We start from the raw sequence: 115343 nt of genomic DNA on the forward strand, positions 1-115343 counted from the left end.
GAATCCTTGACCAGAAGCAGTCTCTTCGATGATTTGGTCGGTGTTTTGATGGTATACATCGGGTGGTTGCTGCCGCCAAAAACAGTGTAGGCGTCTTTGGTATCCAAATTATCCAGCTGATAAAATTCCGTGGTCTTTGTCTTTGTATCCGCATAGTAGATGACAGAGTTGTTATAGTCCTTATCTTTATACGGCATGTAGATTTTGATTGCGTCGTTGACACCGTTGACAAAGCCGCTCTTTGAAGCCAGTGTGCCGCGGAAATCATTCTTTACTACGTAAGGTTTGTAGGTCACCTCGTCTGTCAGCTTCATCTTTTTAACTGCCTGCTTATAAGCTAAATAGGCGCCGTCGGTGGTCCAGTGATGGTCTGTTCTATAGTAAATTTGTGTATCTTCCGTGTGTTTTGCAAAAGTATCCCGCACGTCGATCGGTGTGTAACCGTAACGCTTGATCTCCTTGAAAAATTTATCCATGGACTGATCTTGATCGTTGAGCCTTGTAAAATTAGGCAGCTTCTCTTCTAAGATATTTCCTGCATTGGGAGCCAGCAGAAAAAAGGCGTCTAGTTTTTTGTATTGCCTTTTAAATTGTTTCAGACTGGAGAGGGTGTTCTCCAGCAATTTATCGCTCGGAACTGTCAATTCTTCCATCAAGTAATTATCTTTACAGCGATAGACTCCGTTAGACTCCAGCTTTCCGGCTGTGACGTCAGCGGTCGCCTTGATTTTAATAAAGGCATTGCGCAGCAGGAATTGATCGTTGACGTAAGTCTCTAATTTGCTCTCGTAACGGCCTTCCATATAATTTGAAAGAGAGAATTCAGGTTTCTCTTGCAATACCCGGTTTTCTTCCTCAGAAAAGCCTTTGTCCGGCGTAAAGATATTAATGATGAAGGTCACTGCGAGGAGTACAATGAAGCATAATCCCAGAATAGACGACATCGCTTTTTTGTTCATTTGTAATTCCTCCTCTCCTTAGAATCTAAAGTACAGGAATGGGTTGTAGCTGCTGAAAATCAGATAAGCTGTAGCCAAAACCAGTACTAACAAAATCATTATAATAGCAATCACTGCATTCTTTTTGCACAAAATATTGAACTGCTTCATCGGCTCCGGCGTAGACGTCAGGCATCCGATGGCAAGCAGAATCAAATTCGTTCTCAGCAAATAGAGCGTATAGGTGTTGGCAAAAGGTACGCCGCCCATGCAGAACAAGACCTTCAGGTATTCTAAGGCTGCTGAAAGATCTGTACTGCTGAAGAAAACCCAGCCGATCATGACGATAATCATGGCATAAAGATGCTGTGCCCAGGTCGGGGCTTTTTCTATATATTTTCCAATCAGGTACTTTTCCAAGATCAGAAGTACGCCGTAATACAGTCCCCAGACGACGAAATTCCAGCTGGCGCCGTGCCAAAGCCCTGTCAGCGACCACACGACCAAAAGATTGATGATATGCCTGTGCACGGAAACACGATTACCACCCAACGGAATGTAAACGTACTCTCTAAACCAGGTGGAAAGAGACATATGCCACCTGCGCCAAAATTCCGTGATGGTCTTTGAAATATAAGGATAGTTGAAATTCTCCATAAATTCAAAACCAAACATCCTTCCAAGACCGATAGCCATATCGGAGTAGCCGCTGAAATCAAAGTAAATCTGTAAAGTGTAAGCGATAATGCCAATCCAGTAGGTCAGCACGGAAACCTGACTGTCCGATACGGCCATAATCTGCGTATAAATCGCTCCCAGATTATTGGCCAGAATGACTTTTTTGCCGAGGCCGAGAAGGAACCGCATGGTGCCGTCACCAAATTTTTCTAAGGTTACATGCCTTTCATCCAACTGCTCTGCGATGTCCTTGTATTTTACGATAGGACCGGCAATGAGCTGCGGAAACAGAGAAAGGTAGAGCGTAAACTTTAAAGGGTTTACCTGCACTTTTACATTTCCTCTGTATACATCAAAGATGTAGGAAAGAGCCTGGAAGGTATAGAAGGAGATACCAATGGGCAGCGCTAAAGCGGTGTATTTGATATCTGTACCGAGAATTCCATTGACGGTATCCATCAGGAATCCGTAATATTTGAAAAAGGAAAGAATGAAAAGGTTTACGACTACTGTAAATATAAGAGTCGATTTACCTGAACTCTGATGGACTTTCGCTCTTCCAATATCGATGGCCATAAAATAGTTAAATATGGCGCTGAAAATCATTAAAAATACATAAACAGGCTCTCCCCAGCTGTAGAAAAAAATGCTGGCGATGAGGAGCACGATATTCTTTGCTTTTTTCGGTACGACGAAATAAGCTAGCAACACGATAGGCAGAAAGTAGAAGAGGAATACAATGCTGCTAAATAGCATCTTTGAACACCTCCTCATACTTTTCCGGAGTTTTGCTGACACAGTAGAACAGATAGTTGCCTTTTGTCGTTACAATGGCGTTTTTCAGCATCGCCACCTGTTCTGGTCCATAACCTTCAAAGGTCTTAATCTGTGAAGCGATTCTAGCGTCGACCGCATCTTTTACTGATGTCAGGTCGTCCTTGCTGTGTGCTTTTACAACCAGTACTTCTTCGACGCTGAGCGCTTCTTTTCCTTTATAAAAGATATGTGATTCGTACTGTTCGTAGTCAAGTCCGAAAAACTGCATCAGGTTGCGGTTATCGCATTTGGCCATTTTCTCTATATTTGTTTTTTCTTTTAACTGGTTCTCTATATCCTCCATAGGCAGGTCCTTTGCATTTCCATCAGCGTAAACCATTGCAAGGAATCCGACCAAAACAACGACGAAAACTATTTTCTTTGTCATCATAACCCCGCTTTCAATATCATGTTATTCATCCAGAGTGGGTAGAATTCGGATACAACGTGAATTCCGTCTCCTGCATAATAGTTTGGATGATCTTCAATGATATAACTATTGTCAATATAAGTTAATTTTAAGTCCTTGCACATCTCTTTCAGCCCATTGTTGAATTTTTTGTAGTTTGATAAAATTGTATTCTTTGCAATGGCGTCCTTAGATGGCGGGGTAATTCCGTTGATTAAAATTCTCGTGTCTGGAGAAGTTTTTTTGAATTCTTTGATTAACTTTGTATATTTTTCGATAAACAAATCTGCGTTTCCGGAGTAGTTTCCCATATCGTTCATACCGAAAGACATAAAGGCAAACTTAGGGTAGGTATTTGCGGCAGATGAGAATAAATCGTCTCCTGAAATGATCGACGCGCCGATTTTACAGAAAACCTGATCACTGCCAAGATAACCATAATCCACCAGACCTTCTGTGATGGAATCGCCGAGAATGACGCTGGTGCCAAAGATTTTTCTGTATTGCGCTTTTGTCAGTCTTTTCGTGACATCAAAAGTTCCCCTGGCTTCTGTTGTCTCAAGTTTTTTGATCTTTGATTCCACTGTGGTCACTTTTGAGTAATCGAAAGTGGAAATCGCCGACAAATTGGTATTAATTGTCTTTGAACTGTAGTCGGCGGAGCTGTTCTTTTTCATAAAATTTATAAAAAATAGACTTACCAGTATCAGTAAGACTAAGATAAAGATCAAATATTTCTTACCATGTGTTTTTCTTGCTTGCGTTTTTACTCTCATTTTTTCCCATTCCCTTTCAAATACTTAAATAAAGATTACCTATATAATAATAGCAAAAAAAAAGTAAAAATCAATAGATAGAGGGGACTTTTTTCTTAATAATTCTTAAGGTATATTTTGCCCGAAAATTGACTTTTATGTTAACTAGGAGTGGAATGTTGGCAGAAGGTTTTTCTTGACAGGTGTCTACTGAATGATGTAAATATGCAATATAAAAAGACTTTGCCGCCGGTTACGGAGCAAAGTCTTTTTTTCCTCATTAGATTAATGAAGCGATTTTATCACCGGTTTCTTTCGTACCGATAGATTCTTTTCCGGCGCAGATGTCAGGTGTTCTGTAGCCTGCGGCTAAGAACTTTTTGACGGCCTCTTCGATATCGTCTGCTTCTTGAGATAATTCGAAAGTATATCGCAGCATCATGGCCACGGAAAGAATTGTGGCGATAGGGTTTGCCAGATTTTGTCCCGCAATATCTGGAGCAGAGCCGTGGACTGGTTCATACATTCCGAAGTTACCAGTTGCTAAGCTGGCAGAAGGCAGCATACCGATGGAGCCGGTAATCTGGCTTGCCTCATCGGACAGAATATCGCCGAAGATATTGCTGGTCACTAAGACGTCAAACTGCTTTGGATTTCTCACAAGCTGCATGGCAGCGTTGTCTACATAGAGGTTTTCCAATTCTACTTCAGGATAGTTTTTCCCGACTTCTGCAACAACTCTTCTCCAGAGTCTTGAACTTTCTAAAACGTTGGCCTTATCCACGCTGGTCACTTTCTTATTTCGCTTCATGGCCATGTCAAAGGCGACTGCGGCAATTCTTTTAACTTCACCTTCCGAATACTGCTCAATATCGTAGGCAGCAGGTCCCATGTCCGTTTTTTTTGTGCCTTTTTCGCCAAAGTAGATGCCGCCGGTCAGCTCTCTGACGACGACGATATCAAGACCTCCGTCTATAATCTCTGGCTTGAGAGGGGAGGCGTCGGCAAGTTCGTCAAAGACCATAGCAGGTCTCAGATTTGCGAAGAGTCCCAAGGCCTTTCTGAGACCGAGAAGGGCTCTCTCCGGTCTTTCGTCGCCTGGAAGGTCATCCCATTTGGGACCGCCTACTGCACCAAGCAGAACTGCATGGCTGCCTTTGCAGATATCTACTGTATCCGTCGGCAGGCATTTGCCTGTTGCATCGATGGCAGCGCCGCCGGCCAGTACGTAATTGTAGTGAAAGGTGTGTCCGTATTTTTCGCCGATCTTGTCGAGGACTTTAATGGCTTCGGTCACCACTTCCGGACCGATCCCATCGCCTTTGACTACGGCTATATCGTAATTCATATCTTCCTCCATTTGCTTGTCTTTTTTCTGTCAGGCGGTGACGGCTGACTATTTAATACTGTTCAGCAGGCCGCCTTTTGCAATCATGTCTTTGATGAAATCAGGGAAGGGCAGAGCCTGGTAGGTTTCTTTTTTAGTAACATTGGTGATGATTCCAGTGTTGAAATCGACTTCTACTGTATCTCCGTTTTCAATGCTTTGGCTGGCCTCTGCACATTCTAAAATGGGCAGACCGATATTGATGGAGTTTCTGTAGAAGATTCTGGCAAAGGTAGTTGCAATGACGCAGCTTACACCACAGGTTTTTAGAGTTGCCGGCGCGTGTTCTCTGGAGGAGCCGCAGCCGAAATTTTCGCCTGCGACGACGATGTCTCCTGTTTTCACCTTGTTTACAAAGTCAGCGTCGATGTCTTCCATACAGTGGCTGGCCAATTCTTCAGGGTCATGAATATTGAGATATCTTGCCGGAATAATGACGTCTGTATCAACGTTATTTCCGTATTTATGTACTGTTCCTTTTGCGTCCATGGTTAAACTCTCCTTTCAGGTGCCACAATTTTTCCAGCGATTGCAGAGGCTGCCGCTACCGCAGGGCTGGCCAGATATATTTCCGATTTAGTATGTCCCATTCTGCCTACAAAATTTCTGTTGGTGGTGGAAACGCAACGTTCGCCTTCGGCCAGGATACCCATATGGCCGCCCATGCATGGGCCGCACGTAGGTGTTGAAACGACACAGCCTGCGTCGATGAAGGTTTCCAGGTAGCCAAGTTTGATGCATTCCTTATAAATCTGCTGGGTTGCAGGGACGATAATGCACCTGACATCGGGATGAACTTTTTGACCTTTTAGAATCTCTGCCGCAATTCGCATGTCAGAAAGCCGTCCGTTGGTGCAGGAGCCGATAACCGACTGCTGAATAGGTACATCGCCGACCTTGTCTATGGTTCTGCTGTTTCCTGGCAGATGTGGGAAGGCGACAGTCGGTTTGAGAGTACTGAGATCAATATCGTAAACCTGATCGTATTCTGCGTCTGAATCAGCTTCATAGATGGTATACTCTCTGTCTACCCGGCCTTCCATGTAATCTTTCGTAGTCTTGTCTACCGGGAAGATGCCGTTTTTGCCGCCAGCCTCGATAGCCATGTTGCAGATTGTGAATCTGTCATCTATGGACAGGGAAGCGACGCCGGGTCCAGTGAACTCCATGGATTTGTAAAGAGCACCGTCTACACCGATCATGCCGATAATGTGGAGAATCACGTCCTTACCACTGACATCCTCTTGCAATTCTCCCGTAAGGTTAAACTTCAGGGCGCTTGGCACTTTGAACCAGGTCTGTCCTGTAGCCATTGAGGCAGCCAGATCAGTAGAACCTACGCCTGTGGAGAAAGCGCCTAAGGCACCATAGGTGCAGGTGTGAGAATCTGCGCCTACGATGATTTCCCCGGCTGCTACCAGGCCTTTCTCTGGCAGGAGAGCGTGTTCAATGCCCATGGTTCCCACATCATAATAATGGTCGATATCAAATCTCTTTGCAAAAGTTCTGCATGTTACACACTGTTCTGCACTTTTAATATCTTTATTGGGTGTAAAGTGATCCATGACTAGCGCGATTTTGCTCTTGTCAAAGACTTCCTCAAAGCCTGCATCGTCAAATACGTTGACGGATACGGAGCCGGAAATGTCGTTGGCAAGAAGCATATCCACTTTGGCAGTGATTAATTGTCCGGGCACTACATTATCAAGGCCGGCGTGTGCGGCCAAAATCTTTTGTGTCATTGTCATTCCCATAATTTTTTACCTCCTAATGAAGCCCCCTCAATTTGGGAAACAAATTGCAGGAAACTTCTTCTTATTTTCTATTTTACGAAATGTATTTTTTTGTTCATTCTGTTCAGTGCGCTGACGAGAGCATTGACTGATGCCAGGATGATGTCGGCATGGGTTCCGATACCCCAGTACTGGTTACCGGCTTTGTCAGCGATGCAGACATAAGCGGCGGCCTTGGAGTTGGAGTCAGAACCGATAGCGTGCTCTGAATAGGTGATGAATTTATAGTCAAAGTGGTACTGCGTCTTTTTCAGGGCGTTGCTGACTGCGTCAAGACGTCCGTTTCCTTCCGCCTCCAGATTGAAGGGTTCTCCGTCGATGACTACTCTCATTCTCACGCCCACGCTGTTGGCTTCTTCCGATTTTGTCGAAGAAAAATGGCTGAACATAGCTTCAGTGATATCGATTGGAGTAAAATCGTTGATATACTCTTCTTCAAAGGCCGTAAAGATTTCGGCAGGGGAAAGCTCCTCATGACGCTTATCGGAAATATCCTTCATCATATATCCTACTTCTGCTCTCATGGCCTTTGGAATCACGTACCCATAGTCGCGTTCAATGATGTATGCGATGCCGCCCTTGCCGGACTGACTGTTAATCCTGATGACGTCGCCTTCATATTCTCTGCCCACATCGTGAGGGTCGATCGGGAGATAAGGCACGGTCCATCTGGACGGATCCATCTCTTCTCTCCATTTCATACCCTTGGCGATAGCGTCCTGATGAGAACCGGAGAATGCTGCAAATACCAGGTCGCCCGCATAAGGCTGACGAGGATTGACCTTCATACCGGTATATTTTTCGTATATCTCAACAGCCTGCGGCATATTGGTAAAGTCCAGCTCAGGATCGACGCCGTGGGTGAACATATTCATGGCTAAAGTCACAATGTCGACGTTTCCCGTTCTTTCACCGTTTCCAAAGAGGGTTCCTTCAATTCTGTCGCCGCCGGCCAAAAGTCCTAACTCTGCATCGGCCACGCCGGTGCCTCTGTCGTTATGAGGATGGAGGGAAACGACGACGTTCTCTCTGCTATGAAGATGCTTACACATGTATTCGATTTGATTTGCGAAGACATGGGGCATGGACATCTCTACGGTAGCCGGCAAGTTGATGATCACCTTGTTATCAGGCGTCGGCTGCCAGATATCTATTACTTCGTTACATATATCTTTTGCAAATTCCATCTCTGTTCCAGTGAAGCTTTCTGGGGAATATTCAAATTGGAACTGTGTCTCAGGAAATTTCTGAGCATATTCCTTCATTAATATAGCGCCGTCTTTTGCAATCTGGATGATTTCTTCTTCAGAGGCTCTGAACACCTGCTGTCTCTGCGCAAAAGAAGTGGAGTTGTATAAATGTACGACTGCTCGCTTAGCACCTTTCAGTGACTCAAATGTTTTATCTATGATGTGTTTTCTCGACTGTGTCAAAACCTGAACGGTTACATCGTCAGGAATCATGTCGTCTTCGATTAATCTTCTTAAGAATTCGTATTCTGTTTCTGACGCGGCTGGAAAGCCGACTTCAATTTCTTTAAATCCTATGAAAACCAGGAATTGAAAGAATTCCAACTTTTCTTCTAAACTCATGGGTACAATCAGCGCCTGATTACCGTCGCGCAGATCTACGCTGCACCATCTGGGCGCTTTTTCGATGTGATTTTTCTTTGGCCATTCCATTTCAGCCATAGGGGGATTAAAATAACCTACCCTGTACTTGTCGTAATTTTTCATTGCTGTAACCTCCGCATTTCATATAATGATCATTTTGAGTGACAAGAAAATCGTCTCTTCGGCGATTTTTACTAAATCACTAAAGAGACGAAAACACAATTCTTATTGATTGCTTCCGCGGTACCACTCTTTTTGACATAATCTAATTATATGCCCTCTCGTTTTAGTCGCTCAGGGGTGAGACATTATATAAAGGTTTGCGATCTTCCACCAATCGGCCGCTCTCTGTAAAACCTTTGCATATAATTTATTCCCGTCATTGCAACTTTTTAAATTTATGCTATGATAATAATATAAATGAAGAAGAGCTCGATGTCAACCTAAATTTGTGTTCAATCTTAATTATTGGTGCATTTTTTTGTGAACAAATAACAAAAAGAGTTGACTTTTATAGTGCGAAGACTATAATAGATATATGGGCTACGGAGGTTAGCCCGTTTAATGCTAGAGAAAAGGAGAGAGAGTATGAAAATGACAGGATCACAAGTAGTGGCAGAAGTATTGCTTGATCATGGCGTTGACACTGTCTTTGGATATCCAGGAGGAACGGCTCTGAATATCTATGACGAACTATACAAATACAGCGATAGGATTAAGCATGTTCTCACTGCGCATGAACAGGGTGCTGCACATGCTGCCGACGGGTACGCAAGAGCCACGGGGAAAACCGGCGTGGTCTTTTCTACCAGCGGTCCAGGTGCTACCAATCTGGTAACCGGTATCGCGACGGCATTCATGGATAGCATTCCAATGGTCGCTATTACGGCCAACGTGCCTGATTCCCTGATCGGTCGCGATACGTTTCAGGAAATTTGTATCACGGGAGTCACACTGCCGATTACAAAGCACAATTACTTTGTAAATAGAATAGAAGATCTTGAACCGGCCCTCAGAGAGGCGTTTAAGATTGCAAATAGCGGGAGAAAGGGTCCTGTCCTCGTGGACATTACCAAGGACGTAACTTCCGCGAGCATTGAATATACATCAAAACCGCCGTTAGAACTGAAACCACGCCCCGTCATGGAGCGAGACGACATCGCGGCAATCGTTAAGCTGATTAATGCTGCAGAGAAGCCGGTCGCTTATATCGGAGGAGGCGTCGTAGCATCGGACTCCTGTAAGGAACTGACTGCATTGCTGGAGAAGGCGGACATTCCAGCCACCTATACTTTGATGGCAGCAGGCGTTGTAGGATACGACAGTGACCTTAACCTGGGTCTGATCGGCATGCATGGCAGCGTAGCCGCCAACAGAGCCATCGACCAGGCTGATTTGGTCATCGCATTTGGCGCTAGATTCAGCGACAGAGTCGCACTGAATCCAGATAAATTTGCAAAGCGGGCAAAGATCGTACAGATCGACATAGACCGCAGCGAAATCAACAAGAACGTCATGGTTGACAAGTGCTGTGTCGGTGATATCAAGGAATTCATTACCAGGGCGCTGCCATATATAGAGGAACAGAATCACACAGAATGGCATGAACGTGTTGTGGGCTGGAAGAAGAAAGAGCGGATTGTCAAGTCGCCGGATTGCAAACTTCATCCACAGGAAGTCCTATCTACCATTTGTGATATGACCGATGAAGATACGATTTATGTTACTGATGTTGGACAACACCAAATGTGGGCAGCCCAATATCTCAAACATAACAAAGCCAAGAAGTTCATTACCAGCGGAGGCCTGGGCACCATGGGATTCGGCTACGGTGCGGCCATTGGCGCACAAATGGGATGTCCCAAGGACAGAGTCATTCATATCACAGGTGACGGCTCTTTTCATATGAATCTCAATGAGGCTTGTACTGCGGTCAGTGAGAACCTGCCGGTCATCACAGTTATTATGAACAACCGAGTTCTGGGAATGGTTTACCAATGGCAGACTATATTTTATGAGAACAGGTATTCCAATACAACGCCTGAGAGAAAGACCGATTTTGTCAAGCTGGCAGAAGCTTTTGGCGCAAAAGGCTACAGAGCAGAAACCGTGGAGCAGTTTGAGGCGGCGATGGAAAAAGCGCTGCAGTCCGATGGACCAGTCTGGATTGACTGTCTGATCTCGAGAGAAGAACGGGTACTTCCGATGATTCCGGGAGGAAAGACCGTCGAAGATATGATTATCGATTAGGAAGGAGGACGCGAAGCATGTATAAACCACTGAAAAAAGAAATCGTCAGCGTTCTTGTCCTTAACCAGGCAAATGTACTGACGAGAGTAGTCAGTCTCTTTGGAAGAAGAGGTTTCAATATTGATTCTCTGACTGTATCGGCTACCAATGATCCCACGCTTTCAAGGATCACCATCGTTTTTAACGCGACAGAGCAGTCCATGCAGCAGATTATCACCCAGACAGAAAAGCTGGAAGTCGTAAAGAGTATCTACATATTGAACAGAGAAAACAGCCTTTACCGAGAATTACTGCTGCTGAAGGTCAATGCTACGCCAGCTGAACTGTCGACGATCAAGGATATTGTCGACGTCTACAGAGGCAAAATTGTGGATCTTTCTACGGACAGCATGATTATCGAATTGACTGGAACACCTGAAAAAATTGACGGCTTCATGGATGTCATAAAAGACTATGAGATTTCTGAGGTGTGCAGAACGGGTATTACAGGAATCGAAAGCAAAGTCGTAAAAAACAAAAACGATTACTTATAACATAGGAAATATCGTCCGAAGGACAGATTTCTGTATGTTTCATCGTTCGCTTTGCTCACTCCTCCAGTCGCTAACGCGCCTTTCGCTGTCCGTTTCGCTCGAGCCAGCTAAAGCTGGGGCGAAAAGGCAAAGAACGTACCTTGCGAAGAGTCGCCCCCTTGTGGGCGACATGTGGAAATAGGAATCTTTGATTCCGTCATTTCCGCGTTTTTTATAACGATTATTTATTAAAAAGGAGATTGATAAAAATGATTAAGAAGTATTATGACCAGGATTGTAATTTAGGATTATTGGACGGTAAGACCGTTGCCATTCTTGGATTTGGAAGCCAGGGCCATGCTCATGCCATGAACCTTCACGAAAGCGGCGTCAACGTTGTCGTCGGACTCAGACCAGGTTCCGCACATGCTGCAAAGGCTGAAGCGGCTGGTCTCAAAGTTATGGGCATCGAAGAAGCAGCGGAAGCCGGCGATCTGGTAATGATGCTGACACCGGACGAACTGCAGGCAAAGATTTACAAAGAACAGGTAGAGAAGCACATGAAGGAAGGCAACGTATTGATGTTTGCCCACGGCTTCAACATCCATTATCAGCAGATCCAGCCGCAGAAAGACATCGATGTCATCATGGTTGCGCCAAAGGGACCTGGTCATACAGTTAGAAGCCAGTATGTTGAAGGAAAAGGCGTTCCTTCTCTGATCGCAGTTTATCAGGATGCATCCGGCAAAGCAAAGGATTATGCGCTTGCCTATGCTTCCGGTATCGGCGCTGGCAGAGCAGGTATCCTGGAGACGACATTTAAAGAAGAGACAGAAACAGATTTGTTCGGCGAACAGGCAGTTCTCTGCGGCGGCGTAACAGAACTGATGAAAGCCGGCTTTGACACATTGGTGGAAGCAGGATATGAACCGGAAATGGCATACTTCGAATGTATCCACGAGATGAAGCTGATCGTAGACCTGATCAACACAGGTGGTTTCGACAAGATGAGATACTCCATCTCCAACACTGCTGAATACGGCGATTATAGAACTGGTACCAGAATCATCACAGAAGATACCAGAAAAGAAATGAAGAAGGTTCTGGAAGAAATCCAGGATGGCACGTTTGCCAGCGAATTCGTTCAGGAATTCAACGCAGGCGGAAAAGCAAGATTCCTTGCTACCAGAAAGAAAGAAGCTGCACATCTTCTCTGCAAGGTTGGACAGGAACTGAGAGATATGATGAGTTGGTTAAAGAAATAGTTTGAAATTAATAAGAAGAGGTTTATGTTATTATGTCAAAACGAAGTGATAACGTAACCAAAGGTATAGAAAAGGCTCCGATGCGTAGCCTTTTTTATGCTATGGGTTACACAAAGGAAGAATTAGAAAGACCGCTGATCGGTGTCGTATCGGCCCACAGTGAAATCGTGCCGGGCCATATCAATCTGGACAAGATTACAGAAGCCGTCAAGGCTGGCGTCAGGATGGCAGGCGGCACGCCGATCATGGTTCCAGCCATCGGTGTCTGTGACGGCATCGCCATGGGCCATATCGGCATGAAATATTCTCTGGCGAGCAGAGAGCTGATTGCAGACAGCGTGGAAACCATGGCCATGGCTCATCAATTTGATGGACTGGTATTGGTTCCTAACTGTGATAAGATTGTGCCGGGCATGGTGATGGGGGCAGTGAGACTGAACATCCCGACGGTTGTATGCTCTGGCGGACCGATGATGAGCGGCCTGGTTGACGGCGTAGAGACATCTCTTTCGAAGATGTTCGAAGCAGTCGGCGCACGTAAAGCAGAGATCATCGACGATGCCGGTCTGGAAGAATTTGAGCAGAACACTTGCCCGGGCTGCGGCTCCTGCTCCGGCATGTATACCGCCAACAGCATGAACTGTCTCTGTGAGGCCATCGGTATCGGACTTCCTGGAAACGGAACGATTCCGGCGGTACATAGCGGCAGAATCATGCTTGCAAAGCACGCAGGCATGGCCATCATGAATCTGGTGGAAAAGGACATCAAAGCCAGAGACATCATCAACGAAAAATCCATCAGAAATGCCCTTGCCTGTGATATGGCTTTGGGATGCTCCTCCAACAGTGTATTGCACCTCCTCGCTATCGCCCACGAAGCTGGCGTGGAACTGAATCTGGAGCTGTTCAACGAGATGAGCGCGAAGACGCCGAACCTGTGTCATCTGGCACCAGCAGGCGGCACCCACATGCACGACCTGAACAACGCAGGCGGTGTGCAGGCAGTCATCGCGGAGCTATCCAAAAAAGGACTGATCGACACATCCTTGATTACGGCTAACGGCAGAACTGTAGGCGAAAATATCGAGGGAAAATATATCAAAGATTCCGGCGCCATCAGAAGCGTTGAAGATCCTTACAGCGAAACAGGCGGCCTTGCCATCATGTGGGGGAACATCGCCCAGGAGGGCTGTGTCGTCAAGAGAAGCGCAGTAGCTCCTGAGATGTTGACTCACACTGGTCCAGCAAGAGTCTTCGATTGCGAGGAAGACGCCATTGACGCCATCTACAAAGGAAAGATTGTAGATGGAGACGTCGTTGTCATTCGCTACGAAGGACCGAAGGGTGGTCCCGGCATGAGAGAGATGCTCAACCCGACCAGTGCTTTGGCAGGGATGCAGCTCGACAAGACTGTTGCCCTGATTACAGACGGACGTTTCAGCGGCGCCAGCCGTGGAGCCTCCATCGGGCACGTCTGCCCAGAAGCCGCCAGCGGCGGAAACATCGGCTTGCTCCAGGAGGGAGATATCATCGAAATCGATATCCCAGGGGCAAAGATCAACGCCAAGGTTTCTGACGAAGAATTTGCAAAGAGACGCGAGACTTATGTACCTCGCGAGCCGAACGTGAAGAGCGGCTGGTTGTACAGATATTCCAAGATGGTTGCACCGTCCAGCAAAGGCGCTGTGATGAAGGAGGACTAATATAATTGTCTGAGCGATCAAATGCTGCAAGCATTTTGAGAGCGAAAGAGAATTACTGGCAGGCCCCCGTCAGGAGTTCCCGAGAAGACGAGCCTTGGCGAAGTCTGATTGGAAGAACTCTACGGCGAAGAAGATTAATTTAAAAGATTTTTTAGAGCTGTCAATACTGATGATTAGTACTGACAGCTCTTTGTTTTGCCTTATCATTTAGCAAATTTAGAAAGGCAACTTTAAAAGAATTACAAAACGGAACGAAACGGCGCAAATACTGAAAAAAAGCGGTTGGACGCCGTTTTTCGCCTGTTTTCATGTAAAAAATGTATAATATGAGGCTAAACAAGGTAAAAATATAAATCGCATAGCTAGGTATTGTGAATACAATGTATGAGATTTGACCAATCTGATGAAAGAATCCGGCGTTACAGGAGTGATTTTTTGACAAAAGCGCCGTTTTACTCATGAGAACTTGTCCTGGCTGGGTGCAGTTCTTTATGAAGCCGCGTCGCCATCAGCGCAGTTACCGCAGCAGTGAGCACGTCAGCGACAGGCTGGGCGTACAGAACGCCGTTCAGACTCCAGAACACCGGTAAGATGAGGATGACAGGCACAAAACAGATTCCCTGTCTGCAGGCTCCTAGAATACAGCCTTCCTTTGCCTTTCCCATGACGAGGAAGAGGAAAGAATAGACCGTGTAGAAGCCGAACAGAATGAAAGAAAGGCCATTTGCACGCAGGGCAGCAGAGCCGATGGCGATCATCTCCCGGTCTTCTTCTGTAAACATGGACATGATTTCTTTGGAGAAGACTGCTGCGAGGAGACCGTAGATTACGCAAAACGCTGTTGACCACAATATCGAAGTTTTGATCGCTTCCTGCAGGCGGTCGATTTTTTTTGCGCCATAGCTGAAACCGGCGATGGGCTGAAATCCTTTTAAAAATCCAAACACGATCAGAGTACCCATAGACATGATCTTTGTCACGGGTCCCATGGCGGCTAGAGCAGAACTGCCGAATTCTTTTGCTGCATCGTTGATCATACTGATGGAAAGACTGGTTAAAAGCTGAAAGAGCAGTGTAGGGATTCCGATTTTTAGTATTTCAGACATGATTTCTCTTGAAAAACAGCACTCTTTGATGTGAAAGCTGAAAATGCTTTTCTTTCGCAGAATATAAATGATATAGATTATGGTGGAAACAATCTGTGAGATAGCAGTGGCAATGGCTGCACCAGCTACACCGAAGTCCAGCACATAGATAAACAACGGGTCCAGCAGTACGTTTAATATTGCGCCTGTCATCAATGCGCACATGGCTGTTTTCGCGGCGCCTTCACTGGAGACGATATTATTCATAGTAACATTGAAGACATTAAAAATAGAGAAAATGATATAGATGCGCGTATAAGCGGTGGCATAAGGCATGACGCTGTTTATGGCACCGATCCCCTTCAGGATGGGATTTAAAAAGATAATGGAACCGAGAATGATGATGGCTCCAACGACAATACTGCAGTAAATGGCAGTGCTGGCTGCTTTGTCCGCAGTCTCGTGATCTCCGCGTCCAAGGAGCCTGGAAAGATAAGCTGCAGCGCCGTTCCCAAATAATAGTCCTAATCCTACGATAACCTGCCCCAGGGGGAAGGCTACGGTGACTGCTCCCATTTGATCGGTACCTAATCCCCCCACAAAGTAAGTGTCAGCCAGATTATATAGTGCGTTGACAAGCATTCCGATCATGGTTGGCACTCCCATTGCCAGCAAAGCCTTTGATATGGGGGCACTGCCCAGCAACTCCATTTTTTTCTTTTGTTCATTCATAGTAAAACTCCTTCCTATTGACATGAGGTGTAATTTATATTACTATAGTTTATAGTAACGGAATCATGTGGCATATACTACTATAAATTATAGTAGATGTCAAGAGGGAAAAAGGAGGCTGTGATGGCAACGATTGATTTGATTGTGCTGGGAATATTGAAAAAAGAAGCTTTGAGTGCATATGACATTCAAAAATTGGTGGAATATCGAAATATCTCTAAGTGGGTGAAGATCAGTACCCCTTCGATTTACAAGAAGGTGATTCAACTGGAGGGCAAGGGATACATCAAAAGTGATATCAAAGAAGGAAAGATGGCAGAGAAGGCCGTCTATTCATTGACAGATGCCGGGGATAAAGAATTTCAGCGACTGATGCTGGAAATCGCATCCAAGCCTATTCGTATTTTTTTGGACTTTAACGCTGTCATCGTCAATCTGACCAGCCTGCCTCCAGAGGAGCAAGGGACGTGCCTGGATCATATTGAGGATAACGTTAAAACGTTAAAATCATATATCGAAGAAAACATCAACAGAAAAGAAGGGCTGACGGAAATCCCAGAAACAGGCATGGCTGTTTTAAAGCAGCAATTCATATTGGCAGAAGCAATCGAAACCTGGATTGCTTCTCTGAGAGATTGATAATTGCAGGAGCACTTTTTTTGTGATAGACTAGAAATATAAATCTTATTCGATATTTTGCCTAATAACGAATTATAGACATGTTAAGAATGAGGCTGTCATGACTGGATATAGACCCCAAGGCAATCATAATGATATTAGAGAACAGAGGCTTTTAAGAGAAATGAAAGCCTTTGCTTATACTGCAAATGTTCCTGTTACGCTATATGATAACAATATGAATATTTTATGGGAATGCCGGCCGGAACTTAAAATTTGCACCATGTTTCTGGCCCATGATATTCGAAACAATCAATGCAATGAGAACCTGAAGGATGCCATTGCAACAGCAGAAAGTCTCAACGAACCATATGTCTTCATGTGCGCATCCAGACTGACGCAAATTGCATATCCGGTGAAGATAGAAAATTCTCTGAAGGGAACCATGATTGCAGGACCAATCATAATGGGAAAAAATCGAGAAAATGCTCTGAAACATATTTTTGAAAATCTGCCGGATTATAGGACTCACATCAATGAGCTTCTCGAAATCATTGAAGCAAACCCGATCAGGACTACTTTGGAAGTTTCGTGCATCTATGAGGTGTTTTGTGATTGTATCTTCGCCCATAATTTGATGGAGAACAGTCAGCCCTCAGGAGATGCGGCTATCGATGACCTGCTGCAGTCCCTTCAAAAGCGAGACTTGTCAAGTGCCGTGGCAGCGATGGATATTATCTTTCAACATGCCTATATCGCAAACGGGGGGAAATTAAATCTGATCAAAGTGTACCTGTCAGACTACATTGCTTCTTTACCAAAGCAGACGCTGCAAAATTATGTCTTTACAGAAGGTTATGAAACCCTGTTAAGTGAACTTAAGGGTGCGGCAACGGCCGAGAAAGTTCACGATATATGCAGGAAAATTGCCGCGTTTATGACAGATGATGACGATCGCCATCCGCAATACAAAGGATCGTCCCATGTCATTGAAGAGACGATTTTGTATCTGGAAGAACACTATGCAGATGATATCGAGTTAAAAGGAATAGCAGATCAGGTTCATGTCAACACTTCCTATTTGTCTTCTCTATTCAAAAAAGAAACATCCATGACCTTTTCGCAGTACCTGAATATGATTAGATTGAATCAAAGTGTCAAATTATTGAAAACGACTGATCTGCCATTAGAACAGGTTGCAAAACGCTGTGGATTTGCCAGTCAGAGTTACTACATCAGAGCTTTTAAACTGCATTATAAGGAAACGCCTGGTAAATATCGGCGGGATTTTAAGGATAAAAGTAAAAGGGAGAGGTTATTATGATTTCAGCTAAGATCAAAAACAGTTTTTACGACGGGGTGCGAACCGTTATTTTTCACAAATCGGAACTTGTAGAAACGATTGCAAGCCTGCACAGCTTATATGCCGAAAAGAGTGAAAAACTTCACAGTTTAAAAAACCTGGAAGAGAAATTAGATAACCTGGATCCAGGTGTCAAATATAGCTTATGGAAGTACGGAGAAAGCTATGCAGGATGGCTTCTGATCATGGATATCGCAACCTACATATCTTGTATGCATTACGAAGAGACTGGCGAGACCTATCTGACTTTTGAGGCGGCAATGAAAGAATACGACAAGATCGATCTGGTCACTTACTTGAATATCTTCCTGGGCATGCCGGCTTTGGGATACGAACGCAGTGATGCGGTTCGATGGCTTGAAAACCCAGATACGATGTCATCAAAAGATATCAAGACAATAGGACAATACATCGCCCAGAAAGACGTGAGGATATTTATTAAAAATATAAAAGAATTGAAGGACGATTTGCGAGATTTGCTGACAATCTATTGGAACGATGTTTTTCAGTCTGTTTGGCGTGACATAGAACTGAGCCTGGATAAGACAATCGATTCTGCAAATTACGAATGCGGCCTTTTGGGCGATGTAACGCAATATATCGCCAATGTACACAGCAGCATAAAGGTATCGAAAGGAACAATCTTTATTCAAAAGGATGTTCCCTATATGATAGACTTGGATCATGTGAAAAAAGTTCATGTTTTCCCATCCACCTTTTCAGGAGAAGAGTTACTGATAGACACCTTTGACGAATCGCTGGTGATTTACTATAATTTGAATTTAATGGATTCGAAATATGTAGGGCAGCAGGGGAAGGAACTATGCAAAATATTCAAGGCTCTGGGTGATGATACGAGACTGAAAATAGCAAAGATATTGTGGGGAGCGCCTGCAACCACTCAATATCTGGCGGGAATGCTGGGAATGGCGCCAAGTACCGTGTCTACACATCTCAAAGTGATGAAGGCGGCAGGACTATTAACAAATAAGGCGATCAAAAAGTTCGTTTATTATGAAGTCAATCAAGAAGCCTTAGTGCAGTTAGGGGAGCAGCTAGTTCGTTATTTCAAGGAATCGTAAAAATTAGTATAGGACAAAAATAAGTGCAATTTAACGTCTGAAATGGCTTAAATTGCACTTATTTTATGTGCAGGTGAGAGACTATCAGGCTGCATAAATATAGATAGAGTGAAATTGTGAAAATATTTCGGCAAATCTGATATCGCGTTGACTTTGTACTGCCAAAGTGGTAGAATATTCACAACTTAAAGATTCGATGATTCAAAAAATGTCGAATCAAAAAATGGAAGTTAAAATAACAAAGGAGGCACACTTATGATAAAGTTTGATGCAGACAGTGCCATAGGCAGGTTTGAAAGATGGAGTGACGAGGAAAAACAGATGATACATAAAACCTCAATCAAGATTCTTTCGGAAATAGGTATGCATGTATTCCATCAGGAGGCCAGAAGTCTTCTTCAGGATGCTGGCGCTGTAGTTGATGGAAATTTAGTAAAGGTTCCGGAACGTATGGTAGATGAGGCGCTGAGAAGTGCCCCATCAAAGTATTCTATCTATAACGTCGATGGATCAGAGGCGTTCTGCCTTGCACCCAATGTGGTCACCTTCGGAACAGGAACGGATATGCCGGAATTTATTGACCTATATTCAGGTGAGATCAGGCCAGGCAGGCTGGAGGACTGTGAAAACGCTGCAAAGATTGCTGAGCATTGTAAATCCATAGACTGGCTGGCTCCCTATGCTCTGGCTAATGATAAAAATCCAAGGACAGCAGATGTACACCATTATAAAGCCATGCGCAAGTATTGCAGCAAACCAATCCTCACTCTGGCTACAGATCCTTATAGTCTGCAGGGCATTATCGATATGGCGGCGGCCCAGGCCGGAGGTTATGAACAATTAAAGGCGAAACCGACATTTGTGCACTACGCGGAACCGATTTCCCCTTTGCAGCATTCTGAGGAGTCTTTGGGAAAATTGCTTCTCTGTGCGGAGTACGGCATCCCAGTTACTTATACGGCAGGTATCACCGCAGGTGCTACCGGTCCCGTGACGCTGGCAGGCACTTTGGCAGTGGGCAGTGCGGAGTGTCTGATGGGGCTGGTGATTCACCAGCTGAAAGCGCCGGGGGCGCCATTCATGTATGGAATAGAAGCTTCCATCATGGATATGAAAACCACAGTATGCATGTACGGCGGACCAGAGTACGGGCTCATGAATTCCTTTGTTGGTGAAATGGGCAGATTTTATCAGTTACCGACTTTCGGCATTTCCGGCGCTACGGACGCAAACCAGATCGATTTTCAGATGGGCGCGGAAATGATCTACAGCATGATGACCGCCATTTACGGCAGACAAAACTTTGTCCATGACAACGGCTATATGGGAATCGGCCAAATGGGCTGTCTGCAATCGATTCTTGCGGCCAATGAGTTACTGACTTTTGCGAAGCGTTATGCGCAGGATATAGAGATTACAGAGGAAAGCATCGGTTACGATCTGATTAAGAAAATCGGTATCGGCGGCAATTATCTGCAGACAAAGGAAACCGCGAGAAAGTTCAGAAAGGAATTCTATTTACCAGAATTTCTCAACCGCAAAAGAAATGTGGCGTGGATTGCAGACGGCTGTCCGAATATTCCTGATCAGTTGACGGCCAAAGCAAAAGAAATCATCGAAGGGGATGTACCGACTTTTATTTCGGACGAATTAGAGGCAAAATTTGACGCCATCATAGAAGAACACGAATCATATTATTTCACTTAACCACAAATAAAAAAATAGATTTCACACACGAAAGGAGATTGAAAATATGTATGTAAATCAAACGGGAAATTTCACTCACGATTTTAAGATGTGTTCTTATGAACAGCTGACACGTCTTCACAATGCAAGCTTAGAGGTGCTGGAGCGGACAGGAGTGAAAATTTATGAAGAAACTGCGCTGAAAATTCTGGCAGAAGGCGGCGCCTATGTGGACTTTGATGAAAAGGTGGTCAGAATACCGGCGGCTATGGTAAAAGCGGCCATCCAATCTGCACCATCCAGAATCGTCGTTGCAAATCCACAAGGCAAGAGAAGCCTGTTCCTGGAAAGAAACAATGTGTATTTTGGAACCGGCACAGATCTTCCTACTCATATGGATCCATATACAAAGGAAGTCAGGCCGACGATGCTGAAAGACGTAGAAAACATTGCAAAAGTGGTGGACAAAGCAGATAATTTTGCTTATGTATCAAACCAGGGGCTGGCCCAGGATATCCCGCAGCATCTTCACGACATGATTACTCTGAAAACCATGAGAACCTACTGCAGTAAACCGAATCTCTGCACGGCGACGGACAAAGGGAATTTAATGGCTTTGATCGACATGTGTGCTGAGATGGCAGGCGGTTACGATGAGCTGAGACGGAATCCGACATTGATGCTTTACAATGAGCCGGTTTCCCCGTTGATGAACAGTGAGGAGGCAATCCAGAAGCTGATGCTCTGTGCCGAGTATGGGATCCCGACGACTTATGCATCAGGCGGTGTGTCGGGGGGAACCTCTCCCGTTACATTATCCGGCTCCATCGTATGCAGTAATGCAGAGTGCTTAGCCGGCTTAGTCCTCCATCAGTTAGTCAAGAAAGGCGCTCCATTTATTTACGGTTACATCTTCGGAGCCATGGATATGATGACCACCATGAATGTTTACGGCGGACCGGAACTGGGCATGGTGCACGCTGTAATGGCGGATCTGGCAAAATATTATGATCTGCCTGTATATGGGACATCAGGCTGTACCGACGCCCTGGAGGTTGACGCTCAGGCCGGTACAGAGGCAATGTACAGCATCATGTGCGCGGCACTTTCTGGAGAAAATCTGGTTCACGACAATGCCTATACCGGAGTCGGCGCCATCGGAAATCTGTCCATGATTCTATTGGTGGATGAACAGATCAGTTTTGCAAAGCGATTCGTTCAGGGAATCAACTATGATGAAGAGTCCCTCGCCATTGACCTGATCGACAAGGTGAGCTACGGCGGCGCCTATGTATCACAGAAGCATACGGCAAAGAACTTCAGAAATGAGGTATTCTACCCTAAGTTCTTCAACCGAAAACAGTATCTGGCATGGGAAAGCGAAGGCGGCCTCAGCCTGAACGAGAAGTTGGACAATGCAGTAAAGACGATCATTGAGGAAGAGGAGTACAGTTATATCGACGAGCGTACTGCCAAAGTCTTTGACGAAATCATCAAAGACAGAGCGAAAGAGTTGGCGATCGAGTATTAAAAGGAGGAGACAAATGTTATTAGAAAAGATTGGAAACGCAGTTTTAGAGGGCGATGATGAGGTTGTTTGTGAATTGGTAGAAAAGGCGTTGGCAGAAGGTACAAAGCCGCTGGATGTCTTGGAACAGGGCCTGGTACCGGGAATGGACGAGGTCGGAAAACTGTTTAAGACTGGAGAGATGTTTGTACCGGAAGTATTGATGGCTGCAAATGCCATGCAGGCGGGAAATGATATTCTGAAGCCGCTCATGGTTGGCGAAACCCGAGAAATGAAAGGAAAAATCATCATAGGCACAGTAAAAGGCGACTTGCATGACATCGGAAAGAAGATTGTGGGCATGATGTTGGAAGGCGCAGGGTATGAGGTGATCGACCTTGGAATCGATGTCACCCCAGAAAGATTCCTGGGCGCGCTCGACGAGACCCAGGCTGACTGTGTAGGAATGTCCGCCATGCTGACCACGACGATGACAGTGATGGATGAAGTAGCTGCGGCAATAAAGGCTGATCCTAAGTATGCTGATGTGAAGATCATGATCGGAGGAGCACCTGTCACAGCGGACTTTGGAGAAAAAATCGGCGCAAAATTCTCCTATGATGCAGCTTCTGCTGTAGACCTGGCCAACGAATTGATGGCGTAAATTGGAAGGGAAGCGAAAAAAATGAGTAAAGAATGGACTCCAAAAGAATTACTGCTGGATCTGGTTTCGGTACAAAGTGATACATACACTACCTTGGAAATAGATATGGCAAAACATATCCTGGAAGTCATCAAAGGACAGGACTATTGGGAAGAGCATCCCGATTGCTGCGGACTTTACGACGGGAATGACCGGATGGGGCGTCTCATTCCCTGGGCGCTTCGAAAAGGAACATCCAACAGGTGTCTGGTTCTCTCAGGTCACTTTGACTGCGTCGAAATCGATTGCTATGATACGCTGAAAGAATTTGCATTGAGGCCAGATGAGCTGAAAGAAAGAATGAAGACCATGGAATGGAGCGATCCTGATGTGGTGAAGGATCTGCATTCAGAGGACTGGCTGTTCGGAAGAGGGACAGCTGATATGAAGGGTGGTACCGCCGTCATGCTCTGCCAGCTGTTCGAGGTCGCTGCAAAGCACATCAATCCAGAACTGAATCTTCTTTATGTGGGCATCCATGACGAAGAAACTGCAGCGGAAGGAATCTTCCAGAGTGTCGGATTGTTCACGGAACTGAAGAAAAAATATGGCTTTGACTACAAGCTTCTCGTCAACGGAGAACCGACGTCCAAAGACAGCCCGGATAAATACACTTATTATGACGGATCCATCGGCAAAGGACTTCCTTTCGTCGTCATTAAAAGTAAGCTGGTTCATGTAGGAAATCTGATGCAGGGTCTAAATGGATCGCTGATTGCAGCAAATATCGTCAGACGTATTGAATTGAACACAGATCTTTGTAGTGAAGATTACGGCCAGAAATGTGTGCCGCCGACAGTGCTTTATATGAAGGACAATAAAAAGTTCTATAACGTTTCGGTTCCCCTCTATACGAATTTGTATCTGAATACTCTATTTACAAATTCCAATAACGCGTTGAAAATTCTCGACTCCATTGATCAAATCTGCCGGGAATCGGCAGCAGAAGCGGTGGAGATCTACAACAAGGCATACACCTTTATGGAGCCGAACCATCCGAACCCCAATCACAATGTGCGTGTGATGTCTCTGGCAGACCTGCAGGCGTATAACCAGGCAAATGTAGAAAACTACGAAGAAGAGAAGGCTGCTTTTGTCAAGAGGCAAATCGAAATCGTCAACAGAGGAGACTCTCTTACCCAGCTGGCGACGGGCTTCGATATCGTGCAATGGGAAATTCAACAGTCCAAGATTACAGATCCGATGATTGTTTACGGTCTGATGGCGCCTTATGTGCCGGCAGTAAATAATCACGCCTTTCAAGATTTTGACAGAGAGGGCACCATCAATATTGTTCAGGGCGAATTGAAGAAATATGGAATTACCGTTGAGGTAGTACCTTATTTCATGGGACTTTCTGACAACAGCTACATATCATGCGTGGATCCGACTGAGGACCTGGAGGCCCTAAAGAGCATGGTCACGCCGAAAGAGGTTTACGATATCCCGCTGAAAGAGGCGGAATATATCGCACTCCCGTCCATTATCTGCGGACCGTGGGGCAAAGATTATCACACAATTACAGAGAGGGTTTATCTTCCTGACTTGGAAATTCATACACCGGCGGTAATGAGAAGATTAATCGAGTCGTTTTAACCTTAAATAAGGAGGAGGAAAACGCAATGGATACGAATCAACCAAGAGTAAGTTTGAAAAATGTAATAAAAATTGCCGGAGTATGGATTTCCTACTGTATTGGATCCGGATTTGCAACAGGGCAGGATATGATGCAATACTTTGTCGCCTATGGCATGAAGGGCTTCATCGGAATCCTGATCGGTATTGCGATTCACATTTATGTGACCACGTCCTACATGTCGCTGGGGAAAACCATGCAGTTTGAAAATCCCATGGGTGTTTTCGATTACTTCTGCGGAAAATACCTGGGCAAGCTGGTGGCAGCGCTGACAGTGGTTTATGCCCTGTTTGCACCATCTGTCATGATTTCAGGCTTTGGCGCCACCATCAATCAGCTGACGGGATTTCCCATGGTTGCAGGAAGCATCATCATGGGTACGATCGTAACTTTGACGGTTATGCTCGGCCTGCACCGCATAGCTGACATCATCGGAACCATAGGGCCGTTATTAATTATCGTATCGTTATTAACTGGCGGAATCTATCTGATTGGCAATTGGGAGAAGCTGAAAGCCGGTGCATTGGCGGCAGAGGACATGGATTTGTTAAGTATTGGAGATAACTGGTTCATGGGCGGTGTGTATTTTGCAACTTGGGCGCCTCTGATGGCGGCACCATTTCTGACGACGACAGCCAAGACCATCGATACGAAAAAAGAAGGCATTACCGGAATGATTGTAGGAAATGTAGGTTATATGTTTGCAGTTTTCATCATGGTAGCAGCATTCTTATGTGATATCGAAGGTGTTTCAAAGGTCCTTGTACCGACACTATATCTGGCGCAGCAGATGTCGCCATTCCTCACGGTGCTTTTTATCGGCGTCATCATCCTTGGAATTTACTCCTCTGCAGTACCGGGCATGTTCACCTTTGTGGCAACCTTTGCAAAGGAAAAGACGAAGCGGTATATGATGATCTCCATTGGAACAGGAATCTTTGTTACCATCGTAACTATGCTGATTCCATTTGATTTCCTGACCAATTACATGTTTACGGTCTACGGCGCATTGGGATTGCCGTTTATCTTCCTGATCGCGTTTGCACAGATCAGAACGAAACTGGCGAAAAATAAAGTGATGAAATAATGTATCTGTTTCTTACAAAGGGGCTTGCCTGTATAGGCGGCCCCTTTGTAGTTTTAAACTTTGGGAGGAATAGGACATATAGGGTATGGGGGTATGCTAAAGGAACTTTTTACAATGCGGTTATGCTTTTTGAGGTGTATCTCAAGGACTCTGCGTAACTCTTTGTCAGTTATTGGAGTCATTCTGCCGAAAACCTGCACGAAATTCCGCGAATGTTAGTAAAAATATTACATTTGATTACTTTTCCAGAGGCTCTGACATAAAGCAGGTAGATAAATCGGTATAATTTAGTTACCCAGATAAGATATACCCCCTCATTTTCCTGTCAGGAAATGCTCCGGTTACGCGAAATTAGCCGCAAGGGTCCAAAAAGCGTAACTTTATCGTAAAGAGCTTCATTAATAGTTCTATTTGACAAAATCCGTCAATGAATTTACACTGATAGTATCTGAGATTAAGAAAGAGGTACTTGCGATGATAATTGATTTTAAACAAATTGAAGAAACAGTCATTCCACATTTTCGAGGCGGGGAAAAGGAGACCAGGTCCAGGATGTTTGCAGACCCTGCATGCAAGATCATGCACGGAAGACTGGAACCTGGAGCCTCAATCGGCCTGCATACCCACGATACCAGCAGTGAAATCATCTATATTCTGAAAGGAAGAGGCAAAGTTCTTTATGATGGCGGTTATGAAGAGGTAGAGGAGGGTTTGTGCCATTACTGTCCTAAAGGCCATGAACACAGCCTAATCAACGACAGCGATGAGGATTTGATCTTCTTTGCCGTGGTGCCGGAGCAGTAAGGGGGACGAAAGATGATCAATACCAGCAAAGGCAGGATTGCATTGATTTTGATTGTTTTCCTAACGATGATGACGGCAATCTCACAGCCGGTTTCGGCTTCCACATCCTACATCGTCAGCCGCAGCGACAAAAAGTACAGCTATACAGATATGAAGAAGGACATTGAAGAGCTGACGGCCAAGTATCCGGACAGGCTGACCAGCCAGGTTCTGGGAGAGAGCGCCGACGGCAGAAACATCTACGCTCTCTGCCTGGGAAATCCAGAGGCGGAGAAGCAGATATTTGTCACGGCGGGAATGCATGCTCGCGAATACATCAACTGCCAGGTTGTGATGATGATGGTGGAACGCTACTGCCGAAACTATGGCGGCAAGTATAAGGGGAAAACCTATCGCCAGCTCTTTGATGAAGTCGCTGTCTACATCATACCGATGGTCAACCCTGACGGTATCGCCATCAGCCAGTCGGGTCCAGGCGCGATCAGAAATGCAGCGCTCCGCAAAAAAGTACAGAAGATGCCGAGGAGAGGCGGCTACAGCAATTGGAAGTCCAATGCCAGAGGCGTGGATCTGAACCATAATTACAAGATGTATGCCGGAAAACACCCACAGAAGAAGCCTGCCAGCGAAAACTATCCGGGGCCGTCCAGGTTTTCGGAGAGTGAGACGAAAGCCGTTCGCGATCTGATGAAATCCATGACCAATATGAAGGCCTGCCTCAACTATCACAGCATGGGACAAGTCATCTATTGGGGATACAAGAACAAATCCTACAAATCCAAGAGTTATGCCCTGGCAAAGATGTTCCGGCAGATGACAGGTTACTATTTGATCGACGAGAGCTACACCAAAGCTACCTACGGTGACCTGGAGCACTACGTCATCAATGAATACCGCATTCCTTACGTCTGTATCGAGACAGGCTATGGAGGGGTACCGGTGTCCAGCAGACAGCTTCTGCCCATCTACAAGAAAGTCATGGATTCCTTTGAAAAGACTGCGTATATGTATCGCTAGTGACTATCCTTTTCCGCAAATTTGTGGTAAAATAGAAGACAAGATTTACATAGGGAAAGGAAGAAAAGTATGTTAACTTTAGATGCGTTTGAAGAAGCCACCGAGGTGGTGAAAAAAGTTGCCATAGAGACGAATTTGCTATATAGTGACTATTTCAGTGAACAGACTGGAAATAAAGTATATTTGAAGCCGGAAAACATGCAGAAGACTGGCGCATATAAGCTCAGAGGCGCTTATTACAAGATCAGCACTCTGACTGACGAGGAGAGAGCCAAGGGGCTGATTACAGCCTCAGCCGGAAACCACGCCCAGGGTGTGGCTTATGCGGCAAAAGCTTACGGGTGCAAGGCGACAATCGTGATGCCGACGACGACACCTTTGATGAAGGTCAACAGAACCAAAAGCTACGGCGCGGAGGTTGTGCTTTACGGTGACGTCTACGACGAATCCGCAGCCCATGCCCAGAAGCTGGCAGAAGAAAAGGGGTACACATTTATACATCCTTTTGATGATCCTGTGGTCGCGACAGGCCAGGGTACCATTGCCATGGAAATCGTCAAAGAACTGCCGCTGGTAGACTACATTCTGGTGCCGGTGGGTGGCGGCGGTCTGGCGACAGGTGTTTCCACATTGGCTAAGATGCTCAACCCGAAGATCAAAATCATCGCTGTAGAGCCGGCAGGAGCTGCCTGCTTACAGGCGTCCTTCGAGGCGGGAAAGCCTGTAACCCTGGATGGTGTCAGCACCATCGCCGATGGTACTGCCGTAAAGACGCCAGGCATCGAGATCTTCCCGTTTTTACAGAAAAACATCGACGAAATTATCACAGTGGATGACGATGAGCTGATCGTTGCCTTCCTGGACATGGTAGAGAATCACAAGATGGTAGTTGAGAATTCCGGCCTTCTGACGGTGGCGGCCCTAAAGCACTTGAAGGTGAAGGACAAGAAAGTCGTGTCCATTTTAAGTGGCGGCAATATGGACATCATCACCATGTCCTCTGTCGTGCAGCACGGACTGATTCAGAGAGACAGAATCTTTACTATCTCTGTACTGCTGCCTGATAAACCAGGTGAACTGGTGAGGGTGGCAAGCACCATTGCAGAAGCACAGGGCAATGTCATCAGGCTGGATCACAATCAGTTTGTCAGCACCAACAGAAATGCGGCGGTGGAACTGAAGATCACCATGGAGTCCTTCGGAACAGAACACAAAGACAAGATCATCAAAGCCCTCAAAAAGATCGGCTACGACCCAAAACTGATCAGCGTCATGATATGATTATTTTTGCAGCAAGGCAGGCAGCCTTGCTGTTTTTTTTTGCTGTGGTTAGATGTCGGGTTACGCAACTTACTGAATCACAGACAATGTAAAAGAAAAGCAGACCATGTCTTCCTTTTGTGATACTGTATAATGGCTATGATGGGCGTCTAATATGCTCTTCACAATATCCAGGCCGATTCCCTGACTGGGAAGACGGGCCTGGGTATGTTCGTCGATGGAGAAATCACGATTCCATATTTTCTCCATGATGTCCTCGCTGATAGTGCCGCTGTTTTCAACGGAGATGATCAAGTTATTGTCGTTTACTTCCATGCGGATATAGAGCAGGCGGCGAGCATCTCCATATTTGATGGCATTGCTGATAAAATTGGAAAGAACCTGATCAATACGGTGGGCATCTGCTGATACCATGACGTCACAGAGCCATGTCTCTACAACAAATCTCAAATTTTCCAGTCGGCGGGAAAAACGCTCTAAAACAGCAACCACGATATCCTTTGATGAGTATTCACCGATATGGACGCTCCAATAGCCGGATTGTATCCTTGTCAGTTCAATGGCTTCATTGACCATATCGGTCAGGTTGGCCGTTTCATCCATGATGATATCTAAATAGTAATCTGGTTCCTGCTCATTGATGCCGCGCCTGAGGACATCGGCATAACCGCCGATCAAAGCCAAAGGGGTTTTGAATTCATGGGAAACGTCACCGAGGAGTTTTTTCATCCTTTTTTCATTGTTTTTTGCATTTTCAGAGGCGATTTCCAGATTTTGATTAGCCGTCTTCAGTTCCTGCAGTGCGCTTTCCAGGCTGGAGGCCATGGTATTGATATTTTGGGAAAGCTGGCCGATTTCATCTTTTCCCTCATAGGTGGCTTTTTCACTGAAATCCAGGTGGGCGATCTTGTCGGTCACAGAATTGAGATTTTGCATCGGTTTGGAAATCTGACGAGCCAAAATGTAAGCGCCAGCCATCAAAATAACGGCGAGAACAACAAAAGAACCCTTGAAGATATCGCCCAGATAGGCGCTTTCATAGCCGGTAACGATGATGTTGTGCAAGGTCAAAAAATAATAGTGATTTCCATCCCTTGCTGTAGATGTGGAAATAAAATAATAAGAAGAACCGTTCAGTTCCTCCGATTTTCCTGTTTTCTTGGACATAAAGTCTGCCAGACTGCTTTTGGTAATCAGACAGTCCCTGATATGTTCATAGATCAGTTCTGCCCGTTGATTCTGGGTAGAAGGGTTAGAAGAGTAATCTCTGAAGGAAAGAACTTCGGCACTGCATTTAATGATTTTGACGTCCCTGTTAGAGACGGTGTATTGGTGCATGCTGCTGCGGTTGGAATAGGGGACGCCTTCTATAGTCAGCAGCAGGGGTTCATAGAGGTCGCTGCTTCCTACCCGGACTAATTTGGCCTGGATTTTGGTGCCGTGTTTAATGGAGGGCAGCACATCTTCATCCAGCTGTGTCAGGTAGAAGACGGGAATCGTATAAATTTTCCCATTATCCTCACATTGCACCCGAAGAGCGGTCAGTTTATTAAAAAAGCCGGTATCGGCAAACTTGAAGTCATCGCGAAGAGCTAAAACAGGAGAGCCGGTCGATAAGGAATACTCCTCAAAGGGCCTGTAGTATGTCTCGGAACCAGCCTCGTGGAAGTCCTCGGTCACTTCGTCCAGACTGGAATAGATGTTTGCATTGATATTCTTGATGTAAAGACGATCAAAAAAGCTGCTGACAAAAATCCACTGTACCACCAGAATCAAGAGAAATAACCCGGTCACGACAGTAAATATTTTCAGCGTAATGGATTTTTTCATAGGGAATCCTCCATTTTGTAGCCTACAGAAATCACGGTTTTGATCAAAGGCGCCTTGTCGCCTATTTTTTTGCGTGTTTTCTTGATCAAAGTATCTACGGCCCTGATATCGCCCACATAGTCCATGCCCCAGATCTTTTCTAAAAGGTATTCTCTTGTCAAAACGCGTCCGATATTTTCCATCAGTTCACGGAGCAGGGCGAATTCTTTTGGGGTCAGCTCCACCGCTTTCTCGTGTACGGTGCAGGTATAGGCGTCCAAATTAAGAATAATGTCAGAAAACTGCAATGTGTGAACAGACTGCTCATGGCTGGATCTGGACAACATCCGCTTTACTTTTAAGGCAAAGATGGAAGATTGAAAGGGCTTTACCAGATAGTCGTCTGCGCCGGCATGATATCCCACGATATGATAGCCCTCATCCTCTAAAGCGGAAAGAAATAGAATGGGCACATCTGATGTCTGGCGTATTTTCTTGCAGACATCAAATCCGCTCAGATCCGGCAGCATGACATCAAGGACGATCAGGTCCGGATTTTTAGATTGAAATATTTCTATGGCGGAAGCTCCGTCCGCCGCTTCCAGGACGTTGAGTCCTTCTGAGCGCAGGTACAGGCTGATCAATTCTCTGAATTTCTTTTCATCGTCAACGACTAATACAGTGTTCATGTTTCTCCCTTTCTCAAAGCGTTTCCTTATGAATTCAGTTTACCAAAATCCACAAAAATTACAACAGTTCCTATAAAAATGCAATAAAAAAGAAAACTAGGTACACACCAAGTACAAACCGATATGCTATGATTTGATCAAGATAAAAAAACGAAAAATTGTGATAATTAATTAGGAGGTTGAAATTGTGAAAAAAATCATTGTATTATTGCTGGCCCTGTGTATGGCAGGAGCCTTTGCCGGATGCAAGAACGGCAGTTCCTCTGGAGACGGCGGTGGAAAAGCCTCTGAAAGAGAAGATGTTGTGATCAGTCTCAAATCGGACCCGAAGACTTTTGATCCAGTCAGCACATCTACGAGCAGTGCCAACACGGTTATGTTTCAGATCTACGATTCCCTGATTCATATGAACGAGGAATTTGAGGTGGAGCCACGCCTTGCGGAAAGCTATAAGGTATCGGATGACGAAAAGACCTATACTTTCAAATTGGCAGAGGGTGTGAAATTCCACAATGGGGAAGCGTTGAAAGCAAGCGACGTAGTTTATTCCATCAAGCGGGCGCAGAAATCTCCGTACACTTCGGCTTATGTTGATTCTGTGGATTATGCCGAAGCAGTCGACGATAATACTGTTGCGGTTCACCTGACTGACGTGGATGCGTCTTTCCTGGAAAAAATTCAGATCATCATGATTGTCAATGAGAAGACGGTAAAAGACGCGGGGAAATCCTATGCTGATCATCCGGTGGGAACAGGTCCATACAAATTTGTCTCCTATAAAGCCGGGGTGGAAGTCAAGCTGACCAGATTCGACGACTATTACCGCGGTGCGGCGAGAATCAAAGATGTGGATTACCAGATTATCACCGATGACAATACGGCTACGGTAAATTTACGTACTGGGGATGTGGACGCTGGAAGTTTTGCCAGAGCATCCTATGATGAAGTGATGAATGAGCCGGCTCTGACTGTAGCCGACTGGAGTGCAAACAGTCTCTACTATTTTGCAGTCAATAATGAAGTCGCGCCGTTTAACGACCCGATTGTAAGACAGGCGATCAATTATGCCATCGACAGAGAATACATCGCTGAAGTTGAGACCAATGGTCTGTCAAAGATTACCTCCGTCATGCTGCCGCCTTCTGTATTCGGTTACTCTGATGAAATCAATCAGACCTATACCTATGACCCGGATAAAGCCAGAGAACTGCTGAAAAAAGCCGGCATCAAAACACCGATGGAAATCGGTACGATTAAAATTCCTGAAGGAGATGGCAAGAATGCGGCAGAAGCGCTGCAGCAGTGTCTTTCTGAAATCGGCCTGGAGGTGGAAATTGAAATCTTAGAACAGAACAAGTTCTATGATGAAACCGATTTTGGTGATTATGAAATCGCATGGTGCCAGATCAGTCTTCTGCGGGACGCGGATTCTTATTCCATCCTCTTCACTTCAGATCAGATTGACGGTATGAATACTGCCCGTTATAGCAATCCGAAAGTAGACAAGCTCTTTACCCAGGCAAAAGCTACCACGGATCAGAAAGAACGTCTGAGACTATATGCCGAAGTTTTTAATCTGATCGGTGAAGATGCCGCCTATATTCCGGTATATGTTCCAACAAATATCTACGCATATAATAAAAATCTAAAAATTGATGTGCTGGAGCCATCCGTTCAGTTTGTCTACGATATGCACTGGAATTAATCTAAACAAAAGGGCTGGAATGATGCTGAAGCGGAAAATCATCATTTCGGCCCTTCGTTTTTCGAGAGGAGAACTGTAATGACCAAATATGTATGGAAGCGATTATTGCTTTTGATACCGACGATATTAGGTGTCATGTTTATCGTGTATACGATTTTATCTCTGACACCGGGAACACCGGGGAAATTGATCCTCGGCCAGTCGGCCACGCCGGAGGCAATTAATCAGCTAAATGAAGAACTCGGATTTAATAATCCCTTTTTAGTCCGTTTTTTTGACTATATTGTCGATGCACTGCACGGAGATTTTGGCGTATCCTACAATACACAGAGACCGGTCTTTGACGAAATCTTTCCAAGGTTTCCGACGACCGTGATCATCGCCTTCCTCAGTGTCATTTCTGCGGCCATCGTCGGCATTCCCATTGGAATCTTGTCAGCGGTGAAACAGTATTCCTTCATAGATGGATGCAGCACCACCTTAGCCCTCTTTATGGCGGGAATTCCATCCTTCTGGCTGGGTCTGATGCTGATGCTGGTATTTTCTCTGCAGCTGGGCTGGCTGCCGCCCAGTGGCACAGGATCGTGGGAAAATTACGTACTGCCGACTTTGACGCTATGCATTACCGGATCGGCGCTGATCGTGCGCATTACGCGGACCATGATGCTGGAGACCATCCGGCAGGATTATATTAGAACGGCAAGGGCAAAGGGCGCCAGTGAAAAACGAGTTATTTTCCACCACGCTCTCAAAAATGCCCTTCTGCCGGTGATCACTTCTCTGGGCATCCAGTTTGGAGGCATGCTGGGCGGTACCATTGTCATCGAATCAGTATTCAGTCTTCCGGGACTGGGCACTCTGATTGTCGATGCAATCAGAATGAAGGATATCCCGCTGGTCATGGCATCCGTTATTTTTCTCGCTGTCTTATTCTGCCTGATTCTCTTGCTGATGGATCTTTTCTATGCATTCATTGACCCGAGAGTGAAAGCCCAATACGTGAAATAGGAGGACGCCATGAATACAATACAGACTAGGAAAACAGAAAAGAGAAAAAGAAAAAGCCAGGCTCGTGAAATCTGGCACAGAATGAGGAAAAATAAGCTGGCGATGATCGGTCTGGCCATCCTCATCGTATTCCTTCTATTAGCCATCTTCGCCGATGTTATCGTCGATTACGATACGGATGCCCTGGGCAGGGGCCAGGATAGATTAGCAGGTCCCAGCGCAGAGCACTGGTTCGGAACCGACTATCTGGGCAGAGATGTATTTGCCAGAATCGTATATGGCACGAGAGTCTCTCTGGCGCTGGGACTGGGAATCACGGTCATCGCCCTTTCAATCGGCGGCTTCCTCGGTGCAGCAGCAGCCTATTACGGAGGGATCATTGAAAGTGTAATCATGCGTATCGCGGATATGCTGATGTGTATTCCGTCAATTTTGCTGACACTGGCAATTATTGCAGCTCTGGGAACCAGTCTTCAGAATCTGGTCATTGCGGCAACCATAGCTTCGGTACCAGCATTTACGCGGATCATCAGATCCTATGTCTTCACCGTCATCGGAGAAGAGTACATAGAAGCCGCACGGGCAGGGGGAATGAATGATTTTCAGATCATCACTTCTCATATCCTTCCCAACGTGATCGGACCCATCGTTGTAGAAGCCACCATGAATGTGGCGGGAACCATTCTCTCCATCGCAGGACTCAGTTTTCTCGGCATGGGCGTACAGCCTCCGCAGCCGGAATGGGGCGCTATGCTCTCTGATGCCAAAGATTTTATGATGAACCAGCCGACCCTGGTCTTCTTCCCGGGACTTGCCATTGTACTGGCGGCCCTATCGCTGAATTTGCTGGGAGACGGACTGAGAGATGCCATTGACCCAAGATTAAAGGATTGAGGATGAAAGTATGAAAGAATCGATGTTAGAGATAAAAGATTTACATGTGGTATATCGCACGGAAGCCGGAGAAGTAAAAGCGGTTAATGACGTTGCTCTTTCGGTAAAGAAGGGGGATGTGCTGGGAATCGTGGGAGAAACCGGGGCAGGAAAATCCACCACGGCCCTTTCTGTGCTCAGACTGCTGCCGGAGAGAACGGGAAAAATCACCAGAGGCAGGATCCTATTTGACGGGGAAGATCTGCTCACTATGACAGAAGCTGATATGCGTGCGATTCGAGGAGAACGGATCTCCATGATTTTTCAAGACCCCATGACTTCTCTCAATCCTGTCATTCCGGTGGGCAAACAGATTGCGGAAGCAATCCGACTCCACCAGGCAGACAGCAAAGGGCAGGAAAGCGTAGAAAAGCGGGTTGACGAAATATTGGAACTGGTTGGAATTCCAAGCTCCAGAAAAAATGAATATCCCCATCAGTTTTCCGGCGGCATGAAGCAGAGAGTGGGAATTTCTGTGGCTCTGGCCTGCGAGCCGGAACTTCTCATAGCAGATGAACCGACCACAGCCTTGGACGTTACCATACAGGCTCAGGTTCTGTCTATGATGCAGGACCTGAAACAGAAGCTGGACATGTCTATGGTTCTGATCACTCACGATTTGGGCGTCGTAGCTGAAATGTGCGATGACGTTGCCGTGATGTATGCTGGAGAAATCATTGAATCCGGCACGGTGGACGATCTTTTCCTCAGCGAAAAAAGACATCCATATACAGAAGGTCTCTTTGGATCTATCCCCGATATAGACAGGGAAGAGCGGAGGCTGCATCCTATCGACGGACTGATGCCGGATCCTGTGGATCTGCCAGAGGGATGCAAGTTTCACCCCAGATGCACTCGCTGCATGGAAATATGCAGAACTGAAAAACCGCCGCAGAATGCAGACGGAACCCATATGATTCGCTGTCACCTGTTCAGTGAGGAAAAGGAGATGATTAAATGAACGCCCCATTGCTTGAAACGGTAAATCTGAAAAAGTATTTCAAAACATCAAAGGGAAATCTCCACGCGGTGGATAACATCAATCTGCAAGTTGCAGAAGGCTCCACTCTGGGCATTGTAGGCGAATCCGGCTGTGGAAAATCCACCCTGGGACGGACAATCCTCAGATTGACAGAACCCACAGAGGGGCAGATTCTCTTTGAAGGCAATGACATCTGCAAATTGTCCAAGAAGGGGCTGAAGGATCTGCGCAAGAGCATTCAGATTATTTTTCAAGATCCCTTTTCCAGCCTGGACCCCAGGAAGTGTGTTCTGGACCTCATAGCGGAGCCTTTGCTGGTCAACAAGAAAGAATATTCCAAGTCTGATGTCTATGCCAAAGCCTATGATCTGATGGATACAGTAGGGCTTGCGGAACGTCTGGCTTATAGTTATCCCCATGAACTGGACGGCGGCCGCAGACAGAGAATCGGTATCGCCCGTGCTTTGTCCCTGGAGCCAAAATTCATCGTCTGCGATGAACCAGTATCGGCTCTGGACGTGTCCATTCAGGCGCAGATCCTGAATCTGCTGATGGATCTGCAGGAAGAGATGGGGCTGACCTATCTTTTCATCACCCACAATCTCAGTGCAGTAAAACATATCTCAGATGAGATCGCCGTTTTATATCTGGGTCAGTGTGTGGAGAAAGCACCCACTGCCGAATTGTTCCGCAGCCCTCAGCATCCCTATACCAAAGCCCTCCTTTCCGCTGTTTTGAAACCGAATCTGAACGAGAGAGGACGCCTTCGCAATGTGATTCACGGGGAGGTGACCAGCCCCATCGATCCGGCGCCGGGCTGCCGTTTTGCGGCTCGCTGCCCGCATCGCACGGAAAAATGTATGACCGCAGATGTTACGTTGAGAGACGTGGGTGCAGGCCATCAGGTCGCCTGTGTCCTGGCGGAGAATTGACAAGGAGAGATTATGTTTCAGGAACAGTTGCAACAGATTTTGGATGATATCATCAATCGCAGCGGGACGGAAGTCAGCGCGGCTATCTATTATAGAGGAAAGTGCGCAGCTGCAGCAGCGGCAGGAGGCGGGGACGTGAGGGCGAAAGCTACAGATCGCTTTAACATAGGGTCCATTTCAAAGATATACTGTGCTGCCGCTGTAATGAAATTAGTAGAAGAAAAGAGAATTACACTGGATACAAAAATCTGCCAGGTACTTCCGCAGTTTCAGATGGCGGACCGTCGCTACCGCGACATCACTTTTCGCATGTGTCTCAATCATTCGTCGGGATTGCCGGGAACGGGGATGAGACTGGCTTTTCAGGCAGAGTTTCTCTACGACGAATTCAAGGAAGCCTTTTTTGACTACCTGTCCCGTGGGAAATTGAAGGCTGATCCGGGCAGTTTTTCTGTCTACTGTAATGACGGCTTTGATTTAGCCGCCTTTGCCATTGAAGAGATAACAGGGAGATCTTACAGCAGCTACCTCAGACGGGCAATTTTAGAACCTCTGGGTGCAGGTTCTACAGGATGCGGAATAGAGGTCCTGCCGGGCAAGCTGGTCAGACAAAATGGCTGCCCTCTGGAATATCTGGCCTGTCTCGGGTCTGGCGGAATTGTGACCAACTTGACCGACTGTGCCAAGTTTGGAGCGATGTTTGCTGTAGAAAGCAGCAGTCAAATGACCTGCCCGCAGGGAAAATCCCGCACGGGGAATACCCAGTCTCTGTATTACGGATTGGGCTGGGATACGGTTTCACTCTCTACAGAACACTATGATTTTGGACCAGGCACTTTGGGCAAGAGCGGCGGCACCAGTCAATTCGCCTCCTATCTGCTGGTCAGCCCTCGATATGAACTGTCCATTGGTATTTCCGCTACAAAGGATACTGGCATTGTCCCTCTTGAAGTGGCCTCTGAGATTGGAGCGGCTTTTCTGAAGTCTGAGGGCGCTGATATAGTAAAACCGCAGATGCCATCAGAGCATGTAAGACCAAGGGCAATGGATGGACTATACTTTGGAAACAGAGGCCTGTATCGGGTTTGTTCAAGGGAGATGGATTTCGCGGTTGATGAATTTACACCTGACGGCTGGAAGAAATTTGCAGAAACTGGAGAGGATTTTTCGTTTCAGGAGAGGGAAGGCGCTGTGGATCTGATGATGAGATGGCAGGGGGCGGATCTGGTTCTGGCTCAAAAGTTTGAGTCAAAAGAGACCTTGCCAGTGAGAAAGAAAACCGCCTGGGAACAGCGGATCGGCAAGTCTTATCTCATTTACAACGGGCATCCCGACGATTTGGATATTGGGGATATGGTCAACGGGATTACCATCTATCGGCCAGAGACTGCAGAAAGTGAATTTGAGAAAAACATTATTCTCTTTTGCGCAAAGGAGGAAGGCGGCTTTCGGATGATGCCGGCTATGCCCGCAGGTGATTTCGAGACAGACTATGTGCTGGACGGAGAGGGTGGTTCAGGCTGCAGAGACACCTTCACTCCCTTTGTGGAGATAGAATATGGGATAGAAATCCTGTACGACTGCGGTGTGCGCTATATCGACACCGATAGTCTGCCGAAACTGGCATCTCAGACGGTCACATCTCGTGAGCCGCAAAAAAATCCCGCCTTTCGAACTGATGCAGGTTATCGTATCACGGCCTGTAAGCCACAGCATGTAAAGATTCTTCTCTTTGATGAAGAACTGTACCCTTATTATGATGAACGCCGTGACTGCGTTTTTCCTATGACGAAAAAGGGCTACATCGTATTTCTGGCCAAAGAACCTTTTTCTGCGGAGGTCTCTTATGAACAAAATGAAATAGGTGAAGAAGATGAATATAGAAGCAATTGACCGCTATGCAGCGGAGCAGATGGAACGATTTGAGGTTCCGAGCCTTTGTTATGCCCTGGTGCAAAGAGGAAAAGTGATTCACGCCAGCACCCTTGGCACTGCCGATCTGTCAACTGGCAGGAAAGCGGATTTACATACCAGGTATCCCATCTGTTCTCTGACAAAGTCCATGACCGCCCTCTGTATGGGCATGCTTGCAGACGAAGGAAAGCTCAGCTTCGAGATGCCGGTAAGAACTTACTTGCCGGAATTCAAGATGGCAGACACCTATGCGGGTGAACATGCCACGATTCGCGATCTGCTCTCCCATATGACGGGGCTTCCCCGGCATGATCCTGCAATCTTCAAAATCGGTGAAGAGAAGGAATCTCTGGAGAGAGTGGTTGAAAAAATCGGAATGCTGCCTATGAATCGTGAATTTCGCAGCCGTTTTGAATACATCAATCCGATGTACCTGGTCTGCAGTCTGATCATCGAGCGGCTGTCGGGAAAATCTTACGGAGAATTTCTCAAAGAAAGGCTTTTCAGGCCAATAGGAATGAAAGAGAGTTCTGCCTTCACAGAGGATATGCTGAACTCGGCCAACCGTGCCAAGCCATATATTCGTCTAAAAGACGGATCAATGGTTGAAACACTCAGTTTTTGCAATGACAGCCTGTCTGGGGCAGGGAATGTGAACTCCACCCTGGCAGACATGGCAGCTTATATGGGTTATTTGATAGAACAGAAGACGGAGAAGGGGGAGCAGCTGATTTCTGAACAGACACGAAAGCAGATTTTTGCTACCCATACCATTGACTGGTGCGGGTATGACTACAAGTGGCCGGAGATGCCAGTAGCCTGTTATGGTCTGGGATGGACGATTCAGCCGTATCGGGGAAACCTCTGTTTCTGTCATGCAGGCAGCCTCTATGGCTTCACCTCTTATATGTCATTTCTGCCCTATGAACAGACAGGTCTCGTGTTGCTGTCTAATCTGGAGCAGTGTTTCCTGCCGCAAACCATGGCCCATCATCTCTTTGACGTGGCGTTAAAGCTGCCCTATGTAAACTGGGAGGAACGATATGCCGAGAATCAGCGAAATATGGACGCAGCCTATGAAGCACATAACGAGGAAATTTTGCGGACCGATCGGAAGAAAAAAAGTAAACTTGTCTCAGATCCCTCACTTTTTCTGGGAGAATATAAAAACAGCGGCTATGGCAGGCTTCAGGTGTGCCAGCTGGAGGACAGGCTGCAGATCAAATATGGCGGTTGGAATTATCCCCTCATTCACAGTTATGGAAATACCTATTTGCTGGACATCGGCAGGCCAAACAGACCGCTTCTGACCAGAGCTGAATTTTGCCCGGAAAGAGGGGTAAAAGTCTGGTTTGAAGTGAATTTGGAAGAACCGATAGAGTTTTTGATGGAGAGGAAGAGATAAATGTATGATGTACTAATTAAAAATGGGATGGTAATCGACGGCACCGGTGCAGCGGCAAAGCCACTGGATGTGGCATGTAAAGATGGACGAGTTTACATGTTGGAACCTGGAAGCTGTTTTTCGGCAAGGGAAATCATCGATGCTGCCGGACTGTGGGTTTCTCCTGGCTTCATTGATACTCATTCTCACGGAGATTTCCCTTATGGCGTTTCCTGCAATTCCCTCGCGAAAGTTTCCCAAGGGATTACCACCCATCTGGGCGGGCAGTGCGGCCTGTCGGCCTTTCCACTCTGCAGGGAGCGGATAGAAGAGGTGGCAGATGCTATCGGCCTTTCCCGCTATCCTGAGCGGCCATTGTGTGAGCATACCACCTTTGCCCGGTATCGGGATTATATGAAAACCATTTCTGCAGCGGAACATATCGGATTTTTTCTCGGCCATGAAACTCTGCGCCAATCTGCCATGGGAGCTGTGCAGAGAGTGCCGTCCCAGGATGAAATGAATGATATGACAGAGATGCTGGAGGAGGCACTCTTGAACGGAGCCTTTGGCATGAGCACAGGGCTGGCCTATCCGCCGGGAGCCTATGCAGAGAAAGAAGAACTATATCAGCTCTGTAAGGTTTTGAAAAAACACGACGGGATATATGCGACTCATATGCGGGATGAGGGAAGACATATCATAGATTCTGTCAAGGAAGTTATCTGGCTTGGTAAAGAGACGGGCTGCAGGGTGCACATTTCCCATTTGAAAGTCTGCGGCCTAAAAAACTTCGGTCTTTCTCAGGAGATTTTTGAACTGTTGGATCAGGCAGAACGCGACGGCGTGCGGATTTCAGCGGATGCTTATCCTTACACCATGTCGGGTACTCAGCTGATCTTCTGTCTGCCGCCGGATTTGATGGAAGGCGGTATAGACAAGGCTTTGGAGCTGATCAGAACAGATAAAGGCCGCGAAACTGCACGGCAGCGGTTATTGCATGACGATAGCTTCGACAATATCTATCAGTCCTGTGGCAGTTTTGAAAAGATGATTGTGGCCGCCTGCGCCGTGACAAAGGACGCCGTGGGAAAATCGGTTGCCCAGTGGGGAAGAAACCACGGTTATGAGGCATTTGAGGCTTTCTTTGCGCTTCTTCTGCAAAACAGAGGGGAAGTGGGCGCCATGTTCGAAGAAATCGGTGAAGAGGATATGCGAAGAATTTTACAGGATTCCAGGGTGATGATCGGAAGCGACGGGGCAATCGACAAGCTCTCTGACGGTGGTCATCCTCGCACCTTTGGAACCTTCCCCAGAGCCATTGTGCTATTTACGAGAGATGAAAAACTGGTGTCCCTTGAGGAGATGATTCGCCGCATGACCTCTCTGCCGGCAAAGACCTTTCAGGTTGAAGGAAAAGGGATTCTTGCCGATGGAATGGATGCCGATATCACCATCTTTGATCCGAAAGAGATACGGGATCAGGCGACGATTTTGGAGCCGGTCAAGATCAGCAAGGGCATTGACACTGTACTGGCAGGCGGAAAAATTGTATTTCGTCATGGTGCCTTGACAGGAGAAACACCTGGGACTGTAATCACGAAAGGGAAAAGGAGCAGCCAACATGAGTAAGATCTTTATCTGTGCAGACATCGAAGGTACTGCAAACATTCAAAATCCTTTGGAGCTGCGGAAAAGCGAACCTCTGTATCATGGATATTTTGCAGAGCAGATGACGCGGGAAATCTCTGCCGCCTGCCGAGGCGCCAGGGAAGCGGGAGCCGAGATGATTTTAATCAAGGACTCTCACGGGGCGGGGGATAATCTTCTGCCAGATCAACTGCCGGAAGATACTGAACTGATCAGAGGGTGGGGGCTTCATCCTTACCACATGATGTTTGGAATTGAGGCGGACTTTGACGGCGTCTTCCTGACCGGCTGTCACAGTGCAGGCGGCACGGATTCCAGCCCTCTGGCCCATACCAACAATTCAAAAAACTGCTGGGTGAAAATCAACGGGGAAATCGCAGGAGAAGCTTATATCAACAGCCTGACGGCAGCCTATGTGGGCGTTCCGACCCTGCTCATTACGGGTGATGCAGGGATCTGTAAATTTATGAAAGAAAAAATACCAGGGGCGGAGATGGTGATTACCACGACTTACGCAGGTAATGCTTCACGCAGCAGACATCCCCGTACCGTAGATGAAGAAATCAGACGAGCAGCGAAAAGAGCGCTGTCCATTTCCAAAGGGCAGTGTTACCCGAAGATGCCGAAAACCTTTCAGGCAGAAATCTCCTTTTTCAATCATCTGCGGGCCAGGGGCGCATCTTTTTACCCGGGGGCGCGGCTGAAAGAAAGTCATATCGTGACCTTTACCCATCAAGACTGGTACGAAGTGCTCCGCTTTTTCTTTTTTGTTTTAAGTGATAATTTAGTATGAGGTATGACGATGAAAATAACAAAGATACAGATAGAAAAGTTTTCGATTCCCTTTACAGAGCCTTTTCAGGTGGCCTTCGGACTGATCACCGATAGCGAAAGCTGGACAGTGAAAGTGATGACGGATGAGGGGGTTTACGGTCTCGGTTCGGCAGCGCCTTTGGGATTCGTCACGGGAGAAACCATGGATACCTGTTATCTGGTTTTAAAAATGCTTGCAGAGGCGATGATTGGGCGTGATCCCATGGATATCCGGGGAGCCCACGCCCTGATGGACGGTTTGATTTACGGAAACGGGTCTGCCAAATGTGCCATCGACACAGCTCTTTATGACATTATGGGGAAAAAGAAAGGACAGCCATTGTATCGCCTGCTGGGCGGAACAAATCCGACGGTTTATAACGATATTACCATTGGAATTGACGAACCGGCAAAAATGCGTGCTGAAGCCGAAAAGCATGTAAGAGAAAGAGGCTTTCGTATTCTGAAAGTCAAAACCGGCATTGATCTGCAGCGAGATATCGAAGCGCTGACGCAGATTCGACAGGCGATAGGAGAAGAGGTCCGTATCCGCGTAGATGCCAATCAAGGATATGATCTGGAAACTGCGCTGACGGCCTGCAAAGAACTGGAATCCTTAGGAATTGAGGCGATGGAGCAGCCTTTGCCTTGGTGGGATTTTGATGGAGCGGCGGAACTGAAACGCAGAAACGAGACGACAGTAGCTCTGATGCTGGATGAATCGATTCATTCCCCTCACGATGCCAGCAGGGCAGCAAAGCTGCAGTGTGCGGATTATTATAATATTAAACTGATGAAGTGTGGAGGCCTTTATCACGGTCTCCAGATTGCGGATATCGCGGAGGGAGCAGGCGTCTCCTGCATGGTCGGATGTATGCAGGAGAACAAGATCAGCTTGACGGCAGGTATCAGTTTGGTGGCTGCGAAGAAAGCTATTATTGAAGCAGACTGTGACAGCTTTATATTTTTCCCAGGAGATGATGACGGAATTGCAGGCGGCTTTACGCGAGAGGGAGGCGTTTTCACATTGACAGAAAAACCGGGTCTGGGCATTGAGGCGGATTTTTAGGAGAGAGAGATGGATGGTGCAATCGGAATAATCGGCGGTATGGGTCCCCTGGCTACGGAACTCTTCTACAAAATGGTCACAACCCATACAGCAGTTCAAAGTGATCAGGAGCATGTCAGAATGATTTTACTCAGCGATACCTCTATGCCGGACAGGACTGCCGCAATTATAAATGGGGATAGCCAAAGAATCAGAGAACAGATGCTGCAGGATGCTTTGTTTTTGCAGGACAGCGGCTGCAGAGCCCTGGCAGTCACTTGCAATACGGCTCATTTTTTCATAGATTCCATTGAGAACGCTCTAGACATTCCCGTGATTCACATGATTCGAGAGACGGCTCTTGAAATGAGCGTGCTTTATCCAGAGGGGAAAATCGGCGTCATGGCGACCCAGGGGACGATTGAAACAGGCCTGTACCAGCAGGCCTTGTCCGCCTGTGGTCTAAAGCCGTACATACCGAAAACTTCGATTCAGAAAGAAATCATGTATCAGATTTACGAGCGGATAAAGGCAGGAAAGTTTTATGATGCAGAACGCTTTCGGCTGATAGAAGAGGATTTCAGGAATGCAGGCTGTGACTGTGTTTTGCTGGCATGTACAGAGTTGTCGGTAATCAGGGAGCAGGAACATCTGAACAACTGGTTTGCAGATCCCATGGAAATCCTGGCAAAAAAGGTAATTCTCTTTGCAGGAAAAGAATATAAGGAGTAAAATAGATGGAAAGAGCTAGTACATGGCAAAGTTATGACGAAGGGCAGCTGCAGCAGCTGGAAGTCCTTTGCACAGAATACAGAGCGTTTCTGGACAGAGGAAAGACAGAAAGAGAATGTGTGAGCATGGTTGTTTCTATGGCAGAAGCTGCCGGATACAGGAATCTTGAGCAGGTGATCAGAGATGGCGAATCCCTGAAAGCAGGAGACAAGGTTTATGCGGTCTGCATGGGAAAGGCCGTGGTTCTTTTTCAGATAGGTAAGAAAAATATAGAAGAAGGGATGAACATTTTAGGCGCGCACATCGATTCGCCCAGACTGGATGTGAAGCAAAATCCTCTTTATGAAGACGCTGGCTTTGCATATCTGGATACCCACTATTACGGCGGAGTGAAGAAATACCAATGGGTAGCCATGCCTTTGGCAATTCACGGCGTGGTGGTACGGAAGGACGGGCAGACAAGCAGCGTGATTATCGGTGAAGTGGATGATGATCCCGTGGTAGGAATTACAGATCTGCTGCCCCACCTTGCAGCAAAGCAGATGGAGAAGAAGGCTTCTGTAGTCATCGAAGGAGAGAATTTGGATGTGCTCATCGGCAGTAAGCCCCTGGCGGGGGAAGAGAAGGACCGTGTAAAATCCAACATCTTGAAACTTCTGAAGGAAAAGTATCACATGGAGGAAGAGGACTTTCTTTCTGCCGAACTGGAATTGGTTCCGGCTGGAAAGGCCAGAGAGGCGGGTCTGGACCGCAGTTTGATCATGGCCTATGGACAGGATGACAGAGCCTGCGCCTTTACTTCTCTGCAAGCCATGCTCGATACAAGAGAAGTGGAAAAAACGGCCTGCTGCATCCTGGTGGACAAGGAGGAAATCGGCAGTACAGGTGCCACGGGAATGGCATCCAGATTCTTTGAAAACACAACAGCTGAGGTGCTCGACAGAATGGGAGAGTACAGTGATCTGAAACTGCGCAGAGTGCTGGCTGGCTCCAATATGCTGTCTTGTGATGTCAATGCTGCCTACGACCCGCTCTTTGCCGATGCCTTTGAGGAGAAGAACGCAGCCTTTGCGGGAAGAGGGATGACCTTCAGCAAGTATACGGGATCGAAAGGGAAGTTCAGTTCCAACGATGCCAATGCAGAGTATATCGCCCGGATCAGAACCATCATGGATAATGCAAAAGTCCACTATCAGTTTGCTGAAATGGGGAAGGTGGATAGGGGCGGCGGGGGAACTATCGCATATATCCTGTCACATTTTGGCATGCAGGTCATCGACTGCGGGGTTTGCGTGCTCAATATGCATGCTCCCTGGGAAATGACCAGCAAAGCGGACATTTACGAGACAAAGAAAGGCTATGAAGCATTTTTGAAAAGAATGTAATAAATTTTAAGGAGAGATGAAGTATGACGTGGTTAAAAGAATATCCAAGAGAATATTATCAAAAATACGAAAGAGTCCAGGTACAGAGCGACTATGGATGGTATCAGGTTTACAGGCTGCCGGGAAATGTGTACGCCATCTGTGAACCCCAGCATTTTCAAGAAGTGAATTTCTTTCTCATCGTGGGAGAGCGCCGGGCGCTGCTGCTGGATACTGGCGAAGGATTCTGCCCCGTCAGACCTTTGATCGAGGAACTATATAGCGGAGAAATCATTGCCTGCAACAGCCATTTCCACTTCGACCATATCGCCTCTAATTATGAGTTTCAGCCAATTCACGTCTATGAGGATGATTACGTCAGACAGGTAGCTGAGAACGGTCTGCCCAAGGAGGCCTTAGGCGCTCAGTTAGACGAAGAGATGTTCCAGTTCGGCTATCCCAAAAACCTGGATGCAGAGCACTTTTACATCAAGCCTTATGAGACGGTGCCTGTGGCGGACGGCCATATCTTTGATCTTGGCGGCCGCAAAATAAAAGTCTTACATACGCCTGGTCACAGCAATGACTGTATCATGCTCTACGATGAAGAAAATAAAATTCTCTTTACGGGCGATACCTTTTATCTGGGAGCCCTTTATGCCCACTTTGACTGTGATGAATTCGGCCATGGCAGTGTGGAGCAATATTGTGAAACCATGAAACGTCTCGCGGCAGAGATTCCAGAAGACGTAAAATTGTACTGCTCCCACAATGACTTTATCGCAGACTGGCATAAGCTGCAGGAAACAGCCGATGCACTTCAGCATATCATCTGCGGCGAAACGGCAGGGGAGAAAGAAGTATCCATCGGTCATACCTATCTGGAAGGCGGAAAAACAATCAGTGAATACCCATGCGATGGGTTTTCCATTGTCTATAATACATCGCATTTGAAGTAAAGACCGAGTGCATGAGGGAGGGCAGCTCCTATGCACACATGTCGCCCGTATGAAGCGTCTTTTGACGACGTCCGATATTATAAAGAGATTAGGACTCTGCAATTTATGAAATTTTGCAGAGTTTCTTATTTTGGTGCTGCATTCCCTATACAATAGATGTAAAATAATGGAAACAAAAGGAGGGGAAGATGTACAACACCAGTGATTATGTAGAAGAAGATTTATGTTTTCAGCGATTGCTCCGAAGAAAATATCTGCAGCAGCTGCGAGGGCTCCCTGCAGGGGGACTATCTACCTCGATCATTAAGAATCAGACTTACTACTATAGGGTTTTAAACGGTAAGAAAATATATATCGGGAAAGCCGATTGTAAAGAAGTAGTGCAATTACAGAAGCGCAGATTTATAGAAAATTCCATTAAACGCATTGATAATAACTGCGTATTGATGGAGCAACTGCTGAAAGGATATCAAAGCGTAGACCCCGAGGAGGTCATGGCAGAAGAAACAAGGGCCTATCAGACGCCGCCAGAATGCAGCTTTTCTATGTCAGGTATTCACAATGGTAAAAAATGGGGTAACATGCCATATCGTAAATATAAAGGATTTCCTGAAGGGTTGAAGCACAAGACCTTGAAAGGAGAAAAGGTTAGATCAAAGTCGGAAGCGTTAATTGCCAACATGCTGTTTGTAAAAAACATAGAATATCATTATGAGGAGGAAATAGATGTTGGAGGGAGAACGATCCCACCGGATTTTCGAATTTATGTGAAGAGCCAAAACAAGTTTAAACTCTTAGAACACCTGGGGCTGCTCGTAAAAGAGAAGTATCGGAGTGATGCTCTGGAGAAGATGGAATTGTATTTTTCCAATGGCTATAGACTTTATGACGACATCTTATTCACCTGCGATGATTTGGATGGACGGATCAACACTCTCGACATCGGAAAGCTCATTGACGACTACTGCGTCTGATTTGTACAATAGAGTTAGGTTTTTTGGGCTTCTGGAGCGTTGCTCGCGTAACTAATATGGATTTTTATAAGAAAAAAGGCCAGGCAGCGTCTACTTTTCGAGATACCTGGTCTTTTTCTACGTTGAGATATAGTAAAATCAGTAAATGGGTTACTTTTCGTCAGTTTTATCAGAACAAATACACCAGATTCTCTAAGAAAAATAACCAATATCCAGTATTTGGAAGGAAAGGTTACGCGAGATTTGTCTGCAACCGCCAAAAAACCTAACCTTATTGTACAGCGGCGGCCAACTGACCTGCTATACTAGCGGCGGCCAGAACCCGCTGCCTAGTCCCTGAACTGATACTGATACAGCTCGGCGTACATGCCGCCGGCTTTGATCAGTTCTTCGTGGCTGCCTCGTTCGGCGATGCCTTCACTGGTCAGGACGATGATCTCATCAGCATTTTTAATAGTGGATAATCTGTGGGCAACGATGATGGAAGTACGCCCGCGGCCGAGTTCCTCAAGGGACTGCTGGATCAGCATCTCTGTCGCGTTGTCTAGGGCTGAGGTCGCCTCGTCGAGAATCAGGATTGGCGGATTCTTGAGAAAGACTCTGGCGATGGAGATGCGCTGTTTTTGGCCGCCGGACAGCTTGATGCCGCGCTCGCCGACCTGGGTATCGTAGCCATTTTCCATGGTCAGGATGTAGTCGTGGATGTTGGCCTTTTTGGCAGCTTCGATGATTTCTTCATCGGTGGCATCCAGATTGCCGTAGGCGATGTTTTCCCTGATAGTTCCGTTGAACAGAAAGACGTCCTGGGCGACCATGCCGATGTTCTTACGCAGGGCGTATCTGGAAATATTGGTGATATCGATGCCGTCAATCGTGATGCGGCCGGAATCGATGTCGTAGAAACGAGGAATCAGATGACACATGGTGGTCTTGCCGCTGCCAGACGGACCGACCAGCGCCAGCGTCTTACCTTGTTTGATGTCCATGGTCAGATTGCTGATGACAGGCGGTTTGTCCTCATCATTGTCACTGGACTCGTAGCTGAAGGTTACATTTTCAAAGCAGATGTTTCCGTCCAGATGGTCAGGCTCCATGAGGTTTTCTGCGTTTTCCTCTTCTTCCGGCATATCCATGATTTCACAAAATCTGTTGAAGCCGGTCATGCCCTCCTGCAGCTGTTCGTAGAACGCGACCAGCTTGTTGACAGGGTTTAAGAACATAGTCATATATAAAAGATAAGCGGCAAATTCGCCAGTATCGATTTTTCCATAGAAGAAAAAGAGTCCGCCGGCAGTCAGGACGACCAGGTAGAGCAGATCCATGAAAAGACCCATTCCGGAATTGAAGATTCCCATGGCGCGGTAGGCTCCTGCACGGGAGCGTTTCAGGTTTTCGTTGACCTGGTCAAATTTTTCATTTTCATGCTTGTCCGCTGTATAAGCTTTGGACACGCGGATGCCGGCAATGGCGGTTTCCACGTTGGCGTTGATTTCGGCGGTTTTTACTCTGGTCTCTGTGAAGGCCTCGTTCATCATCTTCTTTGTTTTGAAAGCAAAAAAGAGCATGAACGGAAGGACGGCAAAGGTAATCAGGGTCAGAGCAATGTTGATCTGCGCCAGCATGATAAAGGCGCCGATCAAAATGATCAGGGAGAGAAAGAGATTCTCCGGGCCATGGTGCGCCAGCTCCGATACTTCAAAGAGGTCGTTGATCATTCTCGACATAACGGAGCCGGTTTTGTGCTCGTCAAAGAAGGAGAAGGGCAGCTTTTGAAGATGGCGGAACAACTCGCGCCTCATATCTCCCTGGATTCTTACGCCGACGATGTGGCCCCAATACTGGATGATGTAGTTGAGGATCGCTTTCAATATATAGATGCCCAAAAGCACGACGGCCCAGGTCACAAAGAGCCGGATGTTTTGATTGGGTACATAGTCATTGATGATGTTCTTTGCAATGACGGGATAAAACAGGTCACAGCATGCAACGATAAAGGCGCAGACCATGTCAATGATAAATAATTTCTTGTGTGGTTTATAAAATCTGGCAAATTTTCGAATCATTCTTGTCCTCCTTATTTCAGAAACGTAATATATATAATATACCACAAAATGGCTGCAACAATCCATGGTTTCCCTTTTTGATTTGCTTTTCCTATGATAAGATAGAATATATGAGAAAGGAAATACGATATGAAGAAACTTGCGATTATAGAGGACGATAGATTATTTAACGAGGCGTTATATCAATTTCTGGTGCAATCAGAATATGAGATAAAACGAGCCTTTTCCTTTGCCGAAGGCATTTTGCTGATTGAAGAAGACATTGATTTAATGATTATCGATATCAATCTTCCAGGCGGGGATGGCTTAGCGCTGTGCCAAAGAGCGCACGCCTTCAATCAGATTCCCGTCATTTTTCTGACTGCCCGCGACGAAGAGGAAGACATGATCCGCGCCTTCGACTTGGGCGCAGACGATTACCTGGTGAAACCCTTTCCCATGAACGTGCTGCTCAAACACATCGAGGCAGTGCTCAGGAGAACAGAAGAGGAAAAAAACATTTTTCACTATATGGATCTGACGGTGGATTTTGACAGCAGACGGGTGACATATCGGGAACAGGAAATTAAACTGACTGTTAAAGAATTTCAGTTGCTTACAATTCTGATTAAAAACAAGGGACAAGTAGTGACAAAAGAACTGATTCTCGATAAAGTATGGGACCAGAGCGGCGCTTTTGTGGAAGAACATACGATTAACGTGACTTTGAGCAGACTGAGAAAGAAGATTGAGCCAGATCCGACAAACCCGAAATTTATCAAGAATGTTTTCGGTCTGGGTTATGTCTTCGGAAAGTAGGGAAGAGATGTTTCGAAGAAAAAGAGAAATGGAAGCCCTTTCCCTGGTATTGGAGAAGTTGATTAATGATGAACCAATCGATAGCATGCAGGGTGATAAGGACACACTGCCATCAAAAATCAGGCACCAAATGATCAGACTCTCTGACAAAATGAGAGGGAATGAAGAGCAGCTGATCAAAGACAGAGATGAAATCAAGGGATTGATTAGTGAAATCGCCCACCAGTTGCGTAATCCTCTGGCTAATATGGAAGGGTATCTGCAGTTGCTGGAGGAAGGGGCGGGCAGCAGAGAGCGGGAGTCAGCCTATATCGACGCCATTGCAGTATCGGAGCGGAGAATTCGTTTTCTGACGGAAAGCTTTATTAAAATGGCCAGGCTGGAGAGCAAGGTCATCCAGATTAAAAAAGAATCGGCGGATCTGAAAAAGACCCTGCTTCGCAGTATCCTGCAGGTCCAGGGGGCGGCAGTAGAGAAGAAGATTGATATTCGGCTGCAGATGGATGAGAATCTGCGGATTCCTCACGATGCAAATTGGCTCAGTGAAGCCGTATTCAACCTCCTGGACAACAGCATCAAATATTCTTCCTCCAGTTCCTATGTAGACATGAAGGCAGAGGTCAACGAAATGTTCGCAGAGATTTCGGTGACAGATTCTGGCATAGGAATTGAACAGGGGGAAGAAAACTTGATTTTTCAGCGATTTTACCGAGGCAAAAAGGTTACCAGCCAGGAAGGCTTTGGACTGGGGTTATATCTGACAAGAGAAATCGTGCTCCAGCACCAGGGGTTTATGAAAGTCACTCGTCTGGAGGAAGGCATGAAGATTTCCATATTTCTGCCGGCTTAAAGGCACAGCAGCTTGCCATTTTTATTATGCAGGAAATATCGATGAAGTCGATATTGACGGAATATAAAAGAACGTACCTTGCGAAGAATCGCCCCTTGGGGGCGACATGTGGAAATAGGAATCTCTGATTCCGTCATTTCCACGTTTTTTTATGTTTGTGATTAGTTTGTTAGTAGTTGCTGCTATGATGAACATATAAGGCAATAGGAGGTCAGAAATGGAAATACTAAAAACAACGGACTTAAAGAAGATATACCAGGCACCGTCAGGTGAAGTAAGAGCTTTAGACGGCGTCAATATCTCTATAGCGGAAGGGGAATTTGTGGCGATCATCGGCTCTTCTGGAAGCGGCAAGACGACGCTGCTCAATATGCTGGGCGGCCTGGATTATCCCACCAGCGGTGAGATAATCGTCAGAGAGAGAAATTTGGCTGAGCTAAAAAATGAAGAGCTGACCGTCTTTCGCAGAAGGAACATCGGCTTTGTCTTTCAGAACTACAATTTGCTGCCCATTCTCAATGTCAGCGAGAATATTACCCTGCCCTTGAAGCTGGACGGTTTGGGACAGGATTTGAATTTCTTCGACCAGATTGTGGACAGTTTAAAATTGCGGGAGAAATTGTACAGTATGCCAAGTACTTTATCAGGCGGGCAGCAGCAGAGAGTGGCCATCGCCAGGGCTCTGTCCATGAAGCCGGCAGTTATTTTAGCCGACGAGCCTACGGGTAATTTGGATTCAAAGACGGGCATCGAGGTGGTAGGTTTGTTAAAGGCCAGCGCCGCTAAATTCAATCAGACCATCGTGGTCGTCACCCACAACGAGGAAATCGCCCAGATGGCAGATCGGATGATTCGCATCGAAGATGGGAAGGTCAGGTGAGAGGGATGAGAAATAACAATCAAGAGATCATCCGCCTGCTTGCCCTGGAAAGTTACAGAGAGAATCGGGGGCGAAACCGGATTCTCATCGGTGCGGTGGCTTTTGTCGTCATCATGCTCTTCGGCGTCTTCAGCCTCTCTATCGGCAAAATTGAAGCAGATTATCTGCTATATATGAGAAATGCCGGTACGGCAGCTTATACGACCTTGGAGCGGCCCACAGAAAAACAAACAGATATGATTAACGCTCTCAGTTATATCAAGGAGACTGGAACCTCTGTATATCTGGGAACTGCCGATGCTTTTACCTGTGAGGTTTTAGACGAGAATGCCTATGAGATCATGCAGCGTCCCGCCTATACTGATATCCACGGTGCTTATCCGTCAGAAGAAGACGAACTGATGCTGCCGATGCGGGCATTGACGCAGATCGGTATAGAAGAACCGGAACTGAATATGAAAATAGAGGTAAAGCTGAAACTGGACAGCGGGAAAACGATTGAGAAAACCTTTCGTCTTTCAGGGTATTATACGGAGTATGTGGATCCTTCTGTGGCGCCGCCGCGGGGATTTTGTTCTCAGAAGCTCTTGGATACCTTGGCTATCGACAGGGCAGAGAACTCTCTTCTTCTGATCCAGCAGAATGATCGGCTGGAAGATGAATTGATAGAAGAGAAGCTGTATGACGATGTGCCCATGAGAGACGATACCCAGCAATTCTTCGGCGGAAATTCCATGTCCTATCAATCCGTCTACGACTTAGCGGGCGGTTTTGACACCGCGTTATTACTGGTGGCAGTGATTTTAATCGGCGCATATCTGCTGCTGAACAACGTGTTGCAGATTTCCCTAAACCGGGATATTCGTCAGTACGGTCTGCTGAAGACCTTAGGGACTACAAAATATCAGCTGCGGCGTATCGTTTACCGTCAGGTGGCGAGGACGGTCCTCTGGGGCTGTATCATCGGTACGGCTGCTGGCAGTGCAGTGACCTTGCTACTAATACCAAAGCTGCTTTCCAGCATGTATCTTTATGGTCTGGGCAGCGCGTCGGCTATGATCGCGTTTAAACCCTGTATTTTGATTTCCTCTATTGTCTTTGGCGCTGCGGTAACCTTTTTCAGTGCTGCCATGGCCATGAGAAAGGTCATCAAAATGTCTCCTGTGGAAGCGGCGAAGTATACGGAGCAGGTGACGGAAAGCAAGAAAAAAGAGAGTCGGGCGTTGAACGGCGGAAATGCCGCTCATATGGCCTGGAGAAATATTTTCCGCTTTCGCAAGCGATTCTTTATCACCGTACTGTCACTATTTTTGGGGATTACCATTTCTCTTGGCGCAGTGGTTCTTTCTAAGGGAACCGATCAAACCAATCGGATTAATTATGAGAATGCTGATTTCAGCATCATATCCCATATGACTGCCATGCAGGTAGAAAGTTACAGTGATCAGGATGTTTTTTTAAAAGATGATCTAAAGGAAAAAGTAGAGAATCTGCCCGGCATTAAAGAGGAAGAAGTGGTTCACGGCGGCTATGGCAGAGTCTTCACCGACGAAGAGGCCCTTGCGCCGCGGATCGCCACCTGGGGATATGAAGACAAGACATCCATTACCTTTGTCGTGCAGGCTTTGAGTGACGATATTCTGCATCAGATTAAGACTTTTACTGAAAAAGAGGAATTGACCGTAGACGTGGATCAAGTGTTGGACGGAGACGGATTTATTATCTTACACTATCACAATTTATCCAAAATTATGACGGAAAAGAGTAAGAAAACCATCGGTATGCCCATGAATATCTATAACTTGGCAGGAAAAAAGACAACCAGTCTTTCCTGCAGCGGTTATCTGGATTTTACGAAGAAGGGTCTGCCTAAGTTTAAGACCACTTGGAACGGCGGCGGTATCTTATACCTTCTCACCAGTGAAGAAACCTTTCAAAAGATGAACTTGACCGAGCAGACCTTCGGTATCGAGCTCAATGTCAGACCAGAACTGGAACCGCTGCTGAAGAAAAAGCTGAACGGATATATTGCAGATTACAATCAGAATCTGCAGCAGAAAAGTAAGCTGGGCGCAAATACGGCAGGACAAGAGATGCTGCTGCTTAATGCGAAATCTGACGTGATGAAATCGGCCAAAGATTATATCACATCCAGCAGGATCGTTTTGGGTGCACTCTGCGCTATTTTAATTCTCATGGGTCTGGTCAACTACGTCAACGTAACAATGACAGGGCTGACCATGCGGAGAAGAGAATTTGCCGTCATGGAGAGCATTGGACAGACACGCAGGCAGCTGCGAAAAATATTGCTCATGGAAGGCCTCTTCTACAGTCTTATCGTAACAGCGGTGACTATGACTGCGGGAAGCGGCGCCCTGTTCGCTCTCCGATGGATTATGAAGCAGAGAATCACCTATTTTGTGTTCAGCTATCCGTGGACCGGGCTGGCAGTCTGCATCGGCGCCTTGTTTTTGATCTGTATCTGCGTGCCGCTTCTGATGTATAAAAAAGCGGAGAAGGAAAGTATCATCGAGCGGCTGCGCTGTTATACGGAGTAATATCGTAATAATTTCGTAAGACATCGTTCACCGTTTCATCACAAAATCATACCTATATACTACATAAATTTTCTGTATAATTGAACTGTCAAAAGGGGTTATAGAAAAAACTGAGACAGCTTAAACTGTCGGGAGGGAATTATGAGTGATAAAATGAGTGATAAAGAAAAGAGGGATTTGATTTATTTATGGCTGTTAAAGCATGCACATGAGAAATCTAGTACTATTACAATGATGAAATCGTGGACTTTGGAACCTCAGAAGTACATATAGAAATGAAAGAGGGGCTATCACAAAAGGGATTATGTGATAGCTCCTTTTCATTAGAGAGCAGGTTACCTACTGCTGTCAAAGGGCACGTAGTCTGCATCGATACCGAAATATCTAGGGCCAAAGACTTCTAGTCCTTTTTGGCACCGCCACATTTCTGGAGCAGGGAGCGCCAGAACATTCATCTCATCACCGATTTGGAAATCCGGCGTGGTCATAGGAAGTCCATTCTTATCAATCATGCAGATGAGATCCGGCACAGTAATATCGATCGATCCATTTCGATAAGATGCGATGTTTTCATTCTTGAAAGTAATCTGATATTCCTCCCCCTGGTAAGCATCAATGCCTGCCAGATAAATGTCACCAAACTGGAAACCATCACGAAGTTCCCACGGCATGTCAGTGACTGTGCCGTGAAAAAGAACTTTCCCTCCCATCTTGGAGGCAATCTGAGCAGTGACCGTCAGACCTGATGTATTAGTCTCCTGGGCTTTGCGAAGCAATTGTCCGATTTCAAGAGCATAGCTGATAGCACCAGGAATGATGGCTTCACGATATTGCTTACCTGTCATAGGATGATCACAGACACTGATATCGTCGCCGCTGACTGTGGCAATAGATCGTACCAGAGTTTCAATGCGAAAGTCGTCAATCATATCTTTCAAAATCATGACTTCGCCAAACTTTGTGACCACGGCCATCGGGTCGCTTCGCAGTCCCTTGAGATAAAAAGTGGACTGTGACAGTTCCGGCACAGAGCGGCCCGCTGGATCGCCGTCTGCCAGAGGAATGCCCAGGAGACAGGCGATATGTAAGGCCTCTGCCGTGTTCATACCACCCAGCTCAGAAGATGACACTGCAAAGAATTTATGTCCGATCTCCTTCTCCAAGGTCTGAAAAGCAACGACAGCCGAGGCCTCGACTTTTGGAAGCCTGTCAAGATCTGGTGGAAGCTCTGCACCTACAGCGGCAGGAGCCCCGCAGCCGTAGGGAATGGTGATGTATGCGTCATCGGGGATTTCATCTAAATCAGCAAGCATCAGAGTTCTGTTCATTTCAAAATCCTCTTTCATAATGTCAAAACCGTGTTCAATTTTGCCGCCGCCGCCCGTTCCCAGGACGGTACAGCCGTACAATAAATCTATCATATCTTGTTTATTTAATTCTTTCATAGTTTTCTCCTAACGTTTTCTTTCATAAAATGGAATGTAATCTGTATCAATGCCGAAGTAGCGGGGGCCAAAGATAGAAAGTCCTTTCTCTGTCGTCCATATTTCAGGAGCAGGCAGAGCGAAGACATTCATCTCATTACCGACGCTGAAATCCGGTGTTGTCATAGGCTGCCCTTCGTTGTCAACCATGCAGATAAGATCCGGTACGGTGACGTCGATTTTGCCGTTTCGATAGGATGCGATATTTTCGTTTTTAAAAGTGATTCTGTATTTTTCACTACTGTATTCTTTGATGCCGTCCAGGAAAATCTCTCCGTAGTCAAATCCATCGCGGCATTCCCAAGGCAGATCTGCTACAATCCCCCGAAACAGCAAGCAGCCGTCCATTGATTTTGCAATAGATTCCGCTACATCTAAGCCATTTTCCAAGGCCTTTCTGCCGATTTTTCCTATTTCCCAGGCATAGGAAATGGCACCGGGGATAACAGATGCAGCATAGTCTTTACCCCTCATCGGGTGGTCACACACACTGATTTCATCACCGCTGACACAAGCCATAGCTCTGACTAGAGACTCTGCCCGGAAATCATCTACGACGTCCTTTAATATGATGATGTCGCCAAAGTTTGTCGCCGCCGCCAAAGGGGTGATAGGTACTCCTTTTAAATAAAAAGTGGAGTGAATCAGTTCCGGCACAGACCGGCCTGCCGGATCTCCATCGGCTAAGGGAAGATGCAGAAGGCAGGCAACATGTAATGCCTCGGCCGTATTCATGCCGCCTAGTTCCGTAGATGATACAGCAAAGATTTTTTTCCCCAGAAATTCTTCCAAACTTTGAAAAGCTAAAACTGCTGGTGAACCTTTCACGCGGGGAAGACCCTGGAAGCGGTTCTCCGGATTAGAAGAAGCAGACGGTGCGCCGCATCCGTAGGGAGAAGCTACGATTGCATCGTCTGGAATTTCGTCTAGTGATACCAATTGCAGGCTACGGCCTTGTTCAAAGTCCTCTTTCATCATTGCAAGTCCCTCTGTCAGACTGCCGCCGCCTCCCGTTCCCAGGACGGCACAGCCATAGAGCAGATCGATGATGTCTTCCTTATATAACTTTTTCATTTTTATTTCCCTCCCTGGACTTTGATGGAATGAACTTTTCAGCAATGTAATATACGGCCAGTGAAAAGAGGATACCTGTATATGCGTATCCGACCAAATATGCGAGAACGGCACCGATGCCCCAGCTTATAATACCTGCCCAGTTTATACCTTCTACAGAATGCCATTTTTTTGGATTGCCTTTCCCTACCAGCCAGTAATCTGCCATCATAGCGCCGCCTACCGGACACACTAGGAATGCCAGAAAACTTAAGAAGGATTCGATATGATCTAATATTCCAAAGGCACCCAGCAGCGTTCCTATGATTCCGGCAACGACGGTAACCTCACGCCTTCTGTTATCTGGCAGGTTGAAGGCCATGACCACATCCAAGCCACCGCTGTAGATATTAGATGAGTTAGTCGTCCATGTGGACAAAATGATGGAGAGAATTCCAATGACAGGAAGACCTACCTGGATCAAAACCAGACTGATGTCATACTCTCCCGATATCTTGGTTAAAACAGCGCCCAGAGAGAGTGTGATGACAGCTACCGGTAATACGCCCAGAATGGTTGATTTAGCAGTTTCTGCTCTGTTTTTTTGAAATCTTGCAACATCAGCGGCTGTTACCACTCCTACGGCGTAGAAATCAAAGGCAAGACTGACGCCGGCCATAAATGACATGCTTCGCTCCACTTCTGCCGTTGCGGCTTCAAATCCGTACTGGCGGAAGGCCAGATAAGTACCTGCAGCCATGACGATTAAAAGAAATGGGATAGAAATGGCGTTGAGTTTTTCCATCGCCCGCATACCATATACGGCGGTAATCAGCATAATCATGCCCCACAATATGTTTGAAGCGATAAGTGGGATATGTAAACCAAAGGTTTCTGCCATGAAGTTAGTAAATGCGTCGCCGCAGATTTCATTGGTTATACCGAACCAACCGATGAGGTTGATAGCAAATACTACACTGACTAGATATCTTGCGCCTTTCTTGCCGAAAGAAGATTCAGAGAGTGTACAGGAGGCGATGCCCAGGTCAGACCCTTGAAAGCCGATAATTGTCATCAATACGACCACGATCAAATTACCCAGTGTACCTGCGAGAATGGCTTCGCCAAGAGGCATCGCTTCTGCCAGCAGTGCGCCCTCTAAAAAAGAGGATGCACAGACACAGATCCCGGCCTGTACCAGAGCAAGGGAGACCCATCCCTGCCTTTCTTTTGCTGGTATGGGAGTAAGTGCGTTGGCTTCAACATGTCTATTGTTATTTTCCATAGTGTTAACTCCTTTCAAGATGATGATTAAAAGGAGTGTATCATTTTCAGATTATTTTGTCTTTGAACTGAAGAATAAGAATTTCTTTATTTTTAGTGATCGTGCACAAATACATTGTGAATACTTCAGTGATGTGGTAGGATAAAGTCAACGGGGAGGTAAAAGCTATGAGTGTAACATTGAGAGACTGTCTGAAATTGCCGTCATTGAGTCTTGGCAAGGTCATTGCTGGACACAAAGGACTCAGCAGCATTGTGACGACAGTGTCAGTTTTGGAATTTGAAGATGGCATGGAAGAGGATATCATGACCCCCAATGAACTGTTAGTGTCAGCTTTGTTTTGCCTGAAAGATGATGTAGATGCACAATGTCAGTTTCTTCGAAAAAGCAAACATAATGGAGATGTGGGCCTTGTACTGTTTTATGCGGATATGATATTGGGCAATATAGACGCTAAACTGTTGGAAACGGCAGATCTGCTCAATTTTCCGATTATTCTGCTGCCAGGAAAAGATATGGGACTGAAGTACAGTGATGTGATCGGTGATGTAATGGAAGCCATATTTTATGACCGAAAGGTTAATCATTACTTTGTCAGCAGTACCATAGAACGGTTGTCGCAGACACCGGAGGCTGTAAGGACGCCATCCCTTGCATTACAAATTGCCAGTGATTATGCCAAAGCCAGCTTCTTCCTCTGCGACAGACAATATCATCTGATCGCCTCATCCTTTTGGCCGGCAAGTAATTATCTGAATTTCGAAATCGTAAAAGAGGCTTTTTCAGATGATCCCTTTACTGACCATACCGTAGTAAAAAATCAGGAGGACGGAGTTTTTTTTCGCACGCCCTTCGTAGAAAAGGACGATAATACTTTGGTTTTGTATGCCGCCTCAAAAAATGAAATACTTTATTCAGGTATCATGAGTGAAGTAGTGGAAATCATCCAGCTGTTTACTGCTCTATGGCATTACAACCTGAATGTCTCCACGAAAGAAGCTGTAATTCCGGCCCTCTTTGATGGAAAGCAGCATTTGGTCAGACATATCTGCCAGCTTACACATTTAAAAGCAGAACTATACAACGAAGCAATGATTGCAGAAGTGAGAGATTTTACACCAGAAAAAGAAATACAGTCCTTCCTGGCAGAAGTCAGATTGCTTTTTGCCAAGTCCTCTATACCGCTGATTGCAGACCTTCATGGAACCCACGTCATTCTTCTCTATCAAAATGAAATGGCTGTCAAAAACAAACTTTTGGAGGAGGACTTAAAAGAGATTCTCAATGAGCGATCCTTTATTCCTTTCTATACATACTATCACACAGAAACGCTATTTGAAGAATTGGGCAAATTTCTCAGGGAATATTCAAAGGTAAAGAATACGGCTAGAGGTATTTATCCACATAAAAAGTGTTTTACTGCTGAGGATATGCGATATGCTTTGCGAATTTTGGATCTCCACAATTCAGTGAGCGCAGAGAAAGAGTATTACTGTAATCTGTTAAGACCTGTACTTGATGACAAGGACATAGATCTTATGCTTACTCTATCCGCCTATCTCTTAGATGCAGCCTCAGAACTCAAGAAAGCCTCAGAAATACTTTTCGTTCACAGGAATACTGTTTTATACAGATTAAATAAAATAAAAAGTCTTTTGGGCTTTGATCTTGCAAAGATGCCTATGGCATACGATATCTATGTTGCTGTCTCGTTATATCGTATCAACGCACAAAATGCATAATAGCAATGAAAGAAAATATCAAAGATGTCTGACGGAAAATTCCGAGGCATCTTTTTTTATGTGCGCATTTTTATATCCGGTTTAAAAACCGTTTATGGGAATTGAAAGAATTTTTTTATAATTATCGGTCGTTTAAAAGCCCAATACACATCAATAGAAACGGATACAGCGTACAATCAGAGTTAAGAAACGGAAGGAGTGATGAATATGAGTGTATTGATCTTAAAGAGAGAAGAAATCAAAAAAGTAATCGACATGAGAGAGGTCATTCAGGAGGTGCGAAAGGTCTATAAACTGAAATCCCAAGGGAAAACGGTTATCTGGCCGCTCGTCAACTACGAGTTTGAAGAGGAACATGCTGCCATGGATATTCGTTCTGGTTACGTCAAAGGAGAGCAGCTTCATGGACTGAAAATGCTCAATAATTTCCCGGAAAATCGGGAGAAAGGGCTGGCGCCGTTTAACGGTATCATGATGGTCTACGATTCCAACACGGGGATTCCCATCGGCATCATGGATGCATCTTATATTACCTGCATGCGAACCGGTGCTGCAGGCGCCATCGGTGTGGACAGTTTAGCGAGGAAGGATGCAGAAACCCTGATGCTCTTGGGAGCAGGCAAACAAGCCCCATTCCAGATTGCTGCAACATTGCTGTTACGGCCAAATATCAAAGAAGTCTATATTGTGGATCCTCTCAGTTTTGAACAGGCCGAAACCTTGGCTTCTAATATGAGAAAAATCCTGCACGAAGACTTTGACATTCAGGCAGATCAGACCGTGTTCCTGGCCGAAAGATCCATTGAGAAGGCAGTTCGCTGCAGTGACGCGATCATCACTGTGACGCCATCAAGAAACCCGCTGATTAAAAAAGAGTGGATAAGACCAGGTACGCACCTCAGCTGTCTGGGGTCTGACATGGAAACCAAACAGGAAATTGAGAGTGCCATTTTTGCAGGAGCGAAGATTTACGCCGACGACAAAGAGCAATGTATCAGGGTAGGCGAGATGGAACTTCCGCTGCTTGAGGGGGTCATCAGAGAAGCAGATATCCTGGGTGAAATCGGTGATCTGCTCTGCGGCAAGATTTCCGGCAGAGAAAACAGCGATGAAACAACCATCTTTGACGCCACGGGCCTTTACATCTTGGATTTGGCAGCGGCAAAGGCGGCAATCGCAAAAGCAAAAAAAGCGCATATGGGTATTGAAGTTGAAATGTAGGAGGATAGAAGAATGATATTAGCAGATTTTTTAGTAGAACAGTGGTTGAACCCTATGGATTCCAAAGCAGAGCATAATTTTGGCACCAGCTGCGTCAAAGCTTTGACTATGGACGAACTTTTCAGAGTGACAGAACAGGATGAAAATGCTTTTTTGAAAGACTTGAGCACCATGAGTCTCCACTATCATCACGGCGATTCTACTGGCTCGCCGAGAGTGAAGAAAGCCGTCGCCGGTCTTTATCCCAAAGCTGACGTAGATCCCAAACACGTGATGATGGTTCACGGCGGTACTGGCGCTAACGATATCGTCATCATGGGATTGCTGGAGAAAGGGGACAACATCGTAGTCATCAAACCGACTTACCAGCAGCACTATGATATTCCAAAATCTATGGGCATTGAGACGAGAATCGTCCAACTAAAAGAAGAGGAAGAATACCTGTTGAACATGAAAGAATTGAGCAAAGCTGTCGATGGAAATACCAAGCTGATCGCTCTGTCCAATCCGAACAATCCGACGGGTGCAACCCTCTATGAAGACGGTTTGCAAGAACTGGTGGAAATTGCTAGAAGTGTGGATGCATACATCCTCTGCGATGAAATCTACAGAGGGATGGATGAGACCTACATGCCGTCTATTCTGGACTTCGGTTACGACAAAGCTATCAGCGTCAGCAGTCTGTCAAAGATGTTCTCTATGGCAGGAACCAGAATCGGCTGGATCGTGACGAAAGATGAATACGCGTACAAGAACTTCGAGAACAGAAGGTCCTATAACACGATCTGCTGCGGCATTATTGATGAAATCGTGGGCGCTATCGCCATGGAAAACTACGAGAAGGTATGGGCAAGAGCCAGATCCATATTGGCGCCTAACAAACAGATGGTTTACGATTGGGTGAAGACCCAGCCGCATCTCAGTCTTCATGGGGATGCCAAGGGGACGACCTGCCTCATACGCTATGATTATGATATTACATCTACGGATATGGCAGTGGACGCAATGGAGAAAGCCAGAATTCTGCTCTGTCACGGAGCTTGTTTTGATGAAGAACCTGCCTTCCGTCTGGGTTACGGCGGCTTCACTGACCGAAATCAACTGCAGGAGAGTCTAGACGCCCTCAGTGATTATTTGAAGACCTTAGAGTAACTGTTGAGAAAGGAGAATACGATGAAACAATTTTCAGTAGCAATGCTTGGATTTGGCATTGCAGGGAAGGCATTTTCGAGAATTCTGATAGAAAAACATCAGGAGATCATGGAAAAAACCGGATATGACGTACAGGTGACGGCAATTACCACAGGCAGCAGGGGCACGTTGATCTGCCCACAAGGCATTGATCTGCAGGAAGCCACTCGTCAGGTAGAAGAATTGGGACATTTTGATGTAAGTGGGCCGTGGTATTCAGAAATGAACACCATGGAGGTTGTAGAAAAGGCAGACTATGACGTGGTTTTGGAACTGACACCGATCAATATCCGCACAGGACAGCCGGCCATCGACCATATCAAAGGCGCCATGAACCGCGGCAAACATGCCATTACAGCCAACAAAGGTCCCATTGCCTGGGCCTACAGGGAATTACGGGACTTGGCAAAAGAGAAGGGCGTTTGTTTTTACTATGAAACCACCGTCATGGCCGGTACACCGGTGTTCAATATGGCAGACAACTGTCTGCAATACTGTAAGATTTCAGAGGTAAAGGGGATTCTCAATGCCACGACAAATTACGTGCTGGAAGAGATGACAAAGGGCGTACCGATGGACGTCATCATGGAAAATGGACGCAGAGGCGGCTTTATGGAAGCCGACGCTTCCATGGATATGAAGGGCTGGGATGCAGCAGCAAAATTGACGGCCCTGCTCAATGTCCTGATGGATGCGGGGATTACGCCAGATCAAATCGACAGAACTGGCATCGAAGAAGTGACAGCAGAGGATATCCAGCGAGCAGCAGAGCACGGCTGCAAAGTGAAACTGCTCTGCAAGGGAAAAATTGAAGACGGGAAAGTTGTGGGCATCGTAAAGCCCAGCGAGATAAAAGCAGATGATGCCTTTGCAGGCTCTGACGTGGTGGCTGTAGTTTCCATTGATACCGATTTGATGGGCAGACTGACCATGGTACAGTACGGACTGGAAACGACGCAGACTGGTTATGGCGTATTCATTGATTTAATCAGAGTTCTGGAGAACTGTCAGGCGATAGAATAGGAGGAAGAAATGGAAAACGAAGAAAGAAAAGATCTGAAACAGCCTTCACTGGCCGTGTCAATTATTATAGTATTGTTTTTAGCTGCCTGTTTTCTGATACAACTAGTAACTGTGGGAGAACCTGACGTACATATGACACTGGTATTTGCTGCTGTAGTTGCAATCATATTACTGCTGATTTTCAATAAGACGCCGTTTGCCCTTATAGAAGAAGGCATCATCCACGGCTGCAAAATTGCCACCATATCCATGATGATTCTGATGTTCATCGGCGTCATGATTCCGGCCTGGATTGCAGCGGGTACCATTCCTACACTAATCTACTACGGATTACAGATCATCTCCCCGTCAATTTTCTTGTTGACGGCATCTGTAGTCTGTGCGCTGGCAACACTTTGCACAGGAACCTCCTGGGGTTCGGCGGCCACTTTTGGTGTCGCTCTGATGGGCATCGGAGGCGGTTTAGGTGTACCTGACGCCATGACAGCCGCCGCTGTGGTTTGCGGCTCCATCTTCGGCGATAAGCTGTCGCCGATTTCCGATACTGTAAATCTATCCTCTGGTACTTGCGAAGTGAATATTTTTGACCATATCAAAAGCGTGGCCACGGCCACTTTGCCAGCCTATATCATTGCATTGGTCGTATTTACGGTATTGGGCTTCCGTTTTGCCGGCGGAAACGCCGACAGCGCGGCGGTCAACGAAGTGATGAAGGTATTATCCGAGAACTTTAAGCTGGACCCAGGACACGCTTTAATCAGTCTGGTTCCGATGGTTCTGGTATTAGTTATGGCTCTGCGAAAGATGAACGCTCTGGCGACCATCGTAGCGTCCGCTATGTCCGCCATGATCATCGCTATCATTTTTCAGGGATATTCCATCGTGGACATGATGTCATATATGAACTACGGCTATGTCATTGAGACTGGCAATTTTGATGTAGATAAGCTGATGAACAGAGGGGGGCTGCAGTCCATGATGTGGACCGTATCAATCGGATATCTTGGTTTGTCCTACGGCGGCATACTAGAGAAAACCGGTGTTCTCAACACTCTGCTCTTCAGCGCCCAGGCCATTACGAAGAATGCCAGAAACTTGATTCTGACCCACATGGCTGCAGGATTCCTTACCATCATGCTTTCCGCCAGCCCTTATGTGGCAATCCTGATTCCGGGCAGAATGTTTATCGCCGGATATGAGAAGCTGGGAATCAAAAAGACCGTAGCTTCCAGAACCTGTGAGCATTCTGGAATCTGCCTGGATCCGCTGCTCCCTTGGACCTTAGGCGGCGTATATTTTTCAGGCGTATTGGGCGTCAGTACCTTTGATTATGCACCATATGCTGTTCTGCTGTGGCTGGTTCCAATCATTGCGGCTTTCTATGCCGTCACCGGACTCTTCGTGTGGAGAGAAGACGGCGGTACTGTGAGAAAGAAAAAAGCAGTATAAGAAGGAGGAGGGGAAAGATGAAATTTGACATGACATTTTTGAATGGAAACATCTATACGATGGAAAGAGAGGGCAGCCGCGTAGAGGCGCTGGGAATCAAGGACGGCTTGATTGTCTTCACGGGTAGTAATAAAGAAGCGGCGTTATACGAAAGCGAACAGGTCATCGACTTACAGGGAAAGACCGTCATACCCGGTATGGCAGATTCTCATCTGCATATGTATGCATACTGCCAGAACCAGACAGCGGTTGATCTGGCAGGGGCCAAAAGCATTGAAGAGATGGTAAAGCTGATGTCATCCAAAGCAGCGGTTGTGGAAAAGGGAAAGTGGATCAAAGGCGTCAATTTTGACCAAACCAAGTGGAAGGAAAATCGTTTTCCAACACGCAGAGATCTGGATCGAATCAGCACGGAGCATCCTATCGTCATCAGAAGATGCTGTCTTCACGCCTTGGTCGCCAACACAAAGGCTTTGGAGCTTGCAGGCGTGGGTCCTGGTTATGATGGAGGGGCCGGCGGCATCGTGGAATTTGAAGAAGACGGAACCCCAAGTGGCATTCTGCGGGAACAGAGTACGAAGGTCTTTGATGAGATTATCCCTGATCCACTGGAAGATCCAGAGGAAAGAGAACGGATTATGACAGAAGTCCTGGCGGATATGTCAGAAAAAGGAATCACCACCATCCACACTTATGCGGCCAAAATTTGGCGCTATAATGAGGATATCGAGGCGTACCGAGCTTTGGATAGAGAAGGCAGGCTGCCTGTACGTATTACGGTCTGCATTGACGAACTCTTTGAGCCGGAGATCTTGACAGAGGCGCAGAAAGCGAATCCGTACAGACTGGTACAGTTTGGGGCATACAAGATTTTTTCCGACGGGTCGCTGGGTTCCAGATCGGCAGCTTTGCGAAAGCCATACGCAGATGATCCGGGCAACGTCGGCTTTGTCGTCTGCAATCAGGATACTTTGATCGACAAGGTGATGACAGGTTATGAGAAAGGACTGCAGCCAGCCATTCACGCGATTGGAGACAGAGCGCTGGATATGACACTGACGGCCATTGAGAAGACTTTAGAAAACGCTCGAAAAAATGGTATGACAGATGGAGAGATGGCGGAGAGACTGCCGTTCCGCATCATCCATGTGCAGATGGTTGATGAGAAATTGGTGGAGCGCATGAAACAGCTGCCACTGGTACTGGATATTCAGCCGATCTTCCTGTGTACAGATCTCCACTGGATTGGTGAACGGATTGGAACTGAGAGAGAAAAGGGAACTTACGCCTGGAAAACTCTGCAGGATGCGGGAATGATTATCACCGGCGGTTCCGACTGCCCAGTAGAAACTTATGATCCGATCAAAGGCATCTACGCTGCTGTGACCAGAAAGGATTTTGACGGTTATCCGCCAGATGGTTACTACCCTGACGAAAAATTGTCCGTATATGAAGCTGTCTGTGCGTATACAAAAAACGTTCACTATGCTACGGGGCAGCAGGAAGTACTGGGAACTCTTACGCGTGGAAAGTTTGCTGATTTAGCAGTTTTGGACAGAGATCTCTTTAAAATAGCCGAAGATGATTTAAAGGATATCGTCGTGGAAAAAACCTTTATTGCCGGCAGACAAGTATTTACGCGAAGTTAAGGGAAGGACAGGAGGCGCTTCTGTGGAGGCAGATATCATTATTAAAAATGGAAAATGCATGACCATGAAAAACCGTGAAACGGCAGACTGGCTTGCAATCAAGGATGGACGCATTGCCGCTATCGGAGGAGGCAATCAGTATGAACCCATGGCTGAACAGGCCGGGCTGATACTTGATGCGAAGGGAGGGACCGTACTGCCTGGTTTCATCGACAGCCACTTTCACGTAGTGCAGACAGCTATTAATTCTCAGAGTTTAGATCTGCGCGAAGTCTGCTGCTTCGAAGAAATCGGTGAGAAGATTAGACAGGCATCAATGGAAAAGCCGGGGGAAAGCATCATCGGCATCCGCTTGGAAGTCGGGCAGCTGCGAGAAGGGATTTTGCCGGATCGTCTGGTGTTGGACCAATACTGCAGCAACGTGCCCGTATGGATCAACAGCTTGGATTATCAAGTGAGTATGCTGAACACTTATGGCCTCCTTTATTTTAAAATACCATTTTCCATAGAAGGAGTAGAAATGGATAGTCAGGGCGTAGCGACAGGAATTTTTCGCGGAAAGGCCAATGCGACACTTCGTACCAATATTCTCGATCACATCCCTGATAAAGAGAGAAGGGAGGCAGTGAGCCGCCTGATGCCGCAGCTCCTTTCAACAGGCATTACGACGATTAACGCTATGGAAGGCGGAAACATGTACAGCGATAAAGATGCAGATTTTATCTATGAATACAGTGAGGAGTTTCCTGTGGACATTGCCCTCTTCTATCAATCCATGGATATCGAAAAGATTAAAAATCTCTATCTCAACAGAATTGGAGGGAGCTTGTACATTGATGGCACCATGGGCGCCAGAACGGCAGCGCTTTCCTTTGAGTATGCCGATTGTCCGGGGCGCATGGGCAGTCTGCGCTTTTCTCAGCCGGAATTAAATGAATTTGTCACAGAGTGCTACCGGAATAATATGCAGCTTTCTGTGTACACCATAGGGGACAGGGCCATTGAGATGGCCCTGAATGCCCATGAATTTGCCCTTTATCATACGGGAATCAGGGGTCTGCGTCATCGTCTGGAACATGTTGAACTGTCTGACGATAGACAGATGGAAAGAGCTGCAGAGATGGGCATCATTTTTTCCATGAATCCAACCTATGAGGTTTACTGGGGCGGCAAAGGGAAAATGTACGAACAGAGGTTGGGAGAGCGGTATGTGAGGACCAACTGCTTTCGGGAAATCATCGACAGCGGAGTCTGTATCTGCGGCGGTTCAGACAGCGATATTACGGAATTCAATCCTTTGATCGGGATCAGTGCAGCGATAAATCATCAGGTAGAGTACCATCGAGCTTCGGTATACGAAACCCTGGAGATGTATACTTGTAATGGCGCCTATGCTATTTTTGAAGAAGAAGAGAAGGGAACGTTGGAAGTCGGTAAGCTGGCTGATGTGATTATACTTGATGGCGATATTATGATGACGAAAAAAGAGAAGATTCAGGATATGAGCGTTTTATCGACGATTAAGTCAGGAGAACTGATTTATAACAGGTTGTGACAAATGGAAGAGGGAAATCAATGATGCTGAAGCTATATTTTTTGGGAAAAGCAAATTTTGAATACAAAGGGGAAGACATCACCGAACGTCTGGGAAATAAGACCATAGCCTTGGTCTGTCTTTTAATCCTCAATCAGAATAAATATTTGAGCAGAGAAAAACTCATCACTTATCTATGGCCTGACAGCAATGAAGATGCGGCTAAATACAATCTTCGCTTCAATATCTGGATGATAAAAAAGAATATCGGGACTGATGAAAATGGAGAGGAGTTTCTCTATGTCGATAAAGAGCGTTGTGGTATCAATGAAAAATATATCTTCTATTGCGATATCCTGCAAATCATGAAATTCAAACCGGGAAGGGAAGACTCCATCGAGGGTCTTTTGGCATTGCGGGCCAGCTTTGCCGGGGATTTTATGGAAGGCTGCTACTTCAACAATTGTAACGACTTTAATGAAATCATTATTTTTGAAAGAACCCATTTTGAAGACCAACGGGTAAAAATTCTCAAACGACTGACGGAACTCTATGAGGAAGAGGGTGATACGGAAAAATGTGAAGAGGTCCTGAAAGAGATCCTCGACATTGAACCTTATGATGAGGACATGGCTTTAATGATGATACGCCTTTACGTCAGGTCCGGAAAGCGAAGTAAAGCCATTATCTATTACAATACATTCCGCAACAGGTTGGCTGGCGGCTTAGGTATAGAACCCTCTGAGAAACTGCGAAAGGCATATGAGGAAATAAAAGCTGCTTCCGCTGAACTGTCAGAAAAGGATTTAGCGGGCAGGATGAGCAGAAAGGAGAAAAGCAGGCAGCGAACAATCAAAAAAAGGAAAAGAGAACAGGACGAAATCCATGTCGTTTCTGACTGCATCGGCCAGATCAAATATTTTTGGATGGCAGATGTGGTTTCAAAACTGTCAATTTGCAATCTATTCACCTGCAGCAGCTATCTCGATGAAAATCAGCTGCAGGCTCTGGCCTATATTGAGCCAGAGATTGCAGGTGAAATGGAGGCATATCCTGTTTGTCTTATACCGGATGTGCGGGTTGCGCGCGCTTTTATCAGGCTGATTATTGCAGTCTGTCAGGAGTGGAAATTATTTATTGAGATTCATGATAAAGAAAATATGGATGATGTATCCAGATTAGCCTTTGAATATTTGCTCAATGAAAAAATAGACACATTACATTTTCTGTAAATATTATGGGATGTGTAAGACAATTTTATGTCTATACAATTGGAATTGTCTATTCTAATTCTTAAAAATTCTAAAGAAGTTCAGCTCTGAATTGTAATGCTCAAGTCAACATGATAAGATGGAATCACATAAGAAAATTACTATTGATGAAGAAAGGGCAGGTGTAAGATGAATTTGGGACAAAGTATTTTTGTTGGCTTACTCGTAACCTGCACCAGCTTGATTATCTATGAAATCGGGAAGGTGAAAGAAGAAGTAGCCAAAAGCAGTTCTGAATCTGCAGGAGAGACTGACGGACGATCTGCTTTGTGAATTGACAGGTTGCGGTCAGCAAAAAGCTGCAAAGCTGATTCGCCAAGTACGTTTTTTGCCGTTTCGCCCCAGCTTTAGCTGGCCTGGCGAAACGGACAGCGAAAGGCGCGTCAGCGACTGGAGGAGTGAGCGGAGCGAACGATGAAACATACGGAAATACGTCCTTTGGACGATATTTCCTATGTTATAAGTAAAAGAGCCTGGCTTTTTCGGCCAGGCTCTTCGTTCATAATTTAAGGAGTTTATTTTATAGTATTTATTTGATACCAATACTAACGAGCTGTATGAACTGTTTGGCCGTCCGCGGGCTTCTGCCGTTTGAACGGATTGCAAAGGCTTCTGCTTTGCGGTGCAGTTCGTTTTCTTCCATCTCCACACCATATTCCTGCGCCAGGCTTTTGACGATCTCCAGATAGAGGTCTTTTTCTGGCTTGGAGAAGGTGATGGTCAGGCCGAATCTGGCTGACAGGCTCATGGTCTCCTGCAGGGTATCGTTGAGATGGAGGTCTGTGCCCAACCTGTCATCCATGGACTCTTTGATCAGATGTCGCCGGTTGCTGGTGGCGTAAATCGCGATGTTCTTGGAATAGCTGGTCACGTTGCCTTCGAGGATGCCTTTGAGATAACAGAAGGCGTCGTCATTTTGGCCAAAGCTGAGGTCATCGATATAGAAGATGAACTTCAGCGGGTTATCACATAATTGGTCTATGACAACAGGAATGTCGGATAGCTGCGATTTATCGAACTCGACGAGCCGCACGCCCTGGTCATAGAATGCGTTTGCGCATGCTTTGATGGTGGAGGATTTGCCCGTACCGGCATCTCCGTAGAGGAGGACATTGCTTGCGGGTTTTCCTTCCGCCAAAGCGCGGGTGTTTTCTAATACCTGGTTTCGCTCTCTGGCGTAACCGTATAGCTGATCGATGGTTTGCTGGTCAGCGTTTTTTACTGGCAGAAGCTTTCCATCGTTGACTTTGAATGCCCGGTACTTGGCAAAGATTCCAAAACCTCTTGTCGCAAGGGAGGAGAGCATTGCGTCGTACTCCTTCTTCAAATCTATTTTCTGAGTATCCCAACGAGGAAGGTATTCATCATAATTAATTAAGTCTTTGATTTGAGGAGTGGTTATATTGGCTAGTTTTTGCAAAACAAGCAATTCCTCATCGAGACACTCGTAAATAGATCGACTTATTATGGCATTATTAAGTCTCTTTATCAAAAAGAAGTTTTCATCTTCTATGATAAACGTTTTTACAAATTCCGTTAAATTGCCGCCGCGCTCATATAATGCTCTTGAAAAAGCTCCGTAGAGACTGAGTTGCTCATCTAAGGAGCTTTTTTCAATCGCATATAAAAGTTTTTGAAGGCTCGAGACCACATCGGTTTCGAGTATGCTTCGAAAAACGGAGAGGGCATTTAACTGTCTATTTAAATCAAATAAAGTGTTATCCATAGTTTATTCTACTGCTACCGTCCAATCCATGAAGTCTTCGATTTTGCCAGTCTGGATACCGTAGATGGTATCGTACATTTCCTGCGCCACAGGACCGATCTGGTTATCGTTGATAATCATGCGTTCGCCCTTGTAGAGTAGTTCTCCCACAGGGGAGACGATGGCAGCTGTTCCGGATGCGAACATCTCTTTCAGCTGGCCTGCTCTGTAGGCTTCTTCCAACTCGTCGATAGAAATTTTTCTCTCGGAAACCTTGATGCCTTTTTTCTTGCAGAGGGCGATGATGGAATTTCTGGTGATGCCCGGCAAAATGGAGCCGTTGAGTTCGCTGGTGACGACTTCGTCGCCGATGACAAAGAAAGCGTTGGCAGCGCCGATCTCCTCGATGTATTTCTTTTCGATTCCGTCTAACCAGAGGATCTGTTCGTAGCCCTTTTCGTGGGCGATTTCCTGTGCCTTCAGGCTGGCGCCGTAGTTGCCGCCGCATTTGGCTTCGCCGGTTCCGCCTTTGACTGCTCTGACATAGACGTCTTCGACGTACATTTTGGTTGGAGCCAGTCCGCTCTCAAAATACGGACCTACAGGGCTTAAGATGATCATGAATTTATATGTAGTAGATCTTCTGACACCCAGGAAAGGCTCGTCAGCGAAGATGAATGGTCTGATGTAAAGGGCTGTACCTTCTCCTTCAGGGATCCAGTCCTGGTCCAGTTTGACCAGTGCTTTGATCGCTGCGACGAAGAGTTCCTCGTCGATAGTCGGGATGCAGAGTCTGTCGTTGGTGTTGTTAGTACGCTGAGCGTTCATATATGGTCTGAACAGCTGCACGCGGCCTTCTGGCGTCTTGTAAGCCTTGAGTCCTTCGAACATCTCCTGACCATAGTGGAGCACCACTGCAGCAGGATCCAGTTCGATCGGTCCGTAAGGTACGATGCGTCCGTTGTTCCAGCCGTCTTCTGGATTGTAATCCATGACGAACATGTGGTCTGTAAATTCTGTTCCAAAGCGCAGTCCCTTTGGATCTGGCTTCTGCTTTGGGTTTGTCGTCTTGGTGATAGGAAATTCATAGTTCATATTTGGTCCCTCTTTTCTTCCGTTTATTCAAATTTGATAAATGAAAAAGCAAAAATTCTGCTTCTATCTTAACTCTAAAGTTGTATTATGTCAACAAGTTTGGATAAAAAATGTTGTCCTGGATAACAAAAGTTTGCGGCGGAATTTGTCGTAAAATTCTTAATTTTTGTTAAGGATCATTGCATTATGCGTTAAGGGTGATAGAATAAGAATATAAAGGAAGTTACTTTTCTATCAAGAGAGGGGGATGTCATGATGAAACAGAGAGGATTTAACGATTTTTTACCTTATGGAGATCCAAAACTGGAGGCTACAGAGGGTAGGCGATCAAAGGCGAGTAAATTACAGTGGCTTCTGCTGATTTATGGGCTGTGCTATTTTATCTTCATCCGCTACTTTGTCAATCAGATTACTGATTCGAAAATCAGAAACATCATCTGTGCCGTGTTATCTGTCATTGCAATGATTTTGTTGATTGCAACAGGTCTTCAGAACATTAAAAGGCGAGACAGAGCTTTCTCTTATGGTACTTGGCTTCCACCGCTGGTAATCATCTTTATTGCCATGCTCGAATACTATTCGGGCGAGTTGTTTTGACAGATTAGAGAGCGGTATGAGAATTTTTTAATTTTCATGCAAAGAAAGTGAGGAGTTGTATGGCTCATAAAAAAGGTTCTATAGTGGCAGCGATAACGACTATATTATGGTGAAGCGCAAGGAGCTTGTTGACTCACTTGCAGATTTGAAAAAAATATGCAAGCAAGACTATTATACTGAAGAAAGCGGCGCAAATGCCGAAAAAAAGCGAGCAAGCGCCGTTTCGTGCATGTTGTAATTCAAAATATGGCATAATTATGTTTAATATAATTATGTGTTTTGAATAGAATGTGTGGAATCTGACGTCTGTTTTGGGAAATTCATCCAATTGTTACATATACTAGAACAAAAACGGCTGCTGTAGGAGATGGATCCGGCGCTGTGTGGGCAAATTAGTGGCAAAAGCGCCGCTTTTCACGTATTCAAGATATTATCATGATGCACTTTCATTGACTTTATCGAATATCGATAGTATAATAGAAGTAAGATTAACGATATTCGATATTTGGAGGATTTAAATGCCTAGAGAGAAGTTTCAGACGCTGACGGAGCAGATGTTCTATATCCTACTGTGCCTGCGGTCAGAGTGCTATGGCATGGATATTATGGACCGAGTATCTGTGATGACAGATGGACGTGTCAACGTAGGACCGGGCACGCTTTACAATCTGCTGGAGCAGTTTGTCTCTGCAGGGATGATTCGCCTCACAAGAGAAGAGGGCAGGCGACGGAGCTACATTTTGACCGAGAAAGGCAGGGCGGCATTGGACAGAGAATGCGCAAGGCTTCGGAGCCAACTGTGCGATTATGAGAGATGCTTTGGGAAGGAGGAGCCGCAATGAAGGACACCAAACGCCGAATCGAATGGTTCGCATTCTTCGATCGCTGCGGAATGGAGCGGCATCTGGAGAAGATGGCAGAGCAGGGGTGGATGCTTTCGAAACTGACAGGTTTCTATTGGCAGTATCGCAGGATCACGCCGGCAAAACTGCACTTTGCTATCACATACTTCGAAGAAGCTTCGATATTTGATCCGGTGCTGCCTGCTGGGCAGGAGGCATATCTGGCTTATTGCCAGAAGGCGGGATGGCACCTGGCGGCAAATGCCGCACAATTCCAAGCCTTTTACAGCGAGGAGGAAGATCCTGTACCTATAGAGACAGACGCTGTGACCCAGGTCACCAATATTCACCGGGTGATGATGAAGAGTCAACTCTTAGCTTTTCTCCTGCTGTTGTTTCTCTCTATTTTTCAGCTCGTCAGCAATTTGCAGATGGTCTTTGCGGAGCCGGAGATAGAACTGGCGAATAATATGATGATTTCGACCATTTCCACGTGCAGCCTGGCAGCTATTCTATGTGTGTCACAGATCCTGGGGTATTTCCTGTGGTATTACAGAGCAAAGAAAGCGGCTAATTTAGACGGCTGTTTTTATGACAAGCCGTGTGGAGTGTGGATTGGAAAACTGGCGCTTTTTTTCCTCGTGGCAAACATAGTTTTCTTGATCTATGCAATCGCTGTCTCGAGGCTGGGCATCATCGGCGGAATGGCTTTTGCGATAGTGCCTGCGGTTATCTGTTTAGGTCTTTTGATCAGGAACGCGTTGGTTCACAAGGGTGTGCCGAAAGGAATCAACCGCTTCGCAACCTTTGCAGCGGTTACCCTGTTGACTTTCGTATTCTTGGGCGGCGTCGTATTTGTTGGCATCTTAACCATAGACGATCATTCGCTCACCGAAAAGGAAGCCAAAACAAAAGTCCCATTGTTGGTCAGTGATCTCACAGAAGTTGACCGCACAAACTATGAGATTCGCTATGACCGGGACAATTCTTTCCTTCTCGATCGAATCGAAGTGGAGGACAGCCTTAGAGACTATAGGGACGAGGACGCTCCGCAGCTCCGCTACACGTTGACGAAGATCAAAGTCTCCGCAATCTATAGCGCCTGTTTTGACGCGATATTCCGCAAAAATCAGAAAGACTGGCAGGAGATGTCGTCAGGCATTGGATATGTATTAGAAAAGAATCCGTCTCTCTGGCAGGCCAAAAAGGTTTACCACCTGTATCGTGGAGCACGGTCGCATCCCGATTATATCGTCTGCTGGAAAGACCGCATCGCAGAAATACAGTTCTACTTTGATCCGACAGAAAAAGAAATTAAAGCAGCTGCCGAAGCGCTCAAAGCATATTGATCATGGGAGTGCAGGCTCCCGGGAATATGTTGACCGGGTGATATTAAATGAGTATAATAGAATTATACTATAAGATGTCATTTTGCCGCGAGATGGTCGTGGGGACTAAGAATAATAAATATGTGATTGTTTTTGATAATTCCTTATGGTATAATCATCGCATCAATCTATCGAAAGGATTACCAACATATTAATGGACAAAGACAAGATTAAAGAAGGTGTGCGACTGATTCTGGAAGGAATCGGCGAAGATATAAATAGAGAAGGGCTTCTCGAAACGCCCGACCGGATTGCCAAGATGTACGAGGAGCTGGCTGCCGGCTATCATGACAGCGCAGCGGCGCATCTTGCCAAACGGTTTCATGTAGAGGACAGCGACATGATCATAGAAAAGGATATTACCTTTTATTCTTTCTGCGAACATCACATGCTTCCTTTTTATGGACATGCTGCGGTAGCGTATATCCCCAACGGAGAGGTCGTGGGATTATCAAAGATCGCCAGGACGGTGGAGGTCTTCGCAAAGCGTTTTCAATTACAGGAGCGGCTGGCGGCACAGGTAGCCGACGCCTTTATGGAGGAACTGAGGCCAAAAGGTGTCATGGTGCTTATCGAGGCAGAACACATGTGCATGACCATGCGCGGCATCAAGAAGCCGGGGGCAAAGACTGTAACGGTAGTCACACGCGGCGCCTTTGAAGACGACGAAAAGCTGCAGAACCGTTTCTTTCAGATGCTGGGGCAGAGGGCATGATGGAACGGGTGAACCGCATCCTCCGCCATCCCCTTTGGAAAGGCGCGCTGCAGCAGATCGAAGAACTTGAGTCAGAGAGGATTTTCTGCCGCCACGATCTCGATCACTTTCTCCACGTAGCCCGTATAGCTTACATCGAGAATCTGGAGCAGTCCCTCGACTTATCAAAAGAAATCATCTATGCAGCGGCTCTGCTCCACGACATCGGACGGGGACTGCAATATGAGAAGGGAATACCTCACGAAGAAGCCAGCGCTGCATTAGCAGAGGGGATCCTGACGGACTGCGGTTTTTGTGAGAATGAAATAAAAGTCATCGCTGATGCAATCACTGCCCATAGAGATGCTGACGCGGCAAAGGGATATGACCTTGCAGGCATTTTGTACAGGGCGGATAAAAATTCGCGAAATTGTTTTGCCTGCAAAGCGGAGCATGAGTGCAACTGGAGCAGAGAAAAGAAAAATACTAGGATAAAGGATTAAAAAATGAGAATAGGAAACAGAGATTTTGATATCAAAAATCATTGCTATATTATGGGAATCCTCAATGTAACGCCGGATTCCTTTTCTGATGGCGGCAAATGGGACGACCTGGATCGCGCCAGGAAACATGTGGAAGAGATGATCCGTGATGGTGCGGACATCATCGACGTCGGCGGTGAATCTACGAGACCGGGCCACATCAAGATCAGTGTACAGGAAGAAATCGAACGAGTCGTACCCTACATCAAAATGATCAAAGAAAACTTTGATGTTCCGGTATCTATCGACAGTTATAAAAGTGATGTCGTGGAGGCTGCCCTTGCAGTTGGTGCGGATCTGGTCAACGATATCTGGGGGCTGAAATATGACAGCCGCGTAGGAGAGCTGATCGCGGAGTACGACGTGCCTTGCTGCCTGATGCACAACCGGGCGAATACAGACTATGACGACTTCATGACGGACATGCTTGCGGACATGAAGAAATCTCTTCGCATCGCAAAATTTGCCGGTATCAAGGACGAAAAGATCATCCTGGATCCGGGCGTCGGCTTTGGAAAGACCCAGGAACATAACTTAACCGTCATCAATCATCTGGAAGAACTGTGTGCTCTCGGTTTTCCGGTACTGCTGGCGACTTCCAGAAAGTCTGTGATTGGTGCCGCCCTTAATCTGCCGACAGACCAGAGGGTAGAAGGCACTGTGGCTACGACAGTCATGGGCGTCATCAAAGGCGCGGCCTTTATCCGCGTACACGATATCAAAGAAAACTACCGTGCCATCAAAATGACGGAGGCAATCTTACATGAAAAAATATGACGAAATCCACATAGAAAATTTACAGGTCTTTGCCAACCACGGCGTGTATCCAGAAGAAAACAAGTTAGGACAGAAGTTTTTGGTTTCTGCGGTGCTGTATGTTGACACGAGAGCCGCAGGACTGCAGGACGACCTGACATTGTCCACACATTATGGCGAGGTCAGCCAGTTCATGACAAGCTTTCTGCAGGAGCATACGTATCAGCTGATCGAAGCGGCTGCAGAGCATCTCGCAGAAGAAGTGTTGCTTACGTTTCCGCTGCTCCAAGGCATATCAGTAGAATTGAAAAAACCCTGGGCACCAGTGGGACTGCCACTGGATACAGTGTCGGTAAAAATCGAGAGATTTTGGCACAGGGCGTATATCGCTCTTGGCTCCAACCTTGGAGACAAAAAGGCTTATCTGGATATGGCGGTGGAGAGCCTCGGTGAATTCCGCGGCTGCAGGGTAGAGCAGGTTTCTGATTATCTGATTACAGCGCCTTATGGCGGCGTGGAGCAGGATGATTTTCTCAACGGATGCCTGTGCCTGCGAACTTTGCTGACACCGGAGGAACTGCTTTCTGTCCTTCACGAGATTGAAGAGAAAGCGCATCGCAAGAGAGAAGTGCGCTGGGGGCCGAGGACCTTGGATCTGGATATTTTGCTGTATGACGATCTGGTATACGACAGCGAGAACCTGACGATCCCCCATATCGAGATGCACCTACGGGATTTTGTATTGGAACCTCTTTCTCAGATCGCGCCGTGGGTGAGACATCCGGGACTGGGCAAGACCGTGAGAGAACTGACAGAGGACTTGAAACAAAAACAGAAAAAGTGAATAAATCATAGATCAGCTCGGAAAAGCATCTGCTCCTCCGGGCTTTTTTGATTCACAGATAATTACGTTCTGATCATCCCCTATAAAGCAAAAAAGTGGGGGCGCGCAGAGGGAATAGCCTCGCCGCCCTAAGGAGGGTGCCCAGCCTGCAAAGCAGGCGCCGAAGGGAACCTAGGGTTCCCTAGCGGAGTGACGACAATCACTTTTTTGTGAAGAAATATGCGGATGTGAATTTGGCAGTATATGGGGGAGGGGGGTATGCAGTGAGAGTTTTGTACGATAAAGTTAGGTTTTTTGAGGCTGTTTACAAAAGACTCGCGTAACTTCATGACTGCATCAGTAGTCATTGACTTGGAAAATAAACTTGATTGCTTACAGAATCTATAAATATGCTGCAAATGGTTACTTTTATGGACTGCTGGCGGTATTTGAGACATAGAAATTCATACAAAAAATAACCGGAATCAGATATACCCCCTCCGATGATGCTCCAAAAAGTGATCAGGTTACGCGAGAATACCTGGACACATCCAAAAAGCCTAACGCTATTGTAACAAAACATGATCCTTTGGCAGCATTGACAGAAGTGGCATAATACGATATATTAAAATACGAGCAAAGAAATGTGGAAATATTTGTATAAAAGAAAAAAGCAGGTTTTAATCATTATGGAGAAAAAAACATCGAATCAAACCGTATCTAAATTAATACAATTGATGTCTTGTATTTCACAAAGCCGTACACCGATGAGATTACAGGATATATCTGACAGTATCGGCGTTCCCACCGCAACTGCATTTCGCTATCTGAGTGCGTTGATGGAAGAGGGACTCGTATATCAGGACGCGGCGACGAACCGCTATGGGATGACCTGGCGTATTTGTGAATATGGAAAATCTGTTAGAAATCACATGACTATCAGAACGCTTTCAGGGAATTTAGTCAATGAACTGTCTGTTAAGCTTTCACTGGGTGTATGTCTCGTCATTGAAAGAGGAATGGAATGTGTATATTTAGATTGCGTGTACGATCCTGAAAGCATCAGTGACGGTGTACCACTGCAGCGCATCGGACTCCAAGCCCCGATACATGCCGTATCATCTGGAAAACTGTTTTTAACCGAGTATTCAGAGAAGGATATCGATTTGTTGATCAGTCAAAAAGGCCTGCCCCAATTGACAGAAAGAACCATTACGACGAAGGAAGGACTTTTAAAAGAACTCGACCGTACACGAAAGAACAAATATGCATTAGAGGATCAGGAATGCGAACCGGGCTTGCGCTGTGTGTCGGTGCCAATATATGATTACAGTGGAAAGATTGCTGCGGCGCTGAGTTCTTTTGGGAAAGTGGAGAACATGTCGTTAGATCATATACAGAAATGTATTCTTCCAGAGCTGAGAGCAGTTGCGGGGGAAATCTCCTTTAGGATGGGCTGCTACAGATAAGCGGCTAAGAAATATTATAATGAAACAGTGTACTATTTGCACTGATGTTAAAAGAGTCAATTTAACATCAGTGCTTTTTTAATGCAAAAAATGAAAAAGAAATCCAATTAATATTGACAATTTTCAGAAAATAAACTAAAATGAAATTAAATTTCAAAATTATTAAAAAATGAAAGGAAAGTGAAAATGAATGTCGAAAGAAAAAAGTATTGTGTGAACGGCGAGTGGCTGGAATCGAAAACGCAAATGTATATGCCAGTTACCGATTCCAGTACGGGTGAGGTGATTGCCGAAGTTCCATGCTGCACAAAAGACGAGGTGGAATCAGCGATTGCAGCAGCACAGAGTGCTTTTCCCCAGTGGTCAGCTCTTTCTCTCAGTCAAAGAACACAGATGATGTTCAAATGGAGAAGTATTCTCCTCGAACATTTGGAAGAATTGACACTTCTCTGTGCAAAAGAATTGGGAAAAAATTTAGCGGAAGCGAGAGGGGATGTTTTAAAAGCAATTGAACCGACCGAACACGCGTGCTCTTTGCCAACCTTGATGCAGGGTGAGGCATCGCTGCAAGTAACCACCGGCTTTGACACGTCGACTTATCGCATGCCGCTGGGGGTTGTCGCTGGCATTGTCCCCTTTAACTTTCCGGCGATGATTCCATGGGGCTGGATGGTGCCTTTAGCCATCGCTGCTGGAAACACCGTCGTGCTAAAGGCGTCCAGTGCGACACCGCTTACGGCAATACGGATTTTAGAACTATTCTATGAGAAAGGAGGTTTTCCCAAAGGCGTTGTAAATTTGGTAACCTGCAGCAGAAAGGAGGCGGACATCTTACTGACAGATTCGAGGGTAAAAGCAGTTACCTTTGTTGGAACGACCCATGTCGGTAAGCAGATTTATTCCATGGCAGCGGAAAATGGCAAGCGTGTTCAGGCGCAGTGTGAGGCAAAAAACCACGCGTTGGTCTTAGAGGACGCGGAGTTGGAAAGCACAGTGAGTGCGATCATCAACTCTACATATGGCTGTGCAGGGATGAGATGCATGGCACTGCCGGTTATCGTTGTACAGGATAGCATCGCTGATCAGTTTACAGCATTATTAAAGAAGAAAGCATTGGAGATGAAGGTCGGCTGTGCCTATGATGCAGAGACAGATTTAGGTCCCGTTGTATCCGAGGAACATAAAACTAAAATCTGCAATTGGATTCAAAAAGGAGTCGATGAAGGCGCTGAATTAGTGCTTGACGGTCGTAACGTCGTAGTTGAGGGATATGAAAAGGGATTCTATGTAGGTCCGACGATTTTCGACCACGTAAAGCCTGGTATGGATATCGGCGAGAGGGAAATTTTTGGACCGGTGACACTGATCAAAAGGGTTAGAGATTTCGAAGAAGGAATTACTCTGATGAATGCAAATCCATATGCGAATGGGTCTGTGATCTTTACACAGAGTGGTTATTATGCCAGGGAATTCGAGATTCGGACTGACGGCGGCATGGTGGGCATCAATGTCGGTATACCTGTTCCTTCTGCTTATTTTCCATTCTCAGGGAACAAAGATTCATTCTTTGGAGACTTACATGTATTAGGCAAGGACGGGATTCGTTTTTACACTCGGGCAAAGACGGTGACAAGACATTGGTATGACGAAACTGCGAAAAAAAGGACAGAAGAATTTGATACGTGGGAAGGAACTGTTGAGAGAATTTAGCGATTAGTTATTTAAAGCATTATTTGGTTTATGGATGTAATTGAGAAAGGAGCAAGAGAAATGGAAAAGAAAAAGAAAAAATTTGCAGTACCGAATGTATTCATCATACTCTTTGGAATCATACTGGTTTGCAGCATCTTATCCTACATTATTCCGGCTGGAACTTACGAAATGATGGATCTGGATGGAAGATCCGTCGTCGATCCGGATTCTTATCACAACATCGAACAGACACCTGTATCTGCCATGCAGATGCTGACTTCCATCACAAGGGGGCTGCAGGAGAGCGCGCAGATCGTATTTTTCCTCTTCATCGTAGGTGGTGCAATGGCCGTAATTCAGTCAACAGGAGCGCTGGAAGCAGGTATCGGTAAATTAGCAAAATCTCTCAATGGGAAAGACTTGATTATCATTCCAATCGTACTATTTTTATTCGGCATTGGCGGAGCAATCTTTGGCATGTGTGAAGAAGCTGTGCCGCTGGTTCCTCTTTTCGTCGCATTGTGTCTTGCTATGGGGTACGATTCCATGGTCGGTATGGCAATCGTCATGGTCGGCGGCGCCATCGGCTGGGCAGGCGAGTTTATGAATCCGTTCTGTCTGCAGGTTGCCCAGGGAATCGCAGAACTGCCGCCGCTTTCGGGCATGGGGCTGAGAATTGCACTGTTTACTGCATTACTAGTCGTAACCTCCCTGTGGATTATGCGTTATGCCAGAAAAGTGAAAAAGAATCCACAGCTTTCGCCGATGTATGAACTCGATAAGCATAGGGATGATTCCTTAGATTTGGATCACCTGCCCAAGTTCGGCGGTCGTGAAAAGGCAATTTTAGTCGTATTCCTCCTGATGATTGTGTTGCTGGTTTACGGCGTCATTAAACTGGGATGGTACATGGACGAAATCAGTGCGTTATTCCTCGGAACATCTATCATCTGCGCCATCATCGGAAGGATGCGGTTTAATACCTTCGCTGAGGTGCTGGGAAAGGGTATGACCGATCTTGCCACGGGAGCTTTGATCGTCGGATTTTCTAAGGCGATCGTCGTCGTATTGACCGATGGAAACATCCTGCATGTGATTTTACATGGTGCAGCGTCAGTATTAGGCGTTTTGCCACCGATCTTTTCCGCAATTGGTATGTTTATTTTCCAAAATCTACTGAACTTAATTGTCGTATCTGGTTCTGGACAAGCTGCTTTGACCATGCCTTTGATGGCGCCGTTAGCTGACCTGGTAGAAGTAACGAGACAAACATCGATTATGGCGTTGTCCATCGGTAATGGTCTCTCCAACGTATTGACACCGGTTTCCGGATTCTTGATGGCAGGCCTTGCCTTAGCCAAGATTCCTTGGGAAAAATGGGCGAAGTGGGTTTTGCCTCTCATAGGTATTCAATTTGCAGTGGGCCTCATTTTTATCATCATTGCGCAGGTAACCGAGTACGGACCATTCTAAACTGACATTGTGAAAGGAGGTCGGTCCATGACAGACTTTTTTAGGCCAGACAGTTTGCAAGAAGCGCTTGGGATTCTCAATGCGTTTAAAGAAAAGGCCGTTATTGTCAATGGCGGCAGTGATATCGTCATCAGCCTCAGTCAAAAGAAGATCGCACCGTCAGTCATCGTTTACATTGGAAATCTGCCGGAATTGCGATACATTCGTGAGGATGAGGGGTACATTGCTCTGGGTGGAAATGTGACTTATCGGGAAATGTCTCATGATCCGATTTGCCAAAATGTTACAGGACTGATGAACGCTATCGCTCATTTGGGTAGTCCCAGTGTTCGGGCAGTAGCAACGCCGGCGGGAAACGTCGGGACGGCAGCACCGGCAGCGGATTGTGCTACCATGTTGATGACTTTGGGTGCAGACGTTGTATTGGTGAACAGCAAAGGGGAACGAACGGTGTCACTGAAGGATTTTTACTTGGGCAGAAATCGCACGATAAAACAAGCTGATGAGATCATCCGTGAGATTCGCTTCCCTGCAATCCGTCAGGGAGAAGGTACTGGATATTGTAAAGCTGCGCGCCGCAAAGCACAGGATATCGGAAAGATTCTTGCAGGTGTCCGCGTCCATTTGGAAAAGAATATTCTTACAGAGGCAGCAATCTCTCTAGGTGCGTTAAATGCAAAAATCGTGCGTGCGGCAAGCCTGGAGGAAGCGATAAAGGGGATGGAAAAGAGTGAGGCTTATCAATATCTGAAACAAAACTTCCCCGCAGAAGCAGGCCTCAGAGACTCTTACTTTAAAGAATATAAGGAATCCGTGACAAAGGCTATCGTTGCACAGGCATTTTCTCGTGCAATTGCGGATGCAGAGAAAGAGAGGTTTTGAGATGGCAAAGGTATCATTTAATCTAAATGGAAAGCCTGTATGCTGTGAAGCAGAAGGCGATGAAATTCTTACAGATACCATACGCAGCCGCTTTAAATTAACCGGTACGAAGCGGGGCTGCGGTACGGGCGACTGCGGAGCCTGTACCGTTTTAGTTGATGATGTGGCAGTGCGTTCCTGCACGATGCTGACGGGGATGGTAGAAGGCAAAAGTGTGACGACCATAGAAGGTTTGGGAACGATAGACCAATTGCACCCTGTACAACAGGCCTTTGTGGACGTCAATGCGGTACAATGCGGATTCTGCATTCCCGGTATGGTACTTACCGCATACGCACTGCTGAAGGAGATTCCCAGTCCAACAGAAGAAGAAATCCGCATTGCTATTTCTGGAAATTTATGCAGGTGTACGGGATATCAAAAAATTGTCGAAGCGATTCAGCTGGCATCTAAGCGGATGCAGGAAAAGAAAGGACTATAGATATGATCAAGTATTACGAAGGCGATGGACGCCTGTCTTTAGTGACAGAACATAACGGAGTGTTGTATTTGACGGGAAGAACAAGTGAAGGAAAAAATATAAAGGAGCAGACACAAGGTGTTTTAAATATCGTCGATGAGACCCTGGCAAAATACAATTCGGACAAGGAACATATTTTACGCGTCCAGATTTTTTTGAAAGACGTACTAAGAGACTTCGACAATATGAACGAGGTTTGGGAAGCCTGGATAGTAGAAGGCAAAGAACCGGCGCGGGCGACTGTTCAGGCAGATATGGCATTAGAAGACCGATTGGTGGAAATGGTGGTCACTGCCGTGATGAGAGAATAAGTAGGAAGTTTTGGGGAGTAAATGATATGATGAAAGCACATGAGAGCCTGATTGGACAGCGAATAATCAAACCTGATGCTGCAGCAAAAGTAACTGGGGATGCAAAGTTTACCGCTGACCTTGCCGTTCACCGGACGGATTTGCTGTATGCGAAAGCCTTATTCCCGCCTTATGGGCATGCAAAGATCTTGTCCATAGACACCTCCGAAGCTGAGGCTGTGGAGGGGGTCGAGATTGTCATGACTGCCAAGGACCTGCCGACGGAAAGCAGCAACGGATATGGGCTGGATGAGCATGACAAACCAGTTTTAGCCGAAGAGAAAGTGATCTATGAAGGCGATGCCGTAGCAATTTTGGCAGCCCGGGACTTAAAGACAGCAGAAGAAGCAGTCTCTCTGATCAAAGTGGAATATGAACCCCTGCCTGTTTACGATGATCCGAGAGAGGTCTTTGAGCGGGAAGCAGGGCTGATTCACGAAGAGCATCCATTCTCTGGCGACAGCAATATCTCCTATAGCGCAGGAATAGATCATGGTAATATTGAAGAGGTTTTTGCAAAGGCGGATGTGGTTCTCGACAATTATTTTGAAACACCTATGGTGGATCATGCTTATCTTGAACCTGACGTCTGCATCGCAGAACCCGACCTCGTCCAGGGGGGAATCACCATCTACAGTCCGCAGCATAACGTCCAGGGGGCAAAAAAAGCCCTTTGCGGCGTCCTGGGACTGCCGCAGAGCAAAATCCGTGTAATCAGCACCATTGTCGGCGGTGCATTTGGCGGAAAAGAGGACTCCACTTTTGACGTTTCTGCCATTGCAGGCGTGCTGGCTCTGAAAACGAGAAAGCCTGTCTATTATGAAGAGACGAGAGAGGAAGTCTTCCGCGCTACGGGGAAAAGACATGCAGCCTTTCTCCATCACAGACTTGCATCAGATAAGACGGGGCGAATCCTCGCCATAGATGTTTTTAATATCATCGACAAGGGAGCTTATCAGTCTGTAGATGCGATTCCCGATCGAACTTTACTATATGCAGGCGGCCCTTACAAGATTTCGGCGTCTCGTGTTTCTGCTCATTCAGTTTACACCAACCACCCCTACGGCTGTGCGTTTAGAGGCCTCGGGGCGCCGCAGGCACATTTTGCCATAGAGTGTCAAATGGACATGTTGGCTCATGAGCTGGGCATGGATCCCATCGAGCTGCGCCTCAAAAATATCGTACGTGGTGGAGATGCAATTCACACGGGTCAGGTCATGCTGGAGGAACGGGGAGTCGGTCTGGAAGAATGTCTCTTGAAAGTAAAGGATGCACTGAAGTGGAATGAGAAAAGCAATCAGGGACATGGTTCAAAGAAACGAGGGAAAGGTGTAGCCTGTTTTATGTATGGAATTGGAACCGGCAGTTCTCCTGACGGTGCACACTGTATTGTGCAGGCACAGCGGGACGGATCTGTGAATATCGGTCTATCCTCCAATGAACTGGGACAGGGCCTGCTGGTTGCCATGAAACAGATTGCAGGAGAAGCATTGTGTGTTTCTCCTGACAAGATTCATGTGGATTATTCTGATTCATCTTCTTCACTTGAGGCGGGAGCGACGGTTTCATCCAGAACGACGACTTTGATGGGAAACGCAGTCCTGGCAGGATGTAAAACACTAAAAGAACGTTTTATCAGACACGCCGCTGAAGAAATTTTTCGAGTTGGCACCGCATCTGTTGACATGGCAGATAACCTGGTCTTTGTAAAGGGTAAGTCGGAGACAGCGATGACTTTGGGAGAAGTTATCAGCAGCGCATATAAGGCACAAGTTCCGCTGTCAGCGATTGGCTCCTGGTTTCCACCGAGAGTTTATCCAAAGTCTGATAATACCCATGATCAGATGCACGCGTTCACCTTTGGCGCCTGCGGCGTAGAACTGGAGGTAGATACAGAAACTGGAGATTTGACGGTATTGCAATGCATACTCGCTTGTGATGTCGGCAAGGCGATCAACCCGAGCACCGTAGAAGGGCAGATGGAAGGCGGTATGGCGCAAGGAATTGGCTGGGGTATCATGGAAGAACATTTCATGGAAAATGGTAAAATGAAAAATCACACTTATCACGATTTTTTAATACCAACTGCCCTTGATCTGCCAAAGCTGGAGACCATTATCGTGGAACATCCCAATGAACTGGGTCCTTATGGTGCAAAGGGAATTGGCGAACCGCCTATCGTAGGTATCGCACCGGCAATTAGGAATGCGCTCTTTGATGCTACGGGAGTCTTCGTCAACAGTATTCCACTTACACCAGTGCGCGTAATGGCAGCGTTGAGGAAGCCCCTTGAAGGGAAACAAAGGAAGGAAGATGGAAGTGAAAGAGAAACTTGTTAAGCAAATCGCCGCTTTGCTTATGGTATTTGTTTTGCTGCTGGGTGTCTCTGCATGCAGCAATCCTGGCGGAGAGGGGACGGATGTGAAGAGTACGGAATGGGAACGCATTACTGTGACTGATCAGGCAAGCCGTGATGTGACCATTTCTGAACGTCCGCAGAGGATTGCAAGCGGATATTATATCTCGACCTCGCTGCTGCTTGCTTTAGGTTGCCAGAATCGTCTTGTGGGCATTGAAGCGAAAGCAGAGGAACGAAACATTTATGCACTGGCGGCGCCAGAAATCATTGATCTGCCTAACATGGGATTCGCAAAGGATTTTAATTTAGAGGCATGTATCGCTCTAAAACCTGATTTGGTCATTTTGCCAAAGAAACTACAGGAGCCAGCCAAAGCCCTTGAAGAGTTGGGAATTTCGGTCTTGCTGATTAACCCGGAGAGTGATGCGCTTTTGCAGGAGGCAATTCGCCTGATGGGCAGTGCAGTAGGGGAAGAAGAAAAGAGCGAAGCGTTGCTAGAATGTTACGAGGAGACAAACGAAAAACTGGCTGCGTCTATAAAAAATGCAGATACGCCATCGATTTATCTGGCTGGCAACAGCGATATGCTGCGTACTTGTCCCGGCGGTATGTACCAAAATACTCTGATTAAAAGTGCAGGCGGAAGGAATGTTGCTGAAGCAATCGAAGGGGATAGCTGGGCAGGCATTTCTTATGAACAGCTTTTGAACTGGAATCCGGATTATATCATCATCGCAGCCGAAGCAAGCTACACAGCAGAGGACTTGCGGTCAGTACCGGAACTGGCTAACCTAAAGGCAGTGAAAGAAAATCATGTTCTCACGATGCCTTCTGATTTTGAAGCCTGGGACGCTCCGGTTCCATCTGGAATTTTGGGAAAACTGTGGCTATTAGCCGCGCTGCATCCCGAAGCGTACAGCTTAGAAGAATTTCAAGAAGATGTATCGGACTTTTATGACCGATTTTATGGATTTACAGTAGACAAGGAGCTTCTTACCGTATCATGAATAGAAAAAAAGTAAATCGGCTCATCTGCACTTTCCTCATGTTATTGGCTTTTCTTGTGGGCGTCTCGCTATCAGTTGGAAAATATCCAATTTCCCTGCAGGATATCGTAAGAATTCTTAGGGGGCAGGAGGTCGAGCAGATGACCTATGCTGTGTTTATGACACTGCGGCTGCCACGCACTTTGATGGCAGTTCTCGCCGGCGCAGGTCTGAGTCTGGCCGGCTATATCTATCAGCTTTTATTTAAAAATATTCTGGCTTCTCCAGACATCATCGGTGTGGCAAGCGGTGCCAATGCCGGGGCCGCTTTGGGGATTGTCGTCATGGGTGCAGGTTCCGTGCTTGTGCCCATTTATGCGTTCTTCGGCGGCATTCTTGCCGTTCTGCTCGTCATGCTGTTTGCAAAAAACGGCCACAGAAATTCACTGGCAACCATTGTCTTGTCAGGAATTGTCGTCAGTGCCATGGCAGAAGCCGTGATTATGATTTTGAAACTGCTGGCAGATCCAAACAGTGAACTGGCACCGCTGGAATACTGGTCTATGGGCGGGCTTTCTGCCATTACAGCCTCAAAAGTGCTCTGGGTGCTGCCGTTCTTCTTACCAGGCATGGTGGCATTGTTCTTGGTGAGATATCAGATTACCATCTTGGGACTGTCCAATGAAGAAGCTTCTGCTTTAGGCGTCAGAGTGAAGATGATTCGAGGTATTGTACTGGTCGCCACGACAGTCATCGTTTCTGCCATTGTTTCCGTTACAGGCCTGATTACCTTCATCGGTTTGGTCGCACCCCATGCTGCGAGGATGATCACGCAGAGGAGTAATTTGCAGACTGCTGCTTTATCTTGCATTCTAGGCGGAATTCTGATGGTTTTAGCCGACTGTGCTGCAAGGGGGTTCTCGGATATAGAGATACCGATCAGTATCTTAACATCCCTGATCGGAGCGCCGTTTTTAGTCATATTGATGATAAAAAGGAGGGATTGGCGATTTTACTAGAAGTTGGCAGCCTCACATTTGCTTATGGTAAAAGAAATGTTCTGAATGGCATAAATTTGGAAGTGAAAGAAGGAAATCTATGTGCGCTGCTGGGGGAGAACGGATCAGGCAAGTCAACACTGTTGCGAATCATCTGTGGGATGGAGACCGCAGAAAAGGGAGGTGTCCTGTTATCAGGGAAAAATATACAGGATCTTTCAGCGAAAGAACGGGCCAGATTGACAGCATATTTGCCACAGCGATTTGGCGTGTATTTTGACACTGCCGTATTAGACATCGTTCTCATGGGGGCAAACCCAAACTTAAAGTTTGGACAGACGCCGACTAAGGCACATGTTTGTCGTGCCTATGAGGCATTAGACTACTTGCACATCTCGCATTTGGCGGAAGCAAACTATATGTATCTGAGCGAAGGAGAAAAACAGATGGTGATGATTGCCAGATGTATTGTGCAAGGCGCACCCCTGCTGCTCTTTGATGAACCGGACAGTTCTTTAGATGTGAATAACCGCTATCATATGATGCAGGTTTTGCGCAGGCTTGCAGATGAAGAAAAGCTGGGCGCTCTGCTGGTGCTGCACGATCCACAGCTGGCACTTGCTTATTGTGATAAGGTCTACCTGTTAAAGGGTGGGAAGATCTGTGCCGAGATTGAAAAAGGGGTATCCTCCGCCGATACTGTTGAGAAAAGTCTCAGGCAGGTGTTTTCAGGCATAGAGGTTTATGAAAATGAGGGGGAATTATTTTTGGGCTATCGTCGTTCACTTTAGGTGGAAACAGGCGGTAAATCCTCTTTTATGTCCACGTCTTTCAATTCCAGTGCGTTTGTGACGGTCAGATAAGAAACTGCCTCTGGGTATTTTTTTACAAGATGTTTGCCGCCATAGTAGGGTGGCAGTGAGCATAAATCTGCGAAAAACCGCTTTGGAAAGATAACCGGATTTCCACTCTGTCCCTGGCATACAGGGATGTGTATCTTTTCGGGCTCATTGTAAAATTGCCCGATCAATCTCTCGACGGTTGATGAAGTGAGCCAGGGCTGATCGGAGGTGAAGAACATGCAGCCGTCGCTATAACGATCTATTGCATTGATGCCCAATATGATTGTTTTTGCGATATCACCGCTGGTATCGTCGTTATGCACTGGGAGATAACCGTGTTTTTCACTCATAGTCAAAATTTCGTCATAGATAGAGACGACGATGACCTCTTTGAATAGGTCCGTTGGTATGGTGATAAACAATCGTTCCACCATGGCGATACCATCAATCGGGTAAAGCAGTTTATTTTCTCCAAAACGACGGCCGCGTCCAGATGCTAAGATGACGGCAGATAATTCTTTCTTACAAGTCATTGGTATTTCCTCCCCTCATCCTTACAGTATACAATAAAAAGGGAACATGTAAAACGGAATTCGCATTATTTACTTTACAGCTTTTCTATTGTAGAGATCAAGACAATATGATATAATATATAAAAATATTACCGAATAGGTAAGAAAAATGGAAATAGTATATAGGGATAAAAAGACATATAAACTTTGCACAGATTTTAATTACGCAAAAAAGGAGTTGAATGTCAAAGTAGCAGAAAAATTGCATGCTTTGGTCGGTATACTGCAAAGTGCGGAAACTCTATATGACCTATCTGGCTTGTCAGCATATAGACTACATCGTTTACAAGGAAATATGGATGGGAAATTTGCATTAGACATTGCAGGGAGGAGATCTGGTTACAGACTGATCGTGATTCCACTTGACAGCAATGGAAAAGAGTGGAACTCTAATGATAAAAATTATATTTATCGTATGACAGAGATTGTTCTGATTTGGGAGGTATCAAACCATTATGAATAAACTGGAGCATGACAACATCATTGCATTCCATCCAGGGTATGTAATAAAAGATATCCTAGAGGGGGAGGGAATGTCTCAAGATGAGTTAAGTAAAAGGCTGGGAACCTCCGCTAAGACGGTGAGCAAATTGATTAATGGAAAGATTGACCTGACGAGGGAGATGGCCATGAAGCTTTCCATCGTCTTTGACACATCTGTCACCATGTGGCTTAATTTAAATCAGGATTATTTAAAAAAGAAAATTGAAATTGAGAAGAGGATATCTCAGAAAATGCAGTTCAAAACGGTGAGCCAATTAGACTATAATTATTGGGTAAGGCTGGGTGTTGTGGCAGTTTCTAATGAGGTCTGCATGCAGATCGATGAGTTACAGAGATACTTTGGCGTAACAGATCTCAACACGATGTATGATAGAAACTTTTTACTGAAAATATCCGATTCAGCACCAGTATCAGAATCTCAGATCCTTCATGCAAATGCGTGGATCCAAACCGCAATGAACTTTGCCAAAAAAGCAAATACAGAGATTTTTGATTACAAGGGTTTGAAAAAGAAACTGACAGCCTTACGAGATATGGCTATGAGTGACTCCAGAGAAAAATGGAATCAGATGAAAGATTTACTTTCTGCACATGGAATTGCTTTTGTATTATTGCCAACTTTGGATCATTGTCCGGTTGAAACAGTAGTCAAATGGCTCAGCCCTGACAAGGTTCTCTTTGCGATGAGAGATAATTTAACAAATACTGGAAAGTTCTGGACTGATTTTTTTAATGGAATCGGATATATTATGGAACGTCGTCTTACGTTGACAATCGCTACGGGAATGGCTATTTATGGTGACAAAAAAGTACAAGCGGTCAAAATAAAAGCAGAAGATTTCTCTAAAGATTTTTTAATACCTAGAGATGATTATCGTATATTTTTGGAGAGTCATAGTTTTGATAGAAAATCTGTAGATGCATTTGCGGAATCTCTGCGTATTCATCCTGATATCGTGACTTTCCGTCTTCAAAATGATGGGGTGGAAATCCCGTATCTGACAGCAATTTAATGATATTTGCAATAATGACTTGCAAAAAATCGTTTTTTTGGTAAAATAGCATAATAGGTTAATATTTAGACGTTGAAGAAGAGGAGTAAGCGAGAAAACCCTTTACAGAGAATAAGGTCCGCAGGCTGAGAGACCTTAGAGAAACAGTATCCGCCGAAGGTTGCTTTGGAGTCTGGCTTTTTTAATGAGCGTCGCAAGGTGTTTTACACTTTGCGGAACAAAGGTGGTACCGCGGAATTTTTCGTCCTTTGCATGATATATGCAGAGGACTTTTTTATTTATGATAGGAGGATCAGAATGAGCAAAAAAGACAATCGCTTTGAAATCAGAGAGACGTATTCCAACGGGCTGGCAAAGTCCTTTGAAGTCATTGTAGATAAAGAGACAGGTGTGAACTATCTGATGGTCAATACTGGTTATGGAGCCGGATTGACGCCGCTGCTTGATCGGCAGGGCAAGCCGGTCGTCAGCAGCAGAGATATCTGCGCCTTTAAAGATGAGTAAGATGTTTTAAGAAAGAAGGCGTAACGATGAGACAAATTCAAAAAGTACAGATCATGACTTTGATCATACTAGTAATCACCTTGCTGATCGTGGGATTTCATATGCTCATAATTCCTCTTTCAGACTGGATCGTGCGGATAACCGGCATCGTCATGTTGGTCAGTGTTGCAGTGTGCGCTTACAGTACGGTCAGGGTATCTCAAATAAAGAAAAAATAGTAAATAGTAATAGAAAGGAAGTAACATGGAGAAAAATTTAGCAAAGACTTATAACCCAAAGGATTTTGAAGACAGAATATATCAGATGTGGGAAGAGAACGGCGCGTTTAAGGCAGAGGTAAACCCTGACAAGAAGCCCTTCACCATCGTCATGCCGCCGCCAAATATTACAGGGCAGCTCCACATGGGACACGCTTTGGATCAGACCCTGCAGGATGTTCTGACCAGATGGAAGAGAATGCAAGGATACAGTGCGCTGTGGCTGCCGGGGTCGGATCACGCCAGCATTGCCACAGAGGTCAAGGTCGTAGAGAAAATCAGAGAAGAAGAGGGCAAGGAAAAGGAAGACCTGGGCAGAGAGGAGTTCCTGAACCGCGCCTGGGCTTGGAAAGACGAGTACGGCGGCAGAATCACCAGACAGTGCCGCAAACTGGGAGATTCCTGCGACTGGAGCAGAGAGCGCTTTACCATGGACGAAGGCTGCAATAAAGCCGTCAGACATTTCTTCGTACAATTATATAACAAAGGACTCATCTACAGAGGAAACAGGCTGATCAACTGGTGCCCGCAGTGCGGTACATCTTTGTCTGACGCAGAGGTAGAACACGAAGACAAGAACGGCCTCTACTGGTACTTCCGTTATCCGGCGGCAGAAGAAGGCGCAGAGGATATGATCGTCGCCACTTCGAGACCGGAAACCATGTTCGGCGACGTGGCTATCGCCGTTCACCCTGATGATGAGAGATATAAAGATATGGTCGGAAAGAAAGTCATCCTGCCGCTGGTAGGAAAAGAGATTCCGATCATTGCAGACCCATATCCAGACCCAGAAAAGGGTACTGGCGCCGTTAAAATTACACCGGCACATGACCCTAACGACTTCGAGGTGGGACAGCGCGCAGGCCTGGAAAGTCCATCCTGCATCAACCTGGATGCGACTATGAATGACTTAGCGGGCAAGTACGAGGGAATGGACCGCTACGCGTGCAGAAAACAGTGGGTCAAGGATTTGGACGAGGCTGGCTACCTGGTTAAGACAGAAGAAAAGGTCATCCCTGTAGGCGAGTGTTACAGATGCCATACCGTCATCGAGCCGATGCTTTCCGATCAGTGGTTCGTCAAAATGGAAGATCTGGCAAAGCCGGCTATCGAAGCGGCAAAATCAGGCCAATTGCAGCATGTTCCGGAGAGATTTGAAAAAACCTATCTGCACTGGTTAGAAGAGATCAGAGACTGGTGCATTTCCCGTCAGCTCTGGTGGGGACACAGAATCCCGGCCTGGTACTGTCAGGAGTGCGGTGAGCTGATCGTCAGCGAAGAAGATCCGAGCAAATGTCCGAAGTGCGGCTCGACAGATCTGAAACAGGACGAGGACGTCCTCGACACCTGGTTCTCATCCGCCCTGTGGCCGTTCTCAACCTTGGGCTGGCCAGATAAGACAAAAGACCTGGAATACTTCTACCCGACTGATGTACTGGTAACGGGTTACGACATCATCTTCTTCTGGGTTGTCCGCATGGTATTCTCTGGCTGCGAGGCCATGGATATGCCGCCGTTCCACCACGTCTATGTCCACGGGCTCGTAAGGGATGCAGAAGGCCGCAAGATGAGCAAGTCCTTAGGCAACGGCATCGACCCGCTGGAGGTTATCGACCAATTCGGCGCCGACGCACTGCGTTTCATGCTGACCACTGGTATCACGCCGGGCAACGACATGAGATTCAAAGAAGACAAGCTGGAATCATCCAGAAACTTTGCCAACAAGCTTTGGAATGCATCCCGCTTTGTCATCATGAACCTGCAGGACGAAGATGGCAACTTCAAAGAATTAGCAAAATGCTGCGGTGACTGCTGCGGCATGGCTTGCGGAGATACGACCAACTTCAGCAATATCGCCCTGCGTGACGAGGACAAGTGGATCATCAGCAGAGTTAACGATGCGGTAGAATATGTTACAAATGCACTGGAAAAATATGACCTCGCCCTGGCTGGCCAGAAGGTTTATGAGCTGATCTGGAATGAATACTGCGATTGGTATATCGAACTGGTCAAGAAGAGACTCTGGGGTGACGATGAAGAAGACAAGAAAGTCGTAAGGTTCGTCCTCGTCATGGTTCTCAAAAACATGCTGGAAATGCTGCACCCGTTCATGCCATTCATCACAGAAGAAATTTGGTCCTTCCTGCCGCATTCCGACTGCGAGAGAGAAGACAATCCGAACTGCTATCTGATCAAGGCCAAGTGGCCGGAAGTTTCAGAGGCGAGACGCTTTGCTGCGGAAGAAGAGAGACTGGAAACAGCCATGGAAGCCATTCGCGCCATCAGAAATATTCGGGCAGAGGCAGAAGCGGTACCAAGCAAGAAACTGACCGCCGTCATCTATGCAGAAGGTGAGAAACTTGATACCATCAAGAGCGGCGAGAGATATATCAAAGATCTGGCGAACATCACAGACATCAAGTTCGTCACTGACAAAGCCGAAGTGCCGGAAGAGGTCATGTCCGCCGTCATCGAGGGAATCGAAATCTTCATTCCGCTGGATGATCTGGTTGACTTTAACGCCGAATTCGACAGACTGACCAAAGAAAAGAAGAAGCTGGAAGGCGAAGTAAAGAGAGTTGCCGGCAAGCTTTCCAACCAGGGATTCCTGGCCAAAGCGCCGGAAAAGGTGGTCAATGAGGAAAAAGAAAAGCAGGCCAAGTACGAGGATATGCTGGCGAAGGTAGAAGCCAGACTGGAAATGGTAGCAAAGAAAGTGAACAAATAAGATGGATGCAATTAACAAGATACACGAATTTTTGCGATTCGGCAGTGTCCTGGGATTAGAACGGATGAATGTTCTTTTGGAGAAGCTGGGAAACCCCCAGGACGAACTCAAGGTCATTCACGTGGCAGGCACCAACGGCAAAGGTTCCATCTGCAGATATGTTTACGAAGTATTACAGGCGGCCGGTTATCAGACCGGCCTCTATACTTCCCCATATATCGAAGTGTTCAATGAACGAATCGAGTTTGACGGCGCCTATATTTCCGACGAGGACCTGAATCGATGCAGTGAAATTGTTCTCGCCAAGGCTGAAGAAATGGTAAAAGAAGGAGAGGAGTCGCCGACAGAGTTTGAGGTGGTGACAGCAATCGCCTTTCTTTACTTTAAAGAGCAGAAAGCGGACTATGTGGTTCTGGAAGTCGGCCTTGGCGGCAGGGGGGATTCCACCAACGTGGTAAAGCATCCACTTGCCTGCGTCATTGCTTCTATATCCCTGGATCACACCGACCGTCTCGGGGAAACCATCCCCGAAATCGCCTTTGAAAAAGCAGGCATCATCAAAGCGGGATGCCCTGTAATTTCTGCAACTGACAGAGCGGAAGCCAAAGAGGTATTTATCAGGAGGGCAGAAGAACTGGATGCTCCTTTCTATGACGTGCAGCAGCTTTCCTATGAAATAACAGAACAAACTTTAGCAGGCTATCGTTTTGAAACAGAAATTCTGGGGAAAAAATATGATATAGAGATTTCCATGTTGGGAAAACATCAGATTCAGAATGCCCTGGCAGCTCTTTATACAATCGCACTGCTCAATGAACAGGGAAGCATCACAGTAACGATGGAGGCCATCAAACAGGGGTTTAGGTGGGCAAAACAGATAGGTCGTTTTGAAATATTGAAGAGAGATCCTTTTGTCATTATCGACGGCGCCCATAACCCGGATGGATCAAATGCACTGCGGGAGGCGGTTAACCGTCACTTTGAGGGGAAAAAGATTTTGATGACTGTGGGAATATTGCAGGACAAAGATGTAGATGAGGTATTAGACAATTTTCTCGCTATCACAAATGATTTTGTCGTCACAGAGCCGGAAAATCCGAGAAAGCTTGCGGCAGCCCAACTTGCAAAAATGATTACCGCAAAGGGCGGGAATTGTATTATAATAGAATCACCAAAAGATGCGGCAGAATATGGAAAACAGCGATATGAGGATTATGACCTGCTTCTCTTTGCAGGATCACTATATTTAATTGGAGAGATTAGGGGGTACCTACATGAGTAAGAACGTGAAGAAAGTGATTTTATTCTATAACCCGAGCTCCGGGAGTGGGATGTTCAAGAATAACTTGGACAATATCATCGGCCGATACCAAAATGAGGGGTATCAGGTCATACCAATCAGAGCGGCTCACGGCCACGCTATTTATGACTATCTGGCCGATTTAGATAAGGAGACCTATAGGGAGGAATATCGGCAGATTATCGCTGCTGGCGGGGACGGCACCATCAATATCTGTGTCAATGCCATGATCAGAAACGATATCTATCTTCCACTGGCCATTATGCCAGCTGGAACTGCCAACGACTTTGCCTACTATTTCAACATTCCTAACGAGATAGACAGAATGCTGGACATTGCTTTGGGGAACAATTATACATATGCCGACGTGGGCAAGGTCAACGACCGTTTCTTTATCAACGTAGCTGCCATCGGGCAAGTCGTCGACGTCAGCCAGAAGACTGACCCCACACTTAAGAATACAATCGGCGTTTTGGCATATTATCTGAAGGGACTTTCTGAAGTACCGAATCTAAAGCCGATCAAAGTGACTTTGACAACGCCGGAAAAAGTCTATAAAGAGAAGATGTACTTCATGGTGGTCATGAACGGAAAATCTGCAGGGGGGTTCAAGAAGATTTCACCAGATTCAGAAATCAACGACGGATTGCTGGATGTCATGTTGTTTAGAAATATGACCTTATTGGAAATGCCGGGCGTGTTTATGAAAATTCTGCAGGGCAACCATCCTTCCAGCAAGAAGGTCCTCCATTTTCAGACCAGCAAATTAAAGATCGAGGCTGACAGCGATCTGCCGACGGACATTGACGGCGAACACGGTGAGAAGTTCCCATTAGAATTTAATGTATTACATAACAGATTGAAGATCTGTACTTTAGAAGATAATATGGGGGAAGAGATATAAAATGATGCGTTTAATCATGAAAGAAACAGATGAATATGAAAGACTGGTTAAATTTTTCGTAGAAAATGAACTGGAATTTGACGGTGATGAAGAGGTGGATACCGACATCGTGAAATGTTACAAGGTGACTCACGGCGAGGAGGACTTTTTAGTCGGCGGCGTGGTTCTGGCAAAACGAGAGGGACGCTACATCATCGACGGCATCGCCGTAGACAAGATGTACCGGAAAAGCAAAGTCGGTGAGATTCTGCTGAAAAAGGTGATAGAGCAGGTGAAAGAGCTGGGTGGTAAAGAACTCTATCTGGTGGCCAGAGCGCCGGGATTCTTTAAGAAGAACGGCTTTGTTGCCGTAGACCCTGACACTGCGCCCAACTTTTTTGAATGCAAGTATTGCCCGCAGTATCAGGTGAGCTGCCATCCTGAGGTGATGAAGCTGGAGATTGCATAATGGATTTTGACAGAGTTTTGCAAGGAATTCTTGATATCGGTGAGGAGATGGTGGTCTGCGGTGCAGAGGTGAACCGTGTGGAGGACAGCATTTACCGCATGTGTGAAAGCTATGGTGCTGACAGGATCAATGTCTTCATCATTACTTCCAATATACAGGTCACCATGGAAGCGCCTGACGGCAGAATCCTCACGCACATACGGCGTATCGTCCGCTACGATGCCAACTTTGACCGGCTGGATTATCTCAATGATCTCAGCCGTTATGTCTGCGCCAATCTGCCGGAACCGGATGCCATGCGGCAGAAGTTTGACGAGGTCATGAATCGCCCTAAACAGCATATCGCACTGAAGTTCATCGGCGCGATTCTGGTTTCCGGCGGGTTTACAGTTTTCTTCGGCGGAAGCTGGCTGGACTGCATCGCCGCCTCCATCGACGGTGTCGTAATTGTTTTGATGGAGTTATTTCTGGCATCAAGGGAGAAAAACCAGATTGTGTATAACTTTGTGGTTTCCGTCGTCGCCGGTATTACGGCGCTGCTGCTTGTACAGATCGGTCTTGGCGACCACTCTGACAAGATCATGATCGGCGGTATCATGTTGCTGATTCCTGGCATCGCCATGACCAACGCCATCCGAGATATGCTGATTGGAGACATCGCCTCCGGTCTTTTGCGCCTGGTCAACTCGATTCTGGTGGCTGCTGCTATCGCCTGCGGTTTTGCCTTTACCATTATCGTTCTGGGAGGTGTGCTATGATTGTTCAACTTGCATCAGCCTTCCTGGGTTCCCTGGGCTTTGCCCTGATTCTCAAGATCAAAGGCAGACAGGTTCTATACGCCGGTATCGGGGGACTGGTCACATGGTTTATCTATTTGATGGTCTTTGCCGAGCTGCAGAGCGATTTTATTGCCAATCTGATTGCGGCGGTCTATGTAGCGATTTATGCCGAGCTGATGGCCAGGGTCAACAAAGCGCCGGCGACCATTTTTCTGACAGCGGCTGCTGTACCGCTGATACCTGGCGGCAGGCTGTATTATACCATGTTCGGCCTGGTCAGCGAAGACGACGCCATGTTCGTAGAAAACGGCACGGCTGCTATCATCATCGCTCTGGCGATTTCACTGGGCTTCGTCTTTGTAGCGGTGGTGAACAAATACGTCAACAGGTTTTTATATGGGAAAAGGCAAAAACGCCTCGCTGCCAAAGCAAAAGAGAATACGAATTAATAATGAAGGCAAACCGGCCTCTGTTCACGCCGATTTGTCTTTTGAATTTTTGAATCATTATGGTATAATGAACGCAAAGATTTTACAGCTTCGCTGCAAGGAAGCGTTCATTGAATCATAAATTGCGATTGTGTTTTCAAATGTATATTCATGGTATAATAGTTCCACGATCCAACGGCGTTGCCGCAAGGAAGGAACTATTGAATCATGTGCTATGATTTTATTTTCAAAGGAATGCACATGGTATAATGAACGCAAAGATTTTACGGCGTTGCCGTAAGGAAGCGTTGATATAAAAGGAAAGGAAGTTATGATGTTTTATATCTATAAACATCATACAAGAAAATATGACAGAACTATTAGCTCCGGCCGGTAATATAGAAGCCTTGAAGGCTGCAGTCTCAAATGGTGCAGACGCAGTTTATTTAGGTATGCAGAAATTTGGCGCCCGCGCCTATTCTGCCAACTTTGATTTGGAAAGCTTAAAAGAGGCGACTGCATACGCACATCTCAGAAATGTTAAGATTTATGTAACCATGAACACGATCGTATTTGAAGACGAGCTTGAAGACATGAGAAAGCAGCTTGCGAAGCTGAACGAAATAGGTGTCGATGGCGTTATCGTACAGGACCTTGCCGTCTTTGATTATATGGTCAGAAATTTTGCCGATATGGAGGTTCACTGTTCAACCCAGATGGGAATCGACGATCTGGAAGGAACGTTGCTATTCAAGGAGCTTCAGGCCAAGAGAGTCGTTTTAGCTCGTGAGACCCCAATTGAAAAAGTAAAAGAAATTAAAAAAATTGCTAAAATTCCTTTGGAAATCTTTGTTCACGGGGCTTTATGCGTGTCCTATTCCGGTAACTGTATCATGTCCGGACTGATAGGCTATCGCAGCGGTAATCGTGGAAGATGCGTGGGTTCCTGCCGTAAACCCTACGAACTGATAGACAGAACCACAGGCAATTCCTTGGGAAAAAGTTATATTTTATCGACAAAGGATTTGAATACCATTGACTATATAGACGATCTGAAAGAAATCGATTCGCTGAAGATAGAAGGACGAATGAAGGAACCGGCTTATGTCGCCAATGTTGTATCAAAATATAGACTGGCATTAGATGGCAAAGCCAGCGCAGAAGACAAGGAGAATCTAAACAAAACCTTTAACAGAACCTATACCAAAGGCTATCTGTTCCATGAAGATGTCAAAGACATTACCAACATTCAGAAACCTAACAATTTCGGCTACGAAATCGGTAAAATCACAAAATCCTACAAGGGTATGTACGAGATAACCCTCAGCAGGGTTTTGAACCAGAATGATATGATCAGAATTGACCACGATAACGAGGATGTTAACCTATCCGTCGTAAAACTGTATGACAGAGAGGGGAACTTGATTAACAAGGCAGATCATGTCTGCTACATCAAAATTAAAGAGCAGCTTTCAATGGGCGACATCGTATATAAGACGAAAGATTACCTATACTACAAAGAGCTGGAATCTGGACTGGATAAAGAATTCAAGCGTTTTGATCTGGACCTCAAAGTGTACGCTTATCCTAATTCTCATCTGGTCATAGATGCCGAAGGATTGGGCTGTCATTATTTGTATGAGAGTGACGAAACCCTGGGTGAGGCGATGAATCATCCCACCACAAAAGATCAGGTTGTAAAGCAGTTATCAAGGCTAAACGACACAATCTTCACCTTGGGCAGCGTGGATTTTGAAGAATATCATGCATTCATTCCGGCAAAATTACTGAATAGCGCGCGAAGAGAAATCGTGCAGAACTTATATGCATCAAAGCTTTGCAATCAGAAAAAGAGGACGAAAGAGGCAGAGCCGAAGGAAAAAATCGCCTTTATTCCCAAACAACCTTACCTTACGGCCACGGTAACGACAAAGGAGCAATACGATGCTTGCCTGCGTGCTGGAATCAAAGAAGTGTATTTTGACAACATCATCAGAAGAAATCAGAATTCCTATGAGGAAAAAGAGGGAGAACTTTTGATTGGAGGCTATGGCGGAGTCTATCAATACAGACAAACCAATCCTTTTGTTACCGACTATTCCTTCAATGTCGTCAATTCAGTCAGTTGCTATGAGCTGCACCGCTTAGGCGCCAAAAGGGTGACATTGTCCTATGAATTAAACAAAACACAAATCCGAGAACTGATTGACGCCTATTATAAGGAGAACGAGGGCTATCCGGCCCTGGAGATGATTGTTTATGGCCGCGCACCTTTGATGTTTACAAAATATTGCCCGCTGAAGAAACTAGATCAGTGTGGTATTTGTAAAACAAAATCCTACCAAATAGAAGATGAATATGGAAAATTTCCTGTTATTTCTCATGACGATTGTACGACTACGATTCTTAACGGCAAAATATTGAACCTTCTGGATGAAGTGCCGTTATTGGAAGGAATTGAAAGTTTCAGACTGAACTTTACCATCGAATCTGCAGAGGAAGTCTTCAAAGTGTCCAGCGATGCCATCGGAAAATTAAGCGGGGTATTAGATAGAACTCTTTTTAATCAGGAAACTGATACAAGAGGACATTTTAATCAGAAAATTATATAGAATATACGACAAACTCCGACTAAATCAAAGATTTGGGGAGTTAAAGCATAAGGTCTGCCTAGTCAAAACAAGTTTTGAGGCAGGACCATTAGGAGGCAAAAAATGATTCGAGTAGAAAAACTTTCTTTTGGTTTTCCGACAAAAGATTTGTATAAAGATGTTTCATTCACACTGGAAGTGGGACAGCACTGCGCCCTTATCGGAAGCAACGGCAGCGGTAAATCAACGCTTGTGGACATGCTCATCAACACCGATCAATACCTGTACGATGGCAAAATTATGAAAGATGAAAGCTGCAGAATAGGTTATGCCAGCCAGTTTAGCGTAAGGGATAAAGCTCAGGAACGTACAGTGTATGAGTATCTCAGCGAGAAGTTCTTGGAAAATCAGCAAAGAATCGCGGCAGTTTGTGATAAAATGGCAGATGGCTCCAATGATATGGAAGCGGCGCTTGAAACATACCAAACCCTTATGGATATCCATGAGGCAATGGATGGCGATCATTACGATAGCAATATTCGAAAACAGCTGAATGTGGCAGGAATGGGCGATTTAGAAAAAATGAAGCTTTACCAGATCAGCGGCGGTGAGTATAAACTGCTGCAGATTATGAGAGAAATGCTGCTGGCTCCAAATCTTCTGATTTTAGATGAACCCGATGTGTTTTTGGATTTTGGGAATTTAAACAGCCTTTGCCAGATGATGAACGGCTATAAGGGGACAATCCTGGTGGTAACGCACAACAGATATCTGCTGAACCACTGCTTTAATAAGATTTTGCATCTGGAAAACGGCGATGTTCAGGAATACGATGGCAGCTATACCCAGTATCGCTGTTCACTGCTAAAGGAAAAACTAAAACTGAAACTGCAGAATCTTGAAGAGCAGGATGAAATTGCCCGCACCCAGGAAATGGTTGATATTTTACGCAAAAGGGCGACTGAAAAGGTGAATCCTGTTATCGGGCAGTCTGTAAATGCAAAGCAGTCCCAGCTGGACCGTCTGATTGCAAGGCAGATCAAAGCGCCTTTTATTGAGATGCGCGAGCCGGAAATTGCCCTTCCGGCAGTTTTGCCCGAAGGGGAAAAAACTGTTTTGAGCCTTACAGACTACAAGGTAATCTTTGATAAAAGCTTATTAGAAAATGTCAATTTTCAGCTTCTAGCAGGAGAAAAAGCGGCCATCGTCGGGGCAAACGGTACGGGGAAGACCACTTTGATCAATGACATTCTTGAAAACAATCATCCGTCAATCCATATCGATGAGGATACGCGTTACATTTGTCTTTCTCAGCTTCAGGGAGTCAATATAGACGAAGCCAAAACAGTATATGAAGTTATGCAGGACGCCGGCTTCGATACAAGGGAAAGCATCAAAGCATGTCTTAAAAAGTATTGTCTTGCAGAGGATCTAATAGACCAGAAGGCGGGCCAGCTATCGGGAGGAGAGCAGAACCTACTGCAGATTGCAATCATTGCAGCTTCCGATGCAGAACTTTTGATTCTTGACGAACCGACCAGCCATCTGGACATTTACGCGCAGATTGCTTTAGAAAGAGCAATTGCAGAGTACAGGGGGACTGTGCTGATGGTCAGCCATGATTTTTACCTGGTAGCCAATTGCGCGGATTATGTCCTTCTCGTGGAAGATAATACCATCAGGCGTATGCAAACCAGGAAATTTCGTAAAATGGTATATGACAGATACTTTGACCAGAAGTATTTAGAAACAGATAAGAAAAAGCAGGAGTTGGAAGCTGATATCACGAGAGCTTTCAAAAGAAATGATTTTGCTGCAGTAGAAAGGCTGTGCAGACAGTTAGAGGAAACTAGCCCTGCTCAGCTTTAATATGACAAGTGTTGGATTATCCCTAAGAAAACCGGTTGCTGTGTGCGCCGGTATCATCAATATTCCGTGAACGACAGGGATTGAGGGATATATTAGGTTTATTATAGCTTATTTAGTCTGATCTGAAATGAGGTGTAAGTATGAAAAAGATTATGAAGTCCGCAGTATTGAAATACATTTTAATGTATTTGGCATTTATACTATGCATATGCGTATATTCGTTTTATAAATATGGGAGTTTCACGGCTGTAGATTATGATTCATGGCTCATTGCAAGTGCTGTTTTTATTGCAGCAATTACTATTAATGAATACAGAAAAAAGAAGGATGATGTTTATAAAAAATGAAATGAGAATTTAATGATTGCACCAAACCCAATCAGACTGTGGAAAATGATTGTTTCAGCTATAGCATTCCTTCTGTGCTGTATCAGTTTAGCAATGTTACAGAAAGATTTTCAAAAACCAAAAAGAACCTTTATTCTCCGATATCGCCATATATCATTTTCCTGCTGATTACCTTTCGCTCGTATTGCCGGTTGAAAAGCCGTAAAAAGTGCGAAAGGAATCTTACAAAACTGTAAGCGCCCTGTAAGTCAAAGCTATGGCAGCGCCCCTTTCCAAAAGATACAATGGTAGTATCAAAAGGAAAGGGGTGTTTTCGATGAGAAGATTGTTTAAAGGTTTTGCTATGACTGTTTTAATTACCATGTTGATCGGCGCCATTGTTACGGCTCCAACAGTATACAAAGGATACAAGCTCTACAAGGCAGCAATCAAGGAAACGACCATCGCAGAGAAGGTTGCAGAAATCAAACGCAGCGTCAACTATGTAGATCTTGACGACATTTCGGATTATTTTAAGGATGAAATTATCAAGTCAGAGGACAAGCGCTTTCGGTTCCACTTTGGCATCGACCCCCTTGCCATCGTAAGAGCGATCAAAAACGACCTCCTGGCGGGCAGCTTTGTAGAAGGAGGCAGCACCATCACCCAGCAGCTGGCGAAAAACATGTACTTTGACTTCGACAAAAACTTTGAGAGAAAGGTGGCCGAGGTCTTTGTCGCTTTCCATTTAGAAAAGGATTATACGAAAGATGAAATTTTGGAAATGTACCTGAACTGCATCTACTTTGGTGAAAACTGTTATGGCATCAAAGAGGCTGCAAACCATTATTATGGAGCGGTGCCGGACAATATGTCCAAAGCGCAGGCCGACAGCCTGGTCATAACGATCAAGTGTCCAAACCTATATAATCCCAATGAGCGAGAAGCGGCTTAAACTGATAAGCCTGACTGCAGGTCATAAATTTTGCCAGGCAAATCAATTGCTTCTTTAGGCAGAATGTCATACTTTCCCCATCTTAGAATAGAATGTAGTAATGCGAGTTTCTGGGAGGGAAAATATGATAAATTTAGAAGACAGCAATACCAGTACAAATGTAGCCCATGTTTGCGGGGAAATAATAGATGGCCTGAAATTCAGCCATAGGACATATGGAGAGGTTTTTTACACGTTTGAAATAGGCGTTTTGCGTAACAGCGGCTATGAGGATCAAATTATTGTCATGGCGTCGGAGCGGATTTTGAGTACTATGAATATAGAGCTGGGCGAATATGTAAACATAGAAGGGCAAATCAGAACTTATAACGAGGACGTAGAAGGACATAACAAACTCAATATCGTTATATTTGCCAGAGATATTACGGAGGCAGATCCAGAGGATGAGGCGATAAACGAAATCTATTTGGAAGGATTTTTATGTAAGAAGCCGTTGCAGAGAACTTCACCACTTGGCCGAAAGATATGTGATCTGATGTTGGCCGTCAACCGCATGTATAATAAATCGGACTACATACCTTGTATCGCCTGGGGAAGAAACGCAATCTATTCCAGTACCCTTGATGTGGGAGATAGAATTGCCATTCACGGCAGACTGCAGAGCAGGCAATATAAGAAAAAATGCGAAGATGGAGACGTTTTAATCAAAACCGCATATGAAGTTTCCATATTAGCGCTTGAAACCTTTACAACGGATATGGTATAATGATTCCGTTAATCTTACGGCGTTGCCTTTTTGCCCCGACTTTAGTCGGCTAGGCAAAACGGACAGCGAAGCGAGCAGCGCGAGCGTAGGAGAATTGCGTAGCAATACGTTGCCGCAAGGTAGGAACCATTGAATCATGACGTTTGATTCTATTTCTAGCGGAATGCACGTGGTATAATAAACCTAATTACGAACTGTAAAGGAAGTGGATAAATGTTTAACAAAGATGCTACAGATAACAGCACATACAATGTGGAAAATTACAAGTTTATCAAACAGGCTTCACCAGTTGTAGGTGAACTGATTGAGAAAGAATATAACAGACAAAAAGACAACATCGAATTGATTGCTTCTGAGAACTATTGTTCTGAGGCGGTGCTTGCAGCTTGTGGAAGCTGTTTGTCCTGGAAATACGCTGAAGGCTATCCTTATGTAAGGACATCAGGAAATACCAGCAGATATTACGGCGGCACGAAATACGTCGACGAACTGGAAGAATACTGTTGTACCAAATGGAAAGAAGTATTTGATACGGATTATCATGTCAATGTACAGCCGCACAGCGGTTCACAAGCAAACTTTGCAGCATACAAAGCAATTTTAAAGCCAGGAGACACGATTTTGTCACTGAGTTTGGATAATGGCGGACATCTGACCCACGGTTCATCAGTAAATTTCAGCGGCAAACTCTATGACATGGTTTTCTACGATGTGGATGAAAGAGGCTATATAGATATGGAGGACGTCAGAAAAAAAGCGCACGAATGCAAACCGCAGCTGATTCTGACGGGCGCCAGCGCTTACTCCAGAATAATAGATTTTGCAGCATTTGCAGAAATTGCGAAAGAAGTGGGCGCTTATTTCATGGTAGACATGGCGCATATTGCTGGATTGGTAGCTGGTAACGAGCATCCATCTCCATTTGGATATGCAGATATTGTAACGACGACAACCCACAAGACACTGAGAGGACCGAGAGGCGGTTTGATTTTCGGAAGAACTGAGCTGGCAAAGAAAATTGACAGTGCAGTATTCCCGTATGCGCAGGGCGGTCCATTGGAGCATATCATCGCCGGAAAAGCGATTTGTGCAGAAGAGGCGTTACGGCCAGAATACAAAGAATACGCACATCAGGTCGTTGTCAACTGCAAGGCTTTCTGTGATGAGTTTATCAAATTGGGATACAAGGTTGTGACTGGAGGAACAGACAATCACGTATTCCTGCTTGATTTAACGGAATTCCCGTTTAGTGGGAAGGACTTACAGGACGGGCTGGACGATGCCGGGATTACGTTGAATAAGAACTGTGTCCCTAATGAAACTCGTTCTCCAAAAGAAACTAGCGGCGTCAGAATCGGAACAGCGCCGATGACTACCAGAGGCTACAAAGAAGAGGACTTCAGAGAAGTAGCACATAAAGTCGATGCCGTCATAAAGGAAATGTTAAAATAAAGTGAAATAGACTAGGATAGAGCTGTCTCTCGTGAGACAGCTCTTTTGAATCTCAATATGATAATTTGTCGAAAAAGAGAATCGTCTATGATAATTGCATATGCTGGGGAATTATGTTAAAATAACTGTGTATAAGCACGATGAATATGGCAAAATATAACCCGAACAAGTCTTGGGACAACTTTATTATACGACGAAATCCATTGGAGGATATACATGAAAATTTTAATAGATGGTATGGGCGGAGACAACGCCCCTGATGAGATTGTTGCAGGCGCCATTGCGGCGGCTAAAGAAATAAAAGATGATATCATGATTATCGGAAAAGAGGATATCATAACAAAGAGCATAGAAAAACATGGCTATCATGGCAGCCAGATTACAGTTATCGCAGCCGAAGAGGTTATCAGCAATGATGAAGCGCCGGTAAAGGCTGTACGGACTAAGAAAGAATCTTCTATCGTCAAAGGCCTGAGCATGGTCAAAAAAGGCGAAGCGGACGTATTTCTTTCGGCGGGCAGTACAGGCGCGCTTTTAGCTGGCGGACTCTTTATTCTGGGAAGAATACAGGGTATCGACAGGCCGACCTTGGCTACGGTTTATCCTGTCATCGGAAAGGAACCGTCTATTCTGGTAGATACGGGAGCCAATGCAGAATGTAAACCAAATAATCTGTTTGAATTTGCTACAATGGGCAGTATATATATGGAGAAGGTGATCGGCAGAGAGAACCCGTCCGTAGGACTTGTCAATAACGGTACAGAAGAAGGAAAAGGCACGACCCTGACCAAGGCGGCCTATGAACTGATCGATAAAAGCGACCTGAATTTTATCGGCAGCGTTGAGGCGAGGGAACTTCCTAATGGAGCCTGCGACGTGATCGTAACAGACGGATTTACAGGCAATGCGATTATCAAGCTGACAGAAGGCATGGGGCTGATGGTCCTCAGAGAGATGAAGAGAAGATTTCTCTCTAATACCAAATCAAAGCTGGGCGCCATGCTTCTGAAAGACCAGCTTTCTGGAATAAAAAAAGAATTCAACTATGCAGAGTACGGCGGTGCGCCGCTTTTGGGAGTGAAGGGCGCCATGCTCAAGATGCACGGATCTTCCGACGCACTGGCAGTCAAGCAGACGATTATCAAAGCGATTCCGTATGTTGAAGGAAACGTCGTTGATACCATACAAAATTCAGTTTTAGAAATTGAGGAGATTTTAATCAGTGAATAACGGTGAATTTGAAAAAGTAATAGACTACACTTTCAAAAATAAAGCTTTGTTGGACAAGGCTCTTACTCACAGTTCATTTTGCAGGGAACATGCAGTGGAAACGAGAGACAATAACGAACGGCTGGAATTTCTAGGTGACGCATTTTTTGATGCAATTATCAGTGTTGAGCTTTATAAGCGTTTGGAAAAAGTAGATGAGGGCAAATTGACAAAGACCAGAGCGCTCATCGTATGTGAAAAGTCACTGGCTACGGTGGCTCAAAAACTCAGAATTGGAGAATATCTGAACATGGGGAAAGGCGAGGAGCATTCTGGCGGCAGACATCGAGAATCCATCCTGGCAGACGCAGTAGAGGCTGTCATCGGGGCTATTTACCTTGATGGCGGGTATGACGAAGCTGCCCGTTTTGTTTCGAGAGAATTTGAGGCTACTGTAATTGACGCACTGGCCGGAAAATTATTTACCGATTATAAAACCCAGGTGCAGGAGGCTTTGCAGAAGAGAGGGCAGAAAACCTCTATTTCCTACCACTTGGATAAGGAGGAAGGACCGGACCATGACAAGACTTTTTACGTGCATCTCGTATGTAATGGTAAAACCTTGGGCAGCGGGCGCGGAAAAAGTAAAAAAGAAGCCGAACAAAACGCAGCGAGAGCAACCCTAGAGGGAGGAATTAGATAGCATGTATTTTAAAAGACTGGAGATGCACGGATTCAAGTCCTTTGCAGAGCCTGTAGTCATAGAATTCCACGAAGGCGTCACCTGTATTGTCGGTCCTAATGGAAGCGGTAAGAGCAACATCAGTGATGCTATCCGTTGGGTGCTTGGGGAACAGAGCCCAAAGGCACTTCGCGGCGGCAAGATGGAAGAGGTCATCTTCGCGGGTACTGCTGACAGGAAATCTCGCGGTATGGCCGAAGTGACTTTAGTAATTGATAACTCAACGGGAATTCTGGATATCGATTACAATGAAGTGGCCATCACCAGGAGAATGTATCGCTCCGGCGAAAGCGAATACTTGATTAACAATCATCAGTGCAGGCTTCGGGACATCAGGGAACTGATTATGGATACCGGTATTGGAGTAGATGGATATTCCCTAATCGGACAAGGAAAAATTTCAGATATCGTAAGCAACAAGCCGGAGAGCAGAAGAGAAATCTTCGAAGAAGCTGCCGGCGTTGTCATGTATAAAAGTAAAAAGGCAGAGGCAGAAAGAAAGCTGGGCTCCACCAGTAACAACCTGGAGAGGGTCAGCGACATTATCGCTGAAATTGAAGGGCGAATCGATGGACTGCGAGAGGACAGCACAAAAGCAAAAGAATATCTGGAACTGAAGGAACGGTACAGAGATTTAGAAATCAATATTACGCTGAAGAATATAGAAAACATCAACCAGAGAAATGAAGCGTTCAAAAACGATATTGCGGAGCTGGAGAAAGAAATCACTTCCATTACAGCTTCAAAGAAAAGTGTCGATGAGGAAGTAGCAGCCGCCAGAGAGAAAAATGAAAACCTGGAGCGTCTGGGAAATGAAGCCAGGGACAAGCTCCTGGAAATCGTAGAAAAAATCAACACCTTGACCAATCAGAACCAGCTTAACGAAGAGCGGCTTTCCAGCATAGAAAAGGATAGCAGCAGACTACAGGCTGAGGCCCAAACCTTGAGGGATAAACTCGATAAAGAAACCCTCAACAAGGAGGAACTGAAAAAGTCAAAAAGCGAGATTCTCAGCAAACATACTGCCGCATCTGAGGAGCTGCAGGAAAAAATACATCAACATAGCGAAATAACCAAACAAGCTTCGGAGACTGCGGAAGCCATTGACAGCGGCAGAGAAAAGCTGTTCCAGCTTCACAACCAGATATCCTCAAAGAACAGCGAAGTCAAAAGCTATGAGAGTATCAAAGAGACTCTGACCAAAAGAAAGGCACAATTGGCAGAAGACTCTGCAGGTGCGGAAAAAAACAGCGCAGATAACGAAAAGATGCTGTCAAGCAGCGAGGAAGAGCAGAAACAGCTTCTCTCTGATTTGCAGGATTTGACAGAGCAATTGTCAGCTTTGGACAAGGAACAGAAAGACTTGTCTGACCAACAGAAAGAATTGCGTCTCACGTTAGAAGATTTAAAACTGCAGGGGGGGCAGAAAACTTCCAGGAAAAAAACCATCGAAGAGATGGAGAATAATTACGAAGGATATAACTATGCCGTAAAATACATAATGAGGTCAGGTATTCCCGGTATTGAAGGCGTAGTCGCCGAATTGATGGAAGTTCCCAGCGGTTTTGAAGCTGCAATTGAAACTGCTTTAGGCGGGCAGATGCAGAATATCATCTGCGATTCTGACCAAAATGCCAAACTTGCAGTAAACGCCCTAAAAGAAAATCGGGCAGGCAGATTGACTTTTCTGCCAGTATCCTCTGTAAAGGGCAGTTCGGTGAAGGTCGACAGCCAGATTTCTGCCGATCGCGGATATAGAGGTCTGGCCGTGGATTGTGTCAGCTTTGATTCCCGTTATCGCAGTATCTTCACTTACCTTTTAGGCAGAGTTGCTGTAGTGGATAACATGGATACGGCTATCAAACTGTCAAAGATGGCGGGAACTGGGATTCGATTCGTCACCTTGGATGGAGAAATTATCAACGCCAGCGGGGCAATCACTGGCGGTAAATACAAGAATAAGACGGCGAATCTTCTGGAGCGAAAAAGTGAGATTTCAAAGTTAGAAGAAGAAATTGAAGACCTGCGGCGGCAGGTAAGTGCAGCTTCTGTCCAATCAAAGGATGCGGCTGCCAGATTAGAAGAAATCCGAGATGCAAAGCTTACTTTGGAGGCAGGAAAACGCCAAAAGGAAATTGCGCTTGCGGCCTTGGACAGCACAATCTCGGCGCTGAGAGACACGTTAAATGATATTCAGTTCAGCAGCAGAAAATATGATCGTGAGCTTTTATCTATTGACAAAGAAATGGCAGATGCAGACAACATGATTGCAGCCTTCAAAAAGGACATTCTAAATGCGGAACAGGCTATAGAAAAGACCAATGCTGCGCTGGAAGAAGCGATGAATGGTTATGAAATCATGAAAGAAACAGTCGATTGTGCCAGCGAGGAAATTACCAAGACGAGAATCGCCGTCAACGACTGGGAGAGCAAAAAGGCCAATGTAGAGAATCTTTTATCCAGAATTGAGGAAGCTGCCGATGATTATCAATTTCAGATTGAGGAGAAAAAGAGACAGCTGTGCAGGTTAGATGAAGAGAAGAATCAAATTCTCTTTGGCAGCGGCGACAGCGAAAAAGATACAAAACAACTGATGGAAGAAAAGAAATCCACGGAAAGCTATATCGAGGAAGTGACTTCTGAGAGAGGAAAACTGAACGAACGCATCAGCGTCATAACAAAAGAACAGGAGACTGCGGGCGCAAATTTAAATTCTTTTCAAGATCAGAAGTATCAATTAGAAATTAAATTAGCGAAGAATGAAACGCAGCTGGATACGCACAAGGAAAGGCTGTGGGAGGATTTTGAGATTTCTTATGCCCAAGCGCTGGATCTGAAAAAAGAGGATTTCATCATGTCCGCGTCAGTGAAAGAAAGTCGTGACATCAGGAATCGAATCAGAGAATTGGGTGAGGTCAATGTAGGTTCTATCAAAGAGTACGAGTCTGTCAGTGAAAGGTACCGATTTTTAACAGAGCAGAGAGACGATATTCTGACGGCCATGGAGGAACTGCAGACCATCATCAGCGATATGGATGCGACCATCAAGACAAAGTTTAAAGAAAACTTTGATCAGATAGTAGAGAATTTTGAAGTCATCTTTCACGAGCTATTTGGCGGCGGTCATGCGGAACTGCGCATGGAGGATGAGAACAACCCATTGGAGTCAGGTATCGACATCATCGCGCAGCCGCCGGGCAAGAAGCTGCAGAACATCAACTTGATGAGCGGCGGCGAAAAGACTATGACAGCCATTGCTCTGATGTTTGCCGTCTTAAAGACGAAACCGACACCGTTCTGCATTCTCGATGAGGTAGAGGCAGCGCTGGACGACGCCAATATCGATAGGTTTGCAAACTACTTGCGCAAGTTTGATGGCATTCAATTCGCACTGGTGACTCACCAGAAGGCTACTATGGAGCATGCCGATGTCCTTTATGGCGTGACCATGGCAGAACGAGGAGTTTCAAAGGTGCTCAGTCTGCGGCTGGGAGACGATTTTGATTTATAGAATGAGAGGAATAGAACATGGCACTATTTAAAGAGAAGAAAGGCTTTTTCGGAAAGTTATCTGAACGAATTGGCGATGCCATCATGGGCAGACCTGAGATTGACGAAGATCTGATGGACGAACTGGAAGAGATTTTGATTACTTCTGATATCGGCATGGATACGACCATGAAGATTATGGAGGATCTGCGAACCTATATCAAAGACAATTATATTACCAATCCTGCCAATGTGAAGGAAGCACTGGCGAAAGTTATCGCCAAGCTGATGGATAAAGGCGAGCGAAACCAGCTTTGTCAGGATACGCCGTTGGTCATTTTGATGATCGGCATCAACGGAGGCGGCAAGACGACCTCCATTGCGAAGATTGGCCATAAGCTGAGACAGGAAGGAAAGACAGTACTCCTTGCAGCCGCAGACACTTTCAGGGCGGCCGCAGGGGAACAGCTGGAAATCTGGGGAAACCGTATCGGTGTCAACACCATCAAACATCAGGAAGGAGCTGATCCATCGGCAGTCATTTTCGATGCGATTCAGTCTGCAAAAGCGAGAAATATGGATGTGCTCATCTGTGACACAGCCGGCAGACTGCAGACGAAGAAAAACCTCATGAATGAATTGGAGAAGATGAACAAAGTCATCTCCAGAGAATTTCCAGAGGCGGCCAGAGAAACGCTGCTGGTATTGGACGCCACCACAGGCAAAAACGCAGTTTCACAAGCCCAGGAGTTTAATGATGTTGCGGAAATCACAGGGGTGGTCCTTACAAAACTTGATGGAACCGCCAAAGGCGGCATCGCTATCACCATTGCCGACGAATTTGATATGCCGATCAAATACATTGGAGTGGGAGAAAAAATGGACGATTTGAAAGAGTTCGTTCCGTTAGAATTTGCAGGAGGTATTTTTGAGTGAGTAAACCTATCGTAGCCGTAGTCGGCAGACCGAATGTAGGAAAATCTACATTTTTTAATAAGGTGGTCGGCAGAAGGGTTTCTATTGTCGAAGACACCCCAGGCGTTACAAGAGACAGAATCTATGCAGAAGCAGAGTGGAACGGTATCTACTTTGCACTGATTGATACAGGCGGAATTGAGCCTGACAGTGAAGACGTGATACTTTCTCAGATGAGAGAGCAGGCACAGATCGCCATGGATATGGCTGACGTAATTCTATTTATGGTAGACGGAAGAGACGGCATGACCCATGCCGATCAGGAAGTGGGCAACATGCTTCGCAGAACCGGTAAGAAGGTGATTCTTCTTGTGAACAAGATTGATAACCCCAGAAATCTTCCTGCGGACTTCTATGATTTTTACGAGCTGGGTATCGGAGAGCCTATTGCGATTTCAGCGGCAAATATGCTGAATTTCGGTGACGTTCTCGACGAAATCGTGGAAAGCTTTCCAGACGGAGCAGGGGATGATGAGGAGGATTCAATCAAGGTCGCTGTCATCGGTAAACCCAATGTGGGAAAATCATCTCTGATTAACGTTTTGCTGGGAGAAAACAGGGTCATCGTATCGCCAATCGCAGGAACGACCCGCGACTCTATCGATTCGCCTTTTGCATGGGGCGGAGACGAATATATTTTGATCGATACTGCAGGAATCCGAAGGAAGAGTAAGGTCAATGAGGATATCGAACGATACAGTGTCATCAGGGCGATTGCTGCCATCGAGCGTTGCGACGTGTGCCTTTTGATGATCGACGCAGAAGAAGGCATCACGGATCAGGACAAGAAGATCGCTGGCGTTGCTCACGAAGCGGGCAAAGGAATCGTGGTTGTTGTAAACAAATGGGATCTGATAGCGAAAGAAACCAATACCATGAGGGATTTCAAGCGGGAAATCGAGGCGGAATTACAGTTTATGTCCTACGCTCCATCGGTGTTCATTTCTGTCAAAGACAAGCAAAGAGTCTTCGATGTCATCAAGATGACAAAATATGTGGCTGAGAAACGCGCTATGAGAGTACCGACAGGGCAATTGAACAGCCTGATTACTGACGCCACCATGATGAAGCAACCGCCGTCTGATAAAGGCAAACGTCTGAAAATTTATTACGTGGCGCAAATCGGGGTAAAACCTCCATTGTTCTCTTTCCAGATCAATAAAAGAGATTTGATGCATTTTTCTTACGCCAGATATCTGGAAAACAAGATCAGAGAGGGTTTTGGTTTTGAGGGGACTTCGATTAAATTCGTATTCAGAGAAAAAGGAGAGAAAGTACAGTAATGGAAAGGTTTTGGTTCGTTTTAGTTATCATCATCGCCTATTTCCTTGGAAATATTTCCCCCTCTATTCTCCTCGGCAGAGCCAAGGGAGTTGACATTAAGAAAGAGGGCAGCGGCAACGCGGGGACGACCAATGCGCTGCGGGTGCTAGGGAAAAAAGCGGCTGTCATCACCCTGATTATCGATATCAGCAAAGGGTTTGCTGCTGTTCAGATTGGTTACTGGCTCTCGGGCTCGCAGGCGGCTATGTTCTGTGCCCTGGCAGCATTTATCGGTCATATTTGGCCTCTGCTCTTTAAGTTTAAGGGCGGAAAGGGTGTCGCTGTTGCATTTGGTACCGTTCTGGGAATCAATTGGCAGCTCGCCTTATTGGCTCTGGGAATCGTCGCATTGACTGTACTGATTACGAGAATGGTTTCTATGGGATCGGTAATTGCTGCCGTCAGCTTTCCAGTAATCAGCTACTTCCTAGAAAGAGACTTTTTCTGGTTCGGTATTGTCATGGCTTTGATTATGCTGTATGCTCATAGGAGCAATATCAAGCGTATCGTCAAAGGTGAAGAACATAAA

General features: G+C 45.9%; 99 protein-coding genes (2 of these 99 only partly in view). 81 read left to right on the plus strand and 18 right to left on the minus strand.

The genetic code is table 11. From position 1 onward, the window contains the following. From BN6539_RS17470 to BN6539_RS17505, 8 genes are all read right to left on the minus strand, one after another. Positions 1–959, minus strand: partial view of a DHHW family protein gene (locus BN6539_RS17470; RefSeq protein ID WP_082907594.1) — the 5' portion only. The gene continues 187 nt to the left of window position 1, outside the view; the window shows 959 of its 1146 coding nt (coding positions 1–959); its start codon is at positions 957–959; the stop codon falls past the left edge of the window. Positions 960–977: 18 nt separating this feature from the next. Continuing rightward, on the minus strand, positions 978–2372 hold the full coding sequence (locus tag BN6539_RS17475; protein WP_067541353.1) for an MBOAT family O-acyltransferase: 1395 nt from the start codon (positions 2370–2372) through the stop codon (positions 978–980). Beyond that, positions 2362–2823 (minus strand): DUF4358 domain-containing protein, encoded by a 462-nt coding sequence (locus BN6539_RS17480; RefSeq protein WP_082907595.1) that lies wholly within the window; start codon positions 2821–2823, stop codon positions 2362–2364. The genes BN6539_RS17475 and BN6539_RS17480 overlap by 11 nt, the downstream gene beginning before the upstream one ends. Beyond that, a complete protein-coding gene (locus tag BN6539_RS17485; RefSeq protein WP_182435495.1) occupies positions 2820–3518 on the minus strand; it encodes a GDSL-type esterase/lipase family protein in 699 nt (232 codons plus the stop codon). The genes BN6539_RS17480 and BN6539_RS17485 overlap by 4 nt, the downstream gene beginning before the upstream one ends. Positions 3519–3876: 358 nt before the next feature. Then, a complete protein-coding gene (gene leuB, locus BN6539_RS17490; RefSeq protein ID WP_067541359.1) occupies positions 3877–4944 on the minus strand; it encodes a 3-isopropylmalate dehydrogenase in 1068 nt (355 codons plus the stop codon). A 48-nt stretch (positions 4945–4992) separates the two neighbouring features. Further along, the gene (gene leuD, locus BN6539_RS17495; RefSeq protein ID WP_067541361.1) at positions 4993–5472 is read right to left on the minus strand and encodes a 3-isopropylmalate dehydratase small subunit; all 480 of its coding nucleotides are present in this window, start codon (positions 5470–5472) and stop codon (positions 4993–4995) included. Positions 5473–5474: 2 nt separating this feature from the next. Next, positions 5475–6737, minus strand: coding sequence for a 3-isopropylmalate dehydratase large subunit (gene leuC, locus BN6539_RS17500; protein WP_067541363.1), 1263 nt, complete (start codon positions 6735–6737; stop codon positions 5475–5477). Positions 6738–6805: 68 nt separating this feature from the next. Then, on the minus strand, positions 6806–8512 hold the full coding sequence (locus BN6539_RS17505) for a 2-isopropylmalate synthase (RefSeq protein ID WP_067541365.1): 1707 nt from the start codon (positions 8510–8512) through the stop codon (positions 6806–6808). Positions 8513–8977: 465 nt separating this feature from the next. On the opposite strand from BN6539_RS17505, the gene ilvB reads away from it, so the two are divergent. From ilvB to ilvD, 4 genes are all read left to right on the plus strand, one after another. Then, positions 8978–10639, plus strand: coding sequence for a biosynthetic-type acetolactate synthase large subunit (gene ilvB, locus BN6539_RS17510; RefSeq protein WP_067541367.1), 1662 nt, complete (start codon positions 8978–8980; stop codon positions 10637–10639). A gap of 17 nt (positions 10640–10656) precedes the next feature. Further along, complete coding sequence (gene ilvN, locus BN6539_RS17515; RefSeq protein WP_067541369.1) at positions 10657–11172, plus strand: acetolactate synthase small subunit; 516 nt, start codon at positions 10657–10659, stop codon at positions 11170–11172. A gap of 248 nt (positions 11173–11420) precedes the next feature. Then, the gene (gene ilvC / locus BN6539_RS17520; RefSeq protein WP_067541371.1) at positions 11421–12416 is read left to right on the plus strand and encodes a ketol-acid reductoisomerase; all 996 of its coding nucleotides are present in this window, start codon (positions 11421–11423) and stop codon (positions 12414–12416) included. Positions 12417–12448: 32 nt separating this feature from the next. Further along, positions 12449–14119, plus strand: coding sequence for a dihydroxy-acid dehydratase (gene ilvD, locus BN6539_RS17525; RefSeq protein WP_067541374.1), 1671 nt, complete (start codon positions 12449–12451; stop codon positions 14117–14119). Positions 14120–14571: 452 nt separating this feature from the next. On the opposite strand, the gene BN6539_RS17535 is transcribed toward ilvD, so the two are convergent. Further along, positions 14572–15936 carry an MATE family efflux transporter gene (locus tag BN6539_RS17535; RefSeq protein WP_067541378.1) on the minus strand — a complete coding sequence of 455 codons (1365 nt, stop codon included), beginning with the start codon at positions 15934–15936 and terminating at the stop codon, positions 14572–14574. A gap of 123 nt (positions 15937–16059) precedes the next feature. On the opposite strand from BN6539_RS17535, the gene BN6539_RS17540 reads away from it, so the two are divergent. From BN6539_RS17540 to ilvA, 11 genes are all read left to right on the plus strand, one after another. Further along, complete coding sequence (locus tag BN6539_RS17540) at positions 16060–16575, plus strand: PadR family transcriptional regulator (RefSeq protein ID WP_067541380.1); 516 nt, start codon at positions 16060–16062, stop codon at positions 16573–16575. 100 nt (positions 16576–16675) lie between these two features. Then, entirely contained in the window at positions 16676–17878 is a 1203-nt protein-coding gene (locus tag BN6539_RS17545; RefSeq protein WP_067541382.1) for a helix-turn-helix domain-containing protein, read from the plus strand. Continuing rightward, positions 17875–18999, plus strand: a complete 1125-nt coding sequence (locus BN6539_RS17550; RefSeq protein WP_067541384.1) for an ArsR/SmtB family transcription factor — start codon at positions 17875–17877, stop codon at positions 18997–18999. Before BN6539_RS17545 ends, BN6539_RS17550 begins: the two co-directional genes overlap by 4 nt. Positions 19000–19254: 255 nt before the next feature. Next, positions 19255–20706 carry a trimethylamine methyltransferase family protein gene (locus tag BN6539_RS17555; RefSeq protein WP_067541386.1) on the plus strand — a complete coding sequence of 484 codons (1452 nt, stop codon included), beginning with the start codon at positions 19255–19257 and terminating at the stop codon, positions 20704–20706. Positions 20707–20752: 46 nt separating this feature from the next. Then, a complete protein-coding gene (locus BN6539_RS17560) occupies positions 20753–22216 on the plus strand; it encodes a trimethylamine methyltransferase family protein (protein ID WP_067541388.1) in 1464 nt (487 codons plus the stop codon). A 13-nt stretch (positions 22217–22229) separates the two neighbouring features. Continuing rightward, on the plus strand, positions 22230–22856 hold the full coding sequence (locus tag BN6539_RS17565; protein WP_067541390.1) for a corrinoid protein: 627 nt from the start codon (positions 22230–22232) through the stop codon (positions 22854–22856). 21 nt (positions 22857–22877) lie between these two features. Continuing rightward, entirely contained in the window at positions 22878–24491 is a 1614-nt protein-coding gene (locus BN6539_RS17570) for a M20/M25/M40 family metallo-hydrolase (RefSeq protein WP_067541392.1), read from the plus strand. Positions 24492–24517: 26 nt separating this feature from the next. Next, entirely contained in the window at positions 24518–25618 is a 1101-nt protein-coding gene (locus tag BN6539_RS17575; RefSeq protein WP_067541394.1) for a YkvI family membrane protein, read from the plus strand. Between the two features lie 474 nt (positions 25619–26092). Continuing rightward, positions 26093–26422 carry a cupin domain-containing protein gene (locus tag BN6539_RS17580; RefSeq protein ID WP_067541396.1) on the plus strand — a complete coding sequence of 110 codons (330 nt, stop codon included), beginning with the start codon at positions 26093–26095 and terminating at the stop codon, positions 26420–26422. Positions 26423–26434: 12 nt separating this feature from the next. Continuing rightward, on the plus strand, positions 26435–27439 hold the full coding sequence (locus BN6539_RS17585) for a M14 family zinc carboxypeptidase (RefSeq protein ID WP_067541398.1): 1005 nt from the start codon (positions 26435–26437) through the stop codon (positions 27437–27439). A 69-nt stretch (positions 27440–27508) separates the two neighbouring features. Continuing rightward, entirely contained in the window at positions 27509–28720 is a 1212-nt protein-coding gene (ilvA, locus tag BN6539_RS17590; protein ID WP_067541400.1) for a threonine ammonia-lyase, read from the plus strand. Between the two features lie 69 nt (positions 28721–28789). Here the strand turns inward: ilvA and BN6539_RS17595 are convergent, their stop codons facing one another. Both BN6539_RS17595 and BN6539_RS17600 read right to left on the minus strand, forming a co-directional pair. Further along, complete coding sequence (locus tag BN6539_RS17595; RefSeq protein ID WP_067541402.1) at positions 28790–30550, minus strand: sensor histidine kinase; 1761 nt, start codon at positions 30548–30550, stop codon at positions 28790–28792. After that, positions 30547–31218, minus strand: coding sequence for a response regulator transcription factor (locus BN6539_RS17600; RefSeq protein ID WP_067541404.1), 672 nt, complete (start codon positions 31216–31218; stop codon positions 30547–30549). Before BN6539_RS17600 ends, BN6539_RS17595 begins: the two co-directional genes overlap by 4 nt. Positions 31219–31405: 187 nt before the next feature. Here BN6539_RS17600 and BN6539_RS17605 point away from each other — a divergent pair, with 187 nt between their 5' ends. The 14 genes from BN6539_RS17605 (at position 31406) to BN6539_RS17670 (ending at position 47616) form a co-directional block, all read left to right on the plus strand. Further along, complete coding sequence (locus BN6539_RS17605) at positions 31406–32923, plus strand: ABC transporter substrate-binding protein (RefSeq protein ID WP_067541406.1); 1518 nt, start codon at positions 31406–31408, stop codon at positions 32921–32923. Between the two features lie 78 nt (positions 32924–33001). Next, positions 33002–33931 carry an ABC transporter permease gene (locus BN6539_RS17610; RefSeq protein ID WP_067541408.1) on the plus strand — a complete coding sequence of 310 codons (930 nt, stop codon included), beginning with the start codon at positions 33002–33004 and terminating at the stop codon, positions 33929–33931. A gap of 9 nt (positions 33932–33940) precedes the next feature. Then, positions 33941–34825 (plus strand): ABC transporter permease, encoded by an 885-nt coding sequence (locus BN6539_RS17615; protein ID WP_067541410.1) that lies wholly within the window; start codon positions 33941–33943, stop codon positions 34823–34825. Positions 34826–34835: 10 nt separating this feature from the next. After that, entirely contained in the window at positions 34836–35825 is a 990-nt protein-coding gene (locus BN6539_RS17620; RefSeq protein ID WP_067541412.1) for an ABC transporter ATP-binding protein, read from the plus strand. After that, positions 35822–36778 (plus strand): ABC transporter ATP-binding protein, encoded by a 957-nt coding sequence (locus BN6539_RS17625; protein WP_067541414.1) that lies wholly within the window; start codon positions 35822–35824, stop codon positions 36776–36778. The genes BN6539_RS17620 and BN6539_RS17625 overlap by 4 nt, the downstream gene beginning before the upstream one ends. Before the next feature lie 12 nt (positions 36779–36790). Next, complete coding sequence (locus BN6539_RS17630; protein ID WP_067541417.1) at positions 36791–38671, plus strand: serine hydrolase domain-containing protein; 1881 nt, start codon at positions 36791–36793, stop codon at positions 38669–38671. Next, a complete protein-coding gene (locus BN6539_RS17635; RefSeq protein WP_067541419.1) occupies positions 38652–40097 on the plus strand; it encodes a serine hydrolase domain-containing protein in 1446 nt (481 codons plus the stop codon). The genes BN6539_RS17630 and BN6539_RS17635 overlap by 20 nt, the downstream gene beginning before the upstream one ends. Further along, entirely contained in the window at positions 40098–41708 is a 1611-nt protein-coding gene (locus BN6539_RS17640) for an N-acyl-D-amino-acid deacylase family protein (protein ID WP_067541421.1), read from the plus strand. Beyond that, positions 41701–42519, plus strand: a complete 819-nt coding sequence (locus tag BN6539_RS17645; protein ID WP_067541423.1) for a M55 family metallopeptidase — start codon at positions 41701–41703, stop codon at positions 42517–42519. The genes BN6539_RS17640 and BN6539_RS17645 overlap by 8 nt, the downstream gene beginning before the upstream one ends. Positions 42520–42528: 9 nt before the next feature. Continuing rightward, entirely contained in the window at positions 42529–43608 is a 1080-nt protein-coding gene (locus BN6539_RS17650; RefSeq protein WP_067541425.1) for a mandelate racemase/muconate lactonizing enzyme family protein, read from the plus strand. Positions 43609–43617: 9 nt separating this feature from the next. Further along, on the plus strand, positions 43618–44319 hold the full coding sequence (cuyB, locus tag BN6539_RS17655) for a cysteate racemase (RefSeq protein ID WP_067541427.1): 702 nt from the start codon (positions 43618–43620) through the stop codon (positions 44317–44319). A 5-nt stretch (positions 44320–44324) separates the two neighbouring features. Then, positions 44325–45704 (plus strand): aminopeptidase, encoded by a 1380-nt coding sequence (locus tag BN6539_RS17660; protein ID WP_067541428.1) that lies wholly within the window; start codon positions 44325–44327, stop codon positions 45702–45704. Positions 45705–45727: 23 nt separating this feature from the next. After that, on the plus strand, positions 45728–46642 hold the full coding sequence (locus tag BN6539_RS17665) for an MBL fold metallo-hydrolase (protein ID WP_067541430.1): 915 nt from the start codon (positions 45728–45730) through the stop codon (positions 46640–46642). A 188-nt stretch (positions 46643–46830) separates the two neighbouring features. After that, positions 46831–47616, plus strand: coding sequence for a hypothetical protein (locus BN6539_RS17670; RefSeq protein WP_067541432.1), 786 nt, complete (start codon positions 46831–46833; stop codon positions 47614–47616). A gap of 329 nt (positions 47617–47945) precedes the next feature. Here the strand turns inward: BN6539_RS17670 and BN6539_RS17675 are convergent, their stop codons facing one another. Beyond that, the gene (locus BN6539_RS17675; protein WP_067541434.1) at positions 47946–49679 is read right to left on the minus strand and encodes an ABC transporter ATP-binding protein; all 1734 of its coding nucleotides are present in this window, start codon (positions 49677–49679) and stop codon (positions 47946–47948) included. Between the two features lie 129 nt (positions 49680–49808). Here BN6539_RS17675 and BN6539_RS17680 point away from each other — a divergent pair, with 129 nt between their 5' ends. The 4 genes from BN6539_RS17680 to BN6539_RS17695 all read left to right on the plus strand — a co-directional run bounded on the left by BN6539_RS17680 (position 49809) and on the right by BN6539_RS17695 (position 54765). Further along, the gene (locus BN6539_RS17680) at positions 49809–50477 is read left to right on the plus strand and encodes a response regulator transcription factor (protein WP_067541436.1); all 669 of its coding nucleotides are present in this window, start codon (positions 49809–49811) and stop codon (positions 50475–50477) included. Positions 50478–50484: 7 nt separating this feature from the next. Further along, positions 50485–51327, plus strand: a complete 843-nt coding sequence (locus BN6539_RS17685) for a sensor histidine kinase (RefSeq protein WP_187375532.1) — start codon at positions 50485–50487, stop codon at positions 51325–51327. Between the two features lie 217 nt (positions 51328–51544). After that, on the plus strand, positions 51545–52207 hold the full coding sequence (locus tag BN6539_RS17690) for an ABC transporter ATP-binding protein (protein WP_067541440.1): 663 nt from the start codon (positions 51545–51547) through the stop codon (positions 52205–52207). 5 nt (positions 52208–52212) lie between these two features. Next, positions 52213–54765, plus strand: coding sequence for an ABC transporter permease (locus tag BN6539_RS17695; protein ID WP_067541442.1), 2553 nt, complete (start codon positions 52213–52215; stop codon positions 54763–54765). A 335-nt stretch (positions 54766–55100) separates the two neighbouring features. Here BN6539_RS17695 and BN6539_RS17700 read toward each other — a convergent pair whose 3' ends face one another. From BN6539_RS17700 to BN6539_RS17710, 3 genes are read right to left on the minus strand one after another with little or no spacing between them, the layout of a single operon-like run. Next, positions 55101–56210, minus strand: coding sequence for a DUF917 domain-containing protein (locus BN6539_RS17700; RefSeq protein WP_067541444.1), 1110 nt, complete (start codon positions 56208–56210; stop codon positions 55101–55103). Between the two features lie 9 nt (positions 56211–56219). After that, positions 56220–57323, minus strand: coding sequence for a DUF917 domain-containing protein (locus BN6539_RS17705; protein ID WP_067541446.1), 1104 nt, complete (start codon positions 57321–57323; stop codon positions 56220–56222). Further along, positions 57307–58587 carry a purine-cytosine permease family protein gene (locus BN6539_RS17710; protein WP_067541448.1) on the minus strand — a complete coding sequence of 427 codons (1281 nt, stop codon included), beginning with the start codon at positions 58585–58587 and terminating at the stop codon, positions 57307–57309. The genes BN6539_RS17705 and BN6539_RS17710 overlap by 17 nt, the downstream gene beginning before the upstream one ends. A 167-nt stretch (positions 58588–58754) precedes the next feature. Between BN6539_RS17710 and BN6539_RS17715 the strand changes: the two genes are divergently transcribed. The 9 genes from BN6539_RS17715 to BN6539_RS22480 all read left to right on the plus strand — a co-directional run bounded on the left by BN6539_RS17715 (position 58755) and on the right by BN6539_RS22480 (position 69940). Then, positions 58755–60329, plus strand: coding sequence for a PucR family transcriptional regulator (locus BN6539_RS17715; protein WP_067541450.1), 1575 nt, complete (start codon positions 58755–58757; stop codon positions 60327–60329). Between the two features lie 207 nt (positions 60330–60536). Next, on the plus strand, positions 60537–61550 hold the full coding sequence (locus BN6539_RS17720) for an ornithine cyclodeaminase family protein (protein ID WP_067541452.1): 1014 nt from the start codon (positions 60537–60539) through the stop codon (positions 61548–61550). Positions 61551–61562: 12 nt separating this feature from the next. Beyond that, positions 61563–62702 carry an aminotransferase class I/II-fold pyridoxal phosphate-dependent enzyme gene (locus tag BN6539_RS17725; protein ID WP_067541454.1) on the plus strand — a complete coding sequence of 380 codons (1140 nt, stop codon included), beginning with the start codon at positions 61563–61565 and terminating at the stop codon, positions 62700–62702. Between the two features lie 21 nt (positions 62703–62723). Beyond that, positions 62724–63764, plus strand: a complete 1041-nt coding sequence (locus BN6539_RS17730; RefSeq protein ID WP_067541456.1) for a hypothetical protein — start codon at positions 62724–62726, stop codon at positions 63762–63764. Between the two features lie 9 nt (positions 63765–63773). Further along, positions 63774–65213: a Na+/H+ antiporter NhaC gene (gene nhaC, locus BN6539_RS17735; protein WP_067541458.1), complete on the plus strand. Its 1440-nt coding sequence runs from the start codon at positions 63774–63776 to the stop codon at positions 65211–65213. Between the two features lie 17 nt (positions 65214–65230). Next, positions 65231–66862: an amidohydrolase gene (locus tag BN6539_RS17740; RefSeq protein ID WP_197492894.1), complete on the plus strand. Its 1632-nt coding sequence runs from the start codon at positions 65231–65233 to the stop codon at positions 66860–66862. A 22-nt stretch (positions 66863–66884) separates the two neighbouring features. Continuing rightward, on the plus strand, positions 66885–68417 hold the full coding sequence (locus BN6539_RS17745; RefSeq protein WP_067541460.1) for an amidohydrolase: 1533 nt from the start codon (positions 66885–66887) through the stop codon (positions 68415–68417). 20 nt (positions 68418–68437) lie between these two features. Beyond that, on the plus strand, positions 68438–69628 hold the full coding sequence (locus BN6539_RS17750; RefSeq protein ID WP_082907596.1) for an AfsR/SARP family transcriptional regulator: 1191 nt from the start codon (positions 68438–68440) through the stop codon (positions 69626–69628). Positions 69629–69796: 168 nt separating this feature from the next. Further along, positions 69797–69940 carry a hypothetical protein gene (locus BN6539_RS22480; protein WP_156524188.1) on the plus strand — a complete coding sequence of 48 codons (144 nt, stop codon included), beginning with the start codon at positions 69797–69799 and terminating at the stop codon, positions 69938–69940. Between the two features lie 256 nt (positions 69941–70196). Here BN6539_RS22480 and BN6539_RS17755 read toward each other — a convergent pair whose 3' ends face one another. After that, a complete protein-coding gene (locus tag BN6539_RS17755; RefSeq protein ID WP_242869431.1) occupies positions 70197–70994 on the minus strand; it encodes an ATP-binding protein in 798 nt (265 codons plus the stop codon). Between the two features lie 402 nt (positions 70995–71396). Further along, positions 71397–72467, minus strand: coding sequence for a branched-chain amino acid aminotransferase (locus tag BN6539_RS17760; RefSeq protein WP_067541464.1), 1071 nt, complete (start codon positions 72465–72467; stop codon positions 71397–71399). Positions 72468–72719: 252 nt separating this feature from the next. On the opposite strand from BN6539_RS17760, the gene BN6539_RS17765 reads away from it, so the two are divergent. The 17 genes from BN6539_RS17765 (at position 72720) to BN6539_RS17845 (ending at position 89629) form a co-directional block, all read left to right on the plus strand. Continuing rightward, on the plus strand, positions 72720–73064 hold the full coding sequence (locus BN6539_RS17765) for a hypothetical protein (RefSeq protein ID WP_067541466.1): 345 nt from the start codon (positions 72720–72722) through the stop codon (positions 73062–73064). Positions 73065–73582: 518 nt separating this feature from the next. Then, positions 73583–73906, plus strand: a complete 324-nt coding sequence (locus BN6539_RS17770) for a PadR family transcriptional regulator (RefSeq protein ID WP_067541468.1) — start codon at positions 73583–73585, stop codon at positions 73904–73906. After that, the gene (locus BN6539_RS17775) at positions 73903–75255 is read left to right on the plus strand and encodes a DUF2812 domain-containing protein (protein ID WP_067541470.1); all 1353 of its coding nucleotides are present in this window, start codon (positions 73903–73905) and stop codon (positions 75253–75255) included. The genes BN6539_RS17770 and BN6539_RS17775 overlap by 4 nt, the downstream gene beginning before the upstream one ends. Before the next feature lie 193 nt (positions 75256–75448). After that, a complete protein-coding gene (gene folE, locus BN6539_RS17780; protein WP_067541472.1) occupies positions 75449–76009 on the plus strand; it encodes a GTP cyclohydrolase I FolE in 561 nt (186 codons plus the stop codon). Next, a complete protein-coding gene (locus BN6539_RS17785; RefSeq protein WP_317869875.1) occupies positions 76006–76491 on the plus strand; it encodes an HD domain-containing protein in 486 nt (161 codons plus the stop codon). Before folE ends, BN6539_RS17785 begins: the two co-directional genes overlap by 4 nt. A 3-nt stretch (positions 76492–76494) precedes the next feature. Next, positions 76495–77307, plus strand: coding sequence for a dihydropteroate synthase (gene folP, locus BN6539_RS17790; protein ID WP_067541476.1), 813 nt, complete (start codon positions 76495–76497; stop codon positions 77305–77307). Then, positions 77294–78130 carry a 2-amino-4-hydroxy-6-hydroxymethyldihydropteridine diphosphokinase gene (gene folK, locus BN6539_RS17795; RefSeq protein WP_067541478.1) on the plus strand — a complete coding sequence of 279 codons (837 nt, stop codon included), beginning with the start codon at positions 77294–77296 and terminating at the stop codon, positions 78128–78130. The genes folP and folK overlap by 14 nt, the downstream gene beginning before the upstream one ends. A gap of 668 nt (positions 78131–78798) precedes the next feature. Beyond that, entirely contained in the window at positions 78799–79578 is a 780-nt protein-coding gene (locus tag BN6539_RS17800; RefSeq protein ID WP_187375534.1) for an IclR family transcriptional regulator, read from the plus strand. 186 nt (positions 79579–79764) lie between these two features. Then, positions 79765–81288 (plus strand): CoA-acylating methylmalonate-semialdehyde dehydrogenase, encoded by a 1524-nt coding sequence (locus BN6539_RS17805; RefSeq protein ID WP_067541482.1) that lies wholly within the window; start codon positions 79765–79767, stop codon positions 81286–81288. Between the two features lie 60 nt (positions 81289–81348). Beyond that, complete coding sequence (locus BN6539_RS17810; protein ID WP_067541484.1) at positions 81349–82743, plus strand: YfcC family protein; 1395 nt, start codon at positions 81349–81351, stop codon at positions 82741–82743. Positions 82744–82770: 27 nt separating this feature from the next. After that, positions 82771–83625 (plus strand): FAD binding domain-containing protein, encoded by an 855-nt coding sequence (locus BN6539_RS17815; protein ID WP_067541486.1) that lies wholly within the window; start codon positions 82771–82773, stop codon positions 83623–83625. A gap of 1 nt (position 83626) precedes the next feature. Then, entirely contained in the window at positions 83627–84106 is a 480-nt protein-coding gene (locus BN6539_RS17820; protein ID WP_067541487.1) for a (2Fe-2S)-binding protein, read from the plus strand. A 2-nt stretch (positions 84107–84108) separates the two neighbouring features. Next, a complete protein-coding gene (locus tag BN6539_RS17825; RefSeq protein WP_067541489.1) occupies positions 84109–84456 on the plus strand; it encodes a RidA family protein in 348 nt (115 codons plus the stop codon). A gap of 26 nt (positions 84457–84482) precedes the next feature. Beyond that, a complete protein-coding gene (locus tag BN6539_RS17830; protein ID WP_067541491.1) occupies positions 84483–86834 on the plus strand; it encodes a xanthine dehydrogenase family protein molybdopterin-binding subunit in 2352 nt (783 codons plus the stop codon). Beyond that, positions 86815–87861 carry an ABC transporter substrate-binding protein gene (locus tag BN6539_RS17835; RefSeq protein WP_242869432.1) on the plus strand — a complete coding sequence of 349 codons (1047 nt, stop codon included), beginning with the start codon at positions 86815–86817 and terminating at the stop codon, positions 87859–87861. The genes BN6539_RS17830 and BN6539_RS17835 overlap by 20 nt, the downstream gene beginning before the upstream one ends. Next, positions 87858–88859, plus strand: coding sequence for a FecCD family ABC transporter permease (locus tag BN6539_RS17840; protein ID WP_067541495.1), 1002 nt, complete (start codon positions 87858–87860; stop codon positions 88857–88859). The genes BN6539_RS17835 and BN6539_RS17840 overlap by 4 nt, the downstream gene beginning before the upstream one ends. Beyond that, complete coding sequence (locus tag BN6539_RS17845; RefSeq protein WP_067541497.1) at positions 88844–89629, plus strand: ABC transporter ATP-binding protein; 786 nt, start codon at positions 88844–88846, stop codon at positions 89627–89629. Before BN6539_RS17840 ends, BN6539_RS17845 begins: the two co-directional genes overlap by 16 nt. Here BN6539_RS17845 and BN6539_RS17850 read toward each other — a convergent pair. Then, a complete protein-coding gene (locus BN6539_RS17850; RefSeq protein ID WP_067541499.1) occupies positions 89626–90213 on the minus strand; it encodes a nucleotidyltransferase family protein in 588 nt (195 codons plus the stop codon). The two genes, BN6539_RS17845 and BN6539_RS17850, sit on opposite strands and share 4 nt — an antisense overlap. 148 nt (positions 90214–90361) lie before the next feature. On the opposite strand from BN6539_RS17850, the gene BN6539_RS17855 reads away from it, so the two are divergent. The 22 genes from BN6539_RS17855 to plsY all read left to right on the plus strand — a co-directional run. Beyond that, positions 90362–90715 (plus strand): type II toxin-antitoxin system RelE/ParE family toxin, encoded by a 354-nt coding sequence (locus tag BN6539_RS17855; RefSeq protein WP_067541501.1) that lies wholly within the window; start codon positions 90362–90364, stop codon positions 90713–90715. After that, positions 90708–91769, plus strand: coding sequence for a HigA family addiction module antitoxin (locus BN6539_RS17860; protein ID WP_067541503.1), 1062 nt, complete (start codon positions 90708–90710; stop codon positions 91767–91769). The genes BN6539_RS17855 and BN6539_RS17860 overlap by 8 nt, the downstream gene beginning before the upstream one ends. A gap of 297 nt (positions 91770–92066) precedes the next feature. Next, positions 92067–92273, plus strand: coding sequence for a DUF6440 family protein (locus tag BN6539_RS17865; protein ID WP_067541505.1), 207 nt, complete (start codon positions 92067–92069; stop codon positions 92271–92273). Positions 92274–92299: 26 nt separating this feature from the next. Further along, positions 92300–92491, plus strand: a complete 192-nt coding sequence (locus tag BN6539_RS17870) for a hypothetical protein (RefSeq protein WP_242869433.1) — start codon at positions 92300–92302, stop codon at positions 92489–92491. 25 nt (positions 92492–92516) lie between these two features. Continuing rightward, positions 92517–95258, plus strand: a complete 2742-nt coding sequence (locus BN6539_RS17875; RefSeq protein WP_067541507.1) for a valine--tRNA ligase — start codon at positions 92517–92519, stop codon at positions 95256–95258. 1 nt (position 95259) lies between these two features. Further along, positions 95260–96540, plus strand: coding sequence for a bifunctional folylpolyglutamate synthase/dihydrofolate synthase (locus BN6539_RS17880; protein ID WP_067541509.1), 1281 nt, complete (start codon positions 95260–95262; stop codon positions 96538–96540). After that, positions 96533–97462 carry a YegS/Rv2252/BmrU family lipid kinase gene (locus BN6539_RS17885; protein WP_082907600.1) on the plus strand — a complete coding sequence of 310 codons (930 nt, stop codon included), beginning with the start codon at positions 96533–96535 and terminating at the stop codon, positions 97460–97462. The genes BN6539_RS17880 and BN6539_RS17885 overlap by 8 nt, the downstream gene beginning before the upstream one ends. A gap of 1 nt (position 97463) precedes the next feature. Beyond that, positions 97464–97910: a GNAT family N-acetyltransferase gene (locus tag BN6539_RS17890; protein ID WP_067541511.1), complete on the plus strand. Its 447-nt coding sequence runs from the start codon at positions 97464–97466 to the stop codon at positions 97908–97910. Continuing rightward, a complete protein-coding gene (locus BN6539_RS17895) occupies positions 97910–98668 on the plus strand; it encodes a threonine/serine exporter family protein (protein WP_067541513.1) in 759 nt (252 codons plus the stop codon). The genes BN6539_RS17890 and BN6539_RS17895 overlap by 1 nt, the downstream gene beginning before the upstream one ends. Beyond that, positions 98665–99138, plus strand: a complete 474-nt coding sequence (locus tag BN6539_RS17900; protein ID WP_067541515.1) for a threonine/serine exporter family protein — start codon at positions 98665–98667, stop codon at positions 99136–99138. Before BN6539_RS17895 ends, BN6539_RS17900 begins: the two co-directional genes overlap by 4 nt. A 347-nt stretch (positions 99139–99485) precedes the next feature. Continuing rightward, positions 99486–101729, plus strand: a complete 2244-nt coding sequence (locus BN6539_RS17905) for a U32 family peptidase (protein WP_067541517.1) — start codon at positions 99486–99488, stop codon at positions 101727–101729. Positions 101730–101831: 102 nt separating this feature from the next. Beyond that, entirely contained in the window at positions 101832–103577 is a 1746-nt protein-coding gene (locus tag BN6539_RS17910) for an ATP-binding cassette domain-containing protein (protein ID WP_067541519.1), read from the plus strand. 140 nt (positions 103578–103717) lie between these two features. Further along, positions 103718–103924, plus strand: a complete 207-nt coding sequence (locus BN6539_RS17915) for a hypothetical protein (RefSeq protein WP_067541521.1) — start codon at positions 103718–103720, stop codon at positions 103922–103924. 316 nt (positions 103925–104240) lie between these two features. Further along, the gene (locus BN6539_RS17920) at positions 104241–104858 is read left to right on the plus strand and encodes a biosynthetic peptidoglycan transglycosylase (protein ID WP_067541523.1); all 618 of its coding nucleotides are present in this window, start codon (positions 104241–104243) and stop codon (positions 104856–104858) included. A 124-nt stretch (positions 104859–104982) separates the two neighbouring features. Next, positions 104983–105624, plus strand: a complete 642-nt coding sequence (locus tag BN6539_RS17925; RefSeq protein WP_067541525.1) for a single-stranded DNA-binding protein — start codon at positions 104983–104985, stop codon at positions 105622–105624. 213 nt (positions 105625–105837) lie between these two features. Then, the gene (gene glyA, locus BN6539_RS17930; RefSeq protein WP_067541527.1) at positions 105838–107076 is read left to right on the plus strand and encodes a serine hydroxymethyltransferase; all 1239 of its coding nucleotides are present in this window, start codon (positions 105838–105840) and stop codon (positions 107074–107076) included. Between the two features lie 216 nt (positions 107077–107292). Next, entirely contained in the window at positions 107293–108306 is a 1014-nt protein-coding gene (gene plsX / locus BN6539_RS17935; protein WP_067541529.1) for a phosphate acyltransferase PlsX, read from the plus strand. Continuing rightward, the gene (gene rnc / locus BN6539_RS17940) at positions 108299–108988 is read left to right on the plus strand and encodes a ribonuclease III (protein WP_067541531.1); all 690 of its coding nucleotides are present in this window, start codon (positions 108299–108301) and stop codon (positions 108986–108988) included. Before plsX ends, rnc begins: the two co-directional genes overlap by 8 nt. 1 nt (position 108989) lies before the next feature. Continuing rightward, a complete protein-coding gene (gene smc, locus BN6539_RS17945) occupies positions 108990–112538 on the plus strand; it encodes a chromosome segregation protein SMC (protein WP_067541533.1) in 3549 nt (1182 codons plus the stop codon). 17 nt (positions 112539–112555) lie between these two features. Next, positions 112556–113452: a signal recognition particle-docking protein FtsY gene (gene ftsY, locus BN6539_RS17950; protein WP_067541535.1), complete on the plus strand. Its 897-nt coding sequence runs from the start codon at positions 112556–112558 to the stop codon at positions 113450–113452. Then, positions 113449–114774, plus strand: coding sequence for a ribosome biogenesis GTPase Der (der, locus tag BN6539_RS17955; RefSeq protein WP_067541537.1), 1326 nt, complete (start codon positions 113449–113451; stop codon positions 114772–114774). Before ftsY ends, der begins: the two co-directional genes overlap by 4 nt. Then, positions 114774–115343, plus strand: the 5' portion of a protein-coding gene (plsY, locus tag BN6539_RS17960; protein WP_067541539.1) for a glycerol-3-phosphate 1-O-acyltransferase PlsY. The gene runs 18 nt beyond the window's last position; only the first 570 of its 588 coding nucleotides appear in the window; it begins with the start codon at positions 114774–114776; the stop codon falls past the right edge of the window. Before der ends, plsY begins: the two co-directional genes overlap by 1 nt.

This window comes from Emergencia timonensis, from assembly GCF_900086585.1.
In the GTDB taxonomy this organism is placed as follows: Bacteria; Bacillota; Clostridia; order Peptostreptococcales; family Anaerovoracaceae; genus Senimuribacter; species Senimuribacter timonensis.

Bases quoted from the DNA above. Each gene is read 5' to 3' on its own strand.
- BN6539_RS17865 (WP_067541505.1), top strand. From the start codon at position 92,067: ATGAGCAAAAAAGACAATCGCTTTGAAATCAGAGAGACGTATTCCAAC.
- BN6539_RS17640 (WP_067541421.1), top strand. From the start codon at position 40,098: ATGTATGATGTACTAATTAAAAATGGGATGGTAATCGACGGCACCGGT.
- BN6539_RS17625 (WP_067541414.1), top strand. From the start codon at position 35,822: ATGAACGCCCCATTGCTTGAAACGGTAAATCTGAAAAAGTATTTCAAA.
- BN6539_RS17860 (WP_067541503.1), top strand. From the start codon at position 90,708: ATGAATAAACTGGAGCATGACAACATCATTGCATTCCATCCAGGGTAT.
- BN6539_RS17890 (WP_067541511.1), top strand. From the start codon at position 97,464: ATGATGCGTTTAATCATGAAAGAAACAGATGAATATGAAAGACTGGTT.
- plsX (WP_067541529.1), top strand. From the start codon at position 107,293: ATGAAAATTTTAATAGATGGTATGGGCGGAGACAACGCCCCTGATGAG.
- BN6539_RS17485 (WP_182435495.1), bottom strand. From the start codon at position 3,518: ATGAAAAAGAACAGCTCCGCCGACTACAGTTCAAAGACAATTAATACC.
- BN6539_RS17570 (WP_067541392.1), top strand. From the start codon at position 22,878: ATGAGTAAAGAATGGACTCCAAAAGAATTACTGCTGGATCTGGTTTCG.
- BN6539_RS17505 (WP_067541365.1), bottom strand. From the start codon at position 8,512: ATGAAAAATTACGACAAGTACAGGGTAGGTTATTTTAATCCCCCTATG.
- BN6539_RS17675 (WP_067541434.1), bottom strand. From the start codon at position 49,679: ATGATTCGAAAATTTGCCAGATTTTATAAACCACACAAGAAATTATTT.
- BN6539_RS17705 (WP_067541446.1), bottom strand. From the start codon at position 57,323: ATGAAAAAGTTATATAAGGAAGACATCATCGATCTGCTCTATGGCTGT.
- BN6539_RS17620 (WP_067541412.1), top strand. From the start codon at position 34,836: ATGAAAGAATCGATGTTAGAGATAAAAGATTTACATGTGGTATATCGC.
- BN6539_RS17885 (WP_082907600.1), top strand. From the start codon at position 96,533: ATGAGTAAGAACGTGAAGAAAGTGATTTTATTCTATAACCCGAGCTCC.
- BN6539_RS17850 (WP_067541499.1), bottom strand. From the start codon at position 90,213: ATGACTTGTAAGAAAGAATTATCTGCCGTCATCTTAGCATCTGGACGC.
- BN6539_RS17630 (WP_067541417.1), top strand. From the start codon at position 36,791: ATGTTTCAGGAACAGTTGCAACAGATTTTGGATGATATCATCAATCGC.
- BN6539_RS17660 (WP_067541428.1), top strand. From the start codon at position 44,325: ATGGAAAGAGCTAGTACATGGCAAAGTTATGACGAAGGGCAGCTGCAG.
- BN6539_RS17715 (WP_067541450.1), top strand. From the start codon at position 58,755: ATGAGTGTAACATTGAGAGACTGTCTGAAATTGCCGTCATTGAGTCTT.
- BN6539_RS17480 (WP_082907595.1), bottom strand. From the start codon at position 2,823: ATGATGACAAAGAAAATAGTTTTCGTCGTTGTTTTGGTCGGATTCCTT.
- BN6539_RS17600 (WP_067541404.1), bottom strand. From the start codon at position 31,218: ATGAACACTGTATTAGTCGTTGACGATGAAAAGAAATTCAGAGAATTG.
- BN6539_RS17535 (WP_067541378.1), bottom strand. From the start codon at position 15,936: ATGAATGAACAAAAGAAAAAAATGGAGTTGCTGGGCAGTGCCCCCATA.
- BN6539_RS17840 (WP_067541495.1), top strand. From the start codon at position 87,858: ATGAATAGAAAAAAAGTAAATCGGCTCATCTGCACTTTCCTCATGTTA.
- ilvN (WP_067541369.1), top strand. From the start codon at position 10,657: ATGTATAAACCACTGAAAAAAGAAATCGTCAGCGTTCTTGTCCTTAAC.
- folK (WP_067541478.1), top strand. From the start codon at position 77,294: ATGAAAAAATATGACGAAATCCACATAGAAAATTTACAGGTCTTTGCC.
- leuD (WP_067541361.1), bottom strand. From the start codon at position 5,472: ATGGACGCAAAAGGAACAGTACATAAATACGGAAATAACGTTGATACA.
- BN6539_RS17805 (WP_067541482.1), top strand. From the start codon at position 79,765: ATGAATGTCGAAAGAAAAAAGTATTGTGTGAACGGCGAGTGGCTGGAA.
- BN6539_RS17690 (WP_067541440.1), top strand. From the start codon at position 51,545: ATGGAAATACTAAAAACAACGGACTTAAAGAAGATATACCAGGCACCG.
- BN6539_RS17650 (WP_067541425.1), top strand. From the start codon at position 42,529: ATGAAAATAACAAAGATACAGATAGAAAAGTTTTCGATTCCCTTTACA.
- BN6539_RS17710 (WP_067541448.1), bottom strand. From the start codon at position 58,587: ATGGAAAATAACAATAGACATGTTGAAGCCAACGCACTTACTCCCATA.
- BN6539_RS17610 (WP_067541408.1), top strand. From the start codon at position 33,002: ATGACCAAATATGTATGGAAGCGATTATTGCTTTTGATACCGACGATA.
- BN6539_RS17855 (WP_067541501.1), top strand. From the start codon at position 90,362: ATGGAAATAGTATATAGGGATAAAAAGACATATAAACTTTGCACAGAT.
- BN6539_RS17815 (WP_067541486.1), top strand. From the start codon at position 82,771: ATGACAGACTTTTTTAGGCCAGACAGTTTGCAAGAAGCGCTTGGGATT.
- BN6539_RS17545 (WP_067541382.1), top strand. From the start codon at position 16,676: ATGACTGGATATAGACCCCAAGGCAATCATAATGATATTAGAGAACAG.
- ilvB (WP_067541367.1), top strand. From the start codon at position 8,978: ATGAAAATGACAGGATCACAAGTAGTGGCAGAAGTATTGCTTGATCAT.
- BN6539_RS17820 (WP_067541487.1), top strand. From the start codon at position 83,627: ATGGCAAAGGTATCATTTAATCTAAATGGAAAGCCTGTATGCTGTGAA.
- BN6539_RS17730 (WP_067541456.1), top strand. From the start codon at position 62,724: ATGAAACAATTTTCAGTAGCAATGCTTGGATTTGGCATTGCAGGGAAG.
- BN6539_RS17870 (WP_242869433.1), top strand. From the start codon at position 92,300: ATGAGACAAATTCAAAAAGTACAGATCATGACTTTGATCATACTAGTA.
- BN6539_RS17760 (WP_067541464.1), bottom strand. From the start codon at position 72,467: ATGAACTATGAATTTCCTATCACCAAGACGACAAACCCAAAGCAGAAG.
- cuyB (WP_067541427.1), top strand. From the start codon at position 43,618: ATGGATGGTGCAATCGGAATAATCGGCGGTATGGGTCCCCTGGCTACG.
- folE (WP_067541472.1), top strand. From the start codon at position 75,449: ATGGACAAAGACAAGATTAAAGAAGGTGTGCGACTGATTCTGGAAGGA.
- BN6539_RS17880 (WP_067541509.1), top strand. From the start codon at position 95,260: ATGGATGCAATTAACAAGATACACGAATTTTTGCGATTCGGCAGTGTC.
- BN6539_RS17720 (WP_067541452.1), top strand. From the start codon at position 60,537: ATGAGTGTATTGATCTTAAAGAGAGAAGAAATCAAAAAAGTAATCGAC.
- BN6539_RS17695 (WP_067541442.1), top strand. From the start codon at position 52,213: ATGAGAAATAACAATCAAGAGATCATCCGCCTGCTTGCCCTGGAAAGT.
- BN6539_RS17920 (WP_067541523.1), top strand. From the start codon at position 104,241: ATGAGAAGATTGTTTAAAGGTTTTGCTATGACTGTTTTAATTACCATG.
- BN6539_RS17670 (WP_067541432.1), top strand. From the start codon at position 46,831: ATGTACAACACCAGTGATTATGTAGAAGAAGATTTATGTTTTCAGCGA.
- BN6539_RS17800 (WP_187375534.1), top strand. From the start codon at position 78,799: ATGGAGAAAAAAACATCGAATCAAACCGTATCTAAATTAATACAATTG.
- BN6539_RS17645 (WP_067541423.1), top strand. From the start codon at position 41,701: ATGAGTAAGATCTTTATCTGTGCAGACATCGAAGGTACTGCAAACATT.
- ilvA (WP_067541400.1), top strand. From the start codon at position 27,509: ATGTTAACTTTAGATGCGTTTGAAGAAGCCACCGAGGTGGTGAAAAAA.
- BN6539_RS17810 (WP_067541484.1), top strand. From the start codon at position 81,349: ATGGAAAAGAAAAAGAAAAAATTTGCAGTACCGAATGTATTCATCATA.
- BN6539_RS17550 (WP_067541384.1), top strand. From the start codon at position 17,875: ATGATTTCAGCTAAGATCAAAAACAGTTTTTACGACGGGGTGCGAACC.
- BN6539_RS17580 (WP_067541396.1), top strand. From the start codon at position 26,093: ATGATAATTGATTTTAAACAAATTGAAGAAACAGTCATTCCACATTTT.
- BN6539_RS17905 (WP_067541517.1), top strand. From the start codon at position 99,486: ATGACAGAACTATTAGCTCCGGCCGGTAATATAGAAGCCTTGAAGGCT.
- ilvC (WP_067541371.1), top strand. From the start codon at position 11,421: ATGATTAAGAAGTATTATGACCAGGATTGTAATTTAGGATTATTGGAC.
- BN6539_RS17785 (WP_317869875.1), top strand. From the start codon at position 76,006: ATGATGGAACGGGTGAACCGCATCCTCCGCCATCCCCTTTGGAAAGGC.
- ftsY (WP_067541535.1), top strand. From the start codon at position 112,556: ATGGCACTATTTAAAGAGAAGAAAGGCTTTTTCGGAAAGTTATCTGAA.
- BN6539_RS17540 (WP_067541380.1), top strand. From the start codon at position 16,060: ATGGCAACGATTGATTTGATTGTGCTGGGAATATTGAAAAAAGAAGCT.
- BN6539_RS17895 (WP_067541513.1), top strand. From the start codon at position 97,910: ATGGATTTTGACAGAGTTTTGCAAGGAATTCTTGATATCGGTGAGGAG.
- leuB (WP_067541359.1), bottom strand. From the start codon at position 4,944: ATGAATTACGATATAGCCGTAGTCAAAGGCGATGGGATCGGTCCGGAA.
- BN6539_RS17775 (WP_067541470.1), top strand. From the start codon at position 73,903: ATGAAGGACACCAAACGCCGAATCGAATGGTTCGCATTCTTCGATCGC.
- BN6539_RS17765 (WP_067541466.1), top strand. From the start codon at position 72,720: ATGATGAAACAGAGAGGATTTAACGATTTTTTACCTTATGGAGATCCA.
- BN6539_RS17910 (WP_067541519.1), top strand. From the start codon at position 101,832: ATGATTCGAGTAGAAAAACTTTCTTTTGGTTTTCCGACAAAAGATTTG.
- BN6539_RS17575 (WP_067541394.1), top strand. From the start codon at position 24,518: ATGGATACGAATCAACCAAGAGTAAGTTTGAAAAATGTAATAAAAATT.
- BN6539_RS17770 (WP_067541468.1), top strand. From the start codon at position 73,583: ATGCCTAGAGAGAAGTTTCAGACGCTGACGGAGCAGATGTTCTATATC.
- ilvD (WP_067541374.1), top strand. From the start codon at position 12,449: ATGTCAAAACGAAGTGATAACGTAACCAAAGGTATAGAAAAGGCTCCG.
- BN6539_RS17680 (WP_067541436.1), top strand. From the start codon at position 49,809: ATGAAGAAACTTGCGATTATAGAGGACGATAGATTATTTAACGAGGCG.
- BN6539_RS17615 (WP_067541410.1), top strand. From the start codon at position 33,941: ATGAATACAATACAGACTAGGAAAACAGAAAAGAGAAAAAGAAAAAGC.
- leuC (WP_067541363.1), bottom strand. From the start codon at position 6,737: ATGGGAATGACAATGACACAAAAGATTTTGGCCGCACACGCCGGCCTT.
- BN6539_RS17555 (WP_067541386.1), top strand. From the start codon at position 19,255: ATGATAAAGTTTGATGCAGACAGTGCCATAGGCAGGTTTGAAAGATGG.
- BN6539_RS17565 (WP_067541390.1), top strand. From the start codon at position 22,230: ATGTTATTAGAAAAGATTGGAAACGCAGTTTTAGAGGGCGATGATGAG.
- BN6539_RS17665 (WP_067541430.1), top strand. From the start codon at position 45,728: ATGACGTGGTTAAAAGAATATCCAAGAGAATATTATCAAAAATACGAA.
- folP (WP_067541476.1), top strand. From the start codon at position 76,495: ATGAGAATAGGAAACAGAGATTTTGATATCAAAAATCATTGCTATATT.
- glyA (WP_067541527.1), top strand. From the start codon at position 105,838: ATGTTTAACAAAGATGCTACAGATAACAGCACATACAATGTGGAAAAT.
- BN6539_RS17725 (WP_067541454.1), top strand. From the start codon at position 61,563: ATGATATTAGCAGATTTTTTAGTAGAACAGTGGTTGAACCCTATGGAT.
- BN6539_RS17635 (WP_067541419.1), top strand. From the start codon at position 38,652: ATGAATATAGAAGCAATTGACCGCTATGCAGCGGAGCAGATGGAACGA.
- BN6539_RS17740 (WP_197492894.1), top strand. From the start codon at position 65,231: ATGAAATTTGACATGACATTTTTGAATGGAAACATCTATACGATGGAA.
- BN6539_RS17830 (WP_067541491.1), top strand. From the start codon at position 84,483: ATGATGAAAGCACATGAGAGCCTGATTGGACAGCGAATAATCAAACCT.
- BN6539_RS17700 (WP_067541444.1), bottom strand. From the start codon at position 56,210: ATGAAAGAATTAAATAAACAAGATATGATAGATTTATTGTACGGCTGT.
- BN6539_RS17900 (WP_067541515.1), top strand. From the start codon at position 98,665: ATGATTGTTCAACTTGCATCAGCCTTCCTGGGTTCCCTGGGCTTTGCC.
- BN6539_RS17925 (WP_067541525.1), top strand. From the start codon at position 104,983: ATGATAAATTTAGAAGACAGCAATACCAGTACAAATGTAGCCCATGTT.
- BN6539_RS17560 (WP_067541388.1), top strand. From the start codon at position 20,753: ATGTATGTAAATCAAACGGGAAATTTCACTCACGATTTTAAGATGTGT.
- nhaC (WP_067541458.1), top strand. From the start codon at position 63,774: ATGGAAAACGAAGAAAGAAAAGATCTGAAACAGCCTTCACTGGCCGTG.
- BN6539_RS17595 (WP_067541402.1), bottom strand. From the start codon at position 30,550: ATGAAAAAATCCATTACGCTGAAAATATTTACTGTCGTGACCGGGTTA.
- BN6539_RS17585 (WP_067541398.1), top strand. From the start codon at position 26,435: ATGATCAATACCAGCAAAGGCAGGATTGCATTGATTTTGATTGTTTTC.
- BN6539_RS17750 (WP_082907596.1), top strand. From the start codon at position 68,438: ATGATGCTGAAGCTATATTTTTTGGGAAAAGCAAATTTTGAATACAAA.
- smc (WP_067541533.1), top strand. From the start codon at position 108,990: ATGTATTTTAAAAGACTGGAGATGCACGGATTCAAGTCCTTTGCAGAG.
- BN6539_RS17475 (WP_067541353.1), bottom strand. From the start codon at position 2,372: ATGCTATTTAGCAGCATTGTATTCCTCTTCTACTTTCTGCCTATCGTG.
- BN6539_RS17875 (WP_067541507.1), top strand. From the start codon at position 92,517: ATGGAGAAAAATTTAGCAAAGACTTATAACCCAAAGGATTTTGAAGAC.
- BN6539_RS17685 (WP_187375532.1), top strand. From the start codon at position 50,485: ATGTTTCGAAGAAAAAGAGAAATGGAAGCCCTTTCCCTGGTATTGGAG.
- BN6539_RS17825 (WP_067541489.1), top strand. From the start codon at position 84,109: ATGATCAAGTATTACGAAGGCGATGGACGCCTGTCTTTAGTGACAGAA.
- BN6539_RS17915 (WP_067541521.1), top strand. From the start codon at position 103,718: ATGAAAAAGATTATGAAGTCCGCAGTATTGAAATACATTTTAATGTAT.
- BN6539_RS22480 (WP_156524188.1), top strand. From the start codon at position 69,797: ATGAATTTGGGACAAAGTATTTTTGTTGGCTTACTCGTAACCTGCACC.